General features: G+C 68.2%; 106 protein-coding genes and 1 pseudogene (2 of these 107 cut by a window edge). 55 read left to right on the top strand and 52 right to left on the bottom strand.

Annotation, left to right across the window (positions count from 1 at the left end):
• Positions 1-80, top strand: partial view of an acetoin dehydrogenase dihydrolipoyllysine-residue acetyltransferase subunit gene (locus ACTWJ5_RS18995; protein WP_444436318.1) — the 3' portion only. Its footprint begins 1,033 nt before the window's first position; 80 of the gene's 1,113 nt are visible here — the last part of the coding sequence; its start codon lies off the left edge, out of view; its stop codon occupies positions 78-80.
• A 116-nt stretch (positions 81-196) separates the two neighbouring features.
• Here the strand turns inward: ACTWJ5_RS18995 and ACTWJ5_RS19000 are convergent, their stop codons facing one another.
• The 14 genes from ACTWJ5_RS19000 to flgB all read right to left on the bottom strand — a co-directional run bounded on the left by ACTWJ5_RS19000 (position 197) and on the right by flgB (position 12,249).
• Complete coding sequence (locus tag ACTWJ5_RS19000; RefSeq protein ID WP_444436319.1) at positions 197-907, bottom strand: 2OG-Fe(II) oxygenase; 711 nt, start codon at positions 905-907, stop codon at positions 197-199.
• Between the two features lie 532 nt (positions 908-1,439).
• Positions 1,440-1,769, bottom strand: coding sequence for a tryptophan synthase subunit beta (locus ACTWJ5_RS19005; RefSeq protein WP_074986169.1), 330 nt, complete (start codon positions 1,767-1,769; stop codon positions 1,440-1,442).
• Positions 1,770-1,883: 114 nt separating this feature from the next.
• The gene (locus ACTWJ5_RS19010) at positions 1,884-2,918 is read right to left on the bottom strand and encodes a hypothetical protein (protein WP_444436320.1); all 1,035 of its coding nucleotides are present in this window, start codon (positions 2,916-2,918) and stop codon (positions 1,884-1,886) included.
• A 13-nt stretch (positions 2,919-2,931) separates the two neighbouring features.
• On the bottom strand, positions 2,932-3,846 hold the full coding sequence (gene flgL, locus ACTWJ5_RS19015) for a flagellar hook-associated protein FlgL (protein ID WP_444436321.1): 915 nt from the start codon (positions 3,844-3,846) through the stop codon (positions 2,932-2,934).
• A 32-nt stretch (positions 3,847-3,878) separates the two neighbouring features.
• The gene (gene flgK / locus ACTWJ5_RS19020; protein ID WP_253407392.1) at positions 3,879-5,246 is read right to left on the bottom strand and encodes a flagellar hook-associated protein FlgK; all 1,368 of its coding nucleotides are present in this window, start codon (positions 5,244-5,246) and stop codon (positions 3,879-3,881) included.
• Positions 5,243-6,208, bottom strand: coding sequence for a lytic transglycosylase domain-containing protein (locus ACTWJ5_RS19025; RefSeq protein ID WP_249916918.1), 966 nt, complete (start codon positions 6,206-6,208; stop codon positions 5,243-5,245). The genes flgK and ACTWJ5_RS19025 overlap by 4 nt, the downstream gene beginning before the upstream one ends.
• A gap of 9 nt (positions 6,209-6,217) precedes the next feature.
• Entirely contained in the window at positions 6,218-7,321 is a 1,104-nt protein-coding gene (locus tag ACTWJ5_RS19030) for a flagellar basal body P-ring protein FlgI (protein ID WP_074986158.1), read from the bottom strand.
• Positions 7,322-7,334: 13 nt separating this feature from the next.
• On the bottom strand, positions 7,335-7,997 hold the full coding sequence (gene flgH / locus ACTWJ5_RS19035) for a flagellar basal body L-ring protein FlgH (protein ID WP_024128717.1): 663 nt from the start codon (positions 7,995-7,997) through the stop codon (positions 7,335-7,337).
• Between the two features lie 5 nt (positions 7,998-8,002).
• A complete protein-coding gene (gene flgG / locus ACTWJ5_RS19040; RefSeq protein ID WP_009622739.1) occupies positions 8,003-8,788 on the bottom strand; it encodes a flagellar basal-body rod protein FlgG in 786 nt (261 codons plus the stop codon).
• A gap of 53 nt (positions 8,789-8,841) precedes the next feature.
• The gene (locus tag ACTWJ5_RS19045) at positions 8,842-9,567 is read right to left on the bottom strand and encodes a flagellar basal body rod protein FlgF (RefSeq protein WP_074986154.1); all 726 of its coding nucleotides are present in this window, start codon (positions 9,565-9,567) and stop codon (positions 8,842-8,844) included.
• Between the two features lie 9 nt (positions 9,568-9,576).
• Positions 9,577-10,764 carry a flagellar hook protein FlgE gene (gene flgE / locus ACTWJ5_RS19050; RefSeq protein WP_061561964.1) on the bottom strand — a complete coding sequence of 396 codons (1,188 nt, stop codon included), beginning with the start codon at positions 10,762-10,764 and terminating at the stop codon, positions 9,577-9,579.
• A gap of 20 nt (positions 10,765-10,784) precedes the next feature.
• Positions 10,785-11,450: a flagellar hook capping FlgD N-terminal domain-containing protein gene (locus ACTWJ5_RS19055; RefSeq protein ID WP_253407388.1), complete on the bottom strand. Its 666-nt coding sequence runs from the start codon at positions 11,448-11,450 to the stop codon at positions 10,785-10,787.
• Positions 11,447-11,878, bottom strand: coding sequence for a flagellar basal body rod protein FlgC (flgC, locus tag ACTWJ5_RS19060; RefSeq protein WP_043271835.1), 432 nt, complete (start codon positions 11,876-11,878; stop codon positions 11,447-11,449). Before flgC ends, ACTWJ5_RS19055 begins: the two co-directional genes overlap by 4 nt.
• Positions 11,879-11,880: 2 nt before the next feature.
• Positions 11,881-12,249: a flagellar basal body rod protein FlgB gene (gene flgB, locus ACTWJ5_RS19065; RefSeq protein ID WP_253407386.1), complete on the bottom strand. Its 369-nt coding sequence runs from the start codon at positions 12,247-12,249 to the stop codon at positions 11,881-11,883.
• 264 nt (positions 12,250-12,513) lie between these two features.
• On the opposite strand from flgB, the gene flgA reads away from it, so the two are divergent.
• From flgA to ACTWJ5_RS19085, 4 genes are all read left to right on the top strand, one after another.
• Positions 12,514-13,137, top strand: coding sequence for a flagellar basal body P-ring formation chaperone FlgA (gene flgA / locus ACTWJ5_RS19070; protein WP_444436322.1), 624 nt, complete (start codon positions 12,514-12,516; stop codon positions 13,135-13,137).
• Positions 13,138-13,768: 631 nt separating this feature from the next.
• Positions 13,769-14,665: a lateral flagellin LafA gene (gene lafA, locus ACTWJ5_RS19075; RefSeq protein ID WP_074986145.1), complete on the top strand. Its 897-nt coding sequence runs from the start codon at positions 13,769-13,771 to the stop codon at positions 14,663-14,665.
• 218 nt (positions 14,666-14,883) lie between these two features.
• Positions 14,884-15,729, top strand: a complete 846-nt coding sequence (locus tag ACTWJ5_RS19080; RefSeq protein WP_116423217.1) for a winged helix-turn-helix domain-containing protein — start codon at positions 14,884-14,886, stop codon at positions 15,727-15,729.
• Complete coding sequence (locus ACTWJ5_RS19085; RefSeq protein WP_444436323.1) at positions 15,726-16,187, top strand: hypothetical protein; 462 nt, start codon at positions 15,726-15,728, stop codon at positions 16,185-16,187. The genes ACTWJ5_RS19080 and ACTWJ5_RS19085 overlap by 4 nt, the downstream gene beginning before the upstream one ends.
• 149 nt (positions 16,188-16,336) lie before the next feature.
• On the opposite strand, the gene ACTWJ5_RS19090 is transcribed toward ACTWJ5_RS19085, so the two are convergent.
• Genes ACTWJ5_RS19090 through fliD form a run of 8 tightly spaced genes read right to left on the bottom strand, consistent with a single transcriptional unit; the run spans position 16,337 to position 22,540 of the window.
• Positions 16,337-17,290, bottom strand: coding sequence for an OmpA family protein (locus ACTWJ5_RS19090; RefSeq protein ID WP_444436324.1), 954 nt, complete (start codon positions 17,288-17,290; stop codon positions 16,337-16,339).
• Complete coding sequence (gene motA, locus ACTWJ5_RS19095) at positions 17,287-18,159, bottom strand: flagellar motor stator protein MotA (RefSeq protein ID WP_043271839.1); 873 nt, start codon at positions 18,157-18,159, stop codon at positions 17,287-17,289. The genes ACTWJ5_RS19090 and motA overlap by 4 nt, the downstream gene beginning before the upstream one ends.
• 3 nt (positions 18,160-18,162) lie before the next feature.
• Positions 18,163-18,894 carry a FliA/WhiG family RNA polymerase sigma factor gene (locus ACTWJ5_RS19100; protein ID WP_043313285.1) on the bottom strand — a complete coding sequence of 244 codons (732 nt, stop codon included), beginning with the start codon at positions 18,892-18,894 and terminating at the stop codon, positions 18,163-18,165.
• A 10-nt stretch (positions 18,895-18,904) separates the two neighbouring features.
• Positions 18,905-19,390, bottom strand: a complete 486-nt coding sequence (locus ACTWJ5_RS19105; RefSeq protein WP_444436325.1) for a flagellar basal body-associated FliL family protein — start codon at positions 19,388-19,390, stop codon at positions 18,905-18,907.
• A 40-nt stretch (positions 19,391-19,430) separates the two neighbouring features.
• Positions 19,431-20,531 carry a flagellar hook-length control protein FliK gene (locus ACTWJ5_RS19110; RefSeq protein WP_444436326.1) on the bottom strand — a complete coding sequence of 367 codons (1,101 nt, stop codon included), beginning with the start codon at positions 20,529-20,531 and terminating at the stop codon, positions 19,431-19,433.
• A gap of 2 nt (positions 20,532-20,533) precedes the next feature.
• Positions 20,534-20,857, bottom strand: coding sequence for a hypothetical protein (locus tag ACTWJ5_RS19115; RefSeq protein WP_249920127.1), 324 nt, complete (start codon positions 20,855-20,857; stop codon positions 20,534-20,536).
• Positions 20,841-21,236, bottom strand: coding sequence for a flagellar export chaperone FliS (gene fliS / locus ACTWJ5_RS19120; protein WP_261748493.1), 396 nt, complete (start codon positions 21,234-21,236; stop codon positions 20,841-20,843). The genes ACTWJ5_RS19115 and fliS overlap by 17 nt, the downstream gene beginning before the upstream one ends.
• Positions 21,233-22,540: a flagellar filament capping protein FliD gene (fliD, locus tag ACTWJ5_RS19125; protein ID WP_444436327.1), complete on the bottom strand. Its 1,308-nt coding sequence runs from the start codon at positions 22,538-22,540 to the stop codon at positions 21,233-21,235. Before fliD ends, fliS begins: the two co-directional genes overlap by 4 nt.
• Positions 22,541-22,890: 350 nt before the next feature.
• Here fliD and tssI point away from each other — a divergent pair.
• The 6 genes and pseudogenes from tssI to ACTWJ5_RS19155 form a co-directional block, all read left to right on the top strand.
• A pseudogene (tssI, locus tag ACTWJ5_RS19130) lies at positions 22,891-24,802 on the top strand (type VI secretion system tip protein TssI/VgrG); the annotation flags it as partial.
• A 317-nt stretch (positions 24,803-25,119) separates the two neighbouring features.
• Entirely contained in the window at positions 25,120-26,394 is a 1,275-nt protein-coding gene (locus ACTWJ5_RS19135) for a T6SS phospholipase effector Tle1-like catalytic domain-containing protein (RefSeq protein ID WP_444439621.1), read from the top strand.
• Complete coding sequence (locus tag ACTWJ5_RS19140; RefSeq protein ID WP_444436328.1) at positions 26,391-27,023, top strand: DUF2931 family protein; 633 nt, start codon at positions 26,391-26,393, stop codon at positions 27,021-27,023. The genes ACTWJ5_RS19135 and ACTWJ5_RS19140 overlap by 4 nt, the downstream gene beginning before the upstream one ends.
• A gap of 12 nt (positions 27,024-27,035) precedes the next feature.
• Positions 27,036-27,665: a DUF2931 family protein gene (locus ACTWJ5_RS19145; protein ID WP_444436329.1), complete on the top strand. Its 630-nt coding sequence runs from the start codon at positions 27,036-27,038 to the stop codon at positions 27,663-27,665.
• 26 nt (positions 27,666-27,691) lie between these two features.
• On the top strand, positions 27,692-28,051 hold the full coding sequence (locus ACTWJ5_RS19150; protein ID WP_074981833.1) for a hypothetical protein: 360 nt from the start codon (positions 27,692-27,694) through the stop codon (positions 28,049-28,051).
• Positions 28,052-28,077: 26 nt separating this feature from the next.
• Positions 28,078-28,815, top strand: a complete 738-nt coding sequence (locus ACTWJ5_RS19155; protein ID WP_074981831.1) for a hypothetical protein — start codon at positions 28,078-28,080, stop codon at positions 28,813-28,815.
• An 883-nt stretch (positions 28,816-29,698) separates the two neighbouring features.
• Here ACTWJ5_RS19155 and flgN read toward each other — a convergent pair.
• The 9 genes from flgN to ACTWJ5_RS19200 form a co-directional block, all read right to left on the bottom strand.
• Complete coding sequence (flgN, locus tag ACTWJ5_RS19160; protein ID WP_074981828.1) at positions 29,699-30,139, bottom strand: flagellar protein FlgN; 441 nt, start codon at positions 30,137-30,139, stop codon at positions 29,699-29,701.
• Positions 30,136-30,417, bottom strand: a complete 282-nt coding sequence (gene flgM / locus ACTWJ5_RS19165; protein WP_074981825.1) for a flagellar biosynthesis anti-sigma factor FlgM — start codon at positions 30,415-30,417, stop codon at positions 30,136-30,138. Before flgM ends, flgN begins: the two co-directional genes overlap by 4 nt.
• Positions 30,418-30,488: 71 nt before the next feature.
• Positions 30,489-30,914, bottom strand: coding sequence for a flagellar FliJ family protein (locus ACTWJ5_RS19170; RefSeq protein ID WP_009622775.1), 426 nt, complete (start codon positions 30,912-30,914; stop codon positions 30,489-30,491).
• Positions 30,911-32,245 carry a flagellar protein export ATPase FliI gene (fliI, locus tag ACTWJ5_RS19175; protein ID WP_043271849.1) on the bottom strand — a complete coding sequence of 445 codons (1,335 nt, stop codon included), beginning with the start codon at positions 32,243-32,245 and terminating at the stop codon, positions 30,911-30,913. Before fliI ends, ACTWJ5_RS19170 begins: the two co-directional genes overlap by 4 nt.
• Positions 32,246-32,247: 2 nt before the next feature.
• Positions 32,248-32,943, bottom strand: a complete 696-nt coding sequence (fliH, locus tag ACTWJ5_RS19180; RefSeq protein WP_009622779.1) for a flagellar assembly protein FliH — start codon at positions 32,941-32,943, stop codon at positions 32,248-32,250.
• A gap of 7 nt (positions 32,944-32,950) precedes the next feature.
• Positions 32,951-33,994, bottom strand: a complete 1,044-nt coding sequence (locus ACTWJ5_RS19185; protein ID WP_009622780.1) for a FliG C-terminal domain-containing protein — start codon at positions 33,992-33,994, stop codon at positions 32,951-32,953.
• Positions 33,966-35,648 (bottom strand): flagellar basal-body MS-ring/collar protein FliF, encoded by a 1,683-nt coding sequence (gene fliF / locus ACTWJ5_RS19190; protein ID WP_116423206.1) that lies wholly within the window; start codon positions 35,646-35,648, stop codon positions 33,966-33,968. The genes ACTWJ5_RS19185 and fliF overlap by 29 nt, the downstream gene beginning before the upstream one ends.
• A 20-nt stretch (positions 35,649-35,668) precedes the next feature.
• Positions 35,669-35,995 (bottom strand): flagellar hook-basal body complex protein FliE, encoded by a 327-nt coding sequence (locus tag ACTWJ5_RS19195; protein WP_064582861.1) that lies wholly within the window; start codon positions 35,993-35,995, stop codon positions 35,669-35,671.
• Positions 35,996-36,008: 13 nt separating this feature from the next.
• Positions 36,009-37,400 carry a sigma 54-interacting transcriptional regulator gene (locus tag ACTWJ5_RS19200; RefSeq protein WP_444436330.1) on the bottom strand — a complete coding sequence of 464 codons (1,392 nt, stop codon included), beginning with the start codon at positions 37,398-37,400 and terminating at the stop codon, positions 36,009-36,011.
• Positions 37,401-37,903: 503 nt separating this feature from the next.
• Here ACTWJ5_RS19200 and ACTWJ5_RS19205 point away from each other — a divergent pair.
• Genes ACTWJ5_RS19205 through ACTWJ5_RS19235 form a run of 7 tightly spaced genes read left to right on the top strand, consistent with a single transcriptional unit; the run spans position 37,904 to position 44,168 of the window.
• Positions 37,904-38,743: a FliM/FliN family flagellar motor switch protein gene (locus ACTWJ5_RS19205; RefSeq protein ID WP_444436331.1), complete on the top strand. Its 840-nt coding sequence runs from the start codon at positions 37,904-37,906 to the stop codon at positions 38,741-38,743.
• A complete protein-coding gene (locus ACTWJ5_RS19210) occupies positions 38,740-39,099 on the top strand; it encodes a flagellar motor switch protein FliN (protein WP_074981817.1) in 360 nt (119 codons plus the stop codon). The genes ACTWJ5_RS19205 and ACTWJ5_RS19210 overlap by 4 nt, the downstream gene beginning before the upstream one ends.
• Positions 39,096-39,857 (top strand): flagellar type III secretion system pore protein FliP, encoded by a 762-nt coding sequence (gene fliP / locus ACTWJ5_RS19215; protein WP_444436332.1) that lies wholly within the window; start codon positions 39,096-39,098, stop codon positions 39,855-39,857. Before ACTWJ5_RS19210 ends, fliP begins: the two co-directional genes overlap by 4 nt.
• A 7-nt stretch (positions 39,858-39,864) precedes the next feature.
• Complete coding sequence (locus tag ACTWJ5_RS19220) at positions 39,865-40,137, top strand: flagellar biosynthetic protein FliQ (protein ID WP_009622793.1); 273 nt, start codon at positions 39,865-39,867, stop codon at positions 40,135-40,137.
• Between the two features lie 2 nt (positions 40,138-40,139).
• A complete protein-coding gene (fliR, locus tag ACTWJ5_RS19225) occupies positions 40,140-40,940 on the top strand; it encodes a flagellar biosynthetic protein FliR (RefSeq protein ID WP_444436333.1) in 801 nt (266 codons plus the stop codon).
• Positions 40,933-42,075, top strand: a complete 1,143-nt coding sequence (locus ACTWJ5_RS19230; protein ID WP_116423202.1) for an EscU/YscU/HrcU family type III secretion system export apparatus switch protein — start codon at positions 40,933-40,935, stop codon at positions 42,073-42,075. Before fliR ends, ACTWJ5_RS19230 begins: the two co-directional genes overlap by 8 nt.
• Complete coding sequence (locus tag ACTWJ5_RS19235) at positions 42,072-44,168, top strand: flagellar biosynthesis protein FlhA (protein ID WP_064582856.1); 2,097 nt, start codon at positions 42,072-42,074, stop codon at positions 44,166-44,168. The genes ACTWJ5_RS19230 and ACTWJ5_RS19235 overlap by 4 nt, the downstream gene beginning before the upstream one ends.
• Here the strand turns inward: ACTWJ5_RS19235 and ACTWJ5_RS19240 are convergent, their stop codons facing one another.
• The gene (locus ACTWJ5_RS19240; protein ID WP_074981806.1) at positions 44,169-44,513 is read right to left on the bottom strand and encodes a PilZ domain-containing protein; all 345 of its coding nucleotides are present in this window, start codon (positions 44,511-44,513) and stop codon (positions 44,169-44,171) included.
• Between the two features lie 480 nt (positions 44,514-44,993).
• Here ACTWJ5_RS19240 and ACTWJ5_RS19245 point away from each other — a divergent pair, with 480 nt between their 5' ends.
• The 3 genes from ACTWJ5_RS19245 to ACTWJ5_RS19255 all read left to right on the top strand — a co-directional run bounded on the left by ACTWJ5_RS19245 (position 44,994) and on the right by ACTWJ5_RS19255 (position 49,696).
• Positions 44,994-46,643 carry a VRR-NUC domain-containing protein gene (locus ACTWJ5_RS19245; RefSeq protein WP_444436334.1) on the top strand — a complete coding sequence of 550 codons (1,650 nt, stop codon included), beginning with the start codon at positions 44,994-44,996 and terminating at the stop codon, positions 46,641-46,643.
• Positions 46,640-49,036, top strand: coding sequence for an ATP-dependent DNA helicase (locus ACTWJ5_RS19250; protein WP_444436335.1), 2,397 nt, complete (start codon positions 46,640-46,642; stop codon positions 49,034-49,036). Before ACTWJ5_RS19245 ends, ACTWJ5_RS19250 begins: the two co-directional genes overlap by 4 nt.
• Before the next feature lie 90 nt (positions 49,037-49,126).
• Entirely contained in the window at positions 49,127-49,696 is a 570-nt protein-coding gene (locus ACTWJ5_RS19255; RefSeq protein WP_444436336.1) for a DUF4865 family protein, read from the top strand.
• A 439-nt stretch (positions 49,697-50,135) separates the two neighbouring features.
• Here the strand turns inward: ACTWJ5_RS19255 and ACTWJ5_RS19260 are convergent, their stop codons facing one another.
• Positions 50,136-50,999, bottom strand: a complete 864-nt coding sequence (locus ACTWJ5_RS19260) for a LysR family transcriptional regulator (protein WP_249916943.1) — start codon at positions 50,997-50,999, stop codon at positions 50,136-50,138.
• A gap of 274 nt (positions 51,000-51,273) precedes the next feature.
• A complete protein-coding gene (tusA, locus tag ACTWJ5_RS19265; protein WP_009622807.1) occupies positions 51,274-51,513 on the bottom strand; it encodes a sulfurtransferase TusA in 240 nt (79 codons plus the stop codon).
• A gap of 157 nt (positions 51,514-51,670) precedes the next feature.
• On the opposite strand from tusA, the gene ACTWJ5_RS19270 reads away from it, so the two are divergent.
• Positions 51,671-53,230, top strand: coding sequence for an alpha/beta fold hydrolase (locus tag ACTWJ5_RS19270; protein ID WP_444436337.1), 1,560 nt, complete (start codon positions 51,671-51,673; stop codon positions 53,228-53,230).
• Position 53,231: 1 nt separating this feature from the next.
• On the opposite strand, the gene ACTWJ5_RS19275 is transcribed toward ACTWJ5_RS19270, so the two are convergent.
• From ACTWJ5_RS19275 to ACTWJ5_RS19285, 3 genes are all read right to left on the bottom strand, one after another.
• Positions 53,232-54,110 (bottom strand): MaoC family dehydratase, encoded by an 879-nt coding sequence (locus ACTWJ5_RS19275; RefSeq protein ID WP_009622809.1) that lies wholly within the window; start codon positions 54,108-54,110, stop codon positions 53,232-53,234.
• 86 nt (positions 54,111-54,196) lie between these two features.
• Entirely contained in the window at positions 54,197-55,249 is a 1,053-nt protein-coding gene (rlmM, locus tag ACTWJ5_RS19280) for a 23S rRNA (cytidine(2498)-2'-O)-methyltransferase RlmM (protein ID WP_444436338.1), read from the bottom strand.
• 129 nt (positions 55,250-55,378) lie between these two features.
• Positions 55,379-55,558: a hypothetical protein gene (locus ACTWJ5_RS19285; RefSeq protein ID WP_135499842.1), complete on the bottom strand. Its 180-nt coding sequence runs from the start codon at positions 55,556-55,558 to the stop codon at positions 55,379-55,381.
• A gap of 28 nt (positions 55,559-55,586) precedes the next feature.
• On the opposite strand from ACTWJ5_RS19285, the gene acnA reads away from it, so the two are divergent.
• On the top strand, positions 55,587-58,319 hold the full coding sequence (gene acnA, locus ACTWJ5_RS19290; protein WP_444436339.1) for an aconitate hydratase AcnA: 2,733 nt from the start codon (positions 55,587-55,589) through the stop codon (positions 58,317-58,319).
• Positions 58,320-58,782: 463 nt separating this feature from the next.
• The gene (locus ACTWJ5_RS19295) at positions 58,783-60,348 is read left to right on the top strand and encodes a methyl-accepting chemotaxis protein (RefSeq protein WP_074981790.1); all 1,566 of its coding nucleotides are present in this window, start codon (positions 58,783-58,785) and stop codon (positions 60,346-60,348) included.
• A gap of 469 nt (positions 60,349-60,817) precedes the next feature.
• Here the strand turns inward: ACTWJ5_RS19295 and ACTWJ5_RS19300 are convergent, their stop codons facing one another.
• Entirely contained in the window at positions 60,818-61,522 is a 705-nt protein-coding gene (locus ACTWJ5_RS19300; protein ID WP_366520443.1) for an alpha/beta family hydrolase, read from the bottom strand.
• Positions 61,523-61,637: 115 nt separating this feature from the next.
• Between ACTWJ5_RS19300 and ccoN (ACTWJ5_RS19305) the strand changes: the two genes are divergently transcribed.
• The 16 genes from ccoN (ACTWJ5_RS19305) to ACTWJ5_RS19380 all read left to right on the top strand — a co-directional run bounded on the left by ccoN (ACTWJ5_RS19305) (position 61,638) and on the right by ACTWJ5_RS19380 (position 77,398).
• Entirely contained in the window at positions 61,638-63,080 is a 1,443-nt protein-coding gene (ccoN, locus tag ACTWJ5_RS19305; RefSeq protein ID WP_249916948.1) for a cytochrome-c oxidase, cbb3-type subunit I, read from the top strand.
• A complete protein-coding gene (gene ccoO, locus ACTWJ5_RS19310) occupies positions 63,080-63,688 on the top strand; it encodes a cytochrome-c oxidase, cbb3-type subunit II (protein WP_009622815.1) in 609 nt (202 codons plus the stop codon). The genes ccoN (ACTWJ5_RS19305) and ccoO (ACTWJ5_RS19310) overlap by 1 nt, the downstream gene beginning before the upstream one ends.
• Before the next feature lie 5 nt (positions 63,689-63,693).
• Complete coding sequence (locus ACTWJ5_RS19315; protein WP_024128706.1) at positions 63,694-63,885, top strand: CcoQ/FixQ family Cbb3-type cytochrome c oxidase assembly chaperone; 192 nt, start codon at positions 63,694-63,696, stop codon at positions 63,883-63,885.
• Positions 63,882-64,811 carry a cytochrome-c oxidase, cbb3-type subunit III gene (ccoP, locus tag ACTWJ5_RS19320; RefSeq protein ID WP_074981783.1) on the top strand — a complete coding sequence of 310 codons (930 nt, stop codon included), beginning with the start codon at positions 63,882-63,884 and terminating at the stop codon, positions 64,809-64,811. Before ACTWJ5_RS19315 ends, ccoP (ACTWJ5_RS19320) begins: the two co-directional genes overlap by 4 nt.
• A 332-nt stretch (positions 64,812-65,143) precedes the next feature.
• A complete protein-coding gene (ccoN, locus tag ACTWJ5_RS19325; RefSeq protein WP_074981781.1) occupies positions 65,144-66,586 on the top strand; it encodes a cytochrome-c oxidase, cbb3-type subunit I in 1,443 nt (480 codons plus the stop codon).
• A complete protein-coding gene (gene ccoO / locus ACTWJ5_RS19330) occupies positions 66,586-67,194 on the top strand; it encodes a cytochrome-c oxidase, cbb3-type subunit II (RefSeq protein ID WP_074981779.1) in 609 nt (202 codons plus the stop codon). The genes ccoN (ACTWJ5_RS19325) and ccoO (ACTWJ5_RS19330) overlap by 1 nt, the downstream gene beginning before the upstream one ends.
• Positions 67,195-67,200: 6 nt before the next feature.
• Positions 67,201-67,392, top strand: coding sequence for a CcoQ/FixQ family Cbb3-type cytochrome c oxidase assembly chaperone (locus tag ACTWJ5_RS19335; RefSeq protein WP_009622822.1), 192 nt, complete (start codon positions 67,201-67,203; stop codon positions 67,390-67,392).
• Complete coding sequence (ccoP, locus tag ACTWJ5_RS19340; RefSeq protein WP_444436340.1) at positions 67,389-68,360, top strand: cytochrome-c oxidase, cbb3-type subunit III; 972 nt, start codon at positions 67,389-67,391, stop codon at positions 68,358-68,360. The genes ACTWJ5_RS19335 and ccoP (ACTWJ5_RS19340) overlap by 4 nt, the downstream gene beginning before the upstream one ends.
• Positions 68,361-68,576: 216 nt before the next feature.
• A complete protein-coding gene (gene ccoG / locus ACTWJ5_RS19345; protein ID WP_074981774.1) occupies positions 68,577-69,992 on the top strand; it encodes a cytochrome c oxidase accessory protein CcoG in 1,416 nt (471 codons plus the stop codon).
• Positions 69,993-70,135: 143 nt separating this feature from the next.
• Positions 70,136-70,672, top strand: a complete 537-nt coding sequence (locus tag ACTWJ5_RS19350) for a FixH family protein (protein ID WP_074981772.1) — start codon at positions 70,136-70,138, stop codon at positions 70,670-70,672.
• A complete protein-coding gene (locus ACTWJ5_RS19355) occupies positions 70,669-73,125 on the top strand; it encodes a heavy metal translocating P-type ATPase (protein ID WP_249916951.1) in 2,457 nt (818 codons plus the stop codon). Before ACTWJ5_RS19350 ends, ACTWJ5_RS19355 begins: the two co-directional genes overlap by 4 nt.
• A 30-nt stretch (positions 73,126-73,155) precedes the next feature.
• Positions 73,156-73,383: a cbb3-type cytochrome oxidase assembly protein CcoS gene (ccoS, locus tag ACTWJ5_RS19360; RefSeq protein ID WP_116425068.1), complete on the top strand. Its 228-nt coding sequence runs from the start codon at positions 73,156-73,158 to the stop codon at positions 73,381-73,383.
• Positions 73,376-74,068, top strand: a complete 693-nt coding sequence (locus ACTWJ5_RS19365; protein ID WP_009622828.1) for a sulfite exporter TauE/SafE family protein — start codon at positions 73,376-73,378, stop codon at positions 74,066-74,068. Before ccoS ends, ACTWJ5_RS19365 begins: the two co-directional genes overlap by 8 nt.
• Positions 74,069-74,474: 406 nt before the next feature.
• Positions 74,475-75,857 carry an oxygen-independent coproporphyrinogen III oxidase gene (hemN, locus tag ACTWJ5_RS19370; protein WP_074981762.1) on the top strand — a complete coding sequence of 461 codons (1,383 nt, stop codon included), beginning with the start codon at positions 74,475-74,477 and terminating at the stop codon, positions 75,855-75,857.
• 158 nt (positions 75,858-76,015) lie between these two features.
• The gene (gene anr, locus ACTWJ5_RS19375; protein WP_009622830.1) at positions 76,016-76,750 is read left to right on the top strand and encodes a transcriptional regulator Anr; all 735 of its coding nucleotides are present in this window, start codon (positions 76,016-76,018) and stop codon (positions 76,748-76,750) included.
• A gap of 99 nt (positions 76,751-76,849) precedes the next feature.
• Entirely contained in the window at positions 76,850-77,398 is a 549-nt protein-coding gene (locus ACTWJ5_RS19380) for an adenine phosphoribosyltransferase (RefSeq protein ID WP_074981760.1), read from the top strand.
• Positions 77,399-77,715: 317 nt separating this feature from the next.
• Here the strand turns inward: ACTWJ5_RS19380 and ACTWJ5_RS19385 are convergent, their stop codons facing one another.
• Positions 77,716-78,177 carry an Lrp/AsnC family transcriptional regulator gene (locus tag ACTWJ5_RS19385; RefSeq protein WP_074981758.1) on the bottom strand — a complete coding sequence of 154 codons (462 nt, stop codon included), beginning with the start codon at positions 78,175-78,177 and terminating at the stop codon, positions 77,716-77,718.
• Positions 78,178-78,449: 272 nt separating this feature from the next.
• Here ACTWJ5_RS19385 and ACTWJ5_RS19390 point away from each other — a divergent pair, with 272 nt between their 5' ends.
• From ACTWJ5_RS19390 to lpdA, 4 genes are read left to right on the top strand one after another with little or no spacing between them, the layout of a single operon-like run.
• Positions 78,450-79,682, top strand: a complete 1,233-nt coding sequence (locus tag ACTWJ5_RS19390) for a 3-methyl-2-oxobutanoate dehydrogenase (2-methylpropanoyl-transferring) subunit alpha (protein ID WP_444436341.1) — start codon at positions 78,450-78,452, stop codon at positions 79,680-79,682.
• Positions 79,679-80,731 (top strand): alpha-ketoacid dehydrogenase subunit beta, encoded by a 1,053-nt coding sequence (locus ACTWJ5_RS19395; protein WP_009622837.1) that lies wholly within the window; start codon positions 79,679-79,681, stop codon positions 80,729-80,731. Before ACTWJ5_RS19390 ends, ACTWJ5_RS19395 begins: the two co-directional genes overlap by 4 nt.
• On the top strand, positions 80,732-82,003 hold the full coding sequence (locus ACTWJ5_RS19400; RefSeq protein ID WP_444436342.1) for a dihydrolipoamide acetyltransferase family protein: 1,272 nt from the start codon (positions 80,732-80,734) through the stop codon (positions 82,001-82,003).
• A 5-nt stretch (positions 82,004-82,008) separates the two neighbouring features.
• Entirely contained in the window at positions 82,009-83,415 is a 1,407-nt protein-coding gene (lpdA, locus tag ACTWJ5_RS19405) for a dihydrolipoyl dehydrogenase (RefSeq protein WP_069864502.1), read from the top strand.
• A gap of 113 nt (positions 83,416-83,528) precedes the next feature.
• On the opposite strand, the gene ACTWJ5_RS19410 is transcribed toward lpdA, so the two are convergent.
• Positions 83,529-83,837, bottom strand: coding sequence for a LasR-specific antiactivator QslA (locus tag ACTWJ5_RS19410; RefSeq protein ID WP_253390605.1), 309 nt, complete (start codon positions 83,835-83,837; stop codon positions 83,529-83,531).
• 771 nt (positions 83,838-84,608) lie between these two features.
• Here ACTWJ5_RS19410 and ACTWJ5_RS19415 point away from each other — a divergent pair.
• The 4 genes from ACTWJ5_RS19415 (at position 84,609) to ACTWJ5_RS19430 (ending at position 88,674) form a co-directional block, all read left to right on the top strand.
• A complete protein-coding gene (locus ACTWJ5_RS19415; RefSeq protein ID WP_444436343.1) occupies positions 84,609-86,378 on the top strand; it encodes an FAD-dependent oxidoreductase in 1,770 nt (589 codons plus the stop codon).
• Entirely contained in the window at positions 86,345-87,184 is an 840-nt protein-coding gene (locus ACTWJ5_RS19420; protein ID WP_256511652.1) for an aldo/keto reductase, read from the top strand. Before ACTWJ5_RS19415 ends, ACTWJ5_RS19420 begins: the two co-directional genes overlap by 34 nt.
• Positions 87,185-87,377: 193 nt before the next feature.
• A complete protein-coding gene (aroQ, locus tag ACTWJ5_RS19425; RefSeq protein ID WP_253390608.1) occupies positions 87,378-87,818 on the top strand; it encodes a type II 3-dehydroquinate dehydratase in 441 nt (146 codons plus the stop codon).
• 4 nt (positions 87,819-87,822) lie between these two features.
• Entirely contained in the window at positions 87,823-88,674 is an 852-nt protein-coding gene (locus tag ACTWJ5_RS19430; protein WP_444436344.1) for a shikimate dehydrogenase, read from the top strand.
• A gap of 441 nt (positions 88,675-89,115) precedes the next feature.
• On the opposite strand, the gene ACTWJ5_RS19435 is transcribed toward ACTWJ5_RS19430, so the two are convergent.
• Positions 89,116-89,856: a sulfite exporter TauE/SafE family protein gene (locus ACTWJ5_RS19435; RefSeq protein WP_058071103.1), complete on the bottom strand. Its 741-nt coding sequence runs from the start codon at positions 89,854-89,856 to the stop codon at positions 89,116-89,118.
• Positions 89,857-89,939: 83 nt separating this feature from the next.
• Complete coding sequence (locus ACTWJ5_RS19440; protein ID WP_301502234.1) at positions 89,940-90,710, bottom strand: IclR family transcriptional regulator domain-containing protein; 771 nt, start codon at positions 90,708-90,710, stop codon at positions 89,940-89,942.
• 151 nt (positions 90,711-90,861) lie between these two features.
• Here ACTWJ5_RS19440 and ACTWJ5_RS19445 point away from each other — a divergent pair, with 151 nt between their 5' ends.
• The 4 genes from ACTWJ5_RS19445 to ACTWJ5_RS19460 all read left to right on the top strand — a co-directional run bounded on the left by ACTWJ5_RS19445 (position 90,862) and on the right by ACTWJ5_RS19460 (position 95,519).
• Positions 90,862-91,677: a shikimate dehydrogenase family protein gene (locus ACTWJ5_RS19445; protein WP_444436345.1), complete on the top strand. Its 816-nt coding sequence runs from the start codon at positions 90,862-90,864 to the stop codon at positions 91,675-91,677.
• Positions 91,674-93,404 (top strand): FAD-dependent oxidoreductase, encoded by a 1,731-nt coding sequence (locus ACTWJ5_RS19450; RefSeq protein WP_444436346.1) that lies wholly within the window; start codon positions 91,674-91,676, stop codon positions 93,402-93,404. The genes ACTWJ5_RS19445 and ACTWJ5_RS19450 overlap by 4 nt, the downstream gene beginning before the upstream one ends.
• A 2-nt stretch (positions 93,405-93,406) precedes the next feature.
• Positions 93,407-93,727, top strand: coding sequence for an NIPSNAP family protein (locus ACTWJ5_RS19455; RefSeq protein WP_009622855.1), 321 nt, complete (start codon positions 93,407-93,409; stop codon positions 93,725-93,727).
• A gap of 64 nt (positions 93,728-93,791) precedes the next feature.
• Positions 93,792-95,519 carry an FAD-dependent oxidoreductase gene (locus ACTWJ5_RS19460; RefSeq protein ID WP_444439623.1) on the top strand — a complete coding sequence of 576 codons (1,728 nt, stop codon included), beginning with the start codon at positions 93,792-93,794 and terminating at the stop codon, positions 95,517-95,519.
• Here the strand turns inward: ACTWJ5_RS19460 and ACTWJ5_RS19465 are convergent.
• Positions 95,461-96,126, bottom strand: coding sequence for a TetR family transcriptional regulator (locus ACTWJ5_RS19465; protein ID WP_069864485.1), 666 nt, complete (start codon positions 96,124-96,126; stop codon positions 95,461-95,463). The two genes, ACTWJ5_RS19460 and ACTWJ5_RS19465, sit on opposite strands and share 59 nt — an antisense overlap.
• Positions 96,127-96,219: 93 nt before the next feature.
• The gene (quiC, locus tag ACTWJ5_RS19470; RefSeq protein ID WP_444436347.1) at positions 96,220-98,130 is read right to left on the bottom strand and encodes a 3-dehydroshikimate dehydratase QuiC; all 1,911 of its coding nucleotides are present in this window, start codon (positions 98,128-98,130) and stop codon (positions 96,220-96,222) included.
• 529 nt (positions 98,131-98,659) lie between these two features.
• Between quiC and ACTWJ5_RS19475 the strand changes: the two genes are divergently transcribed.
• Complete coding sequence (locus ACTWJ5_RS19475; protein WP_444436348.1) at positions 98,660-100,036, top strand: MFS transporter; 1,377 nt, start codon at positions 98,660-98,662, stop codon at positions 100,034-100,036.
• A 60-nt stretch (positions 100,037-100,096) separates the two neighbouring features.
• Here the strand turns inward: ACTWJ5_RS19475 and ACTWJ5_RS19480 are convergent, their stop codons facing one another.
• The 6 genes from ACTWJ5_RS19480 to ACTWJ5_RS19505 form a co-directional block, all read right to left on the bottom strand.
• Positions 100,097-100,420 carry a helix-turn-helix domain-containing transcriptional regulator gene (locus ACTWJ5_RS19480; protein ID WP_043271888.1) on the bottom strand — a complete coding sequence of 108 codons (324 nt, stop codon included), beginning with the start codon at positions 100,418-100,420 and terminating at the stop codon, positions 100,097-100,099.
• Between the two features lie 5 nt (positions 100,421-100,425).
• A complete protein-coding gene (locus ACTWJ5_RS19485) occupies positions 100,426-100,776 on the bottom strand; it encodes a type II toxin-antitoxin system RelE/ParE family toxin (RefSeq protein ID WP_253390613.1) in 351 nt (116 codons plus the stop codon).
• A 513-nt stretch (positions 100,777-101,289) separates the two neighbouring features.
• Positions 101,290-102,168 (bottom strand): DMT family transporter, encoded by an 879-nt coding sequence (locus tag ACTWJ5_RS19490; protein ID WP_009622878.1) that lies wholly within the window; start codon positions 102,166-102,168, stop codon positions 101,290-101,292.
• 82 nt (positions 102,169-102,250) lie between these two features.
• Entirely contained in the window at positions 102,251-103,066 is an 816-nt protein-coding gene (locus ACTWJ5_RS19495) for a sugar phosphate isomerase/epimerase family protein (RefSeq protein WP_043271890.1), read from the bottom strand.
• A gap of 343 nt (positions 103,067-103,409) precedes the next feature.
• Entirely contained in the window at positions 103,410-104,462 is a 1,053-nt protein-coding gene (locus tag ACTWJ5_RS19500; protein ID WP_253390614.1) for a Gfo/Idh/MocA family protein, read from the bottom strand.
• Between the two features lie 197 nt (positions 104,463-104,659).
• Positions 104,660-105,436, bottom strand: coding sequence for an IclR family transcriptional regulator (locus ACTWJ5_RS19505; protein ID WP_249916966.1), 777 nt, complete (start codon positions 105,434-105,436; stop codon positions 104,660-104,662).
• A 382-nt stretch (positions 105,437-105,818) separates the two neighbouring features.
• On the opposite strand from ACTWJ5_RS19505, the gene ACTWJ5_RS19510 reads away from it, so the two are divergent.
• Positions 105,819-107,075: an OprD family porin gene (locus ACTWJ5_RS19510; RefSeq protein ID WP_253390615.1), complete on the top strand. Its 1,257-nt coding sequence runs from the start codon at positions 105,819-105,821 to the stop codon at positions 107,073-107,075.
• A gap of 639 nt (positions 107,076-107,714) precedes the next feature.
• Here the strand turns inward: ACTWJ5_RS19510 and ACTWJ5_RS19515 are convergent.
• Both ACTWJ5_RS19515 and ACTWJ5_RS19520 read right to left on the bottom strand, forming a co-directional pair.
• Positions 107,715-108,383 carry a response regulator gene (locus ACTWJ5_RS19515; RefSeq protein WP_261748465.1) on the bottom strand — a complete coding sequence of 223 codons (669 nt, stop codon included), beginning with the start codon at positions 108,381-108,383 and terminating at the stop codon, positions 107,715-107,717.
• Complete coding sequence (locus ACTWJ5_RS19520; protein ID WP_261748461.1) at positions 108,380-109,774, bottom strand: ATP-binding protein; 1,395 nt, start codon at positions 109,772-109,774, stop codon at positions 108,380-108,382. Before ACTWJ5_RS19520 ends, ACTWJ5_RS19515 begins: the two co-directional genes overlap by 4 nt.
• 151 nt (positions 109,775-109,925) lie before the next feature.
• On the opposite strand from ACTWJ5_RS19520, the gene ACTWJ5_RS19525 reads away from it, so the two are divergent.
• Positions 109,926-111,011 carry the 5' portion of an efflux RND transporter periplasmic adaptor subunit gene (locus tag ACTWJ5_RS19525; protein WP_444436349.1) on the top strand. Its footprint extends 90 nt past the window's final position, so 1,086 of the gene's 1,176 nt are visible here — the first part of the coding sequence; it begins with the start codon at positions 109,926-109,928; the stop codon falls past the right edge of the window.

The raw sequence follows: 111,011 nt of genomic DNA on the forward strand, positions 1-111,011 counted from the left end.
CGGAGCAGGCGCACATGCTGCAGATGGAGGCGGCGGAAGCGGTGAATGCGCTGCTGATGGATTTCCTCGGGCGTCACTGAAAACAGGAGCCTCTGACCTTGGGCCGCGGATGGCGGCCCGGCCCTGGCGCCAGGCTGGGGCTTTTTTTTGGAGGGCCCAGGTGGGGGTTTGGGTGTTTGCTGCGGGTCCGCACCCCTCAAAGCGCATCGTGAAAGATGACACCCAATGTAAACCGCTCCCCCCACAACAACCGGCTGACCCCATGACGCATGCTCACCCGATAATCCCCACGCGCCCCCCGCACCGGCCGCTGCGAGACAGCGAACACCACGGCATCACCCTGGCACAACGGCACCACTTCCACCCGCGACTGCATGCGCGGGCGCTGTTCGGTGAGGACGAACTCGCCGCCGCCGAATTCCTCGCCCGGCTGCGACAGCAGGATGGCGACCTGCAGCGGGAAGGCCAGTTCGCCGTACAGGTCCTGGTGCAGGCAGTTGTAGTCGCCCTCGCCATAGCGCAACAGCAGCGGCGTGGGGCGTAGCTGGCCGGCGGCGTGGCAGCGTTCGAGGAATTCGGCGTGCTGCGGCGGGTATTCCGGCGCCAGGCCCAGGCGGCGTTGCCAGGCGTTGGCGATGTTCGCCAGGGACGGATAGAAGGCCTCGCGCAGCGTCTGCAGCGGCGCCGGCAAGGGATAGGCGAAGTAGCGGTACTCGCCCAGGCCGAAGCCGTGGCGGGCCATGACCACCCGGCTGCGGAAGGATTCGTCGCGGGTGTAGAGGGCGCGCAGCCATTGGCATTGACGCGGGTCGAGCAGCCCGGGGACCAGGGCGTGGCCGCCGGCGTCCAGGCGCGCGGCCAGCGCTGGCCAGTCCAGGGCGGCGATGCGCTCGGCGAGTGGGGTCATGGGCGGGCTCCGCGGGGCGATGCCGCCAGTCTAGGTGAGCGGCCAGCCGCCCTGCGCCCCGATGCCGACTTTCAACCCCCGGGGGATGGGTTCGCCTCCCGGCAACCTGTAGGAGCGGGCCCTGCCCGCGATTCGCGCGCAGGGCGCGCTCCTACAGGGGAATGGTGCGGGTGGCGCAGCGTAGGAGCGGATCTCATCCGCGAATCGCGCCGATACCTCCGGCTATCGCGGACAAGGTCCGCTCCTACCGGGGGAGGACTACCGTGCCTGACCTGTAGGAGCGGGCCCTGCCCGCGATTCGCACGCAGGGCGCGCTCCTACAGGGGAATGGTGCGGGTGGCGCAGCGTAGCGGATCTTATCCGCGAATCGCGCCGATACCTCCGGCTATCGCGGACAAGGTCCGCTCCTACCCTACGGACGGGCACGGCCTCTCGCAGGATGGCGTTGAGCGCAGCGATACCCATCACCGTGGCCCGATGGGTATCGCAAGCTCAACCCATCCTACGAAAAGCGCCTCGGTGCGGCAGTCTCTCAGTCGTCGTCGCCGGGGTGGTCCGCCAGGCCTTCCAGTTCGGCGCGCGCCACGGCGCGTTCGTCGAGTTTGCGCCGGGCCGCTTCGGGCAGGTCGGTGTAGCGGATCACCCCGCGCTCGACCAGCACGTTGACCACGTCTTCCAGCACGCGGATCACTTCCAGGTCGGACTGGCGCAGCAGGTCCAGCCGGCTGCGCACCTCGGTGCGCGCATCCAGCCACTGCCGAAGCTCGTCGCTCTGGTAGGCCAGCGTGCCGTTCATGCCTTCGAAGGGCTGGCTTTCCACTCTCAACAGATTTCCTTGCCCATCGCGTTGTACGTAAACCATGCGGATCGACCTAACCGTCATTGTCAAGGGTACGAACGGAGCCTTCCTGTCCGTCGTCTGCGAACTGGGACCGTCGATCGGCCCCAGGGTTCGGCGCAGCTTAACAAGCCCGGCTCAAGAAAGCAGGCTGACCACCGCGAAACGGCTCAGGTTGGCCTGGGCCACCACGGTCTGGGTCACCGCCGCGTAACTGGAGCCGCTGTCGCGCACCAGGTTGAATACCGACGCCGCGTAGTCCTGCGCCCATTGCTGCTCGTCGCGGTCGGCCTGGCGGGCCAAGAACTCGCGGATCTCGCCCTGGCGCTGGCGCAGCTGGTCGCGCAGGGTGCCGATGCGGTCCAGCGCGTCTATCACCTGGTCGAGCATCTGCCGCAGTTCGCGCTGGTCGCTGCCGGCCAGGCTCTGCGGCAGGTCCAGCAGGCGCTGCTCGCGGGTGCGGGCGGGGCTGGCGCGGTCCTTGGCGAAGCGCTTGCCCTCCCCCTGCACGTTGAGCTGGCCGCCCTGCTTGCGCCAGTCGGCCTCGGCCATGGAGAAGCTCAGCCTGCCGTCGGCGTCGAGTTCCGCGCGGATGCCGCTGGACGCCAGGCCGACGTTGAAGCTGCGCAGCAGCTGCTGGTCGCTCATGGCGTCGTCCAGCACCACCACGCCGGGTTCGCCCTGGGCGCGGCCGGTGTGGAACAGCAGGGTCTCGCGGCCGCCTGCGCGGGCTTCGTCGAGGGTGGCCAGGCCGTCGATGGCGAAGCGGGTGCGCGCCGCTTCGTGCAGGTGCAGGTCGAGGTTGGCGTCCAGCCCGCCGGCGCTGCGTTCGCGGCGTTGCGCCAGCAGCTCGGCGGCCTGTTGCAGCGGCTGCTCCAGCTGCTTGCGGTTGCCGCCCTGGCCGCTGCCCAGTTCGCGGCCCAGACTGAGCTTGAGCTGGTTGAGGCGGTCGGCCAGCTCGCCCAGGTAGCCCTCGGCGCTCTGCATGGCGCTGAGCTGCTGGTTGAGCTGGATGCTGAAACCGGCGGCCTTGCCCACGCTGCGCTCGCCGGCGCTGGCCGCGCTGCGCGCCGGCTTGCGCTGGCGCAGGGTGCGTTCGCCCACCGCCGGCGGCGCCTGGCGCGGCTGGCCGTCGATGGCGGCGACCGCCGGGAATGGGTTCTCGACCTTCATCGCGCCAGGGTCCTCAGAGCAGGCTGAACAGCGACAGGCCGTTGACCGTCAGGTAGGTCTTCTGCGTCGCCTGCAGGGCCAGCTTGTAGTTGCCCAGGTCGATGCTGGCCTTGGCGTAGTCCAGCGCCGAGAGGTCGCCCTCGACCTTCTGGTTGACCAGGGAGATGTCCTGGTTGCTGTTGTCCAGCAGGGTCAGGGTGTTCTGCCGCCCACCCAGGTCGGTGATGGCCGACAGCAGCTTGCCGTGGCTGTCGTCCAGCAGGTCGAGGGTGGCCGCGATGTTCTGGTGGATGGCCGGGTCGCTGCTGTCCAGGGCCGGGTCCTGCAGCTTGGCCACCAGGGCGTGGAGGCCGTTGAGCAGGTCCATGCCGTTGCCGAACAGCGGGCGGATGGCGACGTTCTCGTCGACCATCACGCCGTTGGCCACCACCGCCTGGCGCGTCTTGTCGTTGCCGGTGGCGCTGTAGGTGCCGCTGGCCTCGTCGTAGGTCACCGCCGGCTGGTCGGTGAGGGTGCCGGAGAACAGGTAGCGGCCCTCCTCGTCCTTGACGTTGAGGTAGCTGACCAGGGTCTTCTCCAGGTTCGACAGCTCGCCGGCCATGGCGCCGAGCTGCTCGTTGGCGTTGGAGCCGTTGGCCGCCCAGAGCAGCAGGTCGCGGATGTCCAGCAGGGTGTCGGAGGTGGACTGCAGGTTGGTTTCCTGGATCGACAGGTTGCCGGAAACCCCCGCGATGTTGCTGCCGTACTGGGCCAGGCTGGCCTCCGAGCGCTGGATGCGCAGGATGCGCACCGCGGCGATGGGGTCGTCCGAGGGGTGCTGGATGCGGTTGCTGCTGGACATCTGCTGCATCAGCTGCGACATCTTCTCGGTGTTGCGGCTCATCGAGTCCAGGAGGATGGCGGTGCTCTGCGAATTGGTGATGCGCATGGGGCGTCTCGTCGGGTGGCGGGCTACGGCGTTCAGAAGGCCGCGAGCATGCTGTCGAACAGGTCCTTGGCGGTGCTGATGACCTTCATGTTGGCCTGGTAGGCCTGCTGGTAGGTCATCAGGTTGACCGCCTCCTCGTCCAGGTTCACCGCGCTGACGCTGTCGCGCTGGTTCTGAGCCTGCTGCGTCACGGTCTTGGCGGTGTCCAGGTCGGCCTGGTTCTGCCGGCTGTCGCTGGCCACCCGGCCGATCAGCCCGGCGTAGGCGTCGTTGAGCGTCACCTGGTTGCCGTCGACGCTGATGACCTGGCTCTTCAGGTCGATCAGCTTCAGCAGGTTGCCGTTGTTGCCCTTCTCCCCGGCGCTGTCGGACAGCGCCAGCTCGGTGGGCTGCAGGCCGGTGAGGCTGAGCAGCTTGGCGGTGCTGCCGGGGTTGGCCTGCAGCAGCGCCTGGCCGGGGTTGCCGTTGAGGTCGTAGCCGCCGGCCAGGGTGGAGTTGACCAGGTCGGCGACCTGGGTGGCCATCTGCGCCAGGCTGTCGAGGTTCGGCCGCAGGGTCTGGTATTCGGTGTCGTACAGCGCGCCCATGGCGCCGCCCAGGTCCTGCTGGTGGATGGCGAACTGGGTGCCGGCGAAGGCCAGGCTGACGTCCTGCTCGCCGCTGCTGGTCAGGCTGACCTTCAGCTGCGCGGCGGAGGCGCCGGCCACCAGCGGCTGGCCGTTGGCCAGGGACACCGAGACCGAGCCGTCGGCGGCGGCGCTGGTACGGATGCTGCTGTACTGGCTGAGCTGGGTGATCAGCGCGTCGCGCTGGTCCTGCAGGGCCGAGGGGTCGGCGGCGGCGGACTGCGCGGCGACGATCTTCTTGTTCAGCAGGGCGATGTTGCCGGTCAGGCCGTTGATCTCGCCGACCATGGTGCCGCGCTGTTCCTGCAGGGACTTGAGCTGGGTGTCGAGGTTGCCGGAGAGGGTGTTGAAGCGCTGCGCCAGGTTGCCGGTCTCGGCGATGATCTGCTGGCGCAGGGCGGTGGAGTCCGGGGTGGCGCTGGCCTCGCTGAGGGCGGCGAAGAAGTTGTCGAGGCCGACGCTGATGCTGGCGCCGTCGCTGGACATCAGGTCCTCCAGCGCGCCCAGGTACTGCTGGGCGTTGCTGTAGTAGTTCTGCGCGGTGGTGGCGCGCCACAGCTGCTGGTTGAGGAAGTCGTCGGACATGCGCCGGATGCCGGTCACCTTCACCCCGCCGCCGGGGCTGAGCGAGCCCTGCCCGCCGAGGGAGCTGGTGAGCACCGACAGGCGGCTGAACCCCGGGGTGTTGACGTTGGAGGTGTTCTGCCCGGTGATCGACAGGCCGATCTCCGAGGCGCGCACGCCGCTGTAGGCGATCTGCGTCAAATTGCTCACGACTGCTTCCCTTTGGGCTGAAGGCGGATCGGTTGGGCGAAGGCGGCGGAGAGTGCCTGGTGTTGCCTGCCCTGCTGTTGATAGGCGACCGGTTCGGCCGCCGGCTTAAGCGGCGCCGGCGCCGCAGCCTGGCCGCGGCGATCCAGGTCGTCGAGGATGCCGCGGGTGTAGCGGCGGGTTTCCTCGAAGGGGATGCGCTCGATCCAGGCCTCGCCGCTGATTTCGCCGCGGCGCGGGTCGCCGTTGCTCTTCAGCCACTCGTCCACCCGGCCGGGGCCGGCGTTGTAGGCGGCCAGGGCCAGGGCGCGGTGGCCGTCGTAGCGCTGCAGCATCTCGTCGAGGTAGGCGCTGCCGAGCTGGCGGTTGTAGGCGCCATCCTGGGTCAGGCGCTGCGGGTCGAACTCCAGGCCCAGCTTGGCGGCCATTTCCCGCGCGGTGTCGGGCATCAGCTGCATCAGGCCGCGGGCGCCCTTGGGCGAGACGGCGGCGACGTCGCCGGCGGATTCGTGGTCGATCAGGCTGTCCACCAGTTCGCCGAAGGCCGCGCTGCCGCGTTGCCAGAGCCGCCCGGCGGCCTGCACGCCGCGCTGCCAGTCGGCCGCCACGGCCTGCTGCAGGCTGCGCGGCAGGCCCAGTTGGTCGCCGCCGGCCAGCGCCTCGCCGCGGCTGTCGGAGTCGTGGCCGGAAAGCTGGCGCACCAGCAGCGCGGCGATGCCGGTCTGCTTGCGCTCGGCCAGGCTGTCGGCGAGCACGCCGTCGTAGAAGTCGTGCATGGTGTCCAGGTCGCGGCTGCGGCCGATGCCGCCGGCCGAGAGCACGTCGCCGGCCTTGCGCATCTGCTTGAGGATCTGCTGCAGGAACAGCGCCTCGAACTGCTCGGCGGCCGCCTCCAGGCGCGCCTGGGGGTTGCCGTCCTGGCCGCGCGCGGCGTTCAGCGCGGTGGGGAGTGAAACGATGCTCATGCGCGCACCCTAGATGATGATGAGTTCGGCGTTCAGCGCGCCGGCCTTCTCCAGCGCCTGGAGAATGCTCATGACGTCGTCCGGGGTGGCGCCGAGGCTGTTCACGGTGTCGATGATGCCTTGCAGGCTGGCGCCCTCGGGCCAGCGGAACATCGGTTTCTTGTCCTGGGCGACGTTGACGTCGGACTGCGGCGTGACCGTGGTGCGGCCGCCGGAGAACGGCGCCGGCTGGCTGACCTGGGGGTTCTCGCTGATGGTCACGGTGAGGCTGCCGTGGGACACCGCGGCGGCCTTCACCCGCACGCCCTGGCCGATGACCACGGTGCCGGTGCGGCTGTTGAACACCACCTTGGGCCGTTCGCGGCCTTCCTGCACCTCCACGCCTTCGAGCAGGGCCATGAAGCTGGTGCGCTGGTTGGCCGAGACCGGCGCGCGCACGCTGACCTTGGTGCCGTCCAGGGCCTGGGCGCTGCCGGCGCCGAGCAGGTTGTCCAGCGCGGTGACGATGTGCGCGGCGGTCTGGAAGCTGGGCTGGCGCAGGTTGAGCATGATGTCCGGGCGGCTGGCGAAGTCGCTGGGGATCATCCGCTCGACGGTCGCGCCGTTGGGGATGCGCCCGCCGTTGGCGGTGTTGATGGTGACGCTGGAGCCGCTCTGGCCGCTGGCGTTGAGGCCGCCCACGGCCACCGCGCCCTGGGCCAGGGCATAGGTTTCGCCGTCGATGCCGCGCAGCGGCGTGAGCAGCAGCTGGCCGCCGCGCAGGCTCTTGGCGTCGCCCAGCGAGGACACGGTGACGTCCACCGTCTGCCCGGGGCTGTACGAGGGCGGCACTTCGGCGGTGATGCTCACCGCGGCGACGTTCTTCAGCTTGGGGTCGATGTTGGCCGGCAGGTTGACGCCGAACTGCTTGATCATGTTCACCACCGACTGGCTGGTGAACTTCACCTGGGTCTTGTCGCCGGTGCCGTCGAGGCCGACCACCAGGCCGTAGCCGATCAGCTGGTTGCCGCGGATGCCTTCCACGTCCACCAGTTCCAGCAGCGGCACGGCGCGACTCGCCAGGGGCCAGCAGAACAGCGTCAGCGGCAGCAGGTACTTCAGGATGGCTCGCATGGCCGGCAGCGCCTCACAGCGGGAACAGGGGGTGGGTGAAGAAGCGCGTCAGCCAGCCGGCCGAGTTGCTGTCGTTGAGCACGCCGCGCCCGGCGTAGGAGATGTTGGCGTTGGCGACGTTCTGCGAGGACACCTGGTTGTTGCGGTTGATGTCCTCCACCCGCACCAGGCCGGTGAGGCGGATGAATTCCGAGCCCTGGTTCAGGCGCAGGTTCTTCTCGCCGCGGACCACCAGGGTGCCGTTGGGCAGCACCTGGTGCACGGTCACCGCGATGGCGCCGCGCAGGGAGTTCTGCTGCTCGCTCTTGGCGTCGCCCTTGAAGTCCCGCGAGCTGTCCGCCGAGCTTTCCAGGCGGTCGTAGCTGTGGCCGAGGATGGTGGGGATGCCGATGCCCAGGCTGGAACTCTTGTCGAAGCTGGTGCCGGCGCTCTTGCTCGACTGCGTCTGCTCCTCCAGTACCACGGTGAGCACGTCGCCCACGCGCAGGGCGCGCTGGTCCTGCACCAGGCCGCCGTAGTAGCCGGGGCGGTACAGCCCGCCGCCGGTGGTGGGCGGCAGGCTGTAGTCGAGGGTCGGCGGCTGGTAGGCGCTGGAGTCCTCGTCCGGGAGCATCTCGTTGAAGCTCGCGCAGCCGCCCAATAGCAGCAGGGCGAGCAGCGTCGGCAGGCGGCTCATGGCGGTCATACGGTCTGGTTGAGGAACTGCTGCATGCCGGAGGCGGCGTCCAGCACCTTGGCGTTGGCCTCGTAGGCGCGCTGGATGGCGATCATGTTGACCATGGCCTCCACCACCTGCACGTTGGAGCCTTCCAGCACGCCCTGCTTGAGGGTGCCCAGGCCGTCCTCGCCGGGCACGCCTTCCACCGGCTGGCCGCTGGCCACGGTCTCGCGGTAGAGGTTGCCGCCCAGAGCCTCCAGGCCTGCCGGGTTGGTGAAGTTGACCAGGGTGATCTGGCCCAGCTGGGTCGGCTGCGTCTCGCCGGCCATGATCGCGGTGACGGTGCCGTCGCTGCCCACGGTGAAGCTGCTGCTGCCGGCCGGCACCTCGATGTTGGGGATCAGCGGCAGCCCCTGGGCGTTGACCACCACGCCGTCGGAATTGAGCTGCAGCTGGCCGTTCTCGGTGTACAGGGTGTCGCCGTTGGGCGCTTCCACCTGGAAGAAGCCGCGGCCGACCACGGCCAGGTCCATCGGCTGGCCGGTGGTCTGCATGCTGCCTTCGGTGAACACCTTCTGCGTGCCGGCCACGCGCACGCCACTGCCCAGCTGGATGCCCGAGGGCACGGTGTTGACCTGGTCGGCCTGGGCGCCGGGCTGGCGGTCGATGGAATAGAACAGGTCCTCGAAGACCACCCGGTCGCTCTTGAAGCCGGTGGTGTTGACGTTGGCCAGGTTGTTGGCCACCGCCGACAGCGCGGTGTCCTGCGCGGCCAGGCCGGTCTTGCTCACCCACAGTGCCGAACTCATGCGGTATCTCCTTCGCGGGCCGCGCGCGGCGCGGCCGGGTTGTACGGGGCGCGTCAGTCGCGCAGCAGGCGGTCGCCGGCGGACGCCATGTCCTCGGCGGCCTTCATCATCTTCACCTGGGTCTCGAACATGCGGTTCAGGCTCATGGTCGCGGTGAGCTGGTCGATCGACGACACGTTGCTCGCCTCCAGGTAGCCGCTGACCAGGCGCACGTTGTCGGCAGCCTCGGCCGGCTGGCCGTCCTTGCGCACCAGCAGGCCGGCGGCGTTCTTCTGCAGCTCGGCAGCCGGGGCGTCGACCAGCTTGATGCGGTCCACCTCGGTCATCAGGTAGTCGCCGCGCGGCATCACCGAGACGGTGCCGTCCTCGCCGATGTTCACGCTGTCGTACTCGGGCAGGACGATCGGGCCGCCCTCCCCCAGCACCTGGCGGCCGTTGATGGTCAGCCGCCCTTCGCTGTCGACGAGCATGCTGCCGTGGCGGGTGTAGGCCTCGCCCTCGCCGTCCTGCAGGGCGATCAGGCCCTGGCCGCGGATGGCGAAGTCGAGGTCGCGGCCGGTCACCGTGAGGGTGCCGGGCGCCATGTCGACGCCGTTGTTCTCCAGGCGCGCCAGGTGCCGGCTGTCGTAGCCGTAGCCGCTCACGTCCACGGCGCTGACGCGCTCCATGTCGGCGCGGAAGCCCGGGGTGTTGGCATTGGCCAGGTTGTTGGCGCGCACCTGCAGCGACTGCAGGGTGCGGCTGGCGGCGCTCATCGCGGTATAGGCCAGGCGGTCCATGGGTCAGCCTCAGACGGCGCCGAACAGCGCTTGGGTGAGTTCCTTGTCGGTGGTCAGCACCTTGGTGTTGGCCTGGTAGTTGCGCTGGCCCTCCATCAGGCTCACCAGTTGCGCAGTGAGGTCGACGTTGGAGCCTTCCAGCGCGCCGGCCACCAGGTCGCCGAACTGGCCGCCGCCGGGGGCGCCCACCAACGGGCCGCCGGAGGCCGAGGTCTCGGTCCAGGCGGTGCCGCTGACCGCGCGCAGGCCCTCGGGGTTGACGAAGCTGGCCAGCACCACCTGGCCCTGCAGCAGGCGCTGGCCGTTGCTGTAGTTGACGTAGACCATGCCGTCCTCGTCGACGGTCAAGCCGGTCTTGTCGCCGGAGGCATAGCCGGAGGCCTTGTTGGTGGTGACGGCGAAGTCGGAGCCGTACTGGGTGGTGCCGGTGTAGTCGACGTTGATCGCCAGAGCGTTCACGCCGCCGGCCAGGCCGCCGACGTTGAGGGTGAAGGGCGCGCTGGGCGAGGTCAGCATGCCGGCGCTGTCGAAGCTCAGCGCCTGGGTGCCCACGGCGTTGCCGTCGGCGTAGTAGTGGCTGGTCCAGGCGTTGTCGGCGGTCTTCACGAAGTACTGCGTCAGGGTGTGTTCCTTGCCCTGGGAGTCGTAGACCTTGGTGGTGTAGGTGGAGTTGTAGGTGGAGGCGTCGGCCGGGTCGAAGGCCAGGGCCGGCACTTCGCCGTCGGCGTCGAGGTTGGCGACGAAGTCCAGGCTGTCGGTGGCCTTGGCCGGCAGGCTGGCGGTCTTCACCTGCAGGTCGCCGAGCACGCCGGCCTGCAGGTTGCCGGCGGCGTCCACCGAGTAGCCCTGCAGGCGCTGGCCGGAGGCGTTGACCATGTAGTTGGCGTTGTCGGTGTTGAACACCCCGGCGCGGGTGTACTGGGTCTCGCCGGTGGCGCTCTTGACCATGAAGAAGCCGGCGCCGGAGATGGCCAGGTCGAGGTTGCGGCTGGTGTTGGTGAGGCTGCCGCCGAGGCTGATGCTCTGGGTGCTGCCCAGCACTTCCACGCCCATCGCCTGGCTGTCGGCGTAGACGCTGCCGAACTCGGTGCGCGAGGACTTGAAGCCGACGGTGCCGACGTTGGCGATGTTGTTGCTGACGGTGTCCAGCTGCTCGCTGACGGCGTTCAGCCCGGTCAGGGAAATATTGAAGCTCATCGGGGTTCTCCTGGGCGGGATCAGGCAGCCGCGCTGCCGAATTCGACGATGTTGTAGAAGGGCACGGAACCGGCGCCCTCGACTTCCAGTACCGGGCCGCTTTCGCTGACGCGCACGTGGCTGACCTTGCCGCCGACCTCGACCTTGGGCTTCTCGCCGCTGCTGGTCTCGACCTCGACGCTGTACTTGCCCGGCGCCAGGCCGAGCTTCTGCGGGTCGACGCTGAAGGCCACGCTGCCGGCCTCCTGCGGGCCGAGGGCGAGCTTGGTGACCTCGCCGGTGGCGGCGCTGGTCAGCTTCAGGGTGGTGCTGGTGGAGGCGTGCTCCAGCTGCACCTGGCCGTCGACCACGGCGTCGTCCAGCTGCAGGCTGTCCACCGAGACCATCACCTTCTGCCCCACCAGACCGGCGGCGGTGAGGTTCTGCAGGTTGTCGGCGAGCACCAGGCTGTTTTTCTGGATGGTGTTGAGGTTCTCCAGGCTCTGCACCTGGGACAGCTGCGAGTACTGGTTGACGAACTGGGTGCTGTCCACCGGGTCGGTCGGGTCCTGGTACTGGATCTGCGCGACCATCAGGGTGATGAAGTTGTTCTGCAGCTGCGACACGTCGGTCAGGTTGACGCCGACGCTGTCGCCGCCGGTGCCGCTGCCGTTGGTGGAGTTGGTGCCGTTGACGCTGCTGGTCATGACTGTTCTCCCAGCTTCAGCAGGCCCTGCTGCATGCTGCGTACGCGGTTGAGGACGTCGACGCTGGTCTCGAAGCTGCGGGTGGCCGACATCATGTCGGTCATTTCCTCGATCTCGTTGACGTCCGGGTAGTAGACGTAGCCGTCGCGGTTGGCCAGCGGGTTGTTCGGCTCGTAGCGGCGTTGCGGCGCGGTGCCGGAGGTCACCACGTCCAGCACCTGCACGCGGGCGCCGCCCATGCCGGCGTCGCGCACCAGTTCGTCGTTGCCGTAAACGGCGGCGAACATCGGCTTGCGCGCCTTGTACGCGGCATCGGCGCTGGAGGCGGCGGAATCGGCGTTGGCCAGGTTGCTGGCCACGGTGTTCAGGCGCACGGTCTGCGCGGTCATCGCGGAACCGGCGATGCGGTAGATGGAATCCAGTGCCATGCTCAACGTCCTTCGATGGCCTGCTTGAGGCCGCGGAACTTCATGCCGAGGAAGGTCAGGCTGGTCTGGAAGCCCATGGCGTTGCGGGCGAACTCCGACTGCTCCACGCCCTGCTCGACGCTGTTGCCGTCTTCCGACGGCTGGTTGGGGATGCGGTACTTCAGCTGCGCGCTGTCGTCGGCGAAGGCCAGGCCGGCGTCCTCGGCCTGCGGGTCGAGGCGGCGCATCTCGCCGGCGAAATCGATATCGCGGGCGAGGAAGCCCGGGGTGTCCTGGTTCGCCAGGTTGGCGGCGAGGATCTCGCTGCGCTGGGTGCGCACCTGCAGCGCACGCACGTGCACGGCGAGGGATTCTTCTACCCGTATGCTCATCGGTGGCTGTCTCCGGCCTGACTCTTGCTGGCGTCCCCTTCAGCAGGAACCGTGCCTAACTTGAGAACAGCGAGCGAAGCCTTGATTTCACTGACCTCCAGCCCACACCGCCAGCCCCCGGCCGCCCCCCGGCTTCCGCTTTCGCGTCGCCTGGCGGGCCGGGGCGGAAAAAGCCTTTCCGCCCTCTTCCTGGTCCTCGCCGCCAGCCTGGCCGGCCCCACGTGCGAGGCCGCCGGCGAAGCCCGCGCGCAGGTCGAACAGGCGGTGAGCGCGCAACTGGACGCGCAACTGCGCGAAGAAGCCCGGCGCAACGGCTGGCAGGGCCTGCGCAGCCAGTTCAGCCACGAATTGCTCGGCAGCCTGCCACCAGTGCCCTGCAGCCAGCCGCTGCAACTGCAAAGGCGCAGCGACGAACCTTCGGCCCTGGCCCGCCAGCGCTACGAAGTCCGCTGTGCGGACGGCGCCGGCTGGGCGGTGACGGTCAGCAGCCAGGCCGACGCCTTCCTGCCGGTGCTGGTGACCGCCGCCATCATCGACCGCGGCCAGGTCCTGGGCGCCGGCGACCTGAAGCTGCAAGCGCAGAACATCGCCCGCGCCCACCACGGCTTCTTCACCCGCCCCGAACAGGTCATCGGCCAGGGCGCCCGCCGCCGCCTGCGCGCCGGCCAGTTGCTCACCCCGCAGGTGCTCAGCGGCGCGCAACTGGTCAAGCGCGGCCAGCAGGTCCGCATCAACGCCAGCCGCGACGGCATCCAGGCCAGCACCCCGGGCCAGGCCCTGGCCAACGGGCAGCAGGGCGAAGTGATCAAGGTGCGCAACCTGAGCAGCGAGAAGGTGATCCAGGCGCGGGTGGTCGAGGCGGGGGTGGTCAGCAGCACGTTCGAATGAAAGAGCCCGTAGGAGCGGGCCCTGCCCGCGACTCGCGCGCAAGGCGCGCTCCTACAGGGGAATGACGCGGGTGGGGCAGCGTAGGAGCGGATCTCATCCGCGAATCGCGCCGATACCCCCGGCTATCGCGGACAAGGTCCGCTCCTACGTCCGTGCGTCCCCGGCGCTGCTGGAGCAGTTGCCTTGTCGATCGCGCCGAGGTGCTGGCCCTGCCCGCGATTCGCGCGCAGGGCGCGCTCCTACAGGGGGAATGGCGCGGGTGGAGCAGCGTAGGAGCGGATCTTATCCGCGAATCGCGCCGGAACCGCCGGCTATCGCGGACAAGGTCCGCTCCTACGTCCGTGCATCCCTGGCGCGGCTGGAGCAGTTGCCTTGTCGATCGCGCCGAGGTGCTCTTCGTAGGAGCGAGCTTGCTCGCGAACAGGCTCCGCTGCAGGGCTCATTCGCGAGCAAGCTCGCTCCTACGAAAAGCCGTGCTTCCCTGGGGCTGTAGGAGCGGACTCTGTCCGCGATGCCTTCCCGCAAGAATTTCTCGAATCGGCCCTTAAGCCCTTTTCCACCCCGGTCGCCCTACCCCTTCAGCAGGCGATCAAAGCCGGCTTTACACAAGCCCAATCCGAGGATTCATTCCATGGCTCTGTCGATCCATACCAACTATTCCGCCCTGACCACCCAGACCAACCTGAACAAGACCAACGCCAAGCTGGCCACCAACCAGCAGCGCCTGGGCACCGGTTACCGCGTGAACAGCGCCGCCGACGACGCCGCCGGCCTGCAGATCGCCACCCGCCTGGACGCCCAGTCCCGCGGCATGGCCGTGGCCACCCGCAACGTCAACGACTCCGTGTCCCTGCTGCAGACCGCCGAAGGCGCCTTCAGCGAGATGACCGACATCGTCCAGCGCATGAAGGACCTGGCCACCCAGTCCTCCAACGGCACCAACAGCTCCAAGGACCAGGACTCCATGCAGTCCGAGTACGACGAGCTGGGCAAAGAGCTGGCCAACATCATGAAGAACACCAGCTACGCCGGCGACAAGCTGTTCAGCGACGGCACCGAAGTCAACGGCAGCAACGGCAAGTTCTCCGCCTCCATCAGCTTCCAGATCGGCGCCAGCAGCGCCGAGACCCTGGCGGTCGACGCTTCCACCAACCTGACCGACGTCGCCACCAAGCTCAGCGACATCTCCTCGGTCTACGCCGCCAGCGGCGCAGCCACCGCCGCCAGCGGCAGCGAACTGAGCGCGGCCAACGCCAACGGCATGATCGACAAGCTGAGCACCGCCCTGGACAGCATCGGCACCCTGCGCGCCCAGTTCGGCGCCAACATCAACCGCCTGAACCACACCGCCAACAACCTGGCCAACATGAAGGACAACACCGACGTGGCCAAGGGCACCATCATGGACGCCGACTTCGCCTCCGAATCGGCCGCCATGACCAAGAACAGCATGCTGATGCAGTCCGGCATCTCCATGCTCAAGCAGGCCGGCCAGATGCCGGGCATGGTCATGTCCCTGCTGGGCTGATCCGCCCCGCGCAGTTGACCGGAAGCAAACGCCCCGACCCGTTCGGGGCGTTTGCCGTTGGGGCCGGGGAATCCGGCGACGCGAGTGGAATTAGCAATCTGTCAAGCAAGAAAGGTATAGAAATGGGACTTGTCTCTACATTTTATTGACGCCAGAATGTCGTCCCTCTTCATCAGAACCGATACGAATTCGTACAGGGACAGGCCGCCAGACGCTTCATGGACATGATTCAGATCACGCCCGTCGCCGACGCCCGCCCCCTTCCCGCCCGCCTCATCCGTACCGGCCTGGCCGACGGTTGCCTCGCCCACTTCCAGCCCGAGCTGTACCAGTTGGTGCTGCAGCGCGAGGGCTTCGAGGAAAAGGTCGAGCTGGGCTTCTCCGGCAGCCGCCTGCTCGAACGCCTGCTGCGCGAACCCGGCGAGGTGGTGGCGCGCGACGAATTGCTGGCCCACGCCTGGAGCGACCGGGTGGTCGGCCAGGGCAGCCTCAACCAGCAGATCTACACGCTGCGGCAGATACTCGGCGACGAGAAGCGCCGCGAGATCATCCAGACCCTGCCGCGCCGCGGCTACATGCTCAACCCGCGCTTCGCCGTGCGCGCACCGGTCGAAGCCGAGGACGCGCCCCTCCCCGATCAGGAACCAGCCCCGGCCGCCATGCCCGCCACCCCGCCGCTGCGTCCGGCCCGCCGTTGGCGCAGGCCCGAGCAGCTGGCCGTGGCGGCGCCGCTGCTGCTGGCCGGGCTGGCCCTGGCCGCCACGCTGCACTATGCCCTGCAGCGAACCCAGGACCTGCGCGCGGACCTGGACATCGGCAACAAGCATTTCACCTATTTCGATGCGCGCGCCCAGGGCCTGGCCCAGCTGCGCGAACGCACCGGCGCCCTGAGCGCGCGCCTGGCCGCGCTGAGCGAGCAGCCCGCGCGCTTCACCCTGTCGCGCCATGCCGGCTTCTACGAAGTGGCCTGCAGCAGCGCCCAGGCCTCCACCCGCCTGCTGCTGATCCACCAGGACCAGCTCGCCCGCCTGGGCGACGAGCAACTGCGGAGCTGCCTGCCATGAAGCGTCTGCACCTGCTCGCCGGCAGCGCAATGCTGAGCCTGGGCCTGTTCAGCGGAATGACCGCCACCTGGCTCAACTACCGCTCCGCCAGCGAGTTCGACGGCCGCTACCGCAGCAGCGGCCAGTTGATCCTCGCCGACGGCCGCGTCCTGCGCCTGGAGCACAGCCTGCTGCTGCGCGATGGTCGCTTCTACGCGGTGACGCGCCAGGGCGACACCGTGCAGAAGACCTCCGGTAGCGTCGAGTCGGGCTTCCTCGACCACCTGCGCCTGCGCGTGGAAAAGAGCGAGCTGGCCGAACTGCAGCAGGCCGCGCAGCTGGACAACGAGCTGCTGTTCAACCTGCTCTACGGCAGCGACAACGACAGCGTGCTCAACCTGCAGCCCCACGGCGACTGCCTGTTAGCCGAGGAAACCCGCCAGCTTTACTGTGCCGAGCGCTTCGCCGGCGAACCTTGAGAACCTATCCACGATCTGCTGCGCGTCGGCATAACTGCGTTAAAAACAGGCGAGTGATGCTCATTTAGCGGACTAAACTGCGCTCCCTCGCCTGTTTTCGCCTTGTTCTGCTCTAGCTCGCGAGATCGTGAACAGGCTCTAAAGAACCATCAAGGCTTGGCCGCAGAGGCCCCCTGCCCGCCCTGCCCACCACTGAACTTCGCCCCCTCGGAACCAACCTGCACACGCGCCTGTTCATCGCTGAACAACTGGCGGTACAGCTGCTCGGCGCTGTCGGTCAGCAGCAGCAGTTCGATGCGGCGGTTGGCGCCGTTCTGCGGGTCTTCCGGCAGCAGCGGCATACCGTCGGCCTGGGCGGTCACCTGGAGCACGTTGTTCGCCGGCAGGCCGGCGTCCACCAGCACGTTGCGCGCCTGCAGGGCGCGGTCGCCGGAGAGGTTCCAGTTGTTGTAGCCGTTGGCCCCGCGGTAGGGCACGGCATCGGTGTGGCCGCTGAGGATCAGGCGGTTGTCGACCTTCGCCAGCACGCCGCCCAGGGCCGCCAGCAGCGTGCGGAAATGCGGATCGAGGATGGCGCTGCCGCGGGGGAACATGAAGCGCTTGGGGTCGTCCTTGATCAGCACGCGCAAACCCTGGGGCACCACCTTGACCTCGATGTTGGCCAGCGCGTCGGTCTGCGCGGACACCGCGCGGATCAGCGCCGCCAGTTCCTGCAGGTCGACGCTGGAATCGTAGTGGCGCGGCTCGCTGCCCTCGCCCGGCCGGGTGCCGTCGACGCTGGCGCGGGTGCCCTCGGGCGTGCGCGGCGGGTTCTGCGGCTGCACCGGCATGGGCAGGCCGTCCAGTTCCACCGGCGTGCGGCTGGAGCCGTCGAACACCCCGGCGCCGCCGTCCACCAGCGGGTTGCTCTGCAGGTCGCCCACCGCCGGATTCTGCACCACGCTGCGCGGCTGCACGATCCACAGCACCATGAACAGCGCCATCATCGCCAGGGTGAAGTCGGCGAAGGCCACCTTCCAGGCGGAGCTGTGCTCCTCGGCGTGGCCCTTCTTGCTGCGCCGCTTGATGATGACTTCGTGGGGCTGCTCGCCACGCTTCCTCATGCCGCTTCCCTTTCATCCTCGTACTGGTTGACCCAGGTCTCGAGCTGGCGGAAGGCCGGCTTGACGTCCTGCTCGATCAGCTTGCGCCCGGCGTCCACCGCCAGCAGCGTGGGCTTGCCGGCGACGTGGGCGACCAGGGTGGTGCGTACGCATTCCAGGGCCGACAGCTCGGTCTTCACCCGCTGGGCCATGGCGTTGGACAGCGGGTCGAGCAGGCAGTAGCAGAAGAAGATGCCGAGGAAGGTGCCCACCAGCGCCGCGGCCACGTGGGCGCCCACCTCGCCGATGGTGCCGCCGATGCTGCCCATGGTGATGATGATGCCCATGATCGCCGCCAGGATGCCGAAGCCGGGCATGGCCTCGCCGACCTTGTGCAGCGACTTCGACGGCTGCAGCAGGGCGTGCTCCATGGCGTCCAGCTCCTGTTCGAGGAAGCCTTCCAGCTCGTGGGCGCTGATCTTGCCCATGGCCATCAGGCGGAAGTTGTCGGCGATGAAGGCCATCAGGTTCCTTTCCTGGAGGATCAGCGGGTAGCGGGCGAACAGCTCGCTCTGCTCGGGCTCCTCGATGTGCTCGTCGAGCACCTTCAGGCCGCCCACCTCGACCATCTCCAGCAGCTGGTAGAGCAGCATCAGCAACTGGCGCTGGAACTCCTCGCCGCGGCGCTTGTAGACGAACACGCCCTTGACCTGGGAGAGCATCTCCAGCAGCACTTCGCGCGGGTTGGCCACCACCAGGCTGCCCAGGCCGGCACCGAGGATGATGACCACCTCCGCCGGCTGCCAGAGCACGCGCATGTCGCCGTGGGCCATGGCGTAGCCGCCCAGGACGCAGGCGACGATGATCAGCGCGCCTATGACTTTCTGCATGATTCAGCTTCTCTCGCTCAGGTAGCGGCAGGCCTTGTTCAGCGCCTGCTTGCTCAGTTGACAGACCCGGGCGTCGCTCACGTCGAGCACCAGGGCGATTTCCTTCAGGCTCAGCTCGTGCTGGTAGTACAGCGTCAGCACCAGGCGCTCGCGCTCGCTGAGCTGCGCCAGGGCCTGGGCCAGCATGCGCTCGCGCAGCACCCGCGCCTCCAGCGCCGACTCGCCGTCCACCAGGTTCTCCAGGCCCTCGCCGAGCAGCGCGTCGAGGCTCTCGATGGCCTCGCAGGCCTCGGCCTGCAGGTAGTCCTGGTAGGCGCGCTCGTCGAGCCCGGTGTGGGCGAGGATTTCCTTGTCCGTGGGCACCCGTCCCAGGCGCCGGGCCAGCTCGCGGATGCCGTCGCGCACCTTGTGCGCCTGCAGCCGCACCTGGCGCGGGCGCCAGTCCTGGCGGCGCAGTTCGTCGAGGATGGCGCCGCGGATGCGCAGCACGGCGAAGCCGGCGAACTGCTCGTCGGGCGTGCCGTAGCGGCGCAGGCTTTCCAGCAGGCCCATCAGGCCGATCTGCTCCATGTCCTCGCGGTCCAGCACCTGGTTGGCCTGCAGCGACAGCTGGCTGACCACCCGCCGCACCAGCGGCAGGTAGCGCATCAGCCATTGCTGCTCGGCGCCCGGGGCGAAGGCCGGGTGGCCCGCCTCGGCGGGGTTGCGGTAGTCGAGGGCGCAGTGGGCGTTCATGGGCGGGCCCCTATTGCACGATCAGCTTGCTGACCAGCACGTGCTGGAAGGGCGCGGCCACCTTGCGCGTGGCGAAGTCGGCCAGCAGCACCTGCTCCAGCTCGCCCTGCAGCGCCGGGATGCTCTTGCCGCGCAGTTGCTCGTAGGTCAGCGCGGACAGGTGCGCCACCGCCGAGTTGCGCACCACGGGGTCGATCTGCTGCAGCTTCTTCTGCTCGGTGCCCAGCTCGGCCTGCAGCACCAGGTCGAGCACGAAATAGTGCTCGCGGCTATCGCTGCCCGGCAGGCTGACGATGATCTTGTTGACCGGGAAGAACTCGTATTCGCCCGGCGCTTCCTCTTCCTGCGCCGCGTCCTGCCCGGCGCCGGCCGCCTCGCCGGCCTTGGCCTGGGCGGCCAGCAGCGGGCGCGCCAGGTACCAGGTGCCGGCCACGCCGCCGCCGGCGATCAGCAGATTCAGAACAGTGAACAACAACATGATGCGGCGCATCGTCATGACGGTTTCCCGATCCTCGGTTTGCATTGATTGCCCGGCGCTAGACGGTGACCAGCACGTCGCCCGGGCGGCGTGCGTCGTCCAGCGCCGCTTCGGGTTCCAGAACTGCCGCGCGGGTCGGCGCGTCGTCCAGCCAGGGCGCCGGACGTCCCTGCTGGGCCTGTTGCTGTTGCGCCTGCTGCTGGCCGGCGCGGCCGTCGGAGACCTGCACCTCCACCGGCTGCTGGCTGGCCCCGGCGATGTCCTGGCGCAGGCGTTCGGCGCCCTGCTGCAGCAGGCGCGCGACGTCGCCCTGGGCGGCGTGGATCTGCACCGTCAGGCCGGCGTTGTCCCGGCTCAGGTAGATTTCCAGGCGCCCCAGCTCCGGCGGGTCCAGGCGGATGGCGGCGCTCTGCTGGTTGTGCCGCAATTGCAGTTCGACGTTGTCGCGCAGGGCGTTGAGCAACTGCTCGCCCCAGCGCTCGGCCGGCGCCTGCAGGTTCAGCTGGCGCTCGGGCACGTGGCTGGCCGGCAGCGACTGGGCATCGCTCGCCACGGCCGGGGCGTTCGCCTGCACCGGCGCAGCGCTCGGCTGCGCCTGGCCGGCGAGCTTGTCGAGCTGGCTGCGCAGCAGTTCGTCGCTGGCGGTTTCGGTCTTCGTCTGCGGCGCTTCATCGGCCTTGGCCGGCAGCGCCAGGCTCGGCAGCGGCTGGCCCTGGGCCGGCGTCGGCACGGCCTCGACCATGCCCTGGGGCAGTTGCGGCAGCGGCAGGTTGGCGGGCAAGCCACGGGATATCGGCGCGCTCGCGGCATCGCCGGCATCGCGAGCCTGCAGCGTCACCTCACGCTGGCCGAGCATGCTGGCCAGCCACTGTTCGGCGCCCGGCAAGGCGCCCAGGCTCGGGTCGGGCTGCGGTTGTGCGTCCTGCGATACGGCCGGGTCGGCGGGGGTCGATGGCGTTTCCGCCGGCGCCTCGGCCGCTTCCGCGCCCTTGGCCAGTTGCGCGGCGAAGGCCGGCAGCACCTCGCCCGCCGCCTCCGAGCCACCCCTGGCGGCAACACCTTCGGCCATCTGCCCGGCGCCCATGGCGGGCACGGCCGGCAAGGGCGCGTCCTTGCCCGGCGCGGCGTCCGCGGCCAGGCGGCTGTTCAGCTGCAACACTGTCATCTCCCGGCCAGCAGGCGGTCTATCTGCATGTAGGCGGAGCGCCCTTCGGCATACTCCAGGTGGCTCGCCAGCAACTGGCGCAGGCGCTCCACCTCCTGCGCGCAGGCGCGCCGCGCCTGCTCGTGCAGCTGCTGCAAACGGCGCTTGGCCTCCATGCCGGCGGCGTCCAGCGCGGGGCCGGCGGCCAGGCGTTCGAGCAGCGCGCGGATGGCGCCGTCGACCTCGCCCAGGTTCGCCCACTCGCCGCGCGCCAGCACCTCGCCCAGGCGCGCGTGGAGGCTGCGCAGCGCGTGCACGCGCGGGTCAGCCACGGGCGGCATGGACACCGGACCAGCCTTCGCGCAGGGTGCCGAGCAGGCCGGCCACCTCGTCCAGGCCCTCCAGGGACAGGTTCACGCTGACGTCCGAGAGGCGGTAGATGCAGTAGTCGTAGAGCCGCGCCAGGTCCTGCACCACCTGCCCGCCAGCCTCGTAGTCGAGGGCGCTGGACAGGCCGTTGAGGATGTTCATGCACTTGTCCAGGGAGCGGCCCTTGTGCTGGAAGCGCTTGGCCTCGATATGCCCGCGGGCGCGGGCCAGTTCGTCGAGCAGGCCGTCGAACAGCACCAGCACCAGTTCGTAGGGCGACGCCGCGGCGGCGCGCGCCTCCAGGTCCGTGGTGCGGTAGCTGTCGTAGCCTTCGTTCATCGAATAGGTCATGTGAACATGCTGGAGGTCTGGTCCATGGAATTCATGACTTGCATGAGGTTGGTGTACTGCTTGAGGTAGCGCGCGTACGAGTTGTTGTAGCGCGTCTGCAGGTCGTCGAACTGGTCGTCGATGTCGGCCAGCTTGTCGTTCAGGCTGTTCACCCGCGAAGTCAGCAGGCCGCTGGTGGAGCTGGTGTAGGTCTTGAGCGCGCTGCTCAGGCTGTCGATCAGGTTGCCCTTGTCGCTGAACAACTGCTCGAAGCCGTCGGCGTTCTGCGCCAGGGCCTTCTCCAGCTTGCTGCTGTCGAGGGTCAGCTTGCCGCTGCTGTCGGCGCTGACGCCGTAGCCGATCAGGTTGACGCCGCCGAAGCTGGTGCGGATCAGGCCGTTGACCGCCGACTTGATCGCCTGCACCGCCGAGTCCCCGGCCAGCGCGCCGCGGGTTGTGCTGCCGCTGCCGCTGGCGGTCAGCGTGCCGATGCTGCTCATCAGGGTGTTGTAGGCATCCAGGAAGCCCTGCAGCTTCTTGGTGGTGGCGTCCTTGTCGCGGCCGATGTCGAGGCTCAGCGGCGCCTCGGCCGGGTCGCTGACCTTGGTGAAGGTCAGGCTCACACCGTCGATGGCCTTGTCGAAGGTGTTGCTGGCGTTGCGCAGCTCGATGCCGCCCTGCCCGCCCAGGTAGACGATGGCGTCCTGGGCGCTGGAAAGCTGCTTGCGGGCATCGATGGAGCCCTGCATCGCGGCATTGCTGCTGGACAGGCTGATGGCCTGGTCCTCGCCGCTCTCGTCGCTGGTCAGCACCAGGTTCACCGCGCCGTCGCTGCGCACCAGGGTGGCCTTGACGCCGGTGTTGTCGGAGGCGCCGTTGATGGCCGAGGCCAGGGCGCTGAGACTGGTGATGCCGCTCATGTCGATCTTGAAGCTGTCGCTGCCCTGGCCGATGGTCAGCTCGCCGCTGCCCAGGTCGCCGTCGCTCAGGCCCTGCAGGGCCACCTGGTCCTTGGCCGCCAGCTGCTTGACGAAGAACTGGTAGCTGCCGGAAACCGCGGTGGAGCCGACGCTGGCGGTGGCATAGCCCTCGGCGCTGAAGGTGGCGCTATTGACCAGCATGTTGCTGGTGCTGCTGGAACTGCTCTTGAGCCCACTCACCGCCGAGGAAAAGGTGCTCAACGCCGACTTCAGCTGGGTGACCGCGGACAGCTCGCTGTTGTAGCTGGTCTTGTTGCGGTTCAGCCGCGTCTGCGACGCCTGGATGTCGTACTGGGCCAGCTGGGTCGCCATCTGCTGGACGTAATCGGAATCTATGGTTGCCATGGTCGGGTACCCCTTTGCGAGCCTGGGAGCAATATCGGTGCCAACGCCTGGAAGGCCCGTATTCCGGGCATTGCGGGCAAAGGCGAGGTGAAAGGACGCTTCCGCACGGAGGAACCGGAAGCCGGGCCGGAAATGTCGTTTCCGCCTGGCGCTGCGGGAGGTGCTCTTCCTCCAAGGCGACCGGATACAGGCATGGGTTAAGCCCACCGATACGCGGGCCGGGCTGACCGGCAACGGCTTGGCATCTGCAGATGCCTTCACCTGCGTCCGCCAACACTCTCGGAAACGGCCGACATCCAGCTCCCGGCTTCGTCCCCTTAATGACGGGCTCCGCACCAGGGAGCCCGAGCATGTTCAACCCGGCCAACCAGACCCACTTCAGCCTGACCCTCGACGGCCTGGAGCACGACTTCCAGGTCCTGCGCTTCCACGGCCGCGAAGCCATCAGCCAGCCCTACCGCTTCGAGCTGGAACTGGTCAGCGAACGCCCCGGCCTCGACCTGGAAACACTGCTGCACAAGCCCGCGTTCCTCGCCTTCAGCCCCGCCGGGCCGGGCGTCCACGGGCTGATCCAGCAGGCTGGGCAAGGCGACGCCGGCCAGCGCCTGACCCGCTACCGGGTGGTCCTGGCGCCGCAGCTGGCCTACCTCGCGCTGCGCAGCAACCAGCGCATCTTCCAGCAGCTGACGGTGCCGCAGATCATCGCCCGGGTGCTGGAGGAGCACGGCATCCTCGCCGACGCCTACCGCTTCCAGCTCGGCCCCACCGTCTACCCGCCGCGCGACTACTGCACCCAGTACGACGAGAGCGACCTGCACTTCGTCCAGCGCCTGTGCGAAGAGGAAGGCCTCCACTACCACTTCGAGCACAGCCCCGACGGGCACCTGCTGGTGTTCGGCGACGACCAGACCGCCTTCCCGCGCCTGGGCCAGCCCACACCCTACATCGCCGATACCGGCCTGGTGGCCGACGAGCCGGTGATCAAGGGCTTCGTCCTGCGCCTGGAAGGCCGCACCAGCCGCGTGACCCGCCGCGACTACGACTTCCAGAAGCCGCGCCTGCGCATGGAAGCGGCCTACCGGCCGCAGCAGGAGCAGGACCAGCCGGACCTGGAAGACTACGACTACCCCGGTCGTTTCACCGACCGCGAGCGCGGCAAGCTGCTGAGCCAGCGCAGCCTGGAAAGGCACCGCGCCGACTATCGCCAGGCCGAGGGCCGCAGCGACCAGCCGAACCTGTGCAGCGGCCACTTCCTGGAAATGTCCGAGCACCCGCGCGGCGAATGGAACGACCTCTGGCTGCTCACCGAGGTGCTGCACGAAGGCAGGCAGCCGCAGGTGCTGGAAGAGTCCATCACCAGCGACACCGCCGACAGCCAGGAAGACTTCCACCAGGGCTACCGCAACCGCTTCCTCGCCACCCCCTGGGACGTGCACTACCGCCCACCGCTGGCCCACCCCAAGCCGCGGGTGCTGGGTACCCAGACCGCCGTGGTGACCGGCCCGGCGGGCGAGGAAATCCACTGCGACAAGTACGGGCGGGTCAAGGTGCAGTTCCACTGGGACCGCGAGGGCCAGGCCGACGACAAGACCAGTTGCTGGCTGCGCGTGGCCAGCGGCTGGGCCGGCAACGCCCTGGGCGCCGTGGCCATCCCGCGCGTCGGCATGGAAGTGCTGGTGGACTTCCTCGAAGGCGACCCGGACCAGCCGCTGGTCAGCGGTTGCCTGTACCACGCCGAGCACCTGCCGCCCTACGAGCTGCCGGCCCATAAAACCCGCTCAGTATTCAAGAGCAACAGCTCGCCCGGCGGCAGCGGCTACAACGAACTGCGCATCGAGGACCGCAAGGGCCAGGAACAGATCTTCATCCATGCCCAGCGCGACTGGGACGAAAATATCGAGCACGACCAGAAGATCCGCGTCGGCCACGAGCGCCACGACACCGTGGAAGCCAACGCCTACAGCGAGTTCAAGGCCGAGGAGCACCAGACCATCCACCTCGACCGCAAGGCGGAGGCCAAGCTCGACGACCACCTGGCGGTGGCCAACAACCAGCACATCCGCCTGGGCAATGCCCAGCTGACCCGCGCCGGCCGGGAAATCCACCTCAAGGCCGGGCAGAAACTGGTGATCGAGGCCGGCCAGGAACTGACCCTCAAGGCCGGCGGCAGCTTCATCAAGCTCGACTCCAGCGGCGTCACCGTGTTCGGCCCGCTGGCGAAGATCAACGCCGGCGGCTCGCCGGGCAGCGGTTCGGGCCTGCGTCTTCGCGGCCCCTGGCTACCTGCCGCAGCGGCCAGCGCATTGGCAGGCCAACTGCTGGCCCGCGCCCAGCCATCCGCCCAGGCCCAGGCATTGGAAGAGGCGGAACTCCAGGAAGAGGAGGAAGAAGAGGAACTGGAGGAAGCCAAGGAGGAAACCGGCATCACCCTGCGGATCGGCGTGTTCTTCGATGGCACCGGCAACAACCAGGCGAACGCCGCGCTGACCGCCCAATGCCGCCGCGACGACCGCGAACTCTACAGCGACGAAACCCTGCAAAGCGTCGCCCAGCACTGCGCCCGATATGGCTTCAAGGACATGAACGAGGCGGGCGTATTCAGCACCACGCCCAATAACAGCTATGGCAATGCGCCGAGCAATGTGGCGTTGCTAGCGGATCTGTATGCAGACAACACAGCCGAGCGACTCGCAGCCAATGCATTCATTGGCTACATACCGGTCTACCTGGAAGGCATCGGTACCACGAGCGAGGGTGATGATTCGGTGTTCAGTCAGGCCAGCGGCGAGGGTGAGGCTGGAGTGATAAGCCGTGTCGAGCAAAGTCCGACCAAAATAATAGAGCAGCTACGAACTTTCCGAGATACGAATCCGACCGTCAAAATTAGCCAGTTGGAGTTCGATATCTTTGGTTTCAGCCGAGGTGCAGCGGCGGCACGACACTTTGCCAATGAGATACTCAAGCCCCAAGGCGGGGTTCTGGCAGAAACATTGAAACCCGGGCAACTCGGTCTGCCCGACAGCCTCAACTGGGAAACCGATGTACAGATCAACTTCATCGGTCTGTTCGATACCGTCGCCGCCATAGTCGCGCCCTGGCGTGGCGACTTCAGCCCCGCCAACCATCTCAATCCGGGCGTCAACCTCTACCTGCCACCAAGCTGCGCCCGCAAGGTGCTGCAACTCAGCGCCCGCGACGAACGCCGCTGGAACTTCGCCCTGAACAGCGTGGCGCCCCATCACCAGGAAATCGAACTGCCTGGCGCGCATTCCGATATCGGCGGCGGCTACCTCCCGCAGATGGATGAAAAGCTGCTGCTGAGCAAGCCACAGGTCTTAGTGCTGACACCCAATCGCCCCCTGGAGCGGACTTCGGCCTGGCAACGCCTGGAGGCGGAAGCCTACAAATGGGAGACAGAGCGAATTTCCACCAGCGGACAAGTAACCCCTATTTGCTGGAAACTTCCGGAATCACCGAACGACAGATATAGCCAGACCGAAAAGGTAATGGTCGCTCTGGCAATTCAGCGCAAGGTGTACGGCGACCTATCCAAGGTGGCCTTGCGGGTAATGCATAAGTTGGCAACTCACCACCAGGTACCTTTCGACGAAATCAGCGAGAAGACTCCCCATTTCAAACTACCAACGGATCTACAGCCCATCTCGGAGAAGATTCTGGCCTATGCCCTGGGCGGAACGAATACCTTAGCCCCGGAAGAGAACCAACTGCTTTGGAGCCGCTTCATCCACCTTTCTGCTCACTGGACACCCAGTTCTGGATTGCTACTGAGCAAACCGGCACCCAATAGACGTCTGATATTCAATAACAAACCTCAGGAGGGCTACCCGGAATGAAGCCTCTCTGGATAAGCCTGCTCATCCTAACACTGAGCAGTTGTACAAATGGCCATGGCCGCCCCAAGCTCCCATACGACGCCTGGAACATTGCCATAGCTGCACCCCGCTATATGGAAATCTGGGTGGAAAGTGTGGATGTGGTGGATCAGCGCGGGTTGGCATTTGAGCGCATACACGCAGGCGTAGTCAGCTATACCAGCAAACCGGAAGGCTGGCACAACGGCGGAGGGAAAACAAAACCTATCGGTAACGTCGACCTACCGGAAATCATCTTCGTTCGCTGGCAGTCGCTGGTAGAACCCCAGACCTACAACGTGCGCATCAATATCCCGCAATGGGTTCGCAATGAGATGGTTAAACCACAACGAGCCTTCTGCCAGTGGGACGGCAAGTGGATCGACAACCTCTACCGCAAGACGATCTCTATCGGCATGGCGCCAGGAGGCATCGCCAAAGTATGGGTCGGCGGGCCCTGCCTGTCATTCAAGGAAATCGGTCGCTTCCAGGCCAAGATTGATAAGCGCGGCCCTAATGAAGGGCTTTCCGATGGAGAGTACTACCGGCCACCTACCGAAGCCGCTCGCAAGTACATCCAAGAACATGGCATTCCCTATGGATCATGGTGAAGGGAATCCCGCATGAAGAAGTTCTTCTTCTGTTTTCTCGCCCTACTCCTTACCGGATGCACGCCTTCTCAAGGCCGCCCCAAACTGCCCTACGATGCCTGGTACATTGCCATAGCTGCACCCCGCTTCATGGAGGTCTGGGTAGAAAGCGTGGATGTGGTGGATCAGCGAGGACTAGCATTTGAGCGCGTACATGCAGGCGTAGTCAGCTATACCAGCAAACCGGAAGGCTGGCACAACGGGGGTGGAAAAATGAAACCCATCGGCAACGTCGACCTGCCGGAAATCATCTTCGTTCGCTGGCAGTCGCTAGTAGAGCCCCAAACCTACAACGTACGCATCAATATCCCGCAATGGGTTCGCTATGAAATGGTCAAACCGCAGCAAGCCTACTGCGTAGCGACCCGAAAAGTGGAGCCCGACTTCGCCAAGATAATTTCCATCGGCATGGCTCCTGGCGGCATCGCCAAAGTCTGGCTTGGCGGCCCCTGCCTGGCATTCAAGGAGATCGGGCGCTTCCAGGCCAAGATCGACAAGCGCGGCCCTAATGAAGGGCTTTCCGATGGGGAGTACTACCGAGCCCCTACCGAAGCTGCCCGCAAGTACATCCAGGACTACGGCATCCCCTACGGCTCATGGTGAAGCCACAACTCCACGGAAAAGGAATCATGAAAAAGTCACTGCTATTCGCCCTGGCGCTCCCTCTCCTATCCGCGTGCACTACGGACAAGCCCGACCGGGAAACACAAGCGCTCGCCGGCCTGTATACGCTGCAAGGCGTGATGGAAATGGGCTCGCTGCTGCGGCTGCGCGCAGACGGCAGTTTCGAAGGCAATGTCGCCTATGGCGCCGCCGATGGATACGCCAAGGGCACCTGGCGGCGCGTCGGTGGCAAGGTGGTGCTGAAGCCCAAGGCGGTCATCGGCCTGGGTGAACTGTTCCGCGACCGCGCCCTGCGCGTGGACGGGCTCTGCCTGCGCATCGCTGCCGAGGAAGGTGGCGGCTGCTACCTCCGCTCCCCCCATTGAATCCCCACGATACAAGGAGTCACGAATTGACCGCCATGGAAAAGAACGAAGCCCGGGAACAGGCACAGAAACCGAAGCCGTCCGCCAGGATGCTGTCCTTGCTGGGCCCCCTCGTCACCGCGGCGAGCCTGCCGATCCTGTACCTCAACGGCAAGGCCTATCACGATGCCTACCTGGGCTATTTCAAGCTCGAGCCCTCGATGTTTCCCCAGGACACCGCCTCGACGCTGATAAGCGCAGTCATCGGCTGGTTCCATGCAATGCTCGCCGGCCTGAAAGGGGTCCTCGGGCTGCTGGAGCAGCACTACGGCCTGGTCCTGGGCATGGCTCTTGTGATCGTGCTCATCATGGCGCCGATGAGTGTGATGCTGACCCGGCTGGGCAAGAGGCTGGACAGCCGCCGCAGCGCGTCAAGGCAGAACCGGCTGCTCTCGGAGTACGTCAAGGAGGCCGGTCTCTACCTGTTCTGGCTATTCACCGTCAGCTACAGCGTATTCGCGCTGATGTTCATGATCGCCCTGCTGCTGTCGCTTTCCATCTCCCCTTTCTACGCCATTGGCAAGAAGGTCGCGGCGGAGGACCTGAAGGCCGGCTTCGTCAATGCCCCGAGGGTCGAGCTGAGCGACCCGAAAGGCCGAAGCGGAGACTTCAGGATCATCGAGTGCTCGTCGATGTTCTGTGCGCTCTATGCCTCCGGGCGCGCCGTGGCCGTACCGGTTTCGGCGATCGACTGGGCCGAGTCCGACCTGTCCGACCGTCAGTGATACGGCTGTCGGGGTGCTGGTCAGCCACCTTGCCGTAGGCAAGCGCTGGGGGAAAACCAGGCGCGGTGCCTCCCTGGTGGCCAGGTAAAAACCGTTTTCAACGACGGATGATCGAGAGTCCGCGTTGCAGGCGAGCATGGCTTCTCGTAGGAGCGAGCTTGCTCGCGAAGGGTGTTGTCCGGTGGCTTCAGAGCGCCCTCTCCCCAACCCTCTCCCTGAAGGGAGAGGGGGCTGTCCTCTGCGCGCTGCAGGTTCGGCGTGATCCTGTGACTGCAGTTTGCTCGCGAACCTTGCAGTCACTGGGTTATTCCCCTTCGAGCCAGCGCAAGCGCTGTTCGCGATGGAGCCGCGTCCCGCGTTCGCGGGAATGACGAGGTGAAAGGACGGTGCCAGACCTACAAACCGCTCAGGACAGCCCCCTCTCCCGCTTGCGGGAGAGGGTTGGGGTGAGGGCGCTCTTGGGCCCAACACTGAAGCCACCGGGCAACACCCTTCGCGAGCAAGCTCGCTCCTACGAGAAGCCGTGCCCACCCGCAACGTAAGCGGACTCTGTCCACGATTGGATCAGGATGACTCCGGACTCTCCGGCAACTCAGGACGGCCCCCTCTCCCTCTGGGAGAGGGGGCCGTTCGGAGCAAGTTGGAAGCCCGGCCCACTCCTGATACCTCGAGCCACTTCAGCTGCAATCACAGGATTACGCCGAACCCACAGCGCGCAGCGGACAGCCCCCTCTCCCGCTTGCGGGAGAGGGTTGGGGAGAGGGCGCTCTTGGGCCCAACACTGGAGCCACCGGGCAACACCCTTCGCGAGCAAGCTCGCTCCTACGAAAAGCCAAAGCCCAGGCAAAAAAACGGCGCCCGAAGGCGCCGCGAAAGGCAAGCCTCAATACTCCGGCGAATACACCCCGTGCCCACCCTGCCCCGCCAGCAGTTGGCCGATGATCTCGTTGTGCATCGCCAGCAGGCGGCCGTTGCGTTCGTTGAGCAGGCGGCACTCTTCCACCTGCTCAGCCAATGCCTGCCAGTCGCGCTGCAGGGGCTGGCGGCCGGCGCCGGGGAAGTGTTCGAGCAGGCGCTGCATGCCGGCGCGGCCGATGTCCAGGCCGAAGGCCTGGAGCACCTTGGCGCGGCGGTCGGCGCGTTGGCGCACGGCTTCCACCAGTTCGCCGATGCGGGTGTTGCTGCGGGCGATGGCCTCGCTGTCGCGGGCCAGCAGTTGGTCGTGCAGGTCCAGCAGCGCGCTGCGCAGGTACAGGTAGTCCGCGCGGTCGAGGCGGATGTCGGCCTCGATCAGTTGCAGCAGGCGGGCGCGTCTTTCGCTCATGCACCGCCGCCGTGGAAGTCGAGCATGCTGCGCGACAGCGCCCCGGGGTCGAGGGAGACTTCGCCGCGGGCCAGGGCGTCGCGGATCGCGGCGACCTTGTCCAGGTCCACTTCCGGCAGCGCGCCCAGGGCTTCCTGGACCTGCTCCAGCGGCAGCGCGCCGCTGCCGGCCGGCGCCTGGGCGGCGGGGCGGGCCGCTTCCTCGCGCTGGCTGCGCTGGGGTGCGGCGCTCTGCGCGGGGGCGCCGATGACGGGCTTGAGTTGCCGGGTGATTTCCATGTTCGCGTCCAGAAAAAAGGGGGTCTACCGACCGACAGGCGACCGGCTCGGCGAAGAACTTAAATGCTGCCTCATGCGCCCTGGCTCCGCCACCAGCTCTGCGCCGCCAGGCCGTCCTGGATCTTCTGCTCCTGGCGCGCCAGTTGCGTCTGCCATTGCTCCAGGCGCGATTCGATGACCTGCTCCAGCACCTTCTCGCCGCGCATGGCCTGCAGCAGCTCGCCCTGGATGCGCTCCAGCGTCTGCTCGGCCACTTCCAGCTCGCGCTTCTGCAGGGCCAGCATCCTGAACAGCGTGGCCTTGTACTGCTGCTGGTTGCCGCGCTGCAGCTCGGTGCTGGTGGGCACCACGAAGCCGCACAGGCGCGTCAGGCCGGTGATGTTGTTGCGGTAGCGCTGGCACAGGCCGCGCTGGTAGTTCACCCGGCCGAGCATCTCGCGCACGCGGTTGCTCCGCACGCTGGCCAGGCGGCGCAGGGTGTCGATCTGTTCCTTCATAGCCGCAGGGCCTGTTGCAGGTGTTCGAGGCTGGCGGCCAGGTCGGCGCCTTCGTTGACTTCCTGGCGCAGGAAGCGCTCCAGCGCCGGGGCCAGTTGCACGGCGCGGTCAGTGCGGGCGTCCAGGCCGGCGGTGTAGCCGCCCAGGGGAATGAGTTCGCGGATTTTCTCGTAGCTGCCATGCAGTTCCTTGAACTGCCGCGCCGCGCGCAGGTGCGCCGGCTCGCCGACCTGGGCCATGCAGCGGCTGACCGAGGCGCCGATGTCGATCGCCGGGTAGTGGCCGACGTCGGCCAGCCGGCGCGACAGCACGATGTGGCCGTCGAGGATGGCGCGGGCGCTGTCGGCGATCGGGTCCTGCTGGTCGTCGCCCTCGGCCAGCACCGTGTACAGCGCGCTCAGGCTGCCGCTGCCGGCCACGCCGTTGCCGGCGCTTTCCACCAGTTCGGGGAGCATGCCGAACACCGACGGCGGGTAGCCCTTGGTGGCCGGCGGCTCGCCCAGGGCCAGGGCGATCTCGCGCTGGGCCATGGCGTAGCGCGTCAGCGAATCCACCAGCAGCAGCACGTCGCGGCCCTGGTCGCGGAAGTAGGCGGCGATGCTGTGGCACAGCTCGGTGGCCTTCAGGCGCATCAGCGGCGACTCGTTGGCCGGCGCCACCACCACCACGGCCTTGCGTCGGCCCTCCTCGCCAAGGGAGTGCTGGATGAACTCCTGCACCTCGCGGCCGCGCTCGCCGATCAGCCCGACCACCACCACTTCGGCCTTGGTCTGCCGGGTGATCATGCCCAGCAGCACGCTCTTGCCCACCCCGCTGCCGGCGAACAGGCCGACGCGCTGGCCCTTGCCGAGGGTCAGCAGGGCGTTGATGGCGCGCACGCCGACGTCCAGCGCCTCGGTCACCGGGCGGCGCTTGAGCGGGTTGACCGTCGGCAGCTGCGCCGAGAGCGCGTCGCGCCCGCCCAGGCGGCCGCGTTCGTCCAGGGGTTCGCCGAGGCCGTTGACCACCCGCCCCAGCCAGGATTCGTCGATGCGCAGCGCGGCCTGTTCCTCGGCCGGGAACACCCGCGAGCCGGCGGCCAGGCCCACCGGCTTCTTGAACGGCATCAGGTAGGTGGTGTCGCGGTTGAAGCCGACCACCTGGGCGTCCAGCAGGCTGCCGTCGGCCTGTTCCACCAGGCAGCGCTGGCCGGTGGCGCGGCGGCAGCCGAGGCTTTCCAGCAGCAGCCCGGAGACGCGCACCAGGCGCCCGCTGACCTTGGCCAGCTGCACCGAGTCCAGCGAGCGCAGGGCCTGGTCGACGTCGAGGCTGAAGCTTTCGCCCAGGGCCATCGTCAGTCGTCGCCCAGCAGGTGTTCGCCGAGCACCTGCATGCAACTGTCCAGGCGTTGCTGGCAGCCGATGTCGGTTTCTTCCTCGGCGGTGAGCAGGCGGCATTCGCCCAGGGCCAGGCGCTCGTCGGGCACCAGGCGCCAGGCGGCGGCGCGTTCCGGCGCCAGCTCGCGGATGCGCGCGCATTCCTCGGGGTTGAGCAGCAGCTGCACGCTGTCCGGCTGTTCCGGCATGGCCGCCAGGGCCTCGTCGGCCAGGCTCAGCAGTTGCGTGGGGTGCAGCGTCAGCTCGCAGCGGATGACCTGCCGCGCCACCTTCTGCACCAGTTCCAGCAGTTGCTCGCGGCGCTGCGCCTCGAAGGCCTCGGCGAAGCGGCGGAATTCCTCGCACAGCCGGTCCAGCGGCTGGGCGGCGGTCTCGAAGACGCGGCGGCCCTCTTCGCGGCCTTCCTCGCGCCCCTGGCGCAGGCCTTCCTGGCGGCCCAGGCGCAAGCCTTCTTCATGGCCGGCCTCGCGGCCCTGCTCCAGGCCTTCGCGGTAGCCCTTGTCGCTGCCCTGCTGGTAGCCGTCGGCCACCGCCTTCTGCAGCTCGGCCGGGTCGCCGCCCTGCCATTGTTCCTGCAACGCCCCGCTGCAGCGCGGCGGGAAGCGGTACGGCCGCCAGTCGCGGGCGCCGCCGCGGATCACCTTGACCGTCATGGGCGCCTCACTCCACCGTCTGTTCGCGGAACAGCTGCAGCTGGATCTCGCCTTCGGCGGCCAGCTCGCGGACCATCGCCATGATGTCGCGGCGCACCTGCTCGACGCGGCTCAGCGGCACCGGGCCCTGGCGGCGCTTGATGGCGTCCATCTGTTGCGCCTGGCGCTTGGGCATGGCGCCCTGGATGGCCTTGACCAGCGCCGGCTCCGCGCCCTTGAGCGCCACCACCCACTCTTCCAGGGGAATGGCTTCGAGCAGCGCCTGCAGGGTGTCCTGGCTCTGCCGGGAGAGGATGAAGAAGTCGTACATCTCTTCCTCGATACGCTCCACCAGGCCGGAATCATGGCTGCGCAGCAGCTCGAACATCTGGTTCCGGTCGCCCTTGAAGCGGTTCATGATGTCCGCCGCCTGCTTGATGCCGCGCACCTGCGAGCCCTGGGTGGAGAGCACCGCCAGGCTGCGGTCGATCAGTTGCTCCAGCTCGGCGATGACCTCGCCGCTGACCTCGCTGAGGTTGGCGATGCGGTACAGCAGCTCGTCCTGGCGCTCGGCCGGCAGGCATTCGAGCACCTGGCTGGCCATCGACGGCGGCAGGAAGGCGAGGAACACCGCCTGCATCTGCGCGTGCTCGTTGGCGATGAGGGCGGCGAACTGCTTGGGGTCCAGCCATTCCAGGCGGGCCATGCGGGCGCGGATTTCCTCGCCGTAGATGCTGTCCAGCAGGCTGCGGGTGATGTCGCTGCCCAGGGCCTTGCCGAGCATGCCGGCGAGGTAGCCGCGGGAGGCGCCCTTGATGCTGCTCTGCTCCTTGTAGTCCTCGAAAAAGCGGCCGATCACGTCCGACACCATGGGCAGCTTGACGTTGTTCAGCCGCGCCATGGCCTGGCTGATGCTGATGATCTCCTCGCGGGAGAAGTGCCGCAGCACCCCGGCCGAGGTCTCGTCGCCCATGCTCAGCATGAGGATCGCCGCCTGCTCCATGGAGCTCATGGCGCGCCGGCGCACCGGCACGCGCGCTTCGTCAGCCGACGGGGTTGAGGTCTCGCTCATTGCGCCCTATCCATTGCTTGATCACTTCGGAGACCCGCTCGGGATCGTTCTTGGCGAGCATCTGCAGGTGCTCGATCTGGTGTTCCAGGCCCGAGCCCGGCGCTGGCAGGCGGATTTCCGAGAGCGGGTTGAGTTCGCTGAACACGCCCAGGGCGCGCGGCGCGTCGCCGACCCGCGCCAGCAGGCGTTCGCCGTGCTCGTTGGCCAGCAGCGTGCCCGTGCCCTCCTCGCCCGCGGCCGGCGTCGGCTTGCGCTGGGTCAGGCTGCGCACCGCGGGGCGCACCACCAGCAGCAGCAACAACAGGCTGACCAGGCCGAACACGCCCAGGCGCACCCAGCCCTGCAGCTGGGCGTCGTCCCACCAGCGCACAGGTTCGTCCAGCGGCGCGGCGGCGACGAAGGGCAGCACCGAGAGCGACAGGCTGTCGCCGCGCGCGGCGTTGAAGCCCACGGCGTTCTTCACCGCCAGCTCCAGCTGCTTGCGGGTTTCCTCGCTCCAGCCGCCCTCGGGGGCCGCGGCGGCGTTGATCATCACCGCCACGCTCTGCTGGCGCAGGTTGAAGGGCGCGTGCTTGACGTGGGTGATGTTCTGGTCGTAGTCGAGCTGGCGGTTGGATTCCTTGCGCTGCGAGGTGGCCGCCTTGTCCTGGGTGTTGCTGGCCTGGGCGGCGCCGGCCTGGGCGTTGCCCTGGCCCTGCTGCGGCTCCGGCGGCTTGACCGGCGCGCGGTTGCTCAGCGAGCCGGGCACGCCCAGGGCCAGTTCGTCCAGGGTGCTGTCGTCGCGCAGGGTCTCGCGGCGCAGGCGCGGCGTGTCGCCGTAGCTCTGCAGCGTCTCTTCCTTCTGGCTGAAGTCGATGTCGGCGGCCACGCTGACGCGGTAGTTGCCCGGCCCGACGATGGGCGCCAGCACCTGCTCGACGTTGGCCACCGCCTTCTGCTGGAAGTCGTCCACCAGCTGGCCGTTCTGCTGCGCCCCGCCCCAGGCGGCGAGCCCGCGGGAGAGCAGCACGCCGTGCTGGTCGACCACGCTGACGTTCTCCGGCTGCAGCTGCGGCACGCTGTTGGCCACCAGGTTGACCACCGCCGCCACCTGCTCCGGCTTGGGCCGGAAGCCCGGGGCCAGCTGCAGCATCACCGAGGCCTTGGCCGGCTCGCGCTGGCTGACCACGAAGGAGCTCTGCTGGTCGATGGCCAGGTGCACGCGGGCCTGCTGCACCCCTTCCATGGCCATCACGGTGCGCGCCAGCTCGCCTTCCAGGCTGCGCTTCAGGCGCACGTCCTGGACGAACTGGCTGGTGCCCAGCGGCTCGTCCTTGTCGAACAGTTCGTAGCCGGCCGGCACCGCGACCTTCACGCCCTTGGCCGCCAGCAGCATGCGCGCCCGCGCCAGTTGGTCGTCGCGCACCAGCACCTGGCCGCTCTGCGGGTGCAGGCGGTAGGCGATGCTGTCGGCGTCCAGCACCTGCATCACCTCGGCCGCCGGGTAGGCTTCGCCGGCGCCGTACAGCGGGTGGAAGGCGCCCTGGTCGCGCCACAGGTACCAGGTGCTGCCCAGGGCCAGCAGCGCGGCGCCGCCGGCCAGGCCCAGCAGGCTCAGGCGCGGGTCCAGGCGCAGCTTGTCCAGGGGCAGGCGGTCTTTGATCTTCTGCAGCACGGTTCAGCCCTTGTGCGCCGTCACAGCGGCATGTTCATGACTTGGTCGAAGGCGGTGGTGAGCTTGTTGCGCACCTGCAGCAGGGCGCTGAACGACACGCTGGCCTGCTGGCCCTGGACCATGGCGCCGGCGAGGTCGTCGCTGCGCCCGGCGTCCACCGCGGCCATGGCTTCGCTGGCCTGGTGCTGCTGGGCGTCGACGGCGCGCAGGGCGTCCTCGAAGGCGTTGCCGAAGCCCGGCTCGGCGCCGGGGGCCTCGCTGGCCGGGCGGATGGGCGCCGCCGACAGCGCGCGCAATTGCTGCATCTGCCCGAGCATCTCGCTGCGGGCCTGCTCGATGGGGTTCATGGCGACTCTCGTTTCAGAAGGACAGGTTCACGCCCTGCTCGCGCATGGCGTTGAGGCGGTAGCGCAGGGCCCGCGGCGTCATGCCGAGGCTTTCCGCGGCCTTGGTCTTGTGCCCGCCGAAGCGGCGGATGGTGTCGATCACGTGCTGGTACTCGGCCCACTTGCCGCTGGCGCGCAGGGCCGCCTTGCCGCCCTCGCCCGGCAGCGGCGCCGCCGCGGCCACGCTGGCCAGCTGCTCGGTGGGCGGCGCGAGCCCCAGGTCGCGCGGCTGGATGAACAGCCCGGCGCGCAGCACCAGGGCGCGCTGGATGACGTTCTCCAGCTCGCGCACGTTGCCCGGCCAGTCGTGGGCCAGCAGGGCCTGCCGGGCCGCTTCGGTGAGCAGCTCGGCGTGGCGTTCCTGGGGCGCGTACTGCTGGATGAAGCGCTGCGCCAGGGGCAGGATGTCGTCCTTGCGTTCGCGCAGCGGGCTGATGTGCAGCGGCAGCACGTCGAGGCGGAACATCAGGTCGGCGCGGAAGCGCCCGGCGCTGACTTCTTCCTGCAGGTCGCGGTTGGTGGCGGCGATGACGCGCACGTTCAGGCGGATTTCGCGCTGCCCGCCCAGGCGCTCCACGCGCTGCTCCTGCAGCACGCGCAGGAGCTTGGCCTGCAGGCCCAGGGGCAGTTCGCCGATCTCGTCCAGCAGCAGGGTGCCGCCGTTGGCCTGCTCGAACTTGCCCGGCTGGGCGCTGACCGCGCCGGTGAAGGCGCCGCGCTCGTGGCCGAAGAGAATGGATTCGAGCATCTGCTCGGGGATGGCGGCGCAGTTCACCGCCACGAAGGGCGCCTGCGGCTCGGCGGAGAAGCGGTGGATGTAGCGCGCCATCAGCTCCTTGCCGGTGCCGGTCTCGCCAGTGATCAGGATCGGCGCGCGGGTCTGCGCCACGCGCTGGGCCAGCGCCAGCAGGCGGCGCCCGGCGCGCGACTGCGAGACGAAGCCTTCGCCGGCCACCGCCGCCTGTTCCTGGCGGTGCAGCAGCGCGGCCAGCTGGCTCTCGCTGAAGGGCGCCAGCAGGTAGTCGATGCAGCCCATTTCCAGCAGCTGGGCGGCCATTTCCTGGTCGGCGTATTCCACCACCGGCACCAGGCTCAGCTGCGGCACGCGCTGCAGCAGTTCGCCGATCTGCGGGAAACTGCGCTGCGGGCGGCGCTCGGCGAAGACGAAGACCGGGCCGCAGGCCGCCAGGTCGATGGCGTCCAGCCCGGCCGCGTTCTTCACCCGCAGCACGTTCCGGCCCAGGCGCGCCAGGCCGTCGTTGAGCAGGTCCAGGCCGATCTCGCCGGCGCCGCCGACGATCACCACCTGTTGCTCCGCCAGGCTGGCTTCTTCATTGCAACTGGCCAATTGACTGAACTGTTTCAATGCAACTTTCCTGCGTCTGGACCGCCCTCGGGACGGCGCTCGGTTATTCCATCGAAGCCATGGCGGCGATGAACTTTCATTTGCCGGCAGGCAGTGGCCGGATGAACTTCCGGCCGCTATAGGAAGGAATTACCGAACACCTTCCCTTTTATTACGAAGGGGACCTTAAGGAATGAGTTTTTCCTGTCGCCCTTCAACTGTGCGAGGGAACTTTTCCAGCAGAACCTCGTCACAGGCGCAACGTTAACCAGCGCACACGGCGACCACCGAGTCAGTTTTCGTCAAATCCGCTCAGGCGCCCGGGAATGACGATCAAAAACCTCATTTGATATCTATTGATTTAACCGCCAGGGCCCGCCCGCCTAGACTTCCGCCCCATCCGCAGGCTCTGCCGCGCGCCGAACCGGTGCCCGCGGCAAGCACCCAAGGTTCGCCCCGCGCAGCCCCCGGCCACGCACCGGCGAACACCTGCGCAGCCCCACTTCCGGAAGTCGACCCAACCCATGACTGGCCAATCCAAAGTCCACCACGGCGTGCCCTCGGAAAGACTCGTGCGCCTGCAGCCGCACAAGTTGGGCCGGCATTACCACAAGGTTCCGCAATATATTCGCGAGATCGCCCACAAGCATCCGCGCATCATCAGCGATTATTTCCTGCGTAGTTACCGCATCAACCTGGAACTGCAGAAAGTCGAGGTCCAGGAAAGTGCGCCGCGGCCAGCCGAATGCATCTTCCGCTGCCCTTCCGGCAAGGTCGGTTTCGCCATCGACCGCCCGCTGCTGACCGAAGCCCTGGAGTGCTACTACGGCGGCACCTCGCTGCCCAGCCACGACACCCCGCCGATCAGCACCTCCGAGCAGCGCATGCGCAAACGACTGGGGGTGGACGTGACCCAGCTGTTCGCCCGCTCGCTGCTGCTGGGCGACACCTTCGGCGAGCTGACGCCCCACGACAACGACTACGAGCTGGCGAGCTGGGAGTACGTGGCCGAGTTCCACTTCCTCAGCCACATCACCGGCAGCCAGGCCTCGCTGTTCATCTACCTGGACGCCGAGCTGGCCGACGCGCTCACCAGCCGCCTGGCCGGCCCGCCGCCGGCGCGCCTGGGCGGCAGCCCGGCGCAGCATCTATTGCACCTGCCGGTGCGCCTGGACTGCGTCATCGCCGCGCTGCAGATGCCGCTGGCCCAGGCCCTGCAGCTGCGCCCCGGGGACATCCTGCCGGTGCGCCTGCTGGAGCGCTGCGAGGTGCAGGTGAACCAGCAGAAACTCTTCCGCGGCACCCTCTTCGAAGAAGACGGCGGCCTCTTCCTGACCTCCCTCGAGAGCGTGAAAAGCCCATGAGCCAAGTCACCGACAGCGAACTGGACAACCTCCTCAACGACGCCGGCCTGGCCCTGGACGAGGCGCCGGCGGCCAGCCCCGAGGCGCTGGCCGCGCCGCGCCAGGACCTGAGCTTCTTCGGCAAGATCCCGGTGAACCTCACCCTGGAGGTGGCCTCCACCGAGATTTCCCTGAAGGAGCTGATGGAAGTCGACGCCTCCAGCGTCATCGTCCTCGACAAGCTGGCCGGCGAGCCGCTGGACCTGAAGGTCAACGGCGCGCTGTTCGCCAAGGCCGAGGTGGTGGTGATGAACGGCAACTACGGCCTGCGCGTGCTGGAACTGTGCGGCGCCGGCCTGGACGACCTGGCCCGATGAAGCGCGCGCGGCACTGGCTGGCCCTGGCCCTGGGCCTGGCGCTGGCCGGCATGCTGCCCGGCGTGGTGCTGGCCGCCGGCGGCGAGATTTCCCTGCTGAGCCTGAACGACACCGGCCACGGCCAGGAACTGAGCGTGAAGCTGCAGATCCTGGTGGTGATGACGCTGCTCGGGCTGCTGCCGGCCATGCTGCTGATGATGACCAGCTTCACCCGCTTCATCATCGTGCTGGCCATCCTGCGCCAGGCCATGGGCCTGCAGCAGAGCCCGCCGAACAACGTGCTGGTGGGCATCGCCCTGTGCATGACGCTGCTGGTCATGCGCCCGGTGTGGAAGGAGGTGTACACCGAGGCCTACGAGCCCTTCCAGGCCGACGCCATCACCCTGGAAGAAGGCCTGGGCAAGGCCAAGGCCAGCCTCAGCCGCTTCATGCTCGCGCAGACCGGCAAGACCTCGCTGGACACCCTGCTGGCCCTGGCCGGGGAGAAGATGCCGGCGGACAAGGCCGACCTGGACTTCTCCCTGCTGCTGCCGGCCTACGTGCTCAGCGAGCTGAAGACCGCCTTCCAGCTCGGCTTCATGATCTTCGTGCCCTTCCTGGTCATCGACCTGGTGGTGGCCAGCGTGCTCATGGCCATGGGCATGATGATGCTCTCGCCGATGATGATCTCGCTGCCGTTCAAGCTCATGGTGTTCGTCCTGGTCGACGGCTGGGCGCTGCTGATGGGCACCCTCACCTCCAGCATCCAGCCGTTCTGAGGCCGCCATGCTCACCCCGGAATACGCCGTCGAGATCATCGCCAACGCCGTGCATATCACCGCCATCGTGGTCTGCGTGCTGGTCCTGCCGAGCCTGCTCGGCGGCCTGCTGGTGAGCATCTTCCAGGCCGCCACGCAGATCAACGAGCAGATGCTCAGCTTCCTCCCGCGGCTGCTGATCACCCTGGGCATGCTGGTGTTCGCCGGGCACTGGATACTGCGCACCCTCAGCGACCTGTTCATCGAGACCTTCAAGCAGGCCGGGCACCTGGTCGGCTAGCCATGCACGCCAACGAGTCGCTGCTGCAGGCCAGCCAGTACCTGCAGGAACTGCAGCGCTACTGGTGGCCGTTCTGCCGGATCATGGCCATGCTCGCCATGGCGCCGCTGCTCAACCACCGCTCGCTGCCGCGCCAGGTGCGCATCCTCCTGGCCATCGGCCTGACCCTCGCGCTGGCCGGCGCCCTGCCCCGCCCGCCGGCCATCGAGGCGCTGTCGGCCGAAGGCCTGCTGGCGGCGCTGGAGCAGATCGCCGTGGGCGCCGTGCTGGGCCTTGCGCTGCAGCTGGTGTTCGTGATCTTCAGCCTGGTCGGCGAGGTGGTCTCCACCCAGATGGGCATGGCCATGGCGCGCTACAACGACCCGGTGAACGGCGTGTCCTCGTCTTCGGTGGTCGGCCAGCTGTACTTCCTGCTGCTGGCCCTGCTGTTCCTCGCCAGCGACGGCCACCTGCTGGTGGTCAGCGTGCTCTACCAGAGCTTCCACTACTGGCCGGTGGGCGGCGGCCTGGCCTACGCCGGCTTCGCCACCCTGGCCTACGCCCTGGCCTGGGTGTTCTCCGCGGCCACGCTGATCAGCCTGCCGCTGGCCTTCTGCATGTTCCTCGTGCAGTTCTGCTTCGGCCTGCTCAACCGCATCTCGGCGGCGATGAACCTGTTCTCCCTGGGCTTCCCCATGGCCATCCTCACCGGCCTTGCGTGCATCCGCCTGACCCTGCCGGGCCTGCCCGAAACCTACCTGCAGCTGACCCGCGCGCTGCTCGACAACCTCGGCCAGCTGCTGCGAGGCACCGGCCATGGCTGAACAGGGCGGCTCCCAGGAAAAGACCGAAGAGGCCAGCGAGCACAAGCTGCGCCAGAGCCGGCAGAAGGGCCAGGTGCCGCGCTCCAAGGACCTGGCCGGCACCGTGGCGCTGCTCTGCACCCTGCTGGTGCTCAAGGCCTGCGTCGGGCGCTTCTTCGACGGCCTGGCCGACAGCTTCCGCTTCGCCTACCTGGACCTGAACCGCAGCGAGGTGGGCCTGGACGACCTGGCGCTGATCCTCGGCCAGCACATCTGGCTGATGGTCCAGCTGCTGCTGCCGCTGCTGCTCACCCCGCTGCTGGTGGTGGCCTTCGGCATGGTCCCCGGCGGCTGGATATTCGCCTCGGCCAACCTGGCGTTCAAGGCCAGCAAGCTCAACCCCATCACGGGCCTGGCGCGGATGTTCTCGCTGCAGAACCTCACCGAGCTGCTCAAGTCGCTGCTGAAGATGGCGGTGCTGCTGGGCGTGGCCTGGTACCTGCTGCTGGACGCCCTGCCGCAGCTCATCGCCCTGCAGCGCAGCGACATCCGCAGCGCCATCGGCGGCGCCCTGGGCCTGCTGTTCGACACCCTGATCGGCCTGCTGGCGGTGTTCGTGTTCTTCGCCCTGCTGGACATCCCGCTGCAGCGCTTCCTGTTCCGCAAGCGCATGCGCATGACCAAGCAGGAGCGCCGCGAGGAGCACAAGACCCAGGAAGGCCGCCCGGAAGTGAAGGCGCGCATCCGCCAGGTGCAGCGCCAGCTGCTGCAGCGCCAGATCAACCGCGTGCTGCCCAAGGCCGACGTGGTGCTGACCAACCCGACGCACTTCGCCGTGGCGCTCAAGTACGACCCGCAGAAGGCCCAGGCGCCCTACGTGCTGGCCCGCGGCATGGACGACATGGCCCTGTACATCCGCCAGATGGCCGCCAGGCACAATCTTGAAGTACTGGAGGTGCCGCCGCTGACCCGCGCCATCTACTTCAGCACCCAGGTCAACCAGCAGATTCCGGCCGGGCTGTACACCGCCGTGGCCCACGTCCTCACCTACATCCTGCAGCTGCGCGCCTACCGCCAGGGGCGAAGACAGCGCAAGCCGGAACTGGCCAAGAACCTCCCCATCCCCGACAGCCTGGCAAGCAGAGGCCAACCATGAACTTCCTCGAGCAGCTCCTGCCGACACTGCGCAGCGGGCGGATCGGCATCCCGCTGGTCATCCTCTCCATCCTCGCGATGATCATCCTGCCGCTGCCGCCGCTGCTGCTGGACGTGCTCTTCACCTTCAACATCGGCATCGCCCTGCTGGTGCTGATGGTCAGCGTGTCCTCGCGCAGCCCGCTGGACTTCTCGCTGCTGCCCACGGTGGTGCTGGTCACCACCCTGCTGCGGCTGTCGCTGAACGTGGCCTCCTCGCGGGTGGTGCTGCTCGACGGGCACACCGGCTCGGCGGCCGCCGGCAAGGTGATCGAGGCCTTCGGCCACGTGGTCATCGGCGGCAACTTCATCGTCGGCCTGATCGTCTTCGTGATCCTCACCATCATCAACTTCATGGTCATCACCAAGGGCGGTGAGCGCATCTCCGAGGTCACCGCGCGCTTCACCCTGGACGCCCTGCCGGGCAAGCAGATGTCCATCGACGCCGACCTCAACGCCGGCCTGATCGACCAGGCCGAGGCCAAGAAGCGCCGCGCCGAGGTGTCCAAGGAAGCCGACTTCTACGGGGCCATGGACGGCGCCAGCAAGTTCGTCCGCGGCGACGCCATCGCCGGCATCCTGATCCTGCTGATCAACCTGTTCGGCGGCGTGGCCATCGGCGTGTTCGTCTACGCCATGGCCGGCGCCGACGCCTTCCGCCAGTACGCCCTGCTGACCATCGGCGACGGCCTGGCGGCGCAGATCCCGGCGCTGCTGCTGTCCACCGCGGCGGCGATCATCATCACGCGGGTCAACGAGTCGGCGGAGATCACCGCGCTGGTGCGCCGGCAGATGCTCGCCTCGCCCTCGCTGCTGTACACGGTGGCGGGCATCGTCACGGTGCTGGCGATAGTCCCCGGCATGCCGCACCTGGCGTTCCTCAGCTTCGCCGCGCTGATCGCCTTCGTCGCCTGGCGCGTGTCCCTGGCCGAGCCGCCGGGCGAGGCGCAGAGCCTGGAGCAGGTCGAGGCCATCGGCAAGGCCATGGACCAGGAACGCGCCCAGCAGCTGGGCTGGGAAGACATCCCGCTGGTGGAGCGGCTGTCCATCTCCCTGGGCTACAAGCTGGTCGGACTGGTCAACGAGGCCGGCGGCGCACCCCTGGTGCAGCGCGTGCGCGGGGTGCGCCAGACGCTGTCGGAGAGCCTGGGCTTCCTGCTGCCGGAAATCCACATCCGCGACAGCCTGCGGCTGAAGGCCTCGCAGTACGCCATCCACATCAGCGGCGAGCGCATCGACGGCGCCGAGCTGCACGCCGACCGCCTGATGGCCATTCCCTCGGCGGAAACCTACGGCGAGGTCGACGGCATCCTCGGCCACGACCCGGCCTACCTGATGCCGGTGGTGTGGATCCGCCCGGAGGACAAGCCGCGCGCGCTCAACCTCGGCTACCAGGTGATCGACTGCGCCAGCGTCATCGCCACCCACCTGAACAAGGTGATCCGCGAGCACCTGCCGGACATCTTCAAGCACGACGACGTCGAGCACCTGATGCAGCGCCTGGCGGCCCAGGCGCCGAAGCTCGCCGAGCACCTGCGCGCGCAGCTGAGCTTCAGCCTGCAGCACCGGGTGTACCGCCAGCTGCTGCAGGAACAGGTGCCGCTGCGCGACCTGGTGAGCATCGCCACCACCCTGGTGGAAGCCGCCGAAACCACCAAGGACCCGGTGCTGCTGGCCTCCGACGTGCGCTACGCGCTGCGCCGCAGCATCGTCTCGGGCATCGCCGGGGAGCGCGGCGAGCTGTCGGTGTTCATCCTCGACAACAACCTGGAGAACACCCTGCTCAGCGCCCTGGCCATCGCCCAGCAGGCCGGCCCGGTGAGCCTGGACAACATCCCGGTGGAACCGAACCTGCTCAACCAGTTGCAGAACACCATGCCGGTGGTGAAGGAGAAGCTGCGCAAGGAAGGCCACCCGCCGATCCTCACCGTGATGCCGCAGCTGCGCCCGCTGCTGGCGCGTTATGCAAGGGTCTTCAGCCCCGGGCTGCACGTGCTGTCGCAGAACGAGATACCCGAGCGGGTGGCGGTGAACGTCCTCGGCACCCTCGGCTGATCAGTTGGGCGTCGGGCTGCGGCGCCCGGCGCGCAGCTCGGTCATCAGCTCGTTGAAGGAAACCGAAGGCTGCTCCAGCGCAAGGCCGGCCTCGTACTGGCCGGTCTGGGCGTTCTCCCCCGACCACACGCAACGCACCTTCACCTGCGCCTCGCGCATGCGCTCCTCGCGGTCACGCATGCGCAGGCGCAGCTCCAGTTGGCTGTCCGGCGCCAGCAGCACATCGCAGCGGATCTTCAGGCCGCTTTCGGAAAGGTCGGCGACATAGCCGAGCAGCTCGCCGCCGGCGTCGAGCACGCGGATGCGGAACATGGAGCGGAATACGATACGGTTGTGCTGGCGCATACCCGACCTCGTCGTGCGGGGGATTTGAAATGCAGGGCGACCGGGGCGCGGGAAACCTTAAGGTGTGCGTTGAAACTGTAGGAGCGAGCTTGCTCGCGAACAGCGGTGCCAAGCCTGGCTCCGGAGTGGAGTCGAAGTCCGTAACCCTCTCCCCAGCCCTCTCCCTGAAGGGAGAGGGGCCGTCCGTGCCGATGGTGGGATATGGATTCAGCCGGAACCTCCGGCTGACTTCGACCTTGTCGAGTGCGCCGACCCAGTCCCCTCTCCCTTCAGGGAGAGGGTTAGGGAGAGGGAGCGGAGTCAACCCCAGGCGATGTAGCGACAGGGAGACGCCATTCGCGAGCAAGCTCGCTCCTACGAAAAGCCCAGAAGCCCAAAAGCCCACCCCCCCACCAACAAATCCCCCCGCCCATCCCCCACCGATTGCCAATCCCCATCCCACCTGATATCTGTATAAAGATACAGCCCCTGCCCTCGCCCATGCCCTTCCAGACCGACCCGCGCTTCTACTACCTGGCCAACTTCCACCGCGCCCTCGCCTGGCTGGAAGAACGCTACGACGACCTCTTCGACACCGCCGAGCGCGCCTTCCTCCGCGACTTCCAGGCCATGCCGCTGGAAGCCCGCGCCCTGCTGGTGCGGCTGATCATGCGCAAGGGCCCGCACTTTCGCGCCAGCAAGCTGGACTACGCCGAGATCGGCTGCCCGCGCCGGGCCGCCGCGCCGCTGCTGGAGGCCGGCTGGCTGGACGGCGCCGCCGCGCTGGGCCTGGAAGAACTCTTCGGCCTGCTGCGCAAGGACGAAATCCTCGACTGCTTCGGCGCCCGCCTGTCCAGCCGCCAGCTGCGCAAGCCGGAGCTGCTGGCCGAACTGGCCGAGGCCGAACCCGCACCGCGCACCTTCGCCGCCTGGTGCCCGCAGCTGGACGAGGCGGTCTACAGCCTGGCCATCGCGCCCCAGGTGGAGCGCCTGCGCCTGATGTTCTTCGGCAACCTGTACCAGGACTGGACCGAATTCGTCCTCACCGACCTGGGCATCCTGCGCTACGAGACGGTGCCGCTGACCCGCGAGTCACGCGGCTTCGCCAGCCGCGAGGAGATCGACGCGCACCTGTTCCTGCAGCGCTGCCGCGAAGCCTTCGACCTGGGCGCCGCGGCCCAGGAACTGCTGCCGCTGATCGCCAGCGTCGACTGCGACACCGCCCAGCTGCAGCGCCGCCGCGGGCGCGTGCTGTTCCACGTCGGCCAGCAACTGGAGCGCGAAGCCGACTGGGAAGGCGCCTTGCAGGTCTATGCCGCCAGCGAACACGTCGCCGCCCGCCAACGTCAGGTGCGCGTGCTGGAGCGCCTGGAACGCCACGCCGAAGCCTACGACCTGGCCCTGCAAGCCGCGGCCCGGCCCCAGGACGCCGCCGAGGCGCAGCTGATCGAGCGCGCCCTGGTGCGCCTGCGCCGCCAGCTCGGCCACGCCCAGCCGGCGAAGGCCAAGGCCGCGCCGCCGCCACGCATCGACCTGGAACTGGAGCCGCAGCCCGGCCTGAGCGTCGAGCAGTGCGTGCAGCTGCACCTGGCCCGCCCCGAAGCGCCGGTGCACTACGTGGAGAACACCCTGGTCCTCGGCCTGTTCGGCCTGCTCTGCTGGGAGGCCGTCTTCGCCCCGCTGCCCGGCGCCTTCTTCCACCCCTTCCACGCCGGCCCCGCGGACCTCTACGACAGCCGGTTCCGCGCCCGCCGCGCCGAGCTGTTCGAAGCACGCCTGGCACTGCTGGACAGCGACGCCTACGCCGACGAGATGCGCCGCATCCACCGCCAGAAGCAGGGCCTGCAATCGCCCTTCGTGTTCTGGGAGCTGCTGGACGAAAGCCTGCTGGAACAGGCCCTGGCCTGCCTGCCGGCGGCGCACCTGAAGGCCTGGTTCGGCCGCCTGCTGGAAGACCTGCAGGCCAACCGCGCCGGCATGCCCGACCTGATCCAGTTCTACCCCGTCGAGCGCGGCTACCGGATGATCGAGGTGAAGGGCCCCGGCGACCGCCTGCAGGACAACCAGAAGCGCTGGCTGGCCTTCTGCGCCGAGCACGGCATGCCGGTGGAGGTCTGCTACGTGACCTGGGCCGGGGAGCCGGCGGAATGAACTACCAGGTCGCGGTGCGCGCCCTCTGCGAATTCACCGCCAAGGTCGGCGACCTCGACCTGCGCTTCACTCCCTCGCCCACGGCCCAGGAAGGCATGGCCGGCCACGCCACCGTGGTCGGCCGCCGCGGCCCCGGCTACCTCGCCGAGCTGCCGCTGGCCGGCGCCTACCGCAACCTGCTGGTGCGCGGCCGCGCCGACGGCTACGACCCGGCGCGCAACTGCCTGGAAGAGATCAAGACGCACCGCGGCGACATCTCGCGCATCCCCGACAACCACCGCCAGCTGCACTGGGCCCAGGCCAAGGTCTACGGCTGGCTGCTCTGCGCCCTGCAGGACCTGGAGCAGATCGACCTGGCGGTCGTCTACTTCAACGTCATGACGCAGAAGGAAACGGTGTTCCAGGAAAGCTTCAGCGCCGACGAACTGCACGCCTTCTTCGAGGAGCACTGCCAGCGCTTCGTGGTCTGGGCCGAACGCGAAATGGCCCACCGCGCGGCCCGCGATGGCGCCCTGGAAAGCCTGCGCTTCCCCTGGCCGCAGTTCCGCCACGGCCAGCGCCAGCTCGCCGAGGCGGTGTACCGCGCCGCCCGCGACGGCCGCCACCTGATGGCCCAGGCCACCACCGGCATCGGCAAGACCCTCGGCACCCTGTTCCCGCAGCTCAAGGCCATGCCCGGCCAGGGCCTGGACCGGCTGTTCTTCCTCAGCGCCAAGACCCCCGGCCGGCGCCTGGCCCTGGAAGCCCTGGCCAGCCTGCGCCAGGACGAGCCCGAGCTGCCGCTGCGGGTGCTGGAGCACGTGGCCCGCGACAAGGCCTGCGAACACCCGGACAAGGCCTGCCACGGCGACTCCTGCCCGCTGGCCAAGGGCTTCTACGACCGCCTGCCGGCCGCGCGCCTGGCCGCCCTGGACGGCGCCTGGCTGGACCAGGCGCGGGTCCGCGAAGTGGCCCGCGAGCACGGCATCTGCCCCTACTACCTGAGCCAGGAACTGAGCCGCTGGGCCGACGTGGTGGTGTGCGACTACAACTACTACTTCGACATGAGCGCCCTGCTCTACGCCCTCACCGCGCTCAACGAGTGGAAGGTGGCGCTGCTGGTGGACGAGGCCCACAACCTGGTGGAGCGAGGGCGCAAGATGTACACCGGCGAGCTGGACCAGGCCGACTTCCAGGACCTGCGTCGCGTCGCCCCGGCCAAGCTCAAGGGCGCGCTGGAGCGCGTCGGCCGCCACTGGAACCAGCTGCACCGCGACCAGGAGCTGGAATACCAGGTCTACCCGCTGGCCCCGGAGCTGTTCATCCTCGCGCTGCAGAAGGCGGTGACCGCCATCACCGACCACCTCAGCGAACAGCCCGACGGCAACAGCCTGGAGCTGCTGAGCTTCTACCTCGACGCCATGGCCTTCTGCCGCCTGGCCGAGGCCTTCGGCGAGCACTCGCTGTTCGACATCACCCGCCGCCAGACCGAAAGCGGCCGGGTCTATTCCACCCTGTGCCTGCGCAACGTCATCCCCGCGCCCTTCCTCGCCCCGCGCTTCGAGGAGGCGCACAGCTGCACGCTGTTCTCCGCCACCCTGACGCCGGCGCACTACTACCGCGACCTGCTGGGCCTGCCCGAGGACACCGCCTGGATCGACGTGGAGTCGCCGTTCCGCGCCGAGCAGCTGGAAGTGCAGGTGGTGCGCAACCTGTCCACCCGCTACCAGCACCGCGCCCAGTCGGTGCGGCCGATCTGCGAGCTGATGGCGCGCCAGTACCGTGAACGGCCGGGCAACTACCTGGCCTTCTTCAGCAGCTACGCCTACCTGGAGCAGGTGCGCGAACGCTTCGTCCGCGACGAGCCGGGCGTGCCGGTCTGGGTGCAGGCGCGCAACATGGACGAGACCGCGCGCGAGGGCTTCCTCGAACAGTTCCGCAACGGTGGCCGCGGCATCGGCTTCGCGGTGCTCGGCGGCGCCTTCGGCGAGGGCATCGACCTGCCCGGCGACCGCCTGATCGGCGCCTTCGTCGCCACCCTGGGGCTGCCCCAGGTGAACACGGTGAACGAGGAAATCCGCCAGCGCATGCACGCCCAGTTCGGAGACGGCTACGACTACACCTACCTCTACCCTGGCCTGCAGAAGGTGGTGCAGGCGGCCGGCCGGGTGATCCGCACCCAGCAGGACGAAGGCGTGGTCTGGCTGATCGACGACCGCTTCGGCCGCAGCGAAGTGCGCCAGCTGCTGCCGCGCTGGTGGACGGTGCGCAGCTGCCGCCTGGCCCTGCCGCCGCCGGAGCCGGAGGCGGAAAACAGCGCGCCACGCAAGACGCCCGTGCCGCCGGCCCGCCAGCGCCCGGCACGGCCGAAGCCGGAACAGGCCCAGGGCGAGCTGGGTTTCAATGATTTCTAGATCTAATCACTGAAACAACCATTCATATCTGTTTCGCATGACTCAGACCGAGCAGACTCCTTCCAGCCCACGCTGATAAAGGAGCCCGCCATGTTCGCCATGCAATACAGCCACCGCCTGCCGGCGGAGCACGATCTCGACGCCATCCGCCAACGCGCCGCCGCCAAGGGCCCGCAGTGGGACGCCTGGCCGGGCCTGGCGTGCAAGGCCTTCGTCCTCCAGGAAAAGGGCCGCCACGGCGCCGAAGGCAATCTCTACGCCTCGGTCTACCTCTGGCACGAACCGGCCGCCGCCGCAGCCTTCCTGGCCGGCGAAGCCTTCCAGGGGGTGATCGACGCCTTCGGCCGGCCGGCGGTGGAAACCTGGCTGCCCCTGGACGCCCGCCGCGGCCCGGCCTTCGATCGCCCGGCCCGCGCGCTGTACCGCGAAGAACTACCCTTGCCAGATAGAGGCGCCGCCGCCCTGCGCGACGGCGCCCTGGCCGCCGGCGAGGCGCTGCTGGGCCGGGAGGATGTGCTGGCGGTCTGGGTAGTGGCCGACCTGCAACGCTGGAAGCTGCTGCGCTTCAGCGTGAGCGCCGGGGCGCTGGAGCTGCGTGCGGACAGCGTCGGCTACGAAATCCTGTACCTGGCACGGCCAGGGCTGGAGCGACTGCCATGAACGACAGGCAGAAACGGGAACTGGCGGCACAGCTGGCAGGGCTGGCCTTCGGCGCCTTCATGGTGCTGGGCATGGCCTGGGGCGTGGCGCGGGTGGCACGGGTGCTGGTGGGGTGAGGGTGGGGCTTTTCGTAGGAGCGAGCTTGCTCGCGAACGAGGCTTCCTGGGGCTTCGGCGCCAGACCAAGAGCACCCTCTCCCCAGCCCTCTCCCTAAAGGGAGAGGGGGCTTGTCCGTGCCGAGAAAAGATTTGGTGTCAGCCGGCCACTCAGTGCAAGCCGGCTGACGCGGAAATACCAGCACACGCCGAACGGTCCCCTCTCCCTTCAGGGAGAGGGTTAGGGAGAGGGAACGGAGTCAATCCAAAACACCGCAGTTGCCGGGAAACTCCATTCGCGAGCAAGCTCGCTCCTACGAAAAGCCCCCCAGGTAACCATTCCCTCACCCCACCGTACTCCGCACCGCCGCCACCAACGTCCGCAACATCCCCCGCGCCTGCGCATCCCGCGGGTGGGAGAACAGCAGCACATCCCGCCCCGGCAACGCCGGCAGCCCCAGCCGCGCCCCCACGTCCTCGCAGCCCGCCGGCGCCACCCGGCGGCCCAGGGCCGCCACGGCTATCCCGGCGCTGACTGCCGCGCCAATGGTCATCAACCCACCACCGACGAACACCTCGCGCCAGGCCACCCCGGCCTGGTCCAGGGCGTCCACCGCCATGCGCCGCACGCTGCAAGGCTCGGCCTGGGTGGCCAGGGGCAGCGGTTGGCCGGGCAACGGCTGGAAGTCGGCGGCGCCCATCCAGGCGAAGGGTTCCTGCAGCACCACCTCCGCATCCTGACGCGGCGGGCCCTGTTGCAGCACCAGGGCCACATCCAGTTCGCCACGGTCGAAGCGCTCCAGGGTTTCCCGCGAGCTGTCCACCCGCAGTTCCAGCAGCAGGCCCGGCTCGGCGCGGGTGAGCTGGCGCAGCAGGCCCGGCAGTTCGGCGCCGACGATGTGGTGGCTGATGCCGACCACCAACCGCCTGGGCTGGCCGCCGGCGAACGCGCCCAGCGCCTGGCGGTGCGCCGCCACCAGGCCGCGGGCCGCCTCCAGGAACACCCCGCCGTCGGCGGACAGGCGCACCAACCGCGGCGTGCGCTCCAGCAGGCGGCGGCCGAGGTGGTCTTCCAGGCGCTTGATCTTCAGGCTCACCGCCGACTGGGTGCTGGCCAGGGCCTCGGCGGCGCGGGTGAAGCTCTTCAGCTCGGCGACCAGCACGAAGGCCTGCACAGCCTCGATGTCCAGGGCTTTCATGGCGGGCATGTCCACTTCCAATGATGGAGAATGGGCAGCATTCGTTTTCGCCATGGAAAGGTCAAGCGCACGAGGTGTTTCGTGGTGGCCGACGTAGGGCGGATAACCGTTCGCGGTTATCCGCCGTTACACCTGCCTTGCCGGCCACCCCATGGCTGAACCCGGCGCGGCTTCGAGGGCGGCTCCGTGCCCGGCAACGAGCGGAGTGTGGCCAAGGCCAAACGGCGGATAACGCGGAGCGTTATCCGCCCTACGCCCAGGAAACATAGTCGGCGATGACAGCTCAATCGAGCTTCTTGCGGATCCAGTACAGGTAGGTGCCCGCCTCTTCCTGCTGCTCCACCAGTTCGTGGCCGAGGAAGATGCAGAACTTGGGGATGTCGCGGCGGGTGGAGGGGTCGGTGGCGATGACCTTGAGCAGGCCGCCGGCCGGCAGGTCGCGCACCTTGTTGTGCAGCATCATGACCGGTTCGGGGCAGTTCAGGCCGGTGGCGTCGAGAATGGCGTCGACAGGTTGGGACATGGAAAGGCTCCGCAAAACGAATGGCGCATTGTCGCCCAAAGCGCGGGCAGGGTCACGCCTGGCGGGCGAACGGCGGCGGGCCAATCTTTCGTCGGGCCCGTGGCCTGGCCCGCTGGGCTAAGCTCGGCGCCTTCCCCGACAGCGGATGTCCCCGCCCATGCGCCTGCCCGCCCTGCTCTGCCTCGCCTTGCTGCTCGCCGGCTGCGCCGCCCGCGACAACCTCCCCGACTATTCCGCCAGCGCCGGCCAGGACCTGCCCGCCACCTGGTACGACGCGGTGATCAGCGCCCGCGACGGCACGCGGCTGTCCGCCACCGTGTTCCAGCCAGCGCTCAAGGCCGGCGAGACGGCGCCGCTGATCGTCCACACCCACGGCTGGGGCGGCTGGCGGGTGACCGGGCCGGAGGGTTTCTACGGCAAGAACATGATGTCCGGCCGCGCCGCGCTCAAGGCCTGGAAGGCCGGCTACTGGGTGCTCAGCTACGACCAGCGCGGCTGGGGCGGCAGCGACGGGCGCATCGAGATGATGGACCCGCGCTTCGAGGTGAGCGACGCCAGCGCGGTGATCGACTGGGCCGCCGCGCACCTGCCGCGGCTGCGCATGGACGGCCCGGGCGACCCGCGCGTGGGCATGCTCGGCGAGAGCTACGGCGGCGCCGTGCAGCTGCTGGCGGCCAGCGAGGACCCGCGCATCGACGCCATAGTGCCCATCGCCACCTGGTACGACCTGAGCGACGCCCTGGCCCCGGGCGGCCAGTTGAAGATGGGCTGGGGCGGCGTGCTGCTGGGCCTGGGCATCGCCACCGGCTACGACCTGGGCAAGTTCGCCCAGGCCGACTACCTGCACAGCGCCAGCGGGCGCATGGCCGAACCGGTGCGCGCCGAACTGGCCGCCCACAGCCTGGCGCGCTACTGCGCCGAGGGCCGCCGGCCCCACGCCGACGCCCTGCTGATCCAGGGCCTGCGCGATACCCTGTTCCCCCTCGACCAGGGCCTGCAGATCCGCCAGTGCCTGCGCCAGGGCAGCGCCGACGTGCGCCTGCTGGGCATGCAGGGCGGGCACATCCTGCCACCGCCGCTGCAGGCCTGGAGCGGCCTGCCGCCGTTCAACAACGAACCGGTGATCCACTGCGGCGGGCGCGCCATCGACCTCTACCAGGGCATCCTCGCCTGGTACGAGGAGAAGCTGCGCCAACGCCCCGGCGCCGCCGACAGCGTGCCGTCGCTGTGCGTCAGTCTCGACCTGGACCAGGGCCTGGCGCTGGACGAGCTGCCCGCACCCGGCCCCGTCGTGGCCCTGCCGCCAACGCCGGTGCGCCCGGTCAGCAGCGGCCTCTTGCAGCCCCGCACCTTCATCCCGCTGCAGCAGGTCGCCGAGCCCAGCGCCCTGCTCGGCAGCGCGGAGATTCGCCTGGCCCGGCCGCTCGGCCCGGGCGACCAGGCGCTGCTGTTCGCCTCGCTGGCGATCCGTGGCGCGGACGGCCGCACGCGGGTGCTGGACGAGCAGGTCAAGCCGCTGCTCAACCAGGGCGCCACGCGGCTCAACGCGGTCAGCGCCAGCCTGGCGGCGGGGGACGAGATCGGCCTGCTGGTCAGCGGTTTCAGCGGCCAGTACCTGTTCAACAGTTCCTGGAAGTTCGCCGCGGTGGACCTGCAGGGCGAAGTGCAGCTGCCCGCCCTGCTGCCGCTGCAGCCGCGCCTGGCGGCCGGCCACTGAATCAGCGCAGCGGCCCGGCGGGCGCCTCGTCCAGCTGGGCCAGCAGCATCGGCTCGTCGCCGCCGTCCACCGGCAGCAGCGCCCACTGTTCCTTGTGGCCCAGGCGGCGGTGGCTCTGGCGCACCTGGCTGCCCAGCGGCAGCGGCGCCTTGAAGTGCACGTCCAGGCGCACCTGCTCGGCCAGGCGCCGGCCGGTGAGGCTGCGCGCCAGGCTCCACATACCGTGGGCGAAGGGTTTGCCGAAGCCGTAGCGCGAGGCCATCAGGCGCGACAGGTGCAGCGGGTTGAAGTCGCCGCTCAGGCCGGCGTAGCGCCAGCCGGCGATCTTCGGCACGCGCCACTGCACGCCGGGGTGCGCGGGCACGTCGAGGGTGTGCCACTGGGCGCGCTCGGGCAGCGCGTCGGGCTCGGCGTGGTCGTCGAGGAAGTCGCCGCGGCGCAGGTAGGTGGTGATCGACTGCCAGTAGAGCATGTCGTGGTGCCAGACCTCGGTCGCCACGTCCACCTCCAGCCCCAGCGGGCTGCGCCGGCTGGTGAGGATGCGGCAGTCCAGCTGCAGCTGGGCGTGCTCGTCGAGCATGCGGTAGCGCTGGATGTGGCTGCGCAGGTGGATCAGCCCGAGGATCGACAGCGGCATGCGCGAGCGGCTGAGCAGGCGCAGGTGCAGCGGCAGGCTGATCACCTGCGGGTAGAGCAGCGGCACGCCCAGCGCCGGGTCCAGGCCGAAGTGCTGGCGGTAGGCGCGCAGGTGGCGGGCGTCGAAGCGCAGGCTGCGGCTGTCCATGGCCAGGTTCGGCAGGCGCTCGCCGCGGCCCAGGCCGCGGCGTGGCAACAACATGCGGCTGTAACTGCCCAGCAGCGAGGGCAACTTTCGCTTCACGAGCGGCTCCGGGAGGGGGTGCGCCGCACAGCATGGTCGCTGCGCGGCGCAACGGCAAGTCGCCGAAGGTCGCGGGTCGCAGGCGCCTACAGGCGTCGCAGGTGCACCGTGACTTCCTCGCGGTCGTGGTACAGCTGCTTGCAGCCGATGGCCACGCGCAGGCCGCGCTCGCGGAAACTCTCGCGCAGGCGTTCGAGGATCTTGCGCACCTCGGCGTAGCGCTGCTTCATCGGCAGCTTGAGGTTGACCACCGCCTCGCGGCACAGGCCCTCGCCGATCCAGGTGTCGATCAGCCAGCCGGTGCGCGCCGGCTTCTCGACGATGTCGCAGACCATCCAGTCGACCATCTGCCGCGGGCGGAACACATAGCCGTCGGCGCGCTGGTGGTCCACCAGGCCGGAGTAGATCAGGTTCTCGGCCATGGGCCCGTTGTCCACGGCGATCACCCGCATCTCGCGGTTGACCAGCTGCCAGGTCCAGCCGCCGGGTGCCGCGCCCAGGTCGACGGCGAGCATGTTCGGAGCCAGGCGCTTGTCCCACTCGCCGCGCGGGATGAAGTGGTGCCAGGCCTCTTCCAGCTTGAGGGTGGAGCGGCTGGGCGCCTCGCGGGGGAACCGCAGGCGCGGGATGCCCATCGGCCACATGGCGCTGTTGCGCGGCTCGGCGAGGCCGACGAAGACTTCGCGGCCGGAGCGAAAGGTCAGCAGCAGGCGCGGCAGGCTCGGGTCCTCGCGCAGCTTGCCGGCCTTGACCAGGGCGGCGCGCAGGGGCTTCTCGAACTTGCGGCAGAAAGTCGACAGTTCCTTGCCTTCGTTGCTGTCGAAGACTTCCAGCCACAGGCTGCCGCACAGCGGGTACGGGCCCAGCTCCTCCAGCAGCGCGCCGATGCGGTCCTGCTCGGGCAGTTGCACGAAGCCGGTGCCGCGGGCCCACTGGCGCGGGAAGATCAGCTCGGCGAAGCGCAGGTGGCGCATCAGCCGGTCGGCGCCGTCGGCGTCCTGGCAGACGAACTCGGCATAGGCGGTGGCCGGCTTGGCGCGGGCGTAGCCGGCCACGTCGAGGCCGGCGGCCAGGTCGGAAATCTCCGCGCAGACCTCGTTCTCGAAGCCCGGGCGGCAATGCAGTAGCAGGGTGTTCATCGGGGTGTCTCCTTGGCCGCGCACTATAGTCGCTGCGCGCCCGGCTTTCACCCGGATTCGCCGCACGCCAGGGGAACCCCCGACTGCGGCAAAAGGTCCAGAACCCATGGCAGGACCGCGCGCAGCGGTCTAGTTTGAGAGTTCCGAAGTCGCGATCCAGGGCTTGCCGTGCCCCGGGGAGCGCTTGCCGGAAATCGCCAGGATGCCGCCCGATATGCAGAAGATGACTGCCAATCCGCATTCCTTTTGCGCCAAGCCGGGAAGTCCGCCCGGACTTTCCGCCAGTATCGCAGCGGTGCCGTCGATCACCGGCAGAATCCAGCCTGAGGAGAACGTCATGCCCGCAGTGGACAGCCTGAACAGCCTTCGCACCCTGGAGGTGGGCGGCAAGACCTACCACTATTACAGCCTTCCGGAAGCCGCGAAGCAGCTCGGCGACCTGGACAAGCTGCCGAAGTCGCTCAAGGTGCTTCTGGAAAACCTCCTGCGCTGGGAGGACAACCATACGGTCAACGCCGACGACCTGCGGGCCCTGGCCGGCTGGCTGAAGGAGCGCCGTTCCGACCGCGAGATCCAGTACCGCCCGGCGCGGGTGCTGATGCAGGACTTCACCGGGGTGCCGGCGGTGGTCGACCTGGCCGCCATGCGCGACGCCGTGGCCAAGGCTGGGGGCGATCCGCAGAAGATCAACCCGCTGTCGCCGGTGGACCTGGTCATCGACCACTCGGTGATGGTCGACCGCTACGCCAGCCAGGCCGCCTTCGCCGAGAACGTCGAGATCGAGATGCAGCGCAACGGCGAACGCTACGCCTTCCTGCGCTGGGGCCAGAACGCCTTCGACAACTTCCGCGTGGTGCCGCCGGGCACCGGCATCTGCCACCAGGTCAACCTGGAATACCTGGGCCGCACCGTGTGGACCAGGGACGAGGACGGCCGCACCTACGCCTTCCCCGACACACTGGTCGGCACCGACTCGCACACCACCATGATCAACGGCCTGGGCGTGCTCGGCTGGGGCGTCGGCGGCATCGAGGCCGAGGCGGCCATGCTCGGCCAGCCGGTGTCGATGCTGATTCCCGAGGTGATCGGCTTCAAGCTCACCGGCAAGCTCAAGGAGGGCATCACCGCCACCGACCTGGTGCTCACCGTCACCCAGATGCTGCGGCAGAAGGGCGTGGTGGGGAAATTCGTCGAGTTCTACGGCGACGGCCTGGCCGACCTGCCCCTGGCCGACCGCGCCACCATCGCCAACATGGCCCCGGAATACGGCGCCACCTGCGGCTTCTTCCCGGTGGACGAGATCACCCTGGGCTACCTGCGCCTGTCCGGCCGCCCGGAAGAGACGGTCAAGCTGGTGGAGGCCTACTGCAAGGCCCAGGGCCTATGGCGCGAAAAGGGCCACGAGCCGGTGTTCACCGACGCCCTGCAGCTGGACATGGGCGACGTCGAGGCCAGCCTGGCCGGGCCCAAGCGCCCGCAGGACCGCGTGCCGCTGGGCCAGGTGGGCAAGGCCTTCGCCGACTTCCTCGCGCTGCAGCCCAAGGCCGCGCGCAGCCCGGAGGTCTCACGCCTGCTCAATGAAGGCGGTGGCGGCGCCGCGGTGGGCAGCGCCGAGAGCCAGGGCGTCGAGTACCAGCACGAAGGCAAGAGCTACCACCTGCAGGACGGCGCGGTGGTCATCGCCGCCATCACCTCCTGCACCAACACCTCCAACCCCAGCGTGATGATGGCCGCCGGGCTGCTGGCGAAGAAGGCGCTGGAGAAGGGCCTGCAGCGCAAGCCCTGGGTGAAGAGTTCGCTGGCCCCCGGCTCCAAGGTGGTCACCGACTACTTCAAGGCCGCCGGCCTGACGAAGTACCTGGACGAGCTGGGCTTCGACCTGGTGGGCTACGGCTGCACCACCTGCATCGGCAACTCCGGGCCACTGCTGGAGCCCATCGAGAAGGCCATCCAGCAGGCCGACCTGACGGTGGCCTCGGTGCTCTCCGGCAACCGCAACTTCGAAGGCCGCGTGCACCCGCTGGTGAAGACCAACTGGCTGGCCTCGCCGCCCCTGGTGGTGGCCTACGCCCTGGCCGGCAGCGTGCGCCTGGACCTGACGAAGGACGCCCTGGGCACCGGCAAGGACGGCCAGCCGGTGTACCTGAAGGACATCTGGCCGAGCCAGCGGGAAATCGCCGAGGCGATCCAGAAGGTCGACACCGCCATGTTCCACAAGGAATACGCCGAGGTGTTCCAGGGCGACGAGAAGTGGCGCGCCATCCAGGTGCCGCAGGCGCAGACCTACACCTGGCAGGCCGACTCCACCTACATCCAGCACCCGCCGTTCTTCGAGCACATCGCCGACGCCCCGCCGAAGGTGGCCGACATCGAGAAGGCCCGGGTGCTGGCGGTGCTGGGCGACTCGGTGACCACCGACCACATCTCCCCCGCCGGCAACATCAAGAAGGACAGCCCCGCCGGGCGCTACCTCAGCGAGCACGGCGTGGCCTACGCCGACTTCAACTCCTACGGCTCGCGGCGCGGCAACCACGAGGTGATGATGCGCGGCACCTTCGCCAACATCCGCATCAAGAACGAGATGCTCGGCGGCGAGGAAGGCGGCAACACCCTGCACGTGCCCAGCGGCGAGAAGCTGGCGATCTACGACGCGGCCATGCGCTACCAGGCCGAGGGCACGCCGCTGCTGATCATCGCCGGCAAGGAGTACGGCACCGGCTCGTCCCGCGACTGGGCAGCCAAGGGCACCAACCTGCTGGGGGTGAAGGCGGTGATCGCCGAGAGCTTCGAGCGCATCCACCGCTCCAACCTGGTGGGCATGGGCGTGCTGCCGCTGCAGTTCACCGGCGGCCAGGAGCGCAAGGCGCTGAACCTCACCGGCAAGGAAGTGCTGAACATCCGCGGCCTGGACGGCGAGCTGAAGCCGCACATGACGCTGAAGGTGGAAGTCACCCGCGAGGACGGCAAGCAGGACAGCTTCGAGGTGCTGTGCCGCATCGACACCCTCAACGAGGTGGAGTACTTCAAGGCCGGGGGGATCCTGCACTACGTGCTGCGCAGCTTGATCTGAGGGCTGCGCGAGGACGCTTTCGCAGGATGGGTTGAGCTTGCGAAACCCATGCGGTTGCAGTGATGGGTATCGCTTCGCTCAACCCATCCTACGGAGCGCGGTGTTTGTAGGAGCGCGCCCTGCGCGCGATTCGCGGGCAGGGCCCGCTCCTACGGTTTCCCCTTTCGCACCATACTCCCCTTGTAGGAGCGAGCTTGCTCGCGAATGAGCCCCGCAGAGGAGTCTGTTCGCGAGCAAGCTCGCTCCTACGAGAAGCCGTGCCCGCGCCTTTCATTCGGGCCAGGTCCGACGGACAAAACCTATGAGCTCATAGGAAAATCTCTTACGACTATGTGACAAGTAGCATTTTGATATCGTCCACTGCCAATATTCCCACGCCAAATATCGAACAAGGCTTCAACTTCCGTTGATTCCGGCCGATAACAAAACCGTCACATTGCCTTCTTCGTGGACCTTGCCCTGAATGCGCAACAACCAGCCCATCACCCAGCGTGAACGCACCTACCCGGCGGAACAACGCCTGATCTCCACCACCAACAGCCGTGGCGTGATCACCTATGCCAACGATGCCTTCATCGACATCAGCGGCTTCGCGCGGGACGAGCTGGTGGGCTCGCCGCACAACCTGGTGCGCCATCCGGACGTGCCGCCCGCGGTGTTCGCCCACATGTGGGCCACGCTGAAGAACGGCAAGCCGTGGATGGGCATCGTCAAGAACCGCTGCAAGAACGGCGACCACTACTGGGTCAGCGCCTACGTCACGCCCATCTTCGAGCGCGACGAGATCGTCGGCTACGAGTCGGTGCGCGTGCGCCCCACCGCCGAGCAGGTGGAGCGCGCCCAGGCCCTGTACCAGCGGATCAACACCGGCAAGCCGGCGATCCCGCGCCGCGACCTGTGGCTGCCGGTGCTGCTGGACTGGCTGCCGTTCATCCTGATCAGCCAGGTGGCCTTCCTCATCGGCGTCTGGCTCGACTCGCACTGGGGCTTCGCCCTCGCCGCCCTGCTCGCCGTCCCCCTCGGCCTGGCCGGCCTGGGCTGGCAGCAGCGCGGCCTCAAGCGCCTGCTGCGCCTGGCCGAGCAGACTACCTCGGACCCGCTGATCGCCCAGATGTACACCGACAGCCGCGGCGCCCAGGCGCGCCTGGAAATGTCCATCCTCAGCCAGGAAGCGCGCCTGAAGACCTGCCTGACGCGCCTGCAGGACACCGCCGAGCAGCTCACCGCCCAGGCCCGCCAGGCCGATACCCTGGCCCACCACAGCTCCTCCGGCCTGGAACGCCAGCGCGTGGAGACCGAGCAGGTGGCCACCGCGGTCAACCAGATGGCCGCCACCACCCAGGAAGTGGCGAACAACGTGCAGCGCACCGCCGACGCCACGCGCCAGGCCAACGAGCTGACGCGCCGCGGCCGCAGCGTGGCCAGCGAGACCCGCGAGGCCATCCAGCGCCTGTCCGCCTCGGTGGGCGAGACGGGCCTGGCGGTGAGCCAACTGGCCCAGGACAGCAACGAGATCGGCGGCGTGGTCGACGTGATCAAGGGCATCGCCGACCAGACCAACCTGCTGGCGCTCAACGCCGCCATCGAAGCGGCCCGCGCCGGCGAGATGGGCCGCGGCTTCGCCGTGGTGGCCGACGAGGTGCGCTCGCTGGCCCAGCGCACCGCCGAATCCACCGAGCAGATCCACGGCCTGATCGCCAAGCTGCAGCAAACCGCCGAGGGCGCGGTGAGCGCCATGGAAGTCGGCCGCCGCCAGGCCGACGAAGGCGTGGAGCGGGTGCTGCTGGCCGACCAGGCGCTGTCGGGCATCAGCGACTCGGTAGCCAACATCGCCGACATGGCCAACCAGATCGCCGCGGCGGCCGAGGAACAGAGCGCGGTGGCCGAGGAGATCAACCGCAACATCGCCACCATCGCTCAACTGGCCGACCAGACCTCCGACGAGGCCCAGCGCACCGCGCTGCTGAGCGAGGAGCTGACGGGGACGGCGCAGAGCCAGTATTCGCTGGTGGAGCGGTTCAACCGCTGAGTGTTGGCGTAGGGCGTACAACCGTTCGCGGTTGTACGCCGATACACCCCTCATCTATCCGGCTCCGTGGCCGGGAGCGGAGCGCCCTCAAGCAGGTGCTTCGGGTTCAAGTCCGCAGTGTTTGGATGCCAAGGTCAGGCGGCGGATAACCGCGAACGGTTATTCGCCCTACGCTCCATGGAAGGAGCGAGCTTGCTCGCGAACAGAGCGTCGCCTGGTTCAGCTTCGGAGCTACGCTGAAGTCCGTAACCCTCTCCCCAGCCCTCTCCCTGAAGGGAGAGGGGGCTTGTCCGTGCCAAGAGGAGGAATGGTTTCAGCCGGTAATTTCTGTGCTAGCCGGCTAACGCCGAAACATCAGCATCTGCCCAACGGTCCCCTCTCCCTTCAGGGAGAGGGTTAGGGAGAGGGCGCGCGGTCAAGCCGGGTACCGAAACCACCGGCAGAACGCCATTCGCAAGCAAGCTCGCCCCTACGAAAGCCCCTCCAGAAACCCCGCCACCACCTCCGCCGCGCTCTCCAGATGCTGCTCATGAGTCAGACCTGACGCCTTCAGCGGCTTCAGGTCATGGTCCGCCGCCGCCAGCCACTCGACGCGGATCGCCGGCGACAGCACGTATCCCGCCACATGCGCCCGGTCGCCCAGGGCGTCGCGTTCGCCCTGGACGATCAGCGTCGGCGTGCGCAGTTCGGCCAGGTGGGCCACCCGCGGCTTCTCCGGCTTGCCTACGGCGTAGAAGGGGTAGCCCAGGCACACCAGGGCGTCGGCGCCCAGTTCGTCGGCCAGCAGGCTGGCCATGCGCCCGCCCATGGACTTGCCGCCGATGGCCAGCGTGCCCTGCACCTGCCCACGCACCTGCTCGAACACCTGGCGCCAGCACTCCAGCAGCTGCTTCTGCGGGTTCGGCGGGCGCCGGCGGCCGTCCTCGCGGCGGGCGGCCATGTAGGGGAACTCGAAACGCGCCACAGCCACGCCCCGGGCGGCCAGGCTCCGGGCTATTTCGTCCATGAACGGGCTGTCCATGGGTGCGCCGGCGCCATGGGCCAGGACGAGGGTTGCCGACACCGTGCCGACCGGCCGGTTCCACAGCAGCGACAAAGCGCCACACTCCCCCGCCGGGCCGGCCGCCGAGGGCGATTGATCAAAATCAATATTCGGTTTCCGGGGTTTATCCATTCTTCGCTCCGCTAGTTGCGTAATTAGTACCTGTCCCTGGGGGAGGGGCGGCGTTCGCCGTAAGGAACCCGCCGGGATGGGCTAGCCCATAACCGTGGATGGAAGCCCATATACCATGAGCACAACCAATCAGACCGCTTATAACTACAAGGTGGTCCGCCAGTTCGCCGTGATGACGGTGATCTGGGGAATCGTCGGCATGCTGGTCGGCGTCGTCATCGCCGCCCAGCTGGTGTGGCCGGAACTCAACCTCGGCTTGCCGTGGACGAGCTTCGGACGCCTGCGCCCGCTGCACACCAATGCCGTGATCTTCGCCTTCGGTGGCTGCGCCCTGTTCGCCACCAGCTACTACGCGGTGCAGCGTACCTGCCAGGTACGCCTGTTCTCCGACACCCTGGCCTCCTTCACCTTCTGGGGCTGGCAGCTGGTGATCCTGCTGGCCGCCATCAGCCTGCCGCTGGGCTACACCTCCTCCAAGGAGTACGCCGAGCTGGAATGGCCGATCGACATCCTCATCACCATCGTCTGGGTCGCCTACGCCGTGGTGTTCTTCGGCACCCTGGTGAAGCGCAAGACCAAGCACATCTATGTGGGCAACTGGTTCTTCGGCGGCTTCATCCTGACCGTGGCGCTGCTGCACGTGGTCAACAACCTGGAGCTGCCGGTCAGCTTCATGAAGTCGTACTCCATCTACTCCGGCGCCACCGACGCCATGGTCCAGTGGTGGTACGGCCACAACGCCGTGGGCTTCTTCCTCACCGCCGGCTTCCTGGGGATGATGTACTACTTCGTGCCCAAGCAGGCCGAGCGTCCGGTGTACTCCTATCGCCTGTCGATCGTGCACTTCTGGGCACTGATCGCCGTGTACATCTGGGCCGGCCCGCACCACCTGCACTACACCGCCCTGCCGGACTGGGCGCAGTCCCTCGGCATGGTGATGTCGCTGATCCTCCTGGCGCCCTCCTGGGGCGGCATGATCAACGGCATGATGACCCTCTCCGGGGCCTGGCATAAGCTACGCAGCGACCCCATCCTGCGCTTCCTGGTGGTGTCCCTGGCCTTCTACGGCATGTCCACCTTCGAAGGCCCGATGATGGCCATCAAGACCGTCAACGCCCTCTCCCACTACACCGACTGGACCATCGGCCACGTGCATGCCGGCGCCCTCGGCTGGGTCGCCATGGTCTCCATCGGCTCGCTGTACCACATGATCCCGAAAGTGTTCGGCCGCGAGCAGATGCACAGCGTGGGCCTGATCAACACGCACTTCTGGCTGGCCACCATCGGCACCGTGCTCTACATCGCCTCGATGTGGGTCAACGGCATCACCCAGGGCCTGATGTGGCGTGCGGTCAACGCCGACGGCACCCTCACCTACTCCTTCGTCGAAGCGCTCGCCGCCGGCCACCCGGGCTACGTGGTGCGCATGATCGGCGGCGCCGTGTTCCTCAGCGGCATGCTGATCATGGCCTACAACACCTGGCGCACCATCGCCTCCTCCAAAGCCGAGGAAGCTGAAGCGGCCGCCCAGATTCCCGCCGTCGCAGGAGCCCACTGATGAAACACGAAGTACTCGAGAAGAACGTCGGCCTGCTGGCCCTGTGCATGGCCGTGGCCGTGAGCATCGGCGGCCTGACGCAGATCGTCCCGCTGTTCTTCCAGGACGTCACCAACACCCCGGTGGAAGGCATGAAGCCCTACACCGCCCTGCAGCTGGAAGGCCGCGACATCTACATCCGCGAGGGCTGCGTCGGCTGCCACTCGCAGATGATCCGTCCGTTCCGCGCCGAGACCGAGCGTTACGGCCACTACTCCGTGGCCGGCGAGAGCGTCTGGGACCACCCCTTCCTGTGGGGCTCCAAGCGTACCGGTCCGGACCTGGCCCGCGTCGGCGGCCGCTACTCCGACGACTGGCACCGCGCGCACCTGTACAACCCGCGCAACGTGGTGCCGGAGTCGAAGATGCCGGCCTACCCCTGGCTGGTCGAGAACAAGCTCGACGGCAAGGACATCGAAGGCAAGCTCAAGGCCATGCGCACCCTCGGCGTGCCCTACACCGACGAGGACATCGCCGGCGCCCGCGAGAGCGTCCAGGGCAAGACCGAGATGGACGCCGTGGTGGCCTACCTGCAAGGCCTGGGCACAGCGATCAAGAACAAGCGGTGATGGCCATGGACATCGGAACCATCCGCGGCCTCGGCACCGTCGTGGTGATGCTCGCCTTCATCGGCGTCACCCTCTGGGCCTACAGCGGCAAGCGCAAGCAACGCTTCGACGCCGACGCCCTGCTGCCCTTCGCCGACGATCCGCAGGCTCTGCGCCACGCCGAGCATGAACAAGCTTCTGGGAGCAACAAAGCATGACTACCTTCTGGAGTCTGTACATCACCGTACTGACCGTCGGATCGCTGATCGCCCTGCTATGGCTGGTCTTCGCCACCCGCAGCGGCGAGACCAAGGGCGCCACCGACCAGACCATGGGGCACTCCTTCGACGGTATCGAGGAATACGACAACCCGCTGCCGCGCTGGTGGTTCCTGCTGTTCGTGGGCACCATCGTCTTCGCCGTCGGCTACCTGGCCCTGTACCCGGGCCTGGGCAACTGGAAAGGCGTGCTGCCCGGCTACGACGGCGGCTGGACCCAGGTCAAGCAGCTGGAACGCGAGCAGGCCCTGGCCGACGAGAAATACGCGCCGATCTTCGCCAAGTACTCGGCCATGTCCGTCGAAGACGTGGCCAAGGACGCGCAGGCCATGAAGACCGGCGAACGCCTGTTCGCCACCTACTGCTCGATCTGCCACGGCTCCGACGCCAAGGGCGCCATGGGCTTCCCCAACCTGACCGACCAGGACTGGCGCTGGGGCGGCGACGCGCAAACCATCCAGACCACCATCCTCGGCGGCCGCCACGCGGTGATGCCGGCCTGGGGCGAGGTGCTGGGCGACCAGGGCGTGCATGACGTGGCCGCGTTCGTCACCACCAAGCTGGACGGCCGCAAGCTGCCCGAAGGCGTGACCGATGCCCAGGTGGCCAATGGCGAGAAACTCTTCGCCACCACCTGCGTCGCCTGCCACGGCCCGGAAGGCAAGGGCACCGCCGCCCTGGGCGCGCCGGACCTGACCCATCCGGGTGCGTTCATCTACGGCTCGGGCTTCGCCCAGCTGCAGCAGACCATCCGCCATGGCCGCCAGGGCCAGATGCCGGCGCAGGAAGCCTACCTGGGCAAGGACAAGGTCCACGTCCTGGCCGCCTACATCTACAACATTTCCCGTCCGGAAAACGCCAACTGATCCACCCTCCGCTCGCGCCCGCCCGGGCGCGAGCAACTTCCGCGCAGTTACGCGACCAAGTGTCGCACCTCGCGCGCGCCATTCCTTCACACTGCTCTAGATCAAGACTAAGCTCATTCCATCCGTGAGTCGGCAGTAATTGGGGGAATCCCTACGCTTGTCAGGGTTTCCACGCCGATAGAAAGCCAGAAAAACATTGGCAGAAATGCCTTCAAAGCAGCATGCGCAGCGGCTCCGGGGCTTATTCCGGCGCGTTGCATTGCCTACTGGCTTTCTACATACTTGCCGCCGTTTTTTGTCCCTAAATAGCAAAAAAACCGTGGAACCTTAGAATGAGCACAGCAATCAGTCCGACTGCTTATAACTATAAGGTAATCCGCCAGTTCGCCATCATGACGGTGGTCTGGGGGATACTAGGAATGGGGATGGGGGTTTTCATCGCCTCACAGTTGGTATGGCCCGAGTTGAACTTCGGCCTGCCGTGGACGAGTTTCGGGCGACTTCGCCCGTTGCACACCAACCTGGTGATCTTCGCCTTCGGCGGCTGTGCTCTGTTCGCAACCTCCTACTACGTGGTGCAACGCACCTGCCAGACCCGCCTGATCTCCGATAGCCTCGCCGCCTTCACCTTCTGGGGCTGGCAGGCAGTGATCGTGCTGGCCGGCATCACCCTGCCGCTGGGCTACACCTCCTCCAAGGAGTACGCCGAGCTGGAATGGCCGATCGACATCCTGATCGCCATCGTCTGGGTCACCTACGCCGTGGTGTTCTTCGGCACCATCGTCAAGCGCCAGACCAAGCACATCTACGTGGGCAACTGGTTCTACGGCGGCTTCATCCTGGTGACCGCGATGCTGCACATCGTCAACAACCTGGAGATCCCGGTCGGCTGGTTCAAGTCCTACTCCATCTATGCCGGCGCCACCGACGCCATGGTCCAGTGGTGGTACGGCCACAACGCCGTGGGCTTCTTCCTGACCACCGGCTTCCTCGGCATGATGTACTACTTCGTGCCCAAGCAGGCCGAGCGCCCGGTCTACTCCTACCGCCTGTCCATCGTCCACTTCTGGGCGCTGATCACCCTGTACATCTGGGCCGGTCCGCACCACCTGCACTACACCGCGCTGCCGGACTGGGCGCAGTCCCTGGGCATGGTGATGTCGCTGATCCTCCTGGCCCCGAGCTGGGGCGGCATGATCAACGGCATGATGACCCTCTCCGGCGCCTGGCATAAGCTGCGCACCGACCCGATCCTGCGCTTCCTGGTGGTGTCCCTCGCCTTCTACGGCATGTCCACCTTCGAAGGCCCGATGATGGCCATCAAGACGGTGAACTCGCTGTCCCACTACACCGACTGGACCATCGGCCACGTGCACGCCGGCGCCCTCGGCTGGGTGGCGATGATCTCCATCGGCTCGCTGTACCACATGATCCCGAAAGTGTTCGGCCGCGAGCAGATGCACAGCACCGGCCTGATCAACGCGCACTTCTGGCTCGCCACCATCGGCACCGTGCTCTACATCGCCTCGATGTGGGTCAACGGCATCACCCAGGGCCTGATGTGGCGCGCGGTGAACACCGACGGCACCCTCACCTACTCCTTCGTGGAAGCGCTGCAGGCCAGCCACCCGGGCTTCATGGTCCGTGCGCTGGGCGGCTTCTTCTTCGCCTTCGGCATGCTGCTGATGGCCTACAACACCTTCCGTACCGTGCGTGGCTACAACGCTGCTGAAGTCGATGCCGCTGCCCGCATTCCCGCCGTAGGAGCTCATTGATGAAGCACGAAGCAGTCGAGAAGAACATCGGCCTGCTGGCCTTCTTCATGGTCATAGCCGTGAGCATCGGCGGCCTGACGCAGATCGTCCCGCTGTTCTTCCAGGACGTGACCAACAAGCCGGTGGAAGGCATGAAGCCGCGCACCGCGCTGGAGCTCGAGGGCCGTGACATCTATATCCGCGAAGGCTGCGTCGGCTGCCACTCGCAGATGATCCGCCCGTTCCGCGCCGAGACCGAGCGCTACGGCCACTACTCCGTCGCCGGCGAGAGCGTCTGGGACCACCCCTTCCTGTGGGGCTCCAAGCGTACCGGTCCGGACCTGGCCCGCGTCGGCGGCCGCTACTCCGACGACTGGCACCGCGCGCACCTATACAACCCGCGCAACGTGGTGCCGGAATCGAAGATGCCGGCCTACCCCTGGCTGGTCGAGAACAAGCTCGACGGCAAGGACATCGAAGGCAAGCTGCAGGCCATGCGCACCCTCGGCGTGCCCTACACCGACGAAGACATCGCCGGCGCTCGCGATGCCGTCAAGGGCAAGACCGAGATGGACGCCCTGGTGGCCTACCTGCAGGGCCTGGGCACGATCATCAAGAGCAAACGGTGACAGCAGATGGATATCGGGACGATTCGCGGCCTCGGCACCGTCGTAGTGATGGTCGCCTTCATCGGCGTACTGCTCTGGGCCTACAGCGGCAAGCGCAAGCAGCGCTTCGACGACGACGCCCTGCTGCCCTTCGCGGACGACCCGGCAGCCATGAAGCACGTCGAGAAAGAACAAGCTTCTAGGAGCAACAAAGAATGACAACCTTCTGGAGTCTGTACGTCACCGTACTTACCCTGGGCACCATCTTCGCCCTGGCCTGGCTGCTGTTCGCCACCCGCCGCGGCCAGCGCAGCGAAGCCACCGACGAAACCGTCGGCCACTCCTTCGACGGCATCGAGGAGTACGACAACCCGCTGCCGAAGTGGTGGTTCATGCTGTTCGTCGCCACCTTCATCTTCGCCCTCGGCTACCTGGTCCTGTACCCGGGCCTGGGCAACTGGAAGGGTCTGCTGCCGGGCTACCAGGAAGTCAGCGACGGCAAGCCCTTCGCCAATGGCCAGCCGGGTTGGACCGGCGTGCACCAGTGGGAGAAGGAAATGGCCAAGGCCGACGAGAAATATGGGCCGATCTTCGCCAAATTCGCCGCCATGCCCATCGAAGATGTGGCCAAGGACCCGCTGGCGCTGAAGATGGGCGGCCGCCTGTTCGCCTCCAACTGCTCGGTCTGCCACGGCTCCGACGCCAAGGGCGCCTACGGCTTCCCCAACCTGACCGACCAGGACTGGCGCTGGGGCGGTGCCACCGCGGACATCGAGACCACCATCAAGGGTGGCCGTCACGCCGCCATGCCGGCCTGGGGCGAAGTCCTGGGCGACCAGGGCGTGCATGACGTGGCCGCCTTCGTCACCAGCAAGCTGGACGGCCGCAAGCTGCCCGAAGGCGTGACCGACGAGCAGGTCGCCAACGGCGGCAAGATCTTCGCCACCACCTGCGTCGCCTGCCACGGTCCGGAAGGCAAGGGCACCGCCGCCATGGGCGCGCCCAACCTGACGCACCCGGCCGCCTTCATCTACGGCTCGAGCTTCTCCCAGCTGCAGCAGACCATCCGCTACGGCCGCCAGGGCCAGATGCCGGCTCAGTTGGAACGCCTCGGCGGCGACCAGGTGCACCTGCTGGCCGCCTACGTGTACAGCCTGTCCCAGGGTGATGCGCAGAAGAGCGAATAAGCGCTTCCGCCCTCCCCTCGCAACACCCAGCGGCGCCGGTTCCTACCGGCGCCGCTCTATTTCGGGGGACGAAAAATCTTCCGAATATTCTGACGCGACCAACGGTCGCACCGTTGCACACCGGGCCAAGTCGTATCATGTTTAGGCGTGCAGCCATATCCTGACCCTTTCGGCATGTATCGACAGGGCGCCCTCCCACTGCCGTGGTACGCACTGATGAGCAAACAGATTCCCGTGCAAGACGTCACACCGCCCGCGAAGAAGGGTGGAGAGAACGTCGACTTATATGCCTCCCGCGAGAAGATCTACACCCGGGCCTTCACCGGGTTCTTCCGCAACCTGCGCCGTGTCGGCGGCGCTTTCCTGTTCCTTCTCTACTTCGGCACCGTGTGGCTGACCTGGAACGGTCGGCAGGCGGTGTGGTGGGACCTGCCCGAGCGCAAGTTCTACATCTTCGGCGCCACCTTCTGGCCGCAGGACTTCATCCTCCTCTCCGGGTTGCTGATCATCAGCGCCTTCGGGCTGTTCTTCATCACGGTGTTCGCCGGCCGCGTCTGGTGCGGCTACACCTGCCCGCAGAGCGTGTGGACCTGGATCTTCATGTGGTGCGAGAAGGTCACCGAAGGCGACCGCAACCAGCGCATGAAGCTGGACAGGGCGCCGATGAGCGGCAACAAGCTGCTGCGCAAGACCGCCAAGCACACGCTGTGGCTGCTGATCGGCCTGGTCACCGGCCTGACCTTCGTCGGCTACTTCGCCCCCATCCGCGAACTGCTGATGGACCTGGTCACCGGCGAGGCCGACGGCTGGGCCTACTTCTGGGTCGGCTTCTTCACCCTGGCCACCTACGGCAACGCCGGCTGGCTGCGCGAGCAGGTGTGCATCTACATGTGCCCCTACGCGCGCTTCCAGAGCGTGATGTTCGACAAGGACACCCTGATCGTCTCCTACGACCCGCGCCGCGGCGAGAAGCGCGGCCCGCGCAAGAAGACCCTGGACTACAAGGCCCAGGGCCTGGGCGACTGCATCGACTGCACCATGTGCGTACAGGTCTGCCCCACCGGCATCGACATCCGCGACGGCCTGCAGATCGAATGCATCGGCTGCGCCGCGTGCATCGACGCCTGCGACAGCATCATGGACAAGATGGGCTACCCGCGCGGGCTGATCAGCTACACCACCGAGCACAACCTGTCCGGGCAGAAGACGCACCTGGTGCGCCCGCGCCTGATCGGCTACGCCATCGCCCTGTGCGTGATGATGAGCCTGCTGGCCACCGCCATCGTGATCCGCCCGCTGGTGGGCTTCGACGTCAGCAAGGACCGCGTGCTCTACCGCGAGAACGCCGAAGGCCGGATCGAGAACGTCTACAGCCTGAAGATCATGAACAAGGACCAGCGCGACCACACCTACGTGCTCGGCGCCAAGGGCCTGGAAGGCCTGACTCTGGAAGGCCGCAAGGAAGTCCAGGTGGCCGCCGGCGACATCCTCGCCATGCCGGTGGAACTGGCAGTGGACCCGGACAAGCTACCGTCCAGCACCAACAAGATCACCTTCACCATCCAGTCGGTGGACGAGCCGTCCATCAGCAAGGAAGCCGACAGCCGCTTCATCGGCCCGGTCGTACGCTGAACCCCGGCTGAACCGCAACGCATCCCGCCCCCGCGGCGGGATGCCAGCGGCACGCGGAGCACGTAGAATCCGCCCCACCCAGGCGCGCCGCCCACCCCTCGGGCAGGCCGCTTCCGCCCCGCGGACCACGAGAGAGAAAACCCATGCAGTCGGCGCCCGCCCAACAACCCTGGTACAAGCACCTCTGGCCCTGGATCCTCATCGGCATGCTCGCCACATCGGTGTTCCTCAGCCTGACGATGGTGCGCATCGCCGTGGAGAACCAGGACACCCTGGTCAACGACAACTACTACGAGGCCGGCAAGGGCATCAACCGCTCGCTGGACCGCGAGCACCTGGCCCAGCAACTGCACATGCAGGCCCAGGTGCGCCTGGACAAGCTCACCGGCGAGGTCGAGGTGCGCCTGAAGGGCGATAGCCAGCCGGCGCAGCTGACCCTCAACCTGATCTCCCCCACCCTGGAATCCCAGGACCGCCACGTCGCCCTGCTGCCGGCCAACGAACCGGGCCGCTACACCGGCCGCCTGGACAGCGCCGTCGAAGGGCGCCGCTTCGTCGAACTGCTCGGCGAGCAGGACGGCAAGGCCTGGCGCCTGTTCGAAGAAGAGAAGCTCATCGCCGACGGCGAGATCCTCCTCGGCGACGAACCCCTCAAGGGGGATGAAGTCCAGCGCCCATGAGCGCCCCCCTGCCCTGCTACCACTGCGCACTGCCGGTCCCGTCCGGCAGCCGCTTCACCGCCCGGGTCCTCGGCGAGACCCGCGAATTCTGCTGCCCCGGCTGCCAGGCCGTGGCCGAGGCCATAGTCGCCGGCGGCCTGGAAGGCTATTACCGGCACCGCACCGAGACGGCCGCCAACCCCGAGGCGCTGCCGGCGCAACTGGGCGACGAACTGGCCCTGCTCGACCGCCCCGACGTGCAGCAGCCCTTCGTCCAGCACCAGGGCGAACTGGCCGAGACCACCCTGATCCTCGAAGGCATCAGCTGCGCCGCCTGCGGCTGGCTGATCGAAAAACACCTGCGCCGGCTGCCGGCGGTGGCCGAGGCCGGGCTCAACCTGTCCAACCACCGCCTGCACGTGCGCTGGGCCGACGGCCAGCTGCCGCTCAGTGGCCTGCTCGCCGAGCTGCGCCGGATCGGCTACGCCGCCCACCCCTACCAGCCGGACAAGGCCGCCGAGCAGCTCGCCGAAGAGAACCGCCGTTCCCTGCGCCAGCTGGGCGTGGCCGGCATGCTGTGGTTCCAGGCGATGATGGCGACCATGGCCACCTGGCCGGAATTCAACATCGACCTCAGCGCCGAGATGCACGAAATCCTGCGCTGGGTGGCGATGTTCCTCACCACGCCGATCGTCTTCTACTCCTGCCAGCCGTTCTTCCGCGGCGCCCTGCGCGACCTGCGCACGCGCCACCTGACCATGGACGTCTCGGTGTCCCTGGCCATCGGCGGCGCCTACCTGGCCGGCATCTGGACCGCCATCACCGGCAAGGGCGACCTGTACTTCGACGCGGTGGGCATGTTCGCCCTGTTCCTGCTCGCCGGCCGCTACCTGGAGCGCCGCGCCCGCGAGCGCACGGCGGCGGCCACCGCACAACTGGTCAACCTACTGCCGGCCTCCTGCCTGCGCCTGGACGAAGCCGGCAACAGCCAGCGCATCCTGCTCAGCGAACTGCGCATCGGCGACCGCGTGCTGGTGCCGCCGGGCGCGGTGCTGCCGGCCGATGGCCTGATCCTCGCCGGCCAGTCCAGCGTCGACGAATCCCTGCTCACCGGCGAATACCTGCCGCAGCCGCGCCAGGCCGGCGACAGCGTCACCGGCGGCACCCTCAACGTCGAAGGTCCGCTGACCCTGCAGGTACAGGCCCTGGGCGACGACAGCCGGCTGTCGGCCATCGTCCGCCTGCTGGAGCGCGCCCAGGCCGACAAGCCGCGCCTGGCGCAGCTCGCCGACAGCGCCGCGCAATGGTTCCTGCTGGTGCTGCTGGCGCTGGCCGCGGTAGTCGGCCTGTTCTGGTGGCAGCACGACGCCTCGCGGGCCTTCTGGGTGGTCCTGTCGATGCTGGTCGCCACCTGCCCCTGCGCCCTCTCCCTGGCCACGCCCACCGCCCTCACCGCGGCCACCGGCAGCCTGCACAAGCTCGGCCTGCTGCTCACCCGCGGCCACGTGCTGGAAGGCCTGAAGCGCATCGACACGGTGATCTTCGACAAGACCGGCACCCTGACCGAAGGCCGCCTGACCCTGCGCGCCGTGCAGCCCCTAGGCGAACTCGGCGGCGAACGCTGCCTGGCCCTGGCCGCGGCCCTGGAAAACCGTTCCGAACACCCCATCGCCCGCGCCTTCGGCCGCGCCCCGCAACCCGCCGAGGCCGTGGAAAGCCACCCCGGCCTGGGCCTGGAAGGCGTGGTCGACGGCCAGCGCCTGCGCATCGGCCAGGCCGCCTTCGTCTGCGCCCTGAGCGGCCAGCCCGCGCCGGCCATGCCCAATGAGCACGGCCAGTGGCTGCTGCTGGGCGATGCGCGCGGCCCACTGGCCTGGCTGGTGCTCGACGACCGCCTGCGCGACGACGCCCCGGCCCTGCTGCAGGCCTGCCGCGAGCGCGGCTGGCGCACCCTGCTGCTGTCCGGCGACAGCTCGCCGATGGTGCAGAGCGTGGCCGCCGAACTGGGCATCGACGAAGTCCACGGCGGCCTGCGCCCGGACGACAAGCTGGCGATCCTCAAGCAGTTGCACGGCGAAGGCCGCCACGTGCTGATGCTCGGCGACGGCGTCAACGACGTGCCGGTGCTGGCCGCCGCCGACATCAGCGTGGCCATGGGCAGCGCCACCGACCTGGCCAAGACCAGCGCCGACGCGGTGCTGCTGTCCAACCGCCTGGACAGCCTGGTGCAGGCCTTCGTCCTGGCCCGCCGCACCCGCCGGGTGATCGTCGAGAACCTGGTCTGGGCGGGGTTGTACAATGGCCTGATGCTGCCCTTCGCCGCCCTCGGCTGGATCACCCCCGCCTGGGCGGCCATCGGCATGTCGGTCAGCTCGCTGACCGTGGTGCTCAACGCCCTGCGCCTGACCCGCGTGCGCGCCCTGCCGGCGGCCCCCGAAGCCGCGCCGCTGGCCATCCCGCTCGCCGCCCACTGAAGGCGCGCAGGCCTTTTCAACGGAGTCGATATGCCCGCTCTCTACGTAATGATCCCGGTGGCGCTGATCATCGTCGCCATCGCCGTCTGGATCTTTTTCTGGGCGGTGAACAGCGGCCAGTACGACGACATGGACGGCCCGGCCCACAGCATCCTGTTCGACGACGAGGACCCCAAGCACCAGGCCGGCATCGACGAGGCCGAAGGCACCAGGGACGCCCAGGCCGAAGCCCGGGACAAGGACTCGCGCGATGCTTGAGCTGGCGCCCATGCTGGCGTCCGCGCTGATCCTCGGCCTGCTCGGCGGCGGCCACTGCCTGGGCATGTGCGGCGGCCTGATGGGCGCGCTGACCCTGGCCATTCCAGCGGAACAGCGCGGGCGCCGCCTGCAGCTGCTGCTGGCCTACAACCTCGGGCGCATCCTCAGCTACGCCGCCGCCGGCCTGCTGCTGGGCCTGGCCGGCTGGGCCATCGCCAGCACCCCCTTCGCCTCGGCGCTGCGCGTGGTCGCCGGCCTGCTGCTGATCGCCATGGGCCTGTACCTGGCCGGCTGGTGGAGCGGCCTGACGCGCATCGAGGCCCTCGGCCGGGGCCTGTGGAAATACATCCAGCCCTTCGCCAGCCGCCTGCTGCCGGTGGCCAGCGTGCCGCGCGCGCTGCTGCTCGGCGCGCTCTGGGGCTGGCTGCCCTGCGGTCTGGTCTACAGCACCCTGCTGTGGACCAGCAGCCAGGGCTCGGCGCTGGAAAGCGCGCTGCTGATGCTGGCCTTCGGCCTGGGCACCTGGCCGGTGCTGCTGGCCACCGGGCTGGCCGCCGAACGCATCACGGCGCTGCTGCGCAAGCGCAGCGTGCGCATGGCCGGCGGCCTGCTGGTGATCCTCTTCGGCCTGTGGACCCTGCCCGGGCCGCACCAGGCGTGGCTGATGGGCCACGCGATGCACTGATCCCCCGCGCTTTTCGTAGGAGCGAGCTTGCTCGCGAACAGGCTTCACCTTGGTGCCTCGCCCGAAGAGCGCCCTCTCCCTAACCCTCTCCCTGAAGGGAGAGGGGACCGTTGGGCAGGGTTTGATGTTATGGCGTTAGCCGGCTAGTGCAGTGGCTACCGGCGGAAACCATCACCTTTCTCGGCACGGACAGGCCCCCTCTCCCTTCAGGGCGGGGCGCGCAGCCGAGGGCTGGGGAGAGGGTCACGGACTCCACCCCAACTCCAAAGCCAACCCCAACACCACTGCTCACAAGCAAGCCCCTCCAACGAGGTACCCCCTGCGACCGCTTGATGCAGGTCAAGAGGCTTTTCCCACAGTCTCCCTAGACTGCGCCGAAAAGCTCGCCTGATTCGGGGACTGCGGCATGCTCGACAATATCCGCTGGGACACAGATCTGATCCGTCGCTACGATCTGTCCGGCCCGCGCTATACCTCCTATCCCACCGCCGTGCAGTTCCACGAAGGCGTGGGCCCCTTCGACATGCTGCATGCCCTGCGCAACAGCCAGAAGGCCGATCGGCCGCTGTCGCTCTACGTGCACATCCCGTTCTGCGCCAACATCTGCTACTACTGCGCCTGCAACAAGGTCATCACCAAGGACCGCGGGCGCAGCGCGCCCTACCTCGCCCGGCTGATCCACGAAATCGAGATCGTCAGCCGCCACCTGGGCAAGGACCAGTGCGTGGAACAGCTGCACTTCGGCGGCGGCACCCCCACCTTCCTCAGCCCCGGCCAGCTGCGCGAACTCATGGGCCAGCTGCGCGCCAACCTGAACCTGATGGAGGACGACTCCGGCGACTACGGCATCGAGATCGACCCGCGCGAGGCCGACTGGTCGACCATGGGCCTGCTCCGCGAGCTGGGCTTCAACCGCGTCAGCGTCGGCGTGCAGGACTTCGACCTGGAAGTGCAGCAGGCGGTGAACCGCCTGCAGAGCTTCGACGAGACCCGCGCCATCATGGACGCGGCGCGCACCCTGCAGTACCGCTCGATCAACATCGACCTGATCTACGGCCTGCCCAAGCAGAACCCCGACAGCTTCGCCCGCACCGTCGAGCAGGTCATCGGCCTGCAGCCCAACCGCCTCTCGGTGTTCAACTACGCGCACCTGCCCGAGCGCTTCATGCCGCAGCGGCGCATCAACGTCCAGGACCTGCCCTCCCCCGCGCAGAAACTGGAAATGCTCCAGCGCACCATCGAGCAACTGAGCGCCGCCGGCTACCGCTACATCGGCATGGACCACTTCGCCCTGCCCGACGACGAACTGGCCAGCGCCCAGGAAGACGGCACCCTGCAACGCAACTTCCAGGGCTACACCACCCACGGCCATTGCGACCTGGTGGGCCTGGGCGTCTCGGCGATCAGCCAGATCGGCGACCTCTACTGCCAGAACAGCGCCGACATCAACGACTACCAGAACAGCCTGGACAACGGCCAGTTGGCCACCCGCCGCGGCCTCTACTGCAACGCCGACGACCGCGTGCGCCGCGCGGTGATCCAGCAGCTGATCTGCCACTTCCAGCTGGACTTCGAAAGCATCGAGGAACGCTTCAACATCGAATTCCACGGCTACTTCGCCGACATCTGGGACGAGCTGGAGCGCTTCGCCAAGGACGGCCTGATCGAGCTGAGCCCGCGCGGCATCGACGTCACCGCCGCCGGCCGGCTGCTGGTGCGCAGCCTGTGCATGCTCTTCGACCATTACCTGCCGCACCAGAACCTGCAGCGGTTCTCGCGGGTTATCTGAAGGAATCTGCTTAGAGATTAAGTACGAATCTGGACTTTTTTACATAAGGTTTCGGAATAAACGCCGGAATGTTCTGAAATCCATCCGGCAAGCTGGCAGCCGAACCCTTGGGTGCGTTACCCTTGCGTTTCTTGTGCCTTTCCACCCAAGGATCAACCATGGCCGAAACCATCAAGGTGCGCGCCCTGCCGCAAGCGCATTGCAAGGATTGCAGCCTGGCGCCGCTGTGCCTGCCCCTGTCGCTGAACAACGACGACATGGACGCCCTCGACGAAATCGTCAAGCGCGGCCGGCCACTGAAGAAGGGCGAGTTCCTGTTCCGCCAGGGCGACGCCTTCGGTTCCGTGTTCGCGGTGCGTTCCGGCGCGCTGAAGACCTTCAGCATCACCGACGGCGGTGAAGAGCAGATCACCGGCTTCCATCTGCCCAGCGAGCTGGTCGGCCTGTCCGGCATGGACACCGAGGCCTACCCGGTGTCGGCCCAGGCCCTGGAGACCACCTCGGTCTGCGAGATTCCCTTCGAGCGCCTGGACGAGCTGTCCGAGCAACTGCCGCAGCTGCGCCGCCAGCTGATGCGGGTGATGAGCCGGGAAATCCGCGACGACCAGCAGATGATGATGCTGCTGTCGAAGAAGACCGCCGACGAGCGCATCGCCACCTTCCTGGTCAACCTCTCGGCGCGCTTCCGCGCCCGCGGCTTCTCCGCCCAGCAGTTCCGCCTGGCGATGTCGCGCAACGAGATCGGCAACTACCTGGGCCTGGCGGTGGAAACCGTGTCGCGGGTGTTCACCCGCTTCCAGCAGAACGGCCTGATCGCCGCCGAAGGCAAGGAAGTGCGCATCCTCGACTCCATCGAGCTGTGCGCCCTGGCCGGCGGCCAGATGGAAAGCTGAAGGCGCGACCTTCCGGTCATCGCGCAAAACGGGCTCGCCTTGTGGCGGGCCCGTTATACTTTGGGGCTTCGCAAAGCAGTCACCAGGTACCTTGCCAGCATGATCCTCAACCAGCTCGACCTGAAATCCGTGATCCGCGCGGTCCCCGACTTCCCCAAGGCCGGCGTGGTGTTCCGTGACATCACCCCGCTGTTCCAGTCGCCGCGCGCGCTGCGCTTCGTCGCCGACAGCTTCATCCAGCGCTACGTCGAAGCGGATTTCAGCCACATCGGCGCCATGGACGCGCGCGGCTTCCTGATCGGCTCGATCATCGCCTACGAACTGAACAAGCCGCTGGTGCTGTTCCGCAAGCAGGGCAAGCTGCCCGCCGACGTGCTGGCCCAGGCCTACCAGACCGAGTACGGCGAAGCCCTGCTGGAAGTGCACGCCGACAGCCTGTGCGAAGGCGACAGCGTGCTGATCTTCGACGACCTGATCGCCACCGGCGGCACCCTGCTGGCCGCCGCGCAACTGGTACGGCGCATGGGCGCCAAGGTCCTGGAAGCCGCCGCCATCATCGACCTGCCGGAACTCGGCGGCTCGGCCAAGCTGGCCGACGCCGGCATCCCCACCTACAGCCTCACCGCCTTCGCCCTCGACGAGCAGTGAGGAGCATGTAGGAGCGCGCCCTGCGCGCGAATCGCGGGCAGGGCCCGCTCCTACAGGTTGCCGGGAAGCACGGCGCTTTCCCGTAGGATGGGTTGAGCGAAGCGATACCCATCACCACGACCGCACAGGCTGTCTCGAAGACGGGCATGACGCGTAGGAGCGGACTCCGTCCGCGATGGCATATGCGCCGGCCCTGCCGGCGCAATCGCGGATAAATCCGCTCCTACAGGCAAGCACGGCTTTTCGTAGGAGCGAGCTTGCTCGCGAACAGACTCCGCTGCGGAGGCCCATTCGCGAGCAAGCTCGCTCCTACATCCTCAAATCGGCGGTGCCGAGCGCTTGAGCACCGACTTCAAGGCGAACGCCGACTTGATCCCGGCCACCCCGGGAATCTGCGTCAGGGTGGTGGTGAGGAAGGCCTGGTAGGCCGCCAGGTCCTTGACCACCACGCGCAGCATGTAGTCCGCATCGCCGGTCATCTGGAAGCAACTCATCACCTGCGGCGCCTGGACGATGCTTTCCTCGAACCGCGCCAGGTAATCACCGGTCTGTTTTTCCAGAGTGACCGAAACGAACACGCTCATGGCCCCGGACAGGCGCTCCTCGTCGAGCTGGGCGAAATAGCCCTGAATGTACCGCTCTTCCTCCAGGCGCCGCACCCGGCGCAGCGTCGGCGTCAGCGACAGGCCGATCTTCTGCGCCAGGTCGCGCCAGCTCAGGCGGCCGTCGTCGGCCAGGGCGCGGAGGATCTTGAGGTCGGTGCGGTCGATGTCGGCCATGGCGCTCACTTCTACGGAAGAGGGTTTTTGTAGTTCAAAGACACTAAATCTTCTGTCCAAAGCTAGTCAAATTGGAGCAAAAAACCAGCCGGTCACACCTATACTGAAATCACAAGAACAACGAACGAGGACCTCACCATGAGTGATGTCAGCACCTGCCGCGCTACCGCGCGCGGCACCCGCACCGTCGCCCAACCAGGCCAGTCGCACCCGCCCGGTCCGGCGTCTTCCGTCTGCTGATCCCCACCCCCGATCACAACTGGAGACCCACCATGACCGACTACGCTCCCCTCCGCCTGCACGTCCCCGAACCCACCGGGCGCCCGGGCTGCAAGACCGACTTCTCCTACCTGCACCTGTCCCCCGCCGGGGAAGTGCGCAAGCCCGACGTCGACGTCGAGCCGGCGCAGACCGCCGACCTCGCTTACAGCCTCGTGCGCGTGCTCGACGACCAGGGCAACGCCCTCGGCCCCTGGGACCCGCAGCTCAGCCACGAACAACTGCTGCGCGGCCTGCGCCTGATGCTCAAGACGCGCATCTTCGACGCCCGCATGCTCACCGCGCAGCGCCAGAAGAAAATGTCCTTCTACATGCAGTGCCTGGGCGAGGAAGCCATCGCCACCGCCCACACCATGGCCCTGCGCGACGGCGACATGTGCTTCCCCACCTATCGCCAGCAGGGCATCCTGATCACCCGCGACTACCCGCTGAAAGACATGATCTGCCAGTTGCTCTCCAACGAGCAGGACCCGCTCAAGGGCCGCCAGCTGCCGATCATGTACTCCAGCCGCGAGAAGGGCTTCTTCTCCATCTCCGGCAACCTCGCCACCCAGTTCATCCAGGCGGTGGGCTGGGGCATGGCCTCGGCGATCAAGGGCGATACCAGGATCGCCTCGGCCTGGATCGGCGACGGCGCCACCGCCGAGTCGGACTTCCACACCGCGCTGACCTTCGCCCACGTCTACCGCGCGCCGGTGATCCTCAACGTGGTCAACAACCAGTGGGCGATCTCCACCTTCCAGGCCATCGCCGGCGGTGAAGGCACCACCTTCGCCAACCGCGGCGTGGGTTGCGGCATCGCCTCGCTGCGGGTGGACGGCAACGACTTCCTCGCCGTGTACGCCGCCTCGCAGTGGGCCGCCGAACGCGCCCGCCGCGGCTTTGGGCCGAGCCTGATCGAGTGGGTCACCTACCGCGCCGGCCCGCACTCCACCTCGGACGATCCGTCCAAGTACCGCCCGGCCGACGACTGGACCAGCTTCCCCCTCGGCGACCCCATCGCCCGCCTGAAGCAGCACCTGCTGGCCCTGGGCATCTGGAGCGAGGAACAGCACGAGGCGCTGCACAAGGAACTGGAAGCCGAAGTGATGGCCGCGCAGAAAGAGGCCGAACGCCACGGCTCGCTGGTGGACGGCCACGTCTTCAGCGCCGCCAGCCTGTTCGACGACGTCTACAAGGACCTGCCGGAACACCTGCGCCGGCAGCGCCAGGAGCTCGGGGTATGAACGCCATGAATCCGCAACACGAGAACGCCCAGGCGCTCACCAGCATGAGCATGATCCAGGCGCTGCGCTCGGCGATGGACGTGATGCTCGAACGCGACGACGACGTGGTGGTGTTCGGCCAGGACGTGGGCTACTTCGGCGGCGTGTTCCGCTGCACCGAAGGCCTGCAGAAGAAGTACGGCACCTCGCGGGTGTTCGACGCGCCCATCTCCGAGAGCGGCATCGTCGGCGCCGCGGTGGGCATGTGCGCCTACGGCCTGCGCCCGGTGGTGGAAATCCAGTTCGCCGACTACGTCTACCCGGCCACCGACCAGTTGGTGTCCGAGGCGGCGCGCATCCGCTACCGCTCGGTGGGCGACTTCGTCGTGCCCATGGTGGTGCGCATGCCCTGCGGCGGCGGCATCTACGGCGGGCAGACGCACAGCCAGAGCCCGGAGGCGATGTTCACCCAGGTCTGCGGCCTGCGCACGGTGATGCCGTCCAACCCCTACGACGCCAAGGGCCTGCTGATCGCCTGCATCGAGAACGACGACCCGGTGATCTTCCTCGAACCCAAGCGCCTGTACAACGGCCCCTTCGACGGCCACCACGATCGCCCGGTGACGCCCTGGTCCAAGCACCCGCAGAGCCAGGTGCCCGAAGGCTACTACCGGGTGCCGCTGGACAAGGCGGCCATCGCCCGCCCGGGCAGCGAGCTGACCGTGCTCACCTACGGCACCACCGTCTACGTGGCGCAGACCGCAGCCGAGGAAACCGGCATCGACGCCGAGATCATCGACCTGCGCAGCCTCTGGCCGCTGGACCTGGACACCATAGTCGAGTCGGTGAAGAAGACCGGCCGCTGCGTCATCGTCCACGAGGCCACCCGCACCTGCGGCTACGGCGCCGAGCTGATGTCGCTGGTGCAGGAAAACTGCTTCCACCACCTGGAAGCCCCCATCGCCCGCGTGACCGGCTGGGACACCCCCTATCCGCACGCCCAGGAATGGGACTACTTCCCCGGCCCGGCCCGCGTCGGCGCCGCCTTCAAGCGTGCCATGGAGGTCTGAATGGGCATTCACGTGATCAAGATGCCGGACATCGGGGAAGGCATCGCCGAAGTGGAACTGGTGGAATGGCACATCAAGGTCGGCGACGAGGTCCATGAGGACCAGGTGCTGGCCGAAGTGATGACCGACAAGGCCACCGTGGAAATTCCCTCGCCGGTTTCCGGCAGGATTCTCGCCCTGGGCGGCGAGCCCGGCCAGGTGATGGCCGTGGGCGGCGAACTGGTGCGCCTGGAAGTGGAAGGTGCCGGCAACCACCGCGAAGCCGCGGCCAAAGCCCATGAAAGCGCGCCCGCCGCAGAAGCCGAAGCGAAACCCCAGCCGCTCAGGGAAGCCCCGCGCGCCGAAGCGAAACCGGCCCCTGCGCCTCGCCCGGCAGCCGCCGCGCCGGCCCCGCGCCGCGCCCCCGGCGAGAAGCCGCTGGCCTCCCCGGCGGTGCGCCAACGCGCCCGCGACCTGGGCGTGGAACTGCAGTTCGTGCAGGGCTCCGGCCCCGCCGGGCGCATCCTCCACGACGACCTCGACCAGTACCTGGCCCACGGCGGCGCGGTGGTCGCCTCCGGCTACGCCGCGCGCCACGACGAGCAGCAGATCCAGGTCATCGGCCTGCGCCGCAAGATCGCCCAGAAGATGGCCGAGGCCAAGCGGCGCATCCCGCACTTCAGCTACGTCGAGGAAATCGACGTCACCGACCTGGAGGACCTGCGCCAGCACCTCAACGCCAAGTACGGCGCCAGCCGCGGCAAGCTCACCCTGCTGCCCTTCATCGCCCGCGCGATGGTGGTGGCCCTGCGCGAGTTCCCGCAGCTCAACGCCCGCTATGACGACGAAGCCGAGGTCATCACCCGCTACGGCGCGGTGCACCTGGGCGTGGCCACCCAGAGCGACAGCGGCCTGATGGTGCCGGTGCTGCGCAACGCCGAATCCCGCGACCTCTGGGGCAACGCCGCGGAAGTGGCGCGCCTGGCCGAGGCCGCGCGCCACGGCAAGGCCAGCCGCGAGGAACTCTCCGGCTCGACCATCACCCTCAGCAGCCTGGGCGCGCTGGGCGGCATCGTCAGCACGCCGGTGATCAACCATCCGGAAGTGGCCATCGTCGGCGTCAACCGCATGGTCGAGCGGCCCATGGTGGTCAACGGCCAGATCGTGGTGCGCAAGATGATGAACCTGTCCTCGTCCTTCGATCACCGGGTGGTCGACGGCATGGACGCGGCGGCCTTCATCCAGGCCGTGCGCGCCCTGCTCGAACACCCCGCCACCCTGTTCCTGGAGTGACCGCCGTGAAGCAGAACCAGACACTGGAAACCACCCTGCTGATCATCGGCGGCGGCCCCGGCGGCTACGTCGCCGCCATCCGCGCCGGGCAGTTGGGCATCCGCACCCTGCTGGTGGAAGGCGCGGCCCTGGGCGGCACCTGCCTGAACATCGGCTGCATCCCCTCCAAGGCGCTGATCCACGCCGCCGAGGAATACCTCAAGGCCCGCGAGTTCGCAGGCAAATCGGCGCTGGGCATCAGCGTGCAGGCGCCGAACATCGACATCCAGCGCACCGTGGAATGGAAGGACGGCATCGTCGACCGCCTGACCACCGGCGTCGCCGCGCTGCTGAAAAAGCACGGCGTGGGCGTGGTGCACGGCTGGGCGCAGGTCGTCGACGGCAAGACCGTCGAAGTCGCCCTGGCCGACGGCGGCACCCAGCGCATCCACACCGAGCACCTGCTGCTGGCGGCCGGTTCGCGCTCGGTGGAACTGCCCTTCCTGCCGCTCGGCGGCAAGGTCATCTCCTCCACCGAAGCCCTGGCGCCCAAGGCCCTGCCCAAGCGCCTGGCGGTGATCGGCGGCGGCTACATCGGCCTGGAACTGGGCACCGCCTACCGCAAGCTGGGGGTGGAAGTAACTGTGGTGGAAGCCCAGCCGCACATCCTGCCGAGCTACGACGAAGAACTGACCAAGCCGGTGACGGCGGCCCTGCGCAAGCTCGGCGTGGAACTCTACCTGGGCCACAGCGTGGTCGGCCTGGAGCCCGACGGCAAGGGCCTGCGCCTGCGCGACGGCCAGGGCCAGCAACGGGTGATCGAGACCGACCAGGTGCTGGTCGCCGTCGGCCGCCGACCCAACACCGAAGGCTGGAACCTGGAGAGCCTGCACCTGGACCTGGACGGCCGCGCGGTGAAGATCGACGAGCAGTGCCGTACCTCGATGCGCAACGTCTGGGCCATCGGCGACATCGCCGGCGAACCTATGCTGGCGCACCGCGCCATGGCCCAGGGCGAGATGGTCGCCGAACTGATCGCCGGCAAGCGCCGCGCCTTCACCCCCGCAGCGATCCCGGCGGTGTGCTTCACCGACCCGGAAGTGGTGGTGGTCGGCCTCACCCCGGACCAGGCCCGCGCCAGCGGCCACGAAGTGCTGACGGCGAACTTCCCCTTCGCCGCCAACGGCCGCGCCATGACCCTGGAGGCCCACGACGGCTTCGTCCGCGTGGTGGCCCGCGCCGACAACCACCTCATCCTCGGCTGGCAGGCAGTGGGCAAGGCGGTATCGGAACTCTCCACGGCCTTCGTCCAGTCCATCGAGATGGGCGCACGCCTGGAAGACATAGCCGGCACCATCCACGCCCACCCGACCCTCGGCGAAGCGGTACAGGAAACCGCCCTGCGCGCCCTGGGGCACGCGCTGCATATCTGAGCCCCCTGCGATACCCGCCGATGGGTATCGCTGCGCTCAACCCATCCTACGTCGCACACACCTGGCACCCGTAGGATGGGTTGAGCCTGCGAAACCCATCGACGCCCACGCCGCTAGCTGCCCGCCTCCTGCGCCAACAAACGCTGCTGCAAGCGCGCCAGGAAAGCCACCTCGTACGCCGTGCGTTGCCCCTCCGGAACCTGCCCTTCGCGGCCAACCAGCAGGACCGCCCAGAGGCTGGCCGGCTCCTTTTCCATCAACCAGCGCTCGGCGCGTCGCTGCCCGGCATCGATGGCGGCCTGGCAGTCCTGCAGCCAGAACAGCTCCAGCGCCGGCTGGCCGTCAGCGGCGGGGATGTGGGTGGTGAAGAGTTTTTCAGTCGGGTGGTGCGCGCGGGTAAAAGCTGGGCGGTGCATATCCATCACTCCTGCATAGATAGGTTCGGAAGCCACCACCCAAACTTTCCACAGTTGGGGTGGCAGGCCGTGCAAGGGTGGAAATACCGGCTATGCAGGACCCGGCCGGGCCGAAGCCCGCCTTGCACGGCCCGCCATAGAACGACGTACAGCGGGCACAAAAAAGCGCCAGCTGAACAGCTATGGCGCTACCGCGCCTGCATAGTTGGTCCGGGTTTCCACACCCGATCACGACAATCGCCGTGACGGACGAACCCTAGCGAGCCCCACTCAGGCGCAACAAGGCGAAGTATCGCAGGCTCACGCGTGAGCTTTCCCAATTTTCAGGGAATGCCGGAAATATCTGTAGGAGCGAGCTTGCTCGCGAACAATGGCGTCAGGTTTGACTCTGGAGCTGGGTTGGCGTCCGTACCCCTCTCCCCAGCCCTCTCCCTGAAGGGAGAGGGGGCTTGTCCGTGCCGGCTGAAAGCATGGCTTCAGCCGGACGCCGTAATATCCGGCTAACTCCGAAATACCCGAGCACTCCGAACGGTCCCCTCTCCCTTCAGGGAGAGGGTTAGGGAGAGGGGCGAGGCCCAGCCCACCACCATGCCTTGCATGGAAATAATCAGCCCAGCGCCCCGATGAATGATGGGTATCGCTTCGCTCAACCCATCCTACGTCCACCCTCCGACCGATTATCGACCAGTAGTTGTGCCCGGCAGCTTGCCTTCTCTCCGCCCCAAACCAGATTATGGAACCAAGTTCCAAAAACAATCCCCGCGGAGTCCCCTGCCCATGTCCCCTGCCCCGAACCTGCCGCCCACCGACTGCGACCTGCTGGTGATCGGCTCCGGCGCCGCCGGCCTGGCCGCCGCCGTCACTGCCGCCTGGCACGGCCAGAAGGTCATCCTGGTGGAGAAAGACGCGGTGTTCGGCGGCGCCACCGCCTGGTCCGGCGGCTGGGCCTGGGTGCCGCGCAACCCGCTGGCGCGCCGCGCCGGCATAGAGGAAGACATCGAGCAGCCGCGCACCTACCTGCGCAACGAACTGGGCGACTACTACGACGCCGCGCGGGTGGACGCCTTCCTCGAAGCCGCGCCGCACATGGTGGCCTTCTTCGAGCAGCACACCCGCCTGCAGTTCGCCGACGGCAACGGCATCCCCGACATGCATGGCGACACCCCCGGCGCCGCCAGCGGCGGCCACCAGGTGATAGCCGCGCCCTACGATGCCCGAGAGGTGGGCGACCTGCTGCCGCGCCTGCGCAGGACGATGCGCGAGACATCCTTCCTCGGCATGCCGATCATGGCCGGCGCCGACCTGGCCGCCTTCCTCAACATGACCCGCTCGCCACGCGCGTTCGTCCACGTGGCCAAGCGCGTGCTCGCCCACTTCTACCACCTGGCCCGCTACGGCCGCGCGGTGCACCTGGTCAACGGCGTGGCGCTGGTGGCGCGCCTGGCCAAGTCGGCGCAAGACCTGGGCGTGCGCCTGATGGAATCCTGCCCGGCGCAGCGCCTGCTGCTGGAGGATGGAGCCGTACGCGGAGCCGTGGTGCAGACACCGCGCGGCGAACTGGAAATCCGCGCCAAGGCCGTGGTCCTCGCCGCCGGCGGCTTCCCCAACGACCCCGAGCGCCGCCGCCAGTTGTTCCCCCGCGACGCCAGTGGCCACGCCAACCTCGCCCTGCCGCCGACGTCCTGCTCCGGCGACGGCCTGCGCCTGGGCGAAGCCGCCGGCGGCAGCGTCGAGACGAACCTGCGCTCCCCCGTGGCCTGGGCCCCGGTGTCGAAGGTGGCGCACCGCGACGGCAGCGTCGGCCACTTCCCGCACATCATCGAGCGCGGCAAGCCCGGCATCATCGGCGTGCTGGCCAACGGCAGGCGCTTCGTCAACGAGGCCCACGGCTACTACGACTACGTCAGCGCGATGCTCGCCGCCCTGCCCGAGGACCAGGAACCCTGTTCCTGGCTGGTCTGCGACCAGCGCTTCCTGCGCCGCTACGGCCTGGGCTACGTGCGCCCGGCACCGCTGCCCATCGGCGCGCACCTGCGCAGCGGCTACCTCAAGCGCGGCGCCAGCATCGAGCAACTGGCGCAGGTCTGCGGCATCGACCCGCAGGGCCTGGCGCAGACCGTCGCCGACTTCAACCGCTACGCCCGCAACGGCGAGGACCCGGCCTTCGGCCGCGGCAGCACCGCCTTCAACCGCAAGCAGGGCGATGCGGCCAACCCCGGCCCCAACCCCTGCGTCGCGCCCATCGAGCACGGCCCGTTCTATGCGGTCAAAGTGCAGCCGGGCTGCTTCGGCACCTTCGCCGGGCTGAAGACCGACGGCCAGGCCCGCGTGCTCGGCGGCGCCGGCCAGCCGATCCCCGGCCTGTACGCCGCCGGCACCGACATGGCCAGCGTGTTCGGCGGCCACTATCCCTCCGGCGGCATCAACCTCGGCCCGGCGCTGACCTTCGGCTACGTCGCCGGCCGCCACGCCGCCGGCGCCCACGACTACGAACCCCAAACAGGAGCCACCCCATGCAAGCACGCATCCGCAACCGCCACGGCCTGAACATGCCCAAGCTCGGCCTGGGCACCTGGCCGCTGACCGGCGCCGAGTGCAGCGCCGCCGTGCGCCAGGCCCTGGAACTGGGCTACCGGCACATCGATACCGCCGCCGGCTACCACAACGAGGACGCCGTGGGCCAGGCGCTGGCCGACAGCCCGGTGCCCCGCGAGGACGTCCACGTCACCAGCAAGGTCTGGTGGGACCGCCTGGCCCCGGCCGACCTCGCCCAGTCCCTGGACGACAGCCTGCGCGCGCTGCGCAGCGACTACCTGGACCTGTTCATGATCCACTGGCCGGGCCAGAACGGCAGCCTGGTCGGCGACGGCCTCAAGCGCAGCGTCGAGGCCCTGGTGGCCGCCCGCGACAGCGGCAAGGCGCGCGCCATCGGCGTGGCCAACTTCCCCCTGGCGCTGCTGCGCGAGACCGTGGAAACCCTGGGCGCGCCGCTGGCGGCCATCCAGGTCGAATACCACCTGATGCTGAACCAGCAGCCGCTGCTGGACTACGCCCGCGCCCACGACATGACCCTCACCGCCTACACCCCGCTGGGCCGCGGGCGCATGCTGGAGGAGCCGGCGATCCAGGCCATCGCCCAGCGCCACGGCGTGCTGCCCAGCCAGGTGGCCCTGGCCTGGCTGCTGGAGCAGGATGGCGTGGCCGCCATCCCCAAGGCCGCCAGCCTGGCCAACCAGCGCTCCAACCTCGCCGCCCTCGACCTGCGCCTGGACGACGAGGACCGCGCGCAGATCGCCGCCCTGCCGAAGAACGTCCGCCTGGTCAGCCCGGAATTCGCCCCGAAGTGGGACTGACCGTCCGCTGATCGCACACTTCCGCATTTCCCTCCTTCCGCCCGGCCCGGCCAGAAACCGCGCCGGGCCTTGCCACGCCTGGCTTGCAGCGATTTCGCCTAGAGCCCGGCGAGCCAATTGACGAAAGTAACCATTTAGTACATTTTCTGATGGCCGCACTCCAGCGGCGACAAGACCTACAAGAGACACCCGCATGCCCCTCCCGATCCTGATCCTCAACGGCCCCAACCTGAACCTGCTCGGCACCCGCGAACCGGCCACCTACGGCCACGAGACGTTGGCCGACGTCGAAGCGCTGTGCCAGGCGCGCGCCGACGAACTGGGCCTGCCGGTGGCGTTCAAGCAGACCAACCACGAGGGCCAGCTGATCGACTGGATCCACGAAGCGCGCGGCCGTTGCGCCGGCATCGTGATCAACCCGGCGGCCTGGACGCACACCTCGGTGGCCATCCGCGACGCCCTGGCGGCGGTGGAGCTGCCGGTGATCGAGGTGCACCTGTCCAACGTGCACAAGCGCGAGGAGTTCCGTCACCACTCCTTCGTCTCGGGCATCGCCGTGGGCGTGCTGGCCGGCTTCGGCAGCAACGGCTACCGCCTGGCCCTCGACCACTTCGCCCACCTGCTGCGGGGCTGATGCCATGAGCCAGAAGACCTCCATCCTCGCCGGCCTGATCGGCGCCGGCATCCAGGCCTCGCGCACCCCCGCCCTGCACGAGCACGAAGGCGACGCCCAAGGCCTGCGCTACCTGTACCGGCTGATCGACCTGGACCAGCTGAAGCTGAACCTCGACGCCTTGCCCGAACTGCTCGACGGCGCCCAGCGCCTGGGCTTCACCGGGCTGAACATCACCTTCCCGTGCAAGCAGGCGATCATCCCGCTGCTGGACGAACTCTCCGAGGAAGCGCGCGGCATAGGCGCGGTGAACACCGTGGTGCTGAAGGACGGCAAGCGCGTCGGCCACAACACCGACTGCCTGGGCTTCGCCGAAGGCTTCCGCCGCGGCCTGGCCGACGTGAAGCGCAACCGCGTGGTGCAACTGGGCGCCGGCGGCGCGGGCGCGGCGGTGGCCCACGCGCTGCTCAGCGAAGGCGTGGAGCAACTGAGCGTCTACGAAGTGGACCCGGCCCGCGCCGAGGCCCTGGTGAACAACCTCAACCAGCATTTCGGCCATGGCCGGGCGCTGCTCTGCACCGACCTGCCGGCCGCCATGGCGGTGGCCGACGGCCTGGTCAACACCACCCCGGTGGGCATGGCCAAGCTGCCCGGCACGCCGCTGCCGGTGGAGCTGCTGCGCGCCGAGCTGTGGGTGGCGGAGATCATCTACTTCCCTCTGGAAACCGAACTGCTGCGCCACGCCCGCAGCCTCGGCTGCCGCACGCTGGACGGCGGCACCATGGCGGTATTCCAGGCGGTGAAGGCCTTCGAGCTGTTCAGCGGCCGGCCGGCTGATGCGCAGCGGATGCAAGCCCACTTCCGCAGCCTGGATTGAGCGTAGGGCGTATAACCGTTCGCGGTTATACGCCGATACACCTGGCCCCCTGCCCAGCTGCGAGGTTCTGCTGGACGCCTCATCGGCCACCAAAGCGGAGCCCTGTTCTACAACCAGCGGGTGCTCGACCACGGTCAGGCGGCGGATAACGCGGAGCGTTATTCGCCCTACGCTCCCTGGGCCTGTGGTGTTTGCGTTGAAGAGCGCCCTCTCCCTAACCCTCTCCCTGAAGGGAGAGGGGACCGTTCGGTGTGCGTTGGTGTTTCGGCGTTAGCCGGCTAGTACGGAGATTGCCGGTTGAAACCAGGCCTTCTCTCGGCACGGACTAGCCCCCTCTCCCTTCAGGGAGAGGGCTGGGGAGAGGGTTACGGACGCCAACCCAGTTCCAGAGTCAAACCTGACGCCATTGTTCGCGAGCAAGCTCGCTCCTACGAAAAGCCCCTAGCGCCAATTCTCCCAAACCAACTGCACCCCGGTCGCCAGCAACCCCAGCCGCGCAATGCGGTAGAACCACACATGGTTGACCTTGTCCTGCAACCAGATCCCCAGCCACACACCCAGCACCACGATGGGCGCCAGCAGCAGGCTGGTCCCCAGGTTGCTCCAGGTGAACTGGCCGAGCAGCGCGTAGGGCACCAGCTTGATGGCGTTGGTCAGCAGGAAGAAGCAGTTCACCGTGGCGATATAGCGCACCTTCTCCAGTTGCTGCGGCAGCAGGTACATCATCACCGGCGGGCCGCCGGCGTGGGCGACGAAGCTGGTGAAGCCGGCGATGCCCGAGAGCACCACGCCCTTGCCCACCGCCGCCGGCTTCGGCTGGGCCGCGGCGCGGGCCACCAGGGTGTTGAGCAGCACGAAGGCGATGGCGATGCCGCCGATCAGCAGGGCGATGAAGCGCTCGCTGAGCAGGCCGAAACTCAGCGCGCCCGCCGCCACGCCCAGCAGCGCGCCGGGCAGCATGATCTTCAGGTTGCGCACATCCCACTTGCCGTAGAAGCGCCGCAGGCCGGTGAAATCGGCCATGCAGAGGATCGGCAGCATCAGCGCGGCGGCCTGGGTCGGCGGCATGGCCAGGGCCATCAGCGGCACGGCGATGCCGCCCAGGGCGCCGCCGAAGCCGCCCTTGGAGACGCCGGTGAGCAGCACGGCGGGGATCGCCACCAGGAGGAATTCGAGGGTCATCACGCAACTCGTCGGCACACGGAGCCGCCGATTATGCCGCGTCGACGCGTCTGCGCCAGGCCCTACGGGCGATCAGCGCACGCTCAGTCCACCACCGGGCGCAGCAGCGCCTGGGCCTCGTACAGCGCCGGCAGGTAGCGCAGGCGCATCTCGTCCAGGCCCAGGCGCGAGGCGTGGGTGGTGATAGCCAGGCTCGCGCGCATGCGCCCGCTGCGGTCCAGCAGCGGCACGCCGATCACGCGCATGCCGATCTCGTATTCCTGGTCCACCACGCAGTAGCCCTGCCGGGCGACCTTGGCGATCTCGGCGTGCAAGGCGTCCATGTCCGTCAGCGTGTAGGGCGTCAGCGCCCGTGGCGGGTTGCGTTCGAAATAGGCCGCCAGTTCCGACGCACCCAGCGCCGCCAGCCACAGGCGGCCGCTGGCGGTGCAGTACATGGGCACCCGCGAGCCGGGGCGGATCGACAGCGAGGCGATGTGGCTGTAGCGGCTGCGCACCACGTGGACGATCTCGTCGCCGTCGCGGGTGCCCACCGAGACGTGCTCCTGGGTCTGCCGCGCCACCTGCTCGACGATGGGCCGCAGCATGCGCGGCAGCTGCGCCGAGTCCACGTAGGCCTGGCCGATGCGCAGCGCCTTGGGCGTCAGCCAGTAGTGGCGGCTGTCGGTCTCGGCAAAGCCTTCGTGCACCAGGGTCAGCAGGAAGCGCCGCGCGGCGCTGGGAGTGAGGCCGGACAGCCGCGCCGCCTCGGGCACGCTCAGGCGCGGGCGCTCGGCGCTGAACAGTTGCATCAGCGCCAGGCCTTTCTGCAGGCCGGCGATCAGGTCGCGGGGGTGGATGCTGGGGGTTTCCAAGGCACGGGCTCCGGGCAATTCGGCCGAATATTGCGATTATCGCATTATCACTGCGAATACCGCACTAAAGCGCCGTCAATCGCATTGAGCGCAAAAGCCCGCCGCCGCACCCTGGCCAGCAGAACAACGCCAAGAACCCCTGGAGGTCAGCATGATTCGCGGTTCCACCGAACTGGTCGCCATCGTCGGCACACCCATCGCGCAGGTGAAGTCGCCGGAGAACTTCAACACCTGGTTCGCCCACAACGGCCACGACCTGGCGATGATCGCCATCGACCTGGGCGCCGACGCCCTCGATGCCTTCGTCGCCACCCTGCGCGGCTGGCACAACCTGCGCGGCTGCGTGGTCACCGTGCCCTACAAGCAGGCCCTGGCGCCGCGCCTGGACGGCCTGAGCGCCCGCGCCGAGGCGCTGGGCTCGGTCAACGTGATCCGCCGCGAGGCCGACGGCCGCCTGCTGGGCGACAACGTCGACGGCGCCGGCTTCCTCAACGCCGCCCGGCGCCACGGCTTGCAGCCGGCCGGCAAGCGCGCGCTGGTGATCGGCTCCGGCGGCGTCGGCAGCGCCATCGCCTATGCGCTGTGCGAAGCCGGCATCGGCGAGCTGCGCCTGTGCGACCTCGACCAGGTGCGCGCTGCCGCCCTGGTCGAGCGCCTGGGCACCCTCTTCCCCCAGGTGCGCATCGGCGTGGGCTGCGACGACCTGGCCGGCCTCGACCTGCTGGTCAACGCCTCGCCGGTGGGCATGGGCGGCACCGGCGAGCTGCCACTGCCGGGCATGTTGCTCGACGGCCTGCAGGCGCACACCCTGGTGGCCGACGTGGTCACCAAGCCGGAGATCACCCCGCTGCTGGAGCGCGCCCGCGAGGCCGGCTGCCGCATCCAGACCGGCGCCGAGATGGCCTTCGCGCAGCTGGGCAACCTGGGCGCCTTCATGGGCGTCACGCCGCTGGAGATTCAGCCATGACCAGCCTCAACGCCCCGGCCTGGAGCCGCGAGTGCGACCTGCTGGTGCTGGGCAGCGGCGCCGCCGGTTTCGCCGCCGCAGCCACTGCCGCCTGCCAGGGCCTGCGCGTGCTGATGCTGGAGAAGGCGGCGAGCTTCGGCGGCACCTCGGCCATCTCCGGCGGCGCGGTGTGGGTCTACGGCACCGACCAGGCCCGCGCCGCCGGTGCGCAGGATTCCGAAGAAGCCATGCGCACCTACCTGCAGCGCACCATCGGCCCGGGCTACAAGCCCGAGCTGGTGGACAGCTTCATCCGCAACGGCCACCAGGCGCTGCGCTGGCTGGAGGCCAACACCGAGCTGCGCTACGCCCTGCGCCCGCACTCCCCGGACTACTACCCCGACGAGGAAGGCGGCACCGAATTCGGCCGCGCCCTGGAGATGGTCGAGTACGACGGCCGCCACCTCGGCGAGCGCTTCCGCGACCTGCGCATGCCGCCGCCGGGCATGCTGCTGTTCGGCGGCATGATGGTGAACCGCGTGGACATCCAGCATTTCCTCAGCTTCCGCCGTTCGCCGAAGTCGTTGTGGCACTGCCTGAAGCTGCTGGCCCGCTACGGCGTCGACCGCCTCAGCCACCACCGCGGCACGCGCCTGACCACCGGCAACGCCCTGATCGCGCGCCTGGCCACCACGGCCTTCGCCAAGGGCGTGGAACTGTGGCTGAACAGCGAGGCGCAGCAGTTGCTGGTCGAGAACGGCGCGGTGATCGGCGCCCAGGTGCTGCACGAAGGCCGCATCGAGCGCATCCGCGTGCACGGCGGCGTAGTCTGCGCTATGGGCGGCTTCGCTGCCGGCAAGCTGGCCGAGCGCTTCCGCCCGGCGAGCGACGGCGAGCACCTGAGCATGTCGCCGGAATGCAACGACGGCGCCGCCCTGCGCCTGGGCGAGGCCATTGGTGCCGCCGCCGGCGAGGGCCTGGCGGCGAACTTCTTCTGGGCGCCGGTCTCCGAGCTGCGCCACGCCGACGGCGGCCGCGAGCGCTTCCCGCACCTGGTCACCGACCGCGCCAAGCCCGGGGTGATCGCGGTGAACCGCGCCGGCCGACGCTTCGTCAACGAGTCCAACTCCTACCACCACTTCGTGCAGAGCATGTTCGCCAGCGGCAACACCGAGTGCTGGCTGATCTGCGACGCCAGCGCCATGAACCGCTACGGCCTGGGCCTGGCGCGACCGAAGCCGGTCGACAACAGCGCGCTGGTGCAAGCCGGCTACCTGTACCAGGCCGATTCGCCGAACGCCCTGGCCCGTGCCCTCGGCATCGACGCCGAGGGCCTGCGTCAGACGCTGGAGCGCTTCAACGCCAACGCGCGCAACGGCGTCGACGCGGACTTCGCCAAGGGCGGCAACAGCTACAACCGCTACATGGGCGACCCGGACCACCGCCCCAACCCCTGCCTGGCGCCGCTGGAGAAGGCGCCCTATTACGCCATCCGCCTGCACACCGGCGACCTCGGCTCGGCCCGCGGCCTGGTCACCGACGGCCAGGCCCGCGTGCTCGGCCGCGACGGCCAGCCGATCCCCGGCCTCTACGCCGCCGGCAACGACATGAACTCGCTGATGGACGGCACCTATCCCGGCCCCGGCATCACCCTCGGCCCCGGCCTGACCTTCGCCTGGCTGGCGGCCAACCACATAGCCGCGCGCCTCGCCGCGCCGGCCTCGCAACAAGCAACCCTGGAGCACTGACGATGTACTACGAACTGCGCACCTACAGCATCGACCCGCTGAAACTCGCCGACTGGCTGGCCCTGTACCGCAGCCACGCCTACGAGGTGCAGACCGAGCACCTGGGCAGGCTGGTGGGCTTCTTCACCACCGAGTTCGGCGAATGCAGCCAGGTGGTGCACCTGTGGGCCTACGAGAGCCTGGACGAGCGCATGCAGCGCCGCGCCAGCATGGCCGCCGACCCGCGCTGGGCCGAGTTCGGCAAGCTGAACCGGGAGCTGGGTGCGGTGCTCAAGCTGGAATCGCGGCTGATGAAGCCCACCGGCTTCTCCCCGCTGCAGTGATGGCCCCGGCGCGCGGAGCCCTTCCGCGCGCCCCGATAACGACAAGAGAAAACCCATGCCCACCTTGCAAACCCTCGACTGCGACGTCCTGGTGATCGGCTCCGGCGCCGCCGGCCTGGCCGCCGCGGTCAGCGCCGCGCACCACGGCCTGCGCGTGGTCGTCGCGGAAAAGGCCGCGCAACTCGGCGGCACCAGCGCCTGGTCCGGCGGCTGGCTGTGGATCCCGCGCAACCCGCTGGCCCTCGCCGAGGGCCACGTCGAGACGGACGATGCGCCGGAGCGCTACCTCAAGGCGCAGGTCCATGCCGAGCAACTGGACGAGCGCCAGGCCGCCTTCCTCCGCCACGGCCCGGAGATGGTCGAGTTCTTCCAGCGTCACAGCGCCGTGCAGTTCTTCAGCGGCACGCGCATGCCGGACATGCGCGATGGCGAGGGCTCCGCCCCCGGCGGCCGCTCGCTGTGCGCCCAGCCCTACGACGGCCGCGAACTCGGCCCCTGGCTGCGCCACCTGCGCGAGCCGCTGGACATCGTCAGCCTGGCCGGCATGGGCATCGCCGGCGGCGCCGACCTGGCCAACTTCCTCGACGCCACGCGCTCGCCGAAAGCCGCGCTCTACGCGCTCAAGCGCATCGCCCAGCACTGGTACGGGCGCCTGCGTTACGGGCGCGGCACGCAGTTGGTCAACGGCAACGCCCTGGTGGCGCGGCTGCTGCGCAGCGCACTGGACCTGAAGGTGCAGTTGCTGACGCAAACGCCGATCCACGAACTGCTCCGCGAAGGTGGCAAGGTGACCGGTGCGCGTAGCGACACCCTGGAATTCCGCGCCCGTCGCGGCGTGGTGCTGGCCTGTGGCGGCTTCCCCCATGACCGCGAACGCATCGCCCGACTCATGCCCCACGCCCCGGACGGCTGGCAGCACCGCTCCGCCGCGCCGCCGCAGAACAGCGGCGACGGCCTGCGCCTGGGCGAGTCGGTAGGCGCACAGGTCCGCGACGACCTGGCCCACGCCGGCGCCTGGGTGCCGGTATCGCTGGTGCCGCGCCGCGATGGCAGCGTCGGCCACTTCCCGCACCTGATCGAACGGGCCAAGCCCGGCTTCCTCTGCGTGCGCCGCGACGGCCGGCGCTTCGCCAACGAGGCCGACTGCTACCACGATTTCATGAGCGCCCTGTTCGCCGCCACGCCGCCGGGCAAACCCCACGAGGCCTGGCTGATCGCCGACGCCCGGGCGCGGCGGCGCTATGGCATCGGCTGGGTGAAGCCCTTCCCCTTCCCGGACCTGCCCTACGAACGCCGCGGCTATCTGGTCAAGGCCTGCAGCCTGGAGCAACTGGCGGCGCGCTGCGGCATCGACGCCGAGCAGCTACAGGCGACGGTAAAACGTTTCAACGAACACGCAACGCTGGGCGAGGACCCGGATTTCCAGCGCGGCCGCTCGGCCTACAACAAGGCCCAGGGCGAGGCGCGGCAGCGCCCCAACCCATCGCTGCGGCCCCTGGAAAAAGGTCCGTTCTATGCGGTGAAGCTGCTGCCCGGCAGCCTCGGCACCTTCGCCGGCCTGCGCACCGACGCCCGCGCGCGGGTGCTGGACGGCAGCGGCGCGGCCATCGAGGGGCTGTACGCGGTGGGCAACGACATGGCCAGCGTGATGGCCGGCCACTACCCCAGCGGCGGCATCACCCTGGGGCCGGGCATGACTTTCGGCTACCTCGCCGGCCTGGAGCTGGCCGGGCTCAGCGTTGGATGTAGCGCTGCACCGCCTCGCAGATCATCTGCTTGTGGCGTTGCTTGACCTGCTCGTCGGCCAGGTCGATCTGGAAGATTTCGCCGAAGGTGTTGCGGTTGGACACGCGGTAGAAGCAGAACGAGCTGATGAACAGGTGCAGGTCCAGCGGGTCGATGCCCTCGCGGAACAGGCCCTGCTCGGCGCCGCGACGGAGGATTTCGGCCAGCGACAGCAGCATGTTGTTGCTCATCGAGCGGATCGCCGTGGACTTCTTCACATACTCGCCGTGGTGGATGTTCTCGATGGAAACGATGCGCACGAAGTCGACGTTGCGGTCGTGGTGGTCGAAGGCGAACTCGACGGTGCGGCGGATCGCCTCCAGCGGCTCCAGTTCCGCCAGGTGCAGCTTGTCCTCGGTGTGGCGGATGTCGCCGTAGAGCTTCTCCAGCACTTCGACGTAGAGCTGCTCCTTGCTGCCGAAGTAGTAGTAGATCATCCGCTTGGAGGTGTGCGTGCGCTCGGCGATGGCGTCCACCCGGGCGCCGGACAGGCCCTGCTGGACGAACTCGGCGATGGCCGCCTGGAGGATGCCCTCGCGGGTTTTCTCGGGGTTGTTCTTGCGGCCCTTGCCACGCACTTCGGCGGGGTCCAGGGGTTCGACGACATTCGGCATGGTTGGCTCGCAGCCTCACGGAGAGCGCCGATTATGGGCCTCGCCACCCCGCCAAGGGAAGCGGCGCGGGGCTTGCCGCGCCGCCCCCGGGCACTACAGCTTGGGCTTGCGCGCGGCGCCGCTGCGCGCCTGGGCCATGGCCGCCAGGCGCACGGCGACGTTGGCCGCGCCGTAACCGGCATAGCCGTTCCTGCGCTGGAGGATTTCGAAGAAGAAGCGTCCCTCGAACGGCTCGGTGTAGACGTGGAACAGCTCGCCGCCCTGGGCGTCGCGGTCGTAGAGCACGTTGAAGTAGGCCAGTTCGCTGAGGAACTCGTCGTCGAAGTCGAAGCGCGCCGCCAGGTCGTCGTAGTAGTTCAGCGGGATGTCCAGCAGCGGCACCCCGGCCTCCTTGGCGCGGGTGACCTCGGCGAAGATGTCCTCGCAGGCGAAGGCGATGTGGTGCACGCCCGAGCCGCGGTAGCTGGACAGCGCGTGGGAAATGGCGGTGTTGCGGTTCTCCGAGATGTTCAGCGGCAGGCGCAGGCTGCCGCAGCGGCTGCGGATGGCGCGGCTTTTCACCAGGCCGTAGGGGTCGGGCAGGACCACCTCGTCGTCGGCCTCGAAGTCGAACAGCGCCTTGTAGAACAGCACCCAGCTGTCCAGGCTGTCGGCCGGCAGGGCCATGGCCATGTGGTCGATGCGCTGCAGGTTGCCGCTGGCGCGGGCCTGGGCGTCGAGGCGGAAGTCGCTGTCGTAGATGGTCTGCCCCGGCGCGCCCGGCTCCACCAGGTAGATCAGGCTGCCATCGGGGGCGCGTACCGCGGGCACCTCGCGCTCGTTGGGGCCGACCAGGCCGCGGAACGGCTGGCCACGGAAGGCCTGGGCGCGTTCCAGGGCCTGGGCGCCGTCGCGCACCCGCAGGGCAGTGGCGCACAGCGAGGGGCCGTGGGCCTCGAAGAAGTTGTGGGCGAAGGAGTACGGCTCGGCGTTGAGCACGATGTTGATGTCGCCCTGGCGCAGCAGGCTCACCGCCTTGGAGCGGTGTTCGCCGGCGCGGGCGAAGCCGAGCTTCTCCAGCCAGTTGCCCAGGCGCGCGCCCAGGTTTTCGTCCACGGCGAACTCGAGGAATTCCACGCCGTCGTAGCGGCTGGCCGGCGGCGGCGCGAAGAGAATGCCGGGGTCGCCGGCGGGCGCGGCGTCCTGCTCCAGCAGGCGGCGCGTCTTCTCCTCCAGGTAGAGCAGCGAGCGCAGGCCGTCGGCGGCGTTGGAGCGGGTCGGCGCGGCGCGGAAGCCGTCGTTGAAGATTTCCAGCGACAGCGGGCCCTTGTAGCCGCTGCGCAGGATGGGCGCGAGGAAGCCCGCCAGGTCGAACTCGCCCTGGCCGGGGAAGCAGCGGAAGTGCCGGCTCCATTCCAGCACGTCCATGGCCAGCACGGGCGCGTCGGCCATCTGCACGAAGAAGATCTTCTCGCCGGGGATGTCGGCGATGCCGCTGGGGTCGCCCTTGATCGACAGGGTGTGGAAGCTGTCCAGCAGCACGCCCAGGGCCGGGTGGTCGGCGGCTTTCACCAGGTCCCAGACCTGCTGCCAGGTGTTGACGTGGCGGCCCCAGGCCAGGGCCTCGTAGCCGATGCGCAGGCCGCGCTTGCCGGCGCGCTCGGCCAGCTCGCGCAGGTCGTCGACGAGAATGTCGCGCTCGCCCAGGGAATCGGCGACGGTGTTGCTGCACACCAGCACCAGGTCGGTGCCCAGTTCCTGCATCAGGTCGAACTTGCGCTCGGCGCGCTCCAGGTTGCGCGCCAGGCGCTCGCGGCGGCAGCCCTCGAAATCGCGGAACGGCTGGAACAGGGTGATCGCGAGATTCAGGTCGGCGCACATCTGGCGCACGTCGCGCGGGCTGCCGTCGTAGTACAGGAGGTCGTTTTCGAAGATCTCCACGCCATCGAAGCCGGCGGCGGCGATGGCTTCGAGTTTCTCGGGCAGGGTACCGCTCAGGGAGACGGTGGCGATCGAGCGCTGCATGCTGGGGCTCCTGTGCTGCTGGCTTCTGCGAGCCATGGCCTGGCCGCCGGCTGTCGGCGACCTTCGGAAATATCGCCAGCCGTAGGACGCACGGCTGGTCATTGGATTATTCGCAGGGTATTTTCCAGCGGCAAGGCAAATTGTACGAACCAGTTAGTTTTGTGTTCGATCAGCGAACAAAAGGCCGATCAGCGAATTGACGGTTTTTCGTCCAGTGGCTGACCATGGATTCACCGCGACACACCAGGGCCATGCCTCCCCTGGCCCGCGAGACGCCTTGCCCTATAACAATTTCAACAAGAGTCCCTGCCCATGTTGACTGCACGCCTCCTCACCGCCGCCGTCTCCAGCCCAACACGAACGCCGGCTCGCCCCCAGCCCTGAGCCGCGCCGCCCGGCGCATTTCCGACACGGGCCCCGGCCAGGGGCCTTAGCGACGACCTCAGTGCCCCTGTTCGATCAGCGCACACGCCCCTGAAGGGCGCGGCGCCCGGGCAGGCACCGACAACAACAAGAACCGGAGACAACGATGGCGACTTCCTCCAGCTCCCAAGCCAAGAAAGCCACCGCCAGTGGCTGGATCGGCTCGGCTCTCGAGTACTACGACTTCTTCATCTACGCCCAGGCCGCTGCGCTGATCTTCCCGCAGCTGTTCTTCCCCTCCTCCGACCCGAAGATGGCCATCGTCGCGTCGCTGGCGACCTACGGCGTGGGCTACCTGGCCCGCCCGATCGGCGCCTTCTTCCTCGGCCACTGGGGTGATACCCGCGGGCGCAAGAACGTGCTGCTGCTGTGCATGTTCATGATGGGCCTGTCGACCATGGCCGTGGGCCTGCTGCCGACCTACCACGACGTCGGCTTCCTCGCCCCGGCGCTGCTGGTGGTGCTGCGCCTGGTGCAGGGCTTCGCCGTGGCCGGGGAAATCTCCGGGGCCAGTTCGATGATCCTCGAGCACGCGCCCTTCGGCCGCCGCGGCTACTTCGCCAGCTACACCCTGCAGGGCGTGCAGGCCGGCCAGGTGATGGCCGCCGCGGTGTTCCTGCCGCTGGCCTACTTCATGCCCAACGACGCCTTCAACGCCTGGGGCTGGCGGATTCCCTTCCTGCTCAGCGCCGTGGTGCTGATCGCCGGCCTGATCATCCGCCGCGAAGTCCACGAGACCCCGGCCTTCGTCAACGAGGAAGCCAAGCAGCAGGTGGCCAGGTCGCCGATATCCGAGGCCTTCCGCAACAGCTGGAAGCAGATGCTGCTGGTGATGGTCATGTCGCTGATGAACGTGATCCCGGTGGTGGCGACCATCTTCGGCGCGGCCTATGCGGTGCAGCCGGCCTACGGCATAGGCTTCGACAAGAGCGTGTACCTGTGGATCCCGGTGGTGGGCAACATAGTCGCGGTGCTGGCCATTCCCTTCGTCGGCAATCTCTCCGACCGCATCGGCCGCCGTCCGACGATGATCGTCGGCGCCCTGGGCTCGGGCCTGCTCGCCTTCGGCTACCTGTACGCCATCAGCATCCAGAACGTGCCGCTGGCCTTCGTCATGTCGCTGCTGATGTGGGGCCTGGTGTACCAGGGCTACAACGCGGTGTTCCCGTCCTTCTACCCGGAGCTGTTCCAGACCCGCTACCGCGTCTCGGCCATGGCCATCGCGCAGAACATCGGCACCATGCTCACCGCCATGCTGCCGGCGCTGTTCGCCGCCGTCGCCCCGCCCGGCTCGGACAACGTCCCGATGCTGATCGGCAGCCTGGCCTTCCTCATCACCTGCCTGTGCGCCTTCGCCGCCTACCTGGCCCCGGAAACCCACCGCCTGCCGATGGAAGACCTGGGAAAGCCTGACGCCAAGCCGCTGGAAAAGGCCACCTACGACAGCGCGCGGCAGAACAGCCTGCGGGTGGCGAGCCACTGAGCAGGTAATGCCCGAGCATGAAAAAAGGCCCCGTGAGGGGCCTTTTTTCTTGGGGCGGCATCAGGCGACATGCACCGCCCGCACCTGGATTTCCACCCCCAGGGTACGGCGCAGGGCATCGAAGATCGCCGCCAGGTTGTCCATGCCCGGATTACCCGAGGCCGACAGCATGCGGTGCAGGCTTTTGCTCGGCCGTTCCGTCTCCAGCGCCAGGCGCTCGAAGCCCAGGGTGGCGTTGACCAGATCGCGGAGGATCAGGCGCGCGGCGTCCGGCTCGCCGTTGAGGAACAGCGAGGCCGCCTCGTCGAGCAGCGCGGTGGCGAATGCCGGTTCGCGCTGCACCCGCGCGACGACGGTCTGTTTGAAATCCCTGGTCAGTACCATTGGAATCACCCTCTCATCTGCGGCCCGAACCGGGCCTTCTTGCGTTGCTTGTACTCGGCATGCAGCGCCTTCGCCTTGCGGATATCCGCCGCCTGGCTGTTCTTGCTGCCACCACCGAACAGCACGATGAGCGCCTCGCCGTCCCTCGCCAGGTAGATCCGGTAGCCCGGGCCCCAGTCGATGCGGTATTCGCCGATGCCATCGAACCATTTGATGTTGGAGGTGTTGCCCACCGCCATGCGCACCTTGGCGGTGGCAACCTTGGCCGCCGCCTGGAAATGCAGGGCGTCGAACCACTCCTGATAAGGGCAGGACCTGTCTTCCCGGACATACTCGAGCACCTCTATGGCCACCATGGTAACCTCCTCGTTACCTTTTACCAATAGGTCTCAGACGAGGCGAATGCTGCTTCGGGAATGGAATCCCCCTCGCCGGCGTCTGTGCGAGGGGAAGAAAGTACGGCCGCCAGGCGCCTGCCCGGGGTGCGCTGCTGCACACCTGGCTATCACCCTGGAGAAGAAACGGAAGCTGCCTACATCGCGAGAGCCCAGGTCCGACGCCCCGCAGCGGAAAATCGCGGACAGAGTCCGCTCCTACGGTTCCAGGAAGCACGGACGTAGGAGCGGACTCCGTCCGCGATTGGATTCACCGGCCCCGCCGGACGCATCGGTGGCACGGACGGAGGCGGATAACCGCGAACGGTTATGCACCCTACGCTCCAGGAATATCAGGATGACTCCAGACTTCCCGGCGGCTCAGGACAGCCCCCTCTCCCTCTGGGAGAGGGTTGGGGTGAGGGGCTCTTGAACCCAGCACCGACGCCACCGGAAAACTCCCTTCGCGAGCAAGCTCGCTCCTACACGGCCCCCTCACCCCCGACGCTGCATCCAGGCCGCCGCCAACCCGCTCAGGCAGATCACTGCAATCCCCACCAGGGCACTGGCGCTCGGCACATGGCTGAAGACCAGCCAGCCGATCAACCCGGCGAAGACGATCTGGCAGTAGCCGAAGGGCGCCAACAGCGCCGGCGCGGCGTGGCGGAAGGCCTGGGTGAGGAACAGGTGGGCGGACATGCCGCAGGTGCCCAGGGCGAGCATCAGCAGCGCATGGCCGAGGCTCGGGGTGTGCCAGACGAAGGGCACCATCGCCGTGGTCAGCGCGGTGTTCAGCAGGCCGGCGAAGAAGTTGCTGGTGGTCGGGCTGTCCACCGCCGCCAGCTTGCGCGTCAGCAGCTGGTAGAAGCAGAAGCACAGCGCCGAACCCAGCGGCAGCAACACCGCCGGGGTGAACAACTCACCGCCGGGATGGACGATCGCCAGCACCCCGGCGAAGCCCAGGCTCACCGCGGCCCATTGCCCGGCGCTGACCTTCTCGTGCAGCAGCGGCACCGACAGCGCGGTGACCATCAGCGGGGCGAGGAAGTTGACTGCCGTGGCCTCGGCCAGGGGGATGTACTGCAGGCCGGTGGTGAACAGCAGGCTGGTGCCCAGCAGGCACAGCGCGCGCAAAGTCTGCAGCCCCGGCCGGCGGGTACGCAGCACGCGCAGGCCCGACTGCGGCAGGAAGATGCCGGCCATCAGCAGCGTGTGCACCACGTAACGGGCCCAGACTACCAGCAGGATCGGGTAGAAACCGGAGAGGTACTTGGACAGGGCGTCGTGGGTGGAGAACAGCGAGGTGGCCAGCACCACCAGAAGGATGCCCTTCAGGGGCTGGCTGCTGCCGGACAACGCGGAGGCGGCGGTCATCGGGTTTCCCGTGGTTTACAAAGCAAGGCGCCCGGCAGTGTGCCGGGCGAACGGGTGGATGGGAATGGCGCAGTTGCCGGCATCAGAGCCGGGCGAGCACCGTGCGTGCCTTGTCCAGCGCCAGGCTGGCCCGCTCCAGGGCGCTGACGCCCTGCTCCAGCAGCTGCCGGGTGGGGATCTCCAGGCTCAGTGGCACGCTCGCCGGCAAGGTCCGCAACAGGCCCGCCAGGTCGCAGTCGCCATCGCCGGGGAAGCGCCGCTCGTTGCGCGCCTGGCGGAGGATTTCCTGCATGTCGTCCGGGCGCGGGCCGGCCACGTCGCACAACTGGGCATAGCGCATGCGCGAGGCCGGCAGCTGCGCCAGGTCCTGCAGCGAGGAGCCGGAACGGTCGAAGTGGAAGGCGTCGACCAGCACGCAGCCGTTGTCGCGCCCGGCGTTGCGCACCACGCGCCAGGCCGTGGCCAGGTCGGGGGCGTCGGTCCAGGGCATGAACTCCAGGTGCGGGTGGATGCCGTAGCCCTCGGCCAATTCGCACAGCTCGGCGAAGCGTTCGGTCATGCGCGCCTCGTCCGCGTCGTTGCCGGCCACCAGCAGCTCCGTGCCGCCGAACTCGGCGCCGACGGCGAGGATGGGCTCGAAGTCGGCCACGCGGGTCTCCGGCTTCAGGCGCAGGATTTCCAGGTCCAGCACGCGGATGCCGGTGTCGCGCAGGCGCGCCTGGGTCTGCCGGCGCAGCTCGGCATCGGCCACCAGCGGGAAGTGGTGCTCCTCGGCGGTGGCCGGCACCAGGCGCAGGCCGACGTGGCTGTAGCCGGCGCGGGCGGCGACCTCGACCATGTCCGGCGGCGACAGTTCGAGGACGGTCAGGGCGGCGAGGGAGAAGATTCGGTCGGTCATGGGATCGGTATCCGGTTCACAGGTGAATTGTAGGAGCGCCCCCTGGGCGCGAATCGCGTGGCTTGCAGGCCGCGCCGAGGCGCTTTCCTTTTCGTAGGAGCGAGCTTGCTCGCGAACGGTGTTTGCGGCCCTGGTGTCAGGTTCAAGAGCACCCTCTCCCCAACCCTCTCCCTGAAGGGAGAGGGGGCTGTCCGGCATGGGCGGGAAGCTCGGCGTCAACCTGTAGGAGCAATTGTCTATTGGGTTCCCGCGTTCGCGGGAATGACGTCGGCAAGTATGGTTCCCCACACTCGTCATTCCCGCGAACGCGGGAACCCAGAAAACAACGTAGAAACGGGCTCACTCACCCAACCCGCGCCGGCGCACACGCCCGGCCGCTGGCGGCGGCCTCGCGGATGGCCTCGATCAGCGCCAGGGTGCGGCCGCCGTCCACCGCGTCGGTCAACGGCAGCTCCTCACCGCGCACCACGCGCACGAAATGCTCCAGTTGCCGGCGCAGCGCCTCACCCGAGGTGAAGGGCTCGCTGCTGCGCAGCAACGGCTGGTGCCAGCCGGCGCCCGGCTGCGCGTAGTGCCAGCGCTGCAGTTGCGGGATGCTCAGCGCGCCCTCGGTGCCAGCCAGCAGGTAGCAAGGCTGATCGACCTGGCGTGGGTAGATGGGGCTCTCGCCAGAATCCAGCTCCCAGCTCCAGGGCGCGGCCACGCCGTCGGAGCCGGTCAGGCTGCCAAGGGCGCCGCTCTCGAACTGCAGGAGGATGGCCGCGCTGTCTTCGTTGACCAGGCCGCGCACCGCGTTGCCGGTGAAGGCCTGCACCTGTGCCACCTCGCCGCACAGGTAGCGCAGCAGGTCGAGGTCGTGGATCAGGTTGGTGAGCAGGAAGCCGGCGCCCGGCTCGCGTCGCCAGGGCACCTCGAAGTAGCTGTCGGGCTTCTGCAGCTGCCACAGCGCGGTGACGTTGACCAGACGGCCCAGGGCGCCCGCGGCCAGGATTTCCCGCGCCTTGCCGATCAGCGGGTTGTGCCGGCGGTGATGGCCGACCAGCACCGGCACGCCGCTGCCCCGGCTCGCCTCCACCAGCTCGCGCACTTCGTCCAGGTGCACGCCCACCGGCTTCTCCAGCAGCACCGGCACGCCGGCGGCCAGGCAGTCCAGAGCAGTGGCCACGTGCAGGTTGTTGGGGTTGGCGATGATCGCCGCCTGCGGCTGCGCCTCTTCCAGCATGCGCCGGTGATCGGCGTAGTACGGCACCCCGCACTCGGCGGCGAACCCAGCCGCGCCGGGGCCCGGGTCAGCCACCGCGCAGAGTTGCAGGGCGGGAACCTGGAGCAGGTGCTGGTGGTGCTGGCGGCCCATGATGCCGGCGCCGATCAGGGCAATGCGCAAGGGAGCGGTCACGCGGGATTCCTCTTCTGCTTGTTGTGCTGGAGCCTCGCTGCACGGGGCTCCATGGAATGGCATGAGCAAATTTAGAACTCGGTTCCATTTTTACTCAAGCGCAATGCGACAAGCAGCGGGCGATTATCGACCGCCATTGCACCCGGGCAGGCGCAAGCGGCCCTCCTCCGCGGGAGGAAGGCCGGCAAGCAGGGGAATCAGGCGAAGAGGTCGGAAGCCTGGCTGGCGGCGGACAGCTCGGCGCTGGCGGCCAGCAGCAGCGGCGCCAGTTCGTGCAGGCGCGCTTCCGGCAGGCGCGCGCTGGGCCCGGCGATGCTCAGCACGCCGATCGCCCGGCGGTCCACCGGGCAGTGCACTACGGCGGCCAGGGCCGAGGTGCCGAGTGCCGAGGTTTCTTCGACCCAGGCGTAGCCACGCTCGCGGGCACGGCGCAGGTAGCCGAGCAGTTCGTCCTCGCTGCGCGGGGCGCGCGGACCGAAGTTGGCGGGGTCGCCCACGCCCTGCCGGCGCACCAGCTCCAGGGCCTGGGTGTCGTCCAGGCTGGCCAGCCAGGCGTGCCCGGAGGCGGTGTAGAACAGCGGCGCGTCGCGGCCCATGTCCGGGTCGTAGCGCAGCCCCGAGCGGGCGCCCTGGGACTTGGCGATCCAGGTCTGGCGGCTACCGTCGATCACCCCCAGGCGCACCAGCTCGCCGCTGTCCTGGGCCAGGCGGTCGAGGATCGGCTGGACGATGTCGGCGCCGCTGCAGGACAGGTAGCGGAAGCCCAGCGCCACCAGCTTGGTGGACAGCTGGTAGCGGGCGTTCTCCGGGTTCTGCCGCACGTAGCCCAGGCGGATCAGCTCGGCGAGCATGCGGTGGGTGGCGCTCTTGGGTATCTCCAGGCGCTCGGCGAGGGTCTGCATCGGCAGGCCGCGGGGTTCGCTGGTGAGGCTTTCGAGAAGGCTGAAGGCGCGTTCGATCTGGCTACCGGCCATGGGCGTCGTCCACTACGAGGATCGGCGGATTCTAATGAGATAGACCGGGCCGGGGAACCGCCGGGCTGGATCGGATAGCTTCTCTAAATGTTCGAACCAGTTAATTAATGTTCGCTATTCGCACAAGAAGCGTTTTCGCCGATTGTCCGTCGCCCGCCGCCCTTCCACTATCGAGCCGTACCGAAACACCCGGCAGCGCCTGCTGCCCTCGGACGCGAATACCCTCGAACAATTACAAGAAGGTCCAGAGCCATGCCGCACAGCACACGCCCCTCTCTCGATCCGCGAACGCCGGGCCACCCAGCCGCCTAGCGCCGCGTTTCCCGGCGCCCCGCCGCGCCGCACAAGCCTCTCCCACAACAATGACTCCAGAGAGATCGTCATGGGCTATCCCTGCATCCGTCGTTTTCCCCGCTACCTGCCCGCCGCCCTGGCCCTGGCCGGTACCACCCTGCCCGCCTTCGCCGACGGCTTCCTCGAAGACGCCAAGTCGAGCCTGACGCTGCGCAACTTCTACATGAACCGCAACTACCTGGGCGACACCGCCCAGGGCAAGGCCGAGGAGTGGACGCAGAACTTCATCCTCGACTTCAAGTCCGGCTTCACCCAGGGCACCGTGGGCTTCGGCCTGGACGTGCTCGGCCTGTACAGCGTCAAGCTCGATGGCGGCAAAGGCACCGCCGGCACCCAACTGCTGCCGGTGCACGACGACGGCCGCCCGGCCGACGACTTCGGCCGCCTGGCGGTGGCCGGCAAGGCGCGGGTATCGAAGACCGAGCTGAAGGTCGGCGAATGGGCGCCGGCACTGCCGATCCTGCGTTCCGACGACGGCCGTTCGCTGACGCAGACCTTCCAGGGCGCGCAGGTGACCTCGAAGGAACTCGCCGGGCTGACCCTCTACGGCGGCCAGTTCCGCCAGAACAGCCCGCGCAACGACGCCAGCATGGAGGACATGAGCCTGTTCAACCGCACGGCGTTCAAGTCCGACCGCTTCAACTTCGTCGGCGGCGAATACCGCTTCAACGGCGAGCGCACCCTGGTCGGCCTGTGGAACGCCGAGCTGAAGGACATCTACCAGCAGCAATACCTGCAGGTGCAGCACTTCCAGCCGGTGGGCGACTGGGTGCTGGGTGCCAACCTCGGCTACTTCTGGGGCAAGGAAGACGGCAGCGCCCGCGCCGGCGACCTGGACAACCGCACCGCCTCCGGGCTGTTCTCCGCCAAGTACGGCGCCGGCACCTTCTACCTGGGCCTGCAGAAGGTCATGGGCGACGACGAGTGGTTCCGCGTCAACGGCGCCAGCGGCGGCACCCTGGCCAACGACAGCTACAACTCCAGCTACGAGAACGCCAAGGAGCGTTCCTGGCAGTTGCGCTACGACTACGACTTCGCCGGCCTCGGCGTGCCTGGCCTGACGCTGATGAACCGCTACATCCACGGCAGCAACGTGCACAACGCCAGCACCGATGACGGCAGCGAATGGGGCCGCGAGAGCGAGCTGGCCTACACCGTGCAGTCCGGGCCGCTGAAGACGCTGAACCTGAAGTGGCGCAACTCGACGATGCGCCGCGACTGGGGAAGGACCAACAGCTTCGACGAGAACCGGTTGATCGTGAGTTATCCGCTGGATCTGTTGTAACGCCCGAACCGGGCGCTTTTCGTAGGATCGAGGGGGACGCCTGGTTCTTGCTCGCGAATGAGCCCCGCAGCGGAGTCTGTTCGCGAGCAAGCTCGCTCCTACGATGCGTCCGCCTCCGAGCCCACCTGTAGGAGCGGGCCCTGCCCGCGATTCGCGCGCAGGGCGCGCTCCTACAGGGGCATGGTTGTGCGCCGGAAACCGCGGTTATCGCGGACGGAATCCGCTCCTACGCTGGACCCACTTTCGAACCCACGTTCAAGTAGGAGCAACTGTCTTGCCAACTGCGTCAGGGTGCTTTTCGTAGGATGGGTTGAGCCTTGGCGAAACCCATGCGATGGCGGCGATGGGTATCGCTTCGCTCAACCCATCCTACGGGGCTGCCTTGCCGGCCACGCCGTGGGGCTCTCCGTAGGAGCGGGCCCTGCCCGCGATTCGCGCGCAGGGCGCGCTCCTACATTGGTGCGCCATGGGTGATGCAGCGGTCTATTGGGTTATTCCCCTTCGGGCCAGCGCAAGCGCTGGCCCGAAGGGGAATAACCCAGAAAACCGCGTAGGAGCGGACTCCGTCCGCGATTCGTGCGCAGGGCGCGCTCCTGCGGGGGCATGGTTGTGTGCCCGAGGCGCGGGAGAAACGCCGCCCTACCCGGCCTCCAGGCTGTAGCCCACGCCGTACACCGAGCGGATCGGGTCGTGCCCCGGGGCCACCGCCGCCAGTTTGCGCCGCAGGTTCTTCACGTGGCTGTCGACGGTGCGGTCGGCGACCACGCGGTGGTCCTGGTAGATGTGGTTCATCAGCTGGTCGCGGGACAGCACCTGACCAGGGCGCGCGGCCAGGGCGGCGAGCATGCGGAATTCCACCGGGGTGAGGTCCAGCGCCACGCCCAGGTAGCGCGCCTGGAAGGCCCGCGGGTCCAGTTCCAGGCCCAGGCTCGGCGCCTGGGCGCCGCTGCGGCGCAGCACGGCCTTGACCCGCGCCACCAGCTCGCGGGGGGAGAAGGGTTTGCAGATGTAGTCGTCGGCGCCCAGTTCCAGGCCCAGCAGGCGGTCGATCTCCTCGACCCGCGCGGTCATCATGATCAGCGGCATGCGGCTGAAGCCGCGCAGCTCGCGGCAGATGTCCAGGCCGTCGCGGCCGGGCAGCATCAGGTCGAGCAGCAGCAGGTCGTAGGCCTTGCCGCGCAGCGCCGGGATCACCGCGTTGCCGTCGGCGAGGTGTTCCACCTGGTAGCCGGCGACGCGCAGGTAGTCGCCCACCAGCGCGGCCAGCTTGGGCTCGTCTTCCGCCAGCAGGATGTCGCCCTGGCTCATGGCGCGTCTCCGGCCGGCGGCAGTTCCAGCGTCATCAGCAACCCTCCCATGCTCGATGCCCGGGCGCTCAGGCGGCCGCCGTGCACCTCGGCGATGCCGCGGCAGATCGCCAGGCCCAGGCCGGTGCCGCCGCTGGCGCGGTTGCGCGAGCGCTCGGCGCGGTAGAAGCGCTCGAACAGGCGCTCCAGCGCCGCCGCATCCACGCCCGGCGCGGAATCCTCGCACTGTACCAGCACCCGTTCGCCCTCGCGCAGCGCGCGCAGCACGGTGCGGCCGCCGGGGTCGGTGTAGCGCCGGCTGTTCTCCAGCAGGTTGTGCAGCAGTTGGCCCAGGCGCGACTCGTCGCCCAGCACCCACAGCGGCTCGTCGGGCAGCTCCACGTCCAGGGCCAGGCCGCGTTCGGCGAAGCCGGCGCGGAAGGCGTCGGCCACCACCGGCAGCAGCACCCGCAGGTCGATGCTCTCGCGGCGGTAGGTGGGCCCGCCGACCTCGGCCAGGGACAGGTCGAAGAGGTCGTCCACCAGCTTGGCCAGGGCCCCCACCTCGGCCTGCAGCGAGCGCAGGGCGGTGCCGTCCAGCGGGCGGATGCCGTCTTCCATGGCTTCCAGCTCGGCGCGCATCACCGCCAGCGGGGTGCGCAGTTCGTGGGAGATGTCGGCCATGAAGTCGCGGCGCAGGCGCTCGTTGCTGGCCAGGGTGGCGGCCATGCGGTTGAAGTCGGCGGCCAGCTGGCCGGCCTCGTCGGCCGAGCGCACCGGCAGCTGGATGGCGTAGTCGCCGGCGGCCAGGCGATGGGTGGCCCCGGCCACCTGGCGGATCGGCCGCAGCAGGCTGCGGGTGAGCCACCAGGCGATCACCGCCGTGGCCAGCAGGCAGGCCAGGCCGATGAGCAGGCTGGAACGCAGCTGGTTGAGCTGGAAGCGCCGGTCGCCGACGCTGGTCACCGACTGCAGCGGCGCCAGGGCCATCCAGCCGACCACCTGGCCCTGGTGGCGAATCGGCCGCAGGACCATCTCCCGCGGCGGCGCCTTGTAGCCGATGATCAGGCGCTGCGCCTCGTCCAGCAGGGCGAAGCGGACGAAGGCGCCGGTGAGGTCGGAGACGGTCAGCAGGCTGGGGTCGAAGTCGCGGTCCTGGGTCGCCGCGTCGGGGCGCAGCATGTCGAACCACTGTTCGTGGTCGCGGCGGATGAAGTCCCAGCTGCCGTGGGTGGCGAAGGCCCGCTCGGCGCGCGGGACGATGAGTTCCATGCGCTCCTCGGCCTGCTGGTTGAGGTAGCCGAGGAAGCCGTACCTGAGGCTCAGGTAGGCGGCGAAGACCATGCCCAGCACGGCGAAGGCGCAGACCGCCAGCATGGCCAGGAAGAATTTGCTGGAGAGGCTGATTTTCATGGCACCGCCGGGCTCTGTCGGGATGCCGCCATTGAAGCGCGGCCCCCGCGGCCCTTCAAGGCGCGGCGGGCAATCTCCCAGATTTCTGCACATTGCCTGCACATTCGCCGAGCACCCTTGACGCTGAATCCAACCTGGATCGGAGTCCCGGATGTCCCCCCTCGCCCCCCCGCTTTCTTCGCTGGCCCGCGCCCTGTTGCTGGGCGCCGGCCTGCTCGCCCTGGGCGGCTGCCTCGACGACGAGGCGGCCGCGCCGCAAGCCGACCTGCAGGAGGTCGGCATCTACCAGGTGCGCAGCGCGCCCCAGGCGCTCAGCCTCACCCTCCCCGGCCGCGCCAGCGCGCACCTGGTGGCGGAGATCCGCCCGCAGGTCGGCGGCATCATCCAGCGGCGGCTGTTCGAGGAAGGCCAGACGGTGAAGGCCGGCCAGGCGCTGTACCAGATCGACGCACAGCCCTACGAGGCCGCCCTGGCCCAGGCCGAGGCCAGCGTCACTTCCGCCCGCGCCACCCTGAAGGCGGCCGAGCTCAAGGCCCGGCGCGACGCCCAGCTGGTGAAGATCGACGCCATCAGCGCGGAGGACAACGAGAGCGCCCAGGCCGCGCTGCTGGAGGCCCGCGCCAGCCTGCAGTCGGCCCAGGCCGCGTTGAAGACGGCGCGCATCAACCTGGGCTACACGCGGATCGACGCGCCGATCTCCGGGCGCACGGCCACCTCCTCGGTCACCGCCGGCGCGCTGGTCACCGCCGAGCAGACCACCGCCCTGACCACGGTGCAGCAGCTGGACCCGATCTACGTCGACTTCACCCAGCCCAGCACCACCCTGCTGCGCCTCAAGCGCGAGCTGGCCGAGGGCAAGCTCGCCCCCGCCGAGGCGCAGGACGCCACGCGCATCAGCCTGCAGCTGGAGGACGGCAGCGCCTACGCCCACGAGGGCACCCTGACCTTCAACGGCGTGAGCGTCGACGAGAGCACCGGCAGCGTGACCCTACGCGCCCTGGTGCCCAACCCCGAGGGCCTGCTGCTGCCGGGCATGTACCTGAAGGCGACGCTGCAGGAGGGCGTGCAGCCGGACGCCATCCTGGTGCCGCAACAGGGCGTGGCCCGCGACGAGCGCGGCCAGGCCAGCGCCCTGGTGGTGGTCGACGGCAAGGTCGAGCAGCGCCAGCTGAGCCTGGCCCGCGCGGTGGGCAACCGCTGGTGGGTCGACAAGGGCCTGGCGGACGGCGACCAGCTG

Source organism: Pseudomonas sp. A6, from assembly GCF_052367875.1.
Classification (GTDB): Bacteria; Pseudomonadota; Gammaproteobacteria; order Pseudomonadales; family Pseudomonadaceae; genus Pseudomonas; species Pseudomonas citronellolis.

What these genes read in the sequence shown, in the direction of transcription:
- ACTWJ5_RS19000 (WP_444436319.1), bottom strand. Translation starts at nt 907, where the DNA reads ATGACCCCACTCGCCGAGCGCATCGCCGCCCTGGACTGGCCAGCGCTG.
- ACTWJ5_RS19005 (WP_074986169.1), bottom strand. Translation starts at nt 1,769, where the DNA reads ATGGTTTACGTACAACGCGATGGGCAAGGAAATCTGTTGAGAGTGGAA.
- ACTWJ5_RS19010 (WP_444436320.1), bottom strand. Translation starts at nt 2,918, where the DNA reads ATGAAGGTCGAGAACCCATTCCCGGCGGTCGCCGCCATCGACGGCCAG.
- flgL (WP_444436321.1), bottom strand. Translation starts at nt 3,846, where the DNA reads ATGCGCATCACCAATTCGCAGAGCACCGCCATCCTCCTGGACTCGATG.
- ACTWJ5_RS19025 (WP_249916918.1), bottom strand. Translation starts at nt 6,208, where the DNA reads ATGAGCATCGTTTCACTCCCCACCGCGCTGAACGCCGCGCGCGGCCAG.
- ACTWJ5_RS19030 (WP_074986158.1), bottom strand. Translation starts at nt 7,321, where the DNA reads ATGCGAGCCATCCTGAAGTACCTGCTGCCGCTGACGCTGTTCTGCTGG.
- flgH (WP_024128717.1), bottom strand. Translation starts at nt 7,997, where the DNA reads ATGAGCCGCCTGCCGACGCTGCTCGCCCTGCTGCTATTGGGCGGCTGC.
- flgG (WP_009622739.1), bottom strand. Translation starts at nt 8,788, where the DNA reads ATGAGTTCGGCACTGTGGGTGAGCAAGACCGGCCTGGCCGCGCAGGAC.
- ACTWJ5_RS19045 (WP_074986154.1), bottom strand. Translation starts at nt 9,567, where the DNA reads ATGGACCGCCTGGCCTATACCGCGATGAGCGCCGCCAGCCGCACCCTG.
- flgE (WP_061561964.1), bottom strand. Translation starts at nt 10,764, where the DNA reads ATGAGCTTCAATATTTCCCTGACCGGGCTGAACGCCGTCAGCGAGCAG.
- ACTWJ5_RS19055 (WP_253407388.1), bottom strand. Translation starts at nt 11,450, where the DNA reads ATGACCAGCAGCGTCAACGGCACCAACTCCACCAACGGCAGCGGCACC.
- flgC (WP_043271835.1), bottom strand. Translation starts at nt 11,878, where the DNA reads ATGGCACTGGATTCCATCTACCGCATCGCCGGTTCCGCGATGACCGCG.
- flgB (WP_253407386.1), bottom strand. Translation starts at nt 12,249, where the DNA reads ATGAGCATACGGGTAGAAGAATCCCTCGCCGTGCACGTGCGTGCGCTG.
- lafA (WP_074986145.1), top strand. Translation starts at nt 13,769, where the DNA reads ATGGCTCTGTCGATCCATACCAACTATTCCGCCCTGACCACCCAGACC.
- ACTWJ5_RS19080 (WP_116423217.1), top strand. Translation starts at nt 14,884, where the DNA reads ATGGACATGATTCAGATCACGCCCGTCGCCGACGCCCGCCCCCTTCCC.
- ACTWJ5_RS19085 (WP_444436323.1), top strand. Translation starts at nt 15,726, where the DNA reads ATGAAGCGTCTGCACCTGCTCGCCGGCAGCGCAATGCTGAGCCTGGGC.
- ACTWJ5_RS19090 (WP_444436324.1), bottom strand. Translation starts at nt 17,290, where the DNA reads ATGAGGAAGCGTGGCGAGCAGCCCCACGAAGTCATCATCAAGCGGCGC.
- motA (WP_043271839.1), bottom strand. Translation starts at nt 18,159, where the DNA reads ATGCAGAAAGTCATAGGCGCGCTGATCATCGTCGCCTGCGTCCTGGGC.
- ACTWJ5_RS19100 (WP_043313285.1), bottom strand. Translation starts at nt 18,894, where the DNA reads ATGAACGCCCACTGCGCCCTCGACTACCGCAACCCCGCCGAGGCGGGC.
- ACTWJ5_RS19105 (WP_444436325.1), bottom strand. Translation starts at nt 19,390, where the DNA reads ATGACGATGCGCCGCATCATGTTGTTGTTCACTGTTCTGAATCTGCTG.
- ACTWJ5_RS19115 (WP_249920127.1), bottom strand. Translation starts at nt 20,857, where the DNA reads ATGCCGCCCGTGGCTGACCCGCGCGTGCACGCGCTGCGCAGCCTCCAC.
- fliS (WP_261748493.1), bottom strand. Translation starts at nt 21,236, where the DNA reads ATGACCTATTCGATGAACGAAGGCTACGACAGCTACCGCACCACGGAC.
- fliD (WP_444436327.1), bottom strand. Translation starts at nt 22,540, where the DNA reads ATGGCAACCATAGATTCCGATTACGTCCAGCAGATGGCGACCCAGCTG.
- ACTWJ5_RS19135 (WP_444439621.1), top strand. Translation starts at nt 25,120, where the DNA reads ATGAACGAGGCGGGCGTATTCAGCACCACGCCCAATAACAGCTATGGC.
- ACTWJ5_RS19140 (WP_444436328.1), top strand. Translation starts at nt 26,391, where the DNA reads ATGAAGCCTCTCTGGATAAGCCTGCTCATCCTAACACTGAGCAGTTGT.
- ACTWJ5_RS19145 (WP_444436329.1), top strand. Translation starts at nt 27,036, where the DNA reads ATGAAGAAGTTCTTCTTCTGTTTTCTCGCCCTACTCCTTACCGGATGC.
- ACTWJ5_RS19150 (WP_074981833.1), top strand. Translation starts at nt 27,692, where the DNA reads ATGAAAAAGTCACTGCTATTCGCCCTGGCGCTCCCTCTCCTATCCGCG.
- flgN (WP_074981828.1), bottom strand. Translation starts at nt 30,139, where the DNA reads ATGAGCGAAAGACGCGCCCGCCTGCTGCAACTGATCGAGGCCGACATC.
- flgM (WP_074981825.1), bottom strand. Translation starts at nt 30,417, where the DNA reads ATGGAAATCACCCGGCAACTCAAGCCCGTCATCGGCGCCCCCGCGCAG.
- ACTWJ5_RS19170 (WP_009622775.1), bottom strand. Translation starts at nt 30,914, where the DNA reads ATGAAGGAACAGATCGACACCCTGCGCCGCCTGGCCAGCGTGCGGAGC.
- fliI (WP_043271849.1), bottom strand. Translation starts at nt 32,245, where the DNA reads ATGGCCCTGGGCGAAAGCTTCAGCCTCGACGTCGACCAGGCCCTGCGC.
- fliH (WP_009622779.1), bottom strand. Translation starts at nt 32,943, where the DNA reads ATGACGGTCAAGGTGATCCGCGGCGGCGCCCGCGACTGGCGGCCGTAC.
- ACTWJ5_RS19185 (WP_009622780.1), bottom strand. Translation starts at nt 33,994, where the DNA reads ATGAGCGAGACCTCAACCCCGTCGGCTGACGAAGCGCGCGTGCCGGTG.
- ACTWJ5_RS19195 (WP_064582861.1), bottom strand. Translation starts at nt 35,995, where the DNA reads ATGAACCCCATCGAGCAGGCCCGCAGCGAGATGCTCGGGCAGATGCAG.
- ACTWJ5_RS19205 (WP_444436331.1), top strand. Translation starts at nt 37,904, where the DNA reads ATGACTGGCCAATCCAAAGTCCACCACGGCGTGCCCTCGGAAAGACTC.
- ACTWJ5_RS19210 (WP_074981817.1), top strand. Translation starts at nt 38,740, where the DNA reads ATGAGCCAAGTCACCGACAGCGAACTGGACAACCTCCTCAACGACGCC.
- fliP (WP_444436332.1), top strand. Translation starts at nt 39,096, where the DNA reads ATGAAGCGCGCGCGGCACTGGCTGGCCCTGGCCCTGGGCCTGGCGCTG.
- ACTWJ5_RS19220 (WP_009622793.1), top strand. Translation starts at nt 39,865, where the DNA reads ATGCTCACCCCGGAATACGCCGTCGAGATCATCGCCAACGCCGTGCAT.
- fliR (WP_444436333.1), top strand. Translation starts at nt 40,140, where the DNA reads ATGCACGCCAACGAGTCGCTGCTGCAGGCCAGCCAGTACCTGCAGGAA.
- ACTWJ5_RS19230 (WP_116423202.1), top strand. Translation starts at nt 40,933, where the DNA reads ATGGCTGAACAGGGCGGCTCCCAGGAAAAGACCGAAGAGGCCAGCGAG.
- ACTWJ5_RS19235 (WP_064582856.1), top strand. Translation starts at nt 42,072, where the DNA reads ATGAACTTCCTCGAGCAGCTCCTGCCGACACTGCGCAGCGGGCGGATC.
- ACTWJ5_RS19240 (WP_074981806.1), bottom strand. Translation starts at nt 44,513, where the DNA reads ATGCGCCAGCACAACCGTATCGTATTCCGCTCCATGTTCCGCATCCGC.
- ACTWJ5_RS19245 (WP_444436334.1), top strand. Translation starts at nt 44,994, where the DNA reads ATGCCCTTCCAGACCGACCCGCGCTTCTACTACCTGGCCAACTTCCAC.
- ACTWJ5_RS19250 (WP_444436335.1), top strand. Translation starts at nt 46,640, where the DNA reads ATGAACTACCAGGTCGCGGTGCGCGCCCTCTGCGAATTCACCGCCAAG.
- ACTWJ5_RS19255 (WP_444436336.1), top strand. Translation starts at nt 49,127, where the DNA reads ATGTTCGCCATGCAATACAGCCACCGCCTGCCGGCGGAGCACGATCTC.
- ACTWJ5_RS19260 (WP_249916943.1), bottom strand. Translation starts at nt 50,999, where the DNA reads ATGCCCGCCATGAAAGCCCTGGACATCGAGGCTGTGCAGGCCTTCGTG.
- tusA (WP_009622807.1), bottom strand. Translation starts at nt 51,513, where the DNA reads ATGTCCCAACCTGTCGACGCCATTCTCGACGCCACCGGCCTGAACTGC.
- ACTWJ5_RS19270 (WP_444436337.1), top strand. Translation starts at nt 51,671, where the DNA reads ATGCGCCTGCCCGCCCTGCTCTGCCTCGCCTTGCTGCTCGCCGGCTGC.
- rlmM (WP_444436338.1), bottom strand. Translation starts at nt 55,249, where the DNA reads ATGAACACCCTGCTACTGCATTGCCGCCCGGGCTTCGAGAACGAGGTC.
- acnA (WP_444436339.1), top strand. Translation starts at nt 55,587, where the DNA reads ATGCCCGCAGTGGACAGCCTGAACAGCCTTCGCACCCTGGAGGTGGGC.
- ACTWJ5_RS19295 (WP_074981790.1), top strand. Translation starts at nt 58,783, where the DNA reads ATGCGCAACAACCAGCCCATCACCCAGCGTGAACGCACCTACCCGGCG.
- ACTWJ5_RS19300 (WP_366520443.1), bottom strand. Translation starts at nt 61,522, where the DNA reads ATGGATAAACCCCGGAAACCGAATATTGATTTTGATCAATCGCCCTCG.
- ccoN (WP_249916948.1), top strand. Translation starts at nt 61,638, where the DNA reads ATGAGCACAACCAATCAGACCGCTTATAACTACAAGGTGGTCCGCCAG.
- ccoO (WP_009622815.1), top strand. Translation starts at nt 63,080, where the DNA reads ATGAAACACGAAGTACTCGAGAAGAACGTCGGCCTGCTGGCCCTGTGC.
- ACTWJ5_RS19315 (WP_024128706.1), top strand. Translation starts at nt 63,694, where the DNA reads ATGGACATCGGAACCATCCGCGGCCTCGGCACCGTCGTGGTGATGCTC.
- ccoP (WP_074981783.1), top strand. Translation starts at nt 63,882, where the DNA reads ATGACTACCTTCTGGAGTCTGTACATCACCGTACTGACCGTCGGATCG.
- ccoN (WP_074981781.1), top strand. Translation starts at nt 65,144, where the DNA reads ATGAGCACAGCAATCAGTCCGACTGCTTATAACTATAAGGTAATCCGC.
- ccoO (WP_074981779.1), top strand. Translation starts at nt 66,586, where the DNA reads ATGAAGCACGAAGCAGTCGAGAAGAACATCGGCCTGCTGGCCTTCTTC.
- ACTWJ5_RS19335 (WP_009622822.1), top strand. Translation starts at nt 67,201, where the DNA reads ATGGATATCGGGACGATTCGCGGCCTCGGCACCGTCGTAGTGATGGTC.
- ccoP (WP_444436340.1), top strand. Translation starts at nt 67,389, where the DNA reads ATGACAACCTTCTGGAGTCTGTACGTCACCGTACTTACCCTGGGCACC.
- ccoG (WP_074981774.1), top strand. Translation starts at nt 68,577, where the DNA reads ATGAGCAAACAGATTCCCGTGCAAGACGTCACACCGCCCGCGAAGAAG.
- ACTWJ5_RS19350 (WP_074981772.1), top strand. Translation starts at nt 70,136, where the DNA reads ATGCAGTCGGCGCCCGCCCAACAACCCTGGTACAAGCACCTCTGGCCC.
- ACTWJ5_RS19355 (WP_249916951.1), top strand. Translation starts at nt 70,669, where the DNA reads ATGAGCGCCCCCCTGCCCTGCTACCACTGCGCACTGCCGGTCCCGTCC.
- ccoS (WP_116425068.1), top strand. Translation starts at nt 73,156, where the DNA reads ATGCCCGCTCTCTACGTAATGATCCCGGTGGCGCTGATCATCGTCGCC.
- ACTWJ5_RS19365 (WP_009622828.1), top strand. Translation starts at nt 73,376, where the DNA reads ATGCTTGAGCTGGCGCCCATGCTGGCGTCCGCGCTGATCCTCGGCCTG.
- hemN (WP_074981762.1), top strand. Translation starts at nt 74,475, where the DNA reads ATGCTCGACAATATCCGCTGGGACACAGATCTGATCCGTCGCTACGAT.
- anr (WP_009622830.1), top strand. Translation starts at nt 76,016, where the DNA reads ATGGCCGAAACCATCAAGGTGCGCGCCCTGCCGCAAGCGCATTGCAAG.
- ACTWJ5_RS19380 (WP_074981760.1), top strand. Translation starts at nt 76,850, where the DNA reads ATGATCCTCAACCAGCTCGACCTGAAATCCGTGATCCGCGCGGTCCCC.
- ACTWJ5_RS19385 (WP_074981758.1), bottom strand. Translation starts at nt 78,177, where the DNA reads ATGGCCGACATCGACCGCACCGACCTCAAGATCCTCCGCGCCCTGGCC.
- ACTWJ5_RS19390 (WP_444436341.1), top strand. Translation starts at nt 78,450, where the DNA reads ATGACCGACTACGCTCCCCTCCGCCTGCACGTCCCCGAACCCACCGGG.
- ACTWJ5_RS19395 (WP_009622837.1), top strand. Translation starts at nt 79,679, where the DNA reads ATGAACGCCATGAATCCGCAACACGAGAACGCCCAGGCGCTCACCAGC.
- ACTWJ5_RS19400 (WP_444436342.1), top strand. Translation starts at nt 80,732, where the DNA reads ATGGGCATTCACGTGATCAAGATGCCGGACATCGGGGAAGGCATCGCC.
- ACTWJ5_RS19410 (WP_253390605.1), bottom strand. Translation starts at nt 83,837, where the DNA reads ATGGATATGCACCGCCCAGCTTTTACCCGCGCGCACCACCCGACTGAA.
- ACTWJ5_RS19415 (WP_444436343.1), top strand. Translation starts at nt 84,609, where the DNA reads ATGTCCCCTGCCCCGAACCTGCCGCCCACCGACTGCGACCTGCTGGTG.
- ACTWJ5_RS19420 (WP_256511652.1), top strand. Translation starts at nt 86,345, where the DNA reads ATGCAAGCACGCATCCGCAACCGCCACGGCCTGAACATGCCCAAGCTC.
- aroQ (WP_253390608.1), top strand. Translation starts at nt 87,378, where the DNA reads ATGCCCCTCCCGATCCTGATCCTCAACGGCCCCAACCTGAACCTGCTC.
- ACTWJ5_RS19430 (WP_444436344.1), top strand. Translation starts at nt 87,823, where the DNA reads ATGAGCCAGAAGACCTCCATCCTCGCCGGCCTGATCGGCGCCGGCATC.
- ACTWJ5_RS19435 (WP_058071103.1), bottom strand. Translation starts at nt 89,856, where the DNA reads ATGACCCTCGAATTCCTCCTGGTGGCGATCCCCGCCGTGCTGCTCACC.
- ACTWJ5_RS19445 (WP_444436345.1), top strand. Translation starts at nt 90,862, where the DNA reads ATGATTCGCGGTTCCACCGAACTGGTCGCCATCGTCGGCACACCCATC.
- ACTWJ5_RS19450 (WP_444436346.1), top strand. Translation starts at nt 91,674, where the DNA reads ATGACCAGCCTCAACGCCCCGGCCTGGAGCCGCGAGTGCGACCTGCTG.
- ACTWJ5_RS19455 (WP_009622855.1), top strand. Translation starts at nt 93,407, where the DNA reads ATGTACTACGAACTGCGCACCTACAGCATCGACCCGCTGAAACTCGCC.
- ACTWJ5_RS19465 (WP_069864485.1), bottom strand. Translation starts at nt 96,126, where the DNA reads ATGCCGAATGTCGTCGAACCCCTGGACCCCGCCGAAGTGCGTGGCAAG.
- quiC (WP_444436347.1), bottom strand. Translation starts at nt 98,130, where the DNA reads ATGCAGCGCTCGATCGCCACCGTCTCCCTGAGCGGTACCCTGCCCGAG.
- ACTWJ5_RS19475 (WP_444436348.1), top strand. Translation starts at nt 98,660, where the DNA reads ATGGCGACTTCCTCCAGCTCCCAAGCCAAGAAAGCCACCGCCAGTGGC.
- ACTWJ5_RS19480 (WP_043271888.1), bottom strand. Translation starts at nt 100,420, where the DNA reads ATGGTACTGACCAGGGATTTCAAACAGACCGTCGTCGCGCGGGTGCAG.
- ACTWJ5_RS19485 (WP_253390613.1), bottom strand. Translation starts at nt 100,776, where the DNA reads ATGGTGGCCATAGAGGTGCTCGAGTATGTCCGGGAAGACAGGTCCTGC.
- ACTWJ5_RS19490 (WP_009622878.1), bottom strand. Translation starts at nt 102,168, where the DNA reads ATGACCGCCGCCTCCGCGTTGTCCGGCAGCAGCCAGCCCCTGAAGGGC.
- ACTWJ5_RS19495 (WP_043271890.1), bottom strand. Translation starts at nt 103,066, where the DNA reads ATGACCGACCGAATCTTCTCCCTCGCCGCCCTGACCGTCCTCGAACTG.
- ACTWJ5_RS19505 (WP_249916966.1), bottom strand. Translation starts at nt 105,436, where the DNA reads ATGGCCGGTAGCCAGATCGAACGCGCCTTCAGCCTTCTCGAAAGCCTC.
- ACTWJ5_RS19510 (WP_253390615.1), top strand. Translation starts at nt 105,819, where the DNA reads ATGGGCTATCCCTGCATCCGTCGTTTTCCCCGCTACCTGCCCGCCGCC.
- ACTWJ5_RS19515 (WP_261748465.1), bottom strand. Translation starts at nt 108,383, where the DNA reads ATGAGCCAGGGCGACATCCTGCTGGCGGAAGACGAGCCCAAGCTGGCC.
- ACTWJ5_RS19520 (WP_261748461.1), bottom strand. Translation starts at nt 109,774, where the DNA reads ATGAAAATCAGCCTCTCCAGCAAATTCTTCCTGGCCATGCTGGCGGTC.